The 109,794-nt window shown below is 68.9% G+C and carries 110 protein-coding genes and 1 pseudogene (1 of these 111 only partly in view); 56 read left to right on the top strand and 55 right to left on the bottom strand.

Annotated elements, in window-relative coordinates; genetic code table 11:
• The 7 genes and pseudogenes from BM004_RS40950 to BM004_RS32080 all read left to right on the top strand — a co-directional run.
• A pseudogene (locus BM004_RS40950) lies at positions 1-138 on the top strand (ABC transporter permease); the annotation flags it as partial.
• Positions 135-1,010, top strand: a complete 876-nt coding sequence (locus BM004_RS32055) for an ABC transporter permease (protein ID WP_093219433.1) — start codon at positions 135-137, stop codon at positions 1,008-1,010. The pseudogene BM004_RS40950 and the gene BM004_RS32055, both read left to right, overlap by 4 nt.
• Before the next feature lie 5 nt (positions 1,011-1,015).
• A complete protein-coding gene (locus BM004_RS32060) occupies positions 1,016-2,005 on the top strand; it encodes an ABC transporter ATP-binding protein (protein WP_093219436.1) in 990 nt (329 codons plus the stop codon).
• The gene (locus tag BM004_RS32065; RefSeq protein WP_093219438.1) at positions 2,002-2,832 is read left to right on the top strand and encodes an ATP-binding cassette domain-containing protein; all 831 of its coding nucleotides are present in this window, start codon (positions 2,002-2,004) and stop codon (positions 2,830-2,832) included. Before BM004_RS32060 ends, BM004_RS32065 begins: the two co-directional genes overlap by 4 nt.
• 120 nt (positions 2,833-2,952) lie before the next feature.
• The gene (locus tag BM004_RS32070; RefSeq protein ID WP_093132489.1) at positions 2,953-4,446 is read left to right on the top strand and encodes an ABC transporter substrate-binding protein; all 1,494 of its coding nucleotides are present in this window, start codon (positions 2,953-2,955) and stop codon (positions 4,444-4,446) included.
• A gap of 252 nt (positions 4,447-4,698) precedes the next feature.
• Positions 4,699-6,186 carry an ABC transporter substrate-binding protein gene (locus BM004_RS32075; RefSeq protein WP_093219441.1) on the top strand — a complete coding sequence of 496 codons (1,488 nt, stop codon included), beginning with the start codon at positions 4,699-4,701 and terminating at the stop codon, positions 6,184-6,186.
• Entirely contained in the window at positions 6,177-7,571 is a 1,395-nt protein-coding gene (locus BM004_RS32080) for an amidase (protein WP_093219443.1), read from the top strand. The genes BM004_RS32075 and BM004_RS32080 overlap by 10 nt, the downstream gene beginning before the upstream one ends.
• Positions 7,572-7,629: 58 nt before the next feature.
• Here BM004_RS32080 and BM004_RS32085 read toward each other — a convergent pair whose 3' ends face one another.
• Together BM004_RS32085 and BM004_RS32090 are read right to left on the bottom strand one after the other, a co-directional pair.
• Positions 7,630-8,256 (bottom strand): YitT family protein, encoded by a 627-nt coding sequence (locus BM004_RS32085; RefSeq protein ID WP_093219446.1) that lies wholly within the window; start codon positions 8,254-8,256, stop codon positions 7,630-7,632.
• 68 nt (positions 8,257-8,324) lie between these two features.
• Positions 8,325-9,188, bottom strand: a complete 864-nt coding sequence (locus tag BM004_RS32090; RefSeq protein WP_093219448.1) for a LysR substrate-binding domain-containing protein — start codon at positions 9,186-9,188, stop codon at positions 8,325-8,327.
• 111 nt (positions 9,189-9,299) lie between these two features.
• Between BM004_RS32090 and BM004_RS32095 the strand changes: the two genes are divergently transcribed.
• The 3 genes from BM004_RS32095 to BM004_RS32105 all read left to right on the top strand — a co-directional run bounded on the left by BM004_RS32095 (position 9,300) and on the right by BM004_RS32105 (position 12,896).
• Entirely contained in the window at positions 9,300-9,698 is a 399-nt protein-coding gene (locus tag BM004_RS32095) for a tautomerase family protein (protein WP_093132479.1), read from the top strand.
• 65 nt (positions 9,699-9,763) lie between these two features.
• Entirely contained in the window at positions 9,764-11,152 is a 1,389-nt protein-coding gene (locus tag BM004_RS32100; RefSeq protein WP_093219451.1) for a tetratricopeptide repeat protein, read from the top strand.
• Between the two features lie 148 nt (positions 11,153-11,300).
• Entirely contained in the window at positions 11,301-12,896 is a 1,596-nt protein-coding gene (locus BM004_RS32105; RefSeq protein WP_093219454.1) for an N-acyl-D-amino-acid deacylase family protein, read from the top strand.
• Positions 12,897-12,927: 31 nt separating this feature from the next.
• Here BM004_RS32105 and BM004_RS32110 read toward each other — a convergent pair whose 3' ends face one another.
• Both BM004_RS32110 and BM004_RS32115 read right to left on the bottom strand, forming a co-directional pair.
• On the bottom strand, positions 12,928-13,626 hold the full coding sequence (locus tag BM004_RS32110) for a histidine phosphatase family protein (protein WP_093219456.1): 699 nt from the start codon (positions 13,624-13,626) through the stop codon (positions 12,928-12,930).
• A 31-nt stretch (positions 13,627-13,657) separates the two neighbouring features.
• Complete coding sequence (locus BM004_RS32115) at positions 13,658-14,299, bottom strand: Yip1 family protein (protein ID WP_093132471.1); 642 nt, start codon at positions 14,297-14,299, stop codon at positions 13,658-13,660.
• Between the two features lie 160 nt (positions 14,300-14,459).
• Here BM004_RS32115 and BM004_RS32120 point away from each other — a divergent pair, with 160 nt between their 5' ends.
• Complete coding sequence (locus BM004_RS32120; RefSeq protein WP_093219459.1) at positions 14,460-15,170, top strand: alpha/beta fold hydrolase; 711 nt, start codon at positions 14,460-14,462, stop codon at positions 15,168-15,170.
• A 50-nt stretch (positions 15,171-15,220) separates the two neighbouring features.
• Here BM004_RS32120 and BM004_RS32125 read toward each other — a convergent pair whose 3' ends face one another.
• Positions 15,221-16,123, bottom strand: coding sequence for a LysR family transcriptional regulator (locus tag BM004_RS32125; protein WP_143072588.1), 903 nt, complete (start codon positions 16,121-16,123; stop codon positions 15,221-15,223).
• 318 nt (positions 16,124-16,441) lie between these two features.
• Between BM004_RS32125 and BM004_RS32130 the strand changes: the two genes are divergently transcribed.
• Entirely contained in the window at positions 16,442-18,142 is a 1,701-nt protein-coding gene (locus BM004_RS32130; protein WP_093219461.1) for a methyl-accepting chemotaxis protein, read from the top strand.
• Between the two features lie 33 nt (positions 18,143-18,175).
• Here the strand turns inward: BM004_RS32130 and pcp are convergent, their stop codons facing one another.
• Genes pcp through BM004_RS32165 form a run of 7 tightly spaced genes read right to left on the bottom strand, consistent with a single transcriptional unit; the run spans position 18,176 to position 23,280 of the window.
• Complete coding sequence (gene pcp, locus BM004_RS32135; protein ID WP_256220142.1) at positions 18,176-18,892, bottom strand: pyroglutamyl-peptidase I; 717 nt, start codon at positions 18,890-18,892, stop codon at positions 18,176-18,178.
• Between the two features lie 16 nt (positions 18,893-18,908).
• On the bottom strand, positions 18,909-19,649 hold the full coding sequence (gene pxpA, locus BM004_RS32140; RefSeq protein ID WP_093219466.1) for a 5-oxoprolinase subunit PxpA: 741 nt from the start codon (positions 19,647-19,649) through the stop codon (positions 18,909-18,911).
• Positions 19,650-19,685: 36 nt separating this feature from the next.
• Positions 19,686-20,684 (bottom strand): 5-oxoprolinase subunit C family protein, encoded by a 999-nt coding sequence (locus BM004_RS32145; RefSeq protein ID WP_093132459.1) that lies wholly within the window; start codon positions 20,682-20,684, stop codon positions 19,686-19,688.
• Positions 20,681-21,343, bottom strand: coding sequence for a 5-oxoprolinase subunit PxpB (pxpB, locus tag BM004_RS32150; RefSeq protein WP_093219469.1), 663 nt, complete (start codon positions 21,341-21,343; stop codon positions 20,681-20,683). The genes BM004_RS32145 and pxpB overlap by 4 nt, the downstream gene beginning before the upstream one ends.
• 6 nt (positions 21,344-21,349) lie before the next feature.
• Positions 21,350-21,853, bottom strand: coding sequence for a pantetheine-phosphate adenylyltransferase (coaD, locus tag BM004_RS32155; RefSeq protein WP_093132456.1), 504 nt, complete (start codon positions 21,851-21,853; stop codon positions 21,350-21,352).
• A gap of 43 nt (positions 21,854-21,896) precedes the next feature.
• Entirely contained in the window at positions 21,897-22,583 is a 687-nt protein-coding gene (locus tag BM004_RS32160; RefSeq protein ID WP_093219472.1) for an RsmD family RNA methyltransferase, read from the bottom strand.
• A gap of 34 nt (positions 22,584-22,617) precedes the next feature.
• Positions 22,618-23,280, bottom strand: coding sequence for a LysE/ArgO family amino acid transporter (locus BM004_RS32165; RefSeq protein ID WP_371271160.1), 663 nt, complete (start codon positions 23,278-23,280; stop codon positions 22,618-22,620).
• Between the two features lie 75 nt (positions 23,281-23,355).
• On the opposite strand from BM004_RS32165, the gene BM004_RS32170 reads away from it, so the two are divergent.
• The gene (locus tag BM004_RS32170) at positions 23,356-24,267 is read left to right on the top strand and encodes a LysR family transcriptional regulator ArgP (RefSeq protein WP_093219475.1); all 912 of its coding nucleotides are present in this window, start codon (positions 23,356-23,358) and stop codon (positions 24,265-24,267) included.
• A gap of 11 nt (positions 24,268-24,278) precedes the next feature.
• Here the strand turns inward: BM004_RS32170 and BM004_RS32175 are convergent, their stop codons facing one another.
• Both BM004_RS32175 and BM004_RS32180 read right to left on the bottom strand, forming a co-directional pair.
• Positions 24,279-25,670 (bottom strand): M16 family metallopeptidase, encoded by a 1,392-nt coding sequence (locus tag BM004_RS32175; protein WP_093219479.1) that lies wholly within the window; start codon positions 25,668-25,670, stop codon positions 24,279-24,281.
• Between the two features lie 14 nt (positions 25,671-25,684).
• Positions 25,685-27,133 carry a M16 family metallopeptidase gene (locus tag BM004_RS32180; RefSeq protein WP_093219482.1) on the bottom strand — a complete coding sequence of 483 codons (1,449 nt, stop codon included), beginning with the start codon at positions 27,131-27,133 and terminating at the stop codon, positions 25,685-25,687.
• 29 nt (positions 27,134-27,162) lie between these two features.
• Between BM004_RS32180 and ftsY the strand changes: the two genes are divergently transcribed.
• The gene (gene ftsY / locus BM004_RS32185; RefSeq protein WP_177206675.1) at positions 27,163-28,527 is read left to right on the top strand and encodes a signal recognition particle-docking protein FtsY; all 1,365 of its coding nucleotides are present in this window, start codon (positions 27,163-27,165) and stop codon (positions 28,525-28,527) included.
• Between the two features lie 148 nt (positions 28,528-28,675).
• On the opposite strand, the gene BM004_RS32190 is transcribed toward ftsY, so the two are convergent.
• The 3 genes from BM004_RS32190 to BM004_RS32200 form a co-directional block, all read right to left on the bottom strand.
• Positions 28,676-29,677 (bottom strand): hypothetical protein, encoded by a 1,002-nt coding sequence (locus BM004_RS32190; protein ID WP_093219486.1) that lies wholly within the window; start codon positions 29,675-29,677, stop codon positions 28,676-28,678.
• A gap of 200 nt (positions 29,678-29,877) precedes the next feature.
• Positions 29,878-31,671, bottom strand: a complete 1,794-nt coding sequence (locus tag BM004_RS32195; RefSeq protein WP_093219489.1) for an ATP-binding response regulator — start codon at positions 31,669-31,671, stop codon at positions 29,878-29,880.
• 7 nt (positions 31,672-31,678) lie between these two features.
• Positions 31,679-32,395: a LuxR C-terminal-related transcriptional regulator gene (locus BM004_RS32200; RefSeq protein WP_093219492.1), complete on the bottom strand. Its 717-nt coding sequence runs from the start codon at positions 32,393-32,395 to the stop codon at positions 31,679-31,681.
• 196 nt (positions 32,396-32,591) lie between these two features.
• Here BM004_RS32200 and BM004_RS32205 point away from each other — a divergent pair, with 196 nt between their 5' ends.
• Together BM004_RS32205 and rpoH are read left to right on the top strand one after the other, a co-directional pair.
• A complete protein-coding gene (locus BM004_RS32205) occupies positions 32,592-33,056 on the top strand; it encodes an Mpo1 family 2-hydroxy fatty acid dioxygenase (protein ID WP_093219497.1) in 465 nt (154 codons plus the stop codon).
• 98 nt (positions 33,057-33,154) lie between these two features.
• Complete coding sequence (gene rpoH / locus BM004_RS32210; RefSeq protein ID WP_093132438.1) at positions 33,155-34,096, top strand: RNA polymerase sigma factor RpoH; 942 nt, start codon at positions 33,155-33,157, stop codon at positions 34,094-34,096.
• A 45-nt stretch (positions 34,097-34,141) separates the two neighbouring features.
• On the opposite strand, the gene BM004_RS32215 is transcribed toward rpoH, so the two are convergent.
• From BM004_RS32215 to BM004_RS32240, 6 genes are read right to left on the bottom strand one after another with little or no spacing between them, the layout of a single operon-like run.
• Positions 34,142-34,978: a DNA alkylation repair protein gene (locus BM004_RS32215; protein ID WP_093219500.1), complete on the bottom strand. Its 837-nt coding sequence runs from the start codon at positions 34,976-34,978 to the stop codon at positions 34,142-34,144.
• A gap of 13 nt (positions 34,979-34,991) precedes the next feature.
• On the bottom strand, positions 34,992-35,612 hold the full coding sequence (locus BM004_RS32220) for an SCO family protein (protein ID WP_093132434.1): 621 nt from the start codon (positions 35,610-35,612) through the stop codon (positions 34,992-34,994).
• A gap of 10 nt (positions 35,613-35,622) precedes the next feature.
• Positions 35,623-36,528, bottom strand: a complete 906-nt coding sequence (gene cyoE, locus BM004_RS32225; protein WP_093219503.1) for a heme o synthase — start codon at positions 36,526-36,528, stop codon at positions 35,623-35,625.
• Positions 36,525-37,742 carry a COX15/CtaA family protein gene (locus BM004_RS32230; RefSeq protein WP_093219506.1) on the bottom strand — a complete coding sequence of 406 codons (1,218 nt, stop codon included), beginning with the start codon at positions 37,740-37,742 and terminating at the stop codon, positions 36,525-36,527. The genes cyoE and BM004_RS32230 overlap by 4 nt, the downstream gene beginning before the upstream one ends.
• 10 nt (positions 37,743-37,752) lie before the next feature.
• A complete protein-coding gene (locus BM004_RS32235; protein WP_093132429.1) occupies positions 37,753-38,433 on the bottom strand; it encodes an SCO family protein in 681 nt (226 codons plus the stop codon).
• Positions 38,420-39,301 (bottom strand): SURF1 family protein, encoded by an 882-nt coding sequence (locus BM004_RS32240; protein WP_093132427.1) that lies wholly within the window; start codon positions 39,299-39,301, stop codon positions 38,420-38,422. The genes BM004_RS32235 and BM004_RS32240 overlap by 14 nt, the downstream gene beginning before the upstream one ends.
• Positions 39,302-39,328: 27 nt before the next feature.
• Here BM004_RS32240 and BM004_RS32245 point away from each other — a divergent pair, with 27 nt between their 5' ends.
• Entirely contained in the window at positions 39,329-39,559 is a 231-nt protein-coding gene (locus tag BM004_RS32245) for a twin transmembrane helix small protein (RefSeq protein ID WP_093057631.1), read from the top strand.
• A 74-nt stretch (positions 39,560-39,633) separates the two neighbouring features.
• Here the strand turns inward: BM004_RS32245 and BM004_RS32250 are convergent, their stop codons facing one another.
• The 8 genes from BM004_RS32250 to BM004_RS32280 form a co-directional block, all read right to left on the bottom strand.
• The gene (locus BM004_RS32250; RefSeq protein ID WP_093132425.1) at positions 39,634-40,515 is read right to left on the bottom strand and encodes a cytochrome c oxidase subunit 3; all 882 of its coding nucleotides are present in this window, start codon (positions 40,513-40,515) and stop codon (positions 39,634-39,636) included.
• Positions 40,516-40,581: 66 nt separating this feature from the next.
• Positions 40,582-40,794, bottom strand: a complete 213-nt coding sequence (locus BM004_RS32255) for a DUF2970 domain-containing protein (RefSeq protein ID WP_093219509.1) — start codon at positions 40,792-40,794, stop codon at positions 40,582-40,584.
• Positions 40,791-41,417 carry a cytochrome c oxidase assembly protein gene (locus BM004_RS32260; protein ID WP_093219512.1) on the bottom strand — a complete coding sequence of 209 codons (627 nt, stop codon included), beginning with the start codon at positions 41,415-41,417 and terminating at the stop codon, positions 40,791-40,793. Before BM004_RS32260 ends, BM004_RS32255 begins: the two co-directional genes overlap by 4 nt.
• A gap of 33 nt (positions 41,418-41,450) precedes the next feature.
• On the bottom strand, positions 41,451-41,564 hold the full coding sequence (locus BM004_RS41835) for a cytochrome oxidase small assembly protein (protein ID WP_019656111.1): 114 nt from the start codon (positions 41,562-41,564) through the stop codon (positions 41,451-41,453).
• A 46-nt stretch (positions 41,565-41,610) separates the two neighbouring features.
• Positions 41,611-43,251, bottom strand: coding sequence for a cytochrome c oxidase subunit I (gene ctaD / locus BM004_RS32265; RefSeq protein ID WP_093132419.1), 1,641 nt, complete (start codon positions 43,249-43,251; stop codon positions 41,611-41,613).
• A gap of 43 nt (positions 43,252-43,294) precedes the next feature.
• A complete protein-coding gene (gene coxB / locus BM004_RS32270; RefSeq protein ID WP_093219632.1) occupies positions 43,295-44,473 on the bottom strand; it encodes a cytochrome c oxidase subunit II in 1,179 nt (392 codons plus the stop codon).
• Positions 44,474-44,533: 60 nt separating this feature from the next.
• The gene (locus BM004_RS32275; RefSeq protein ID WP_093132600.1) at positions 44,534-45,010 is read right to left on the bottom strand and encodes a DUF2244 domain-containing protein; all 477 of its coding nucleotides are present in this window, start codon (positions 45,008-45,010) and stop codon (positions 44,534-44,536) included.
• Between the two features lie 225 nt (positions 45,011-45,235).
• Entirely contained in the window at positions 45,236-46,204 is a 969-nt protein-coding gene (locus BM004_RS32280; protein WP_093219515.1) for a class I SAM-dependent methyltransferase, read from the bottom strand.
• A 22-nt stretch (positions 46,205-46,226) separates the two neighbouring features.
• On the opposite strand from BM004_RS32280, the gene BM004_RS32285 reads away from it, so the two are divergent.
• From BM004_RS32285 to BM004_RS32295, 3 genes are all read left to right on the top strand, one after another.
• Positions 46,227-46,961, top strand: coding sequence for a ComF family protein (locus BM004_RS32285; protein WP_093219517.1), 735 nt, complete (start codon positions 46,227-46,229; stop codon positions 46,959-46,961).
• A 62-nt stretch (positions 46,962-47,023) separates the two neighbouring features.
• Positions 47,024-47,485 carry a tRNA (uridine(34)/cytosine(34)/5-carboxymethylaminomethyluridine(34)-2'-O)-methyltransferase TrmL gene (gene trmL / locus BM004_RS32290; RefSeq protein WP_093132413.1) on the top strand — a complete coding sequence of 154 codons (462 nt, stop codon included), beginning with the start codon at positions 47,024-47,026 and terminating at the stop codon, positions 47,483-47,485.
• Positions 47,486-47,624: 139 nt separating this feature from the next.
• Positions 47,625-47,918 carry a DUF4148 domain-containing protein gene (locus BM004_RS32295; protein ID WP_093132411.1) on the top strand — a complete coding sequence of 98 codons (294 nt, stop codon included), beginning with the start codon at positions 47,625-47,627 and terminating at the stop codon, positions 47,916-47,918.
• A gap of 30 nt (positions 47,919-47,948) precedes the next feature.
• Here the strand turns inward: BM004_RS32295 and BM004_RS32300 are convergent, their stop codons facing one another.
• Together BM004_RS32300 and BM004_RS32305 are read right to left on the bottom strand one after the other, a co-directional pair.
• Complete coding sequence (locus tag BM004_RS32300; RefSeq protein ID WP_093219520.1) at positions 47,949-48,419, bottom strand: MaoC family dehydratase; 471 nt, start codon at positions 48,417-48,419, stop codon at positions 47,949-47,951.
• A gap of 88 nt (positions 48,420-48,507) precedes the next feature.
• On the bottom strand, positions 48,508-49,128 hold the full coding sequence (locus tag BM004_RS32305) for a ParA family protein (protein ID WP_093219522.1): 621 nt from the start codon (positions 49,126-49,128) through the stop codon (positions 48,508-48,510).
• A gap of 91 nt (positions 49,129-49,219) precedes the next feature.
• Between BM004_RS32305 and BM004_RS32310 the strand changes: the two genes are divergently transcribed.
• Together BM004_RS32310 and kefC are read left to right on the top strand one after the other, a co-directional pair.
• Positions 49,220-49,954, top strand: coding sequence for a glutathione-regulated potassium-efflux system oxidoreductase KefF (locus tag BM004_RS32310; RefSeq protein ID WP_093132405.1), 735 nt, complete (start codon positions 49,220-49,222; stop codon positions 49,952-49,954).
• A gap of 2 nt (positions 49,955-49,956) precedes the next feature.
• Complete coding sequence (gene kefC, locus BM004_RS32315; protein WP_093219525.1) at positions 49,957-51,807, top strand: glutathione-regulated potassium-efflux system protein KefC; 1,851 nt, start codon at positions 49,957-49,959, stop codon at positions 51,805-51,807.
• A gap of 74 nt (positions 51,808-51,881) precedes the next feature.
• Here the strand turns inward: kefC and BM004_RS32320 are convergent, their stop codons facing one another.
• Positions 51,882-52,841 carry a M14 family metallopeptidase gene (locus BM004_RS32320; protein ID WP_093219527.1) on the bottom strand — a complete coding sequence of 320 codons (960 nt, stop codon included), beginning with the start codon at positions 52,839-52,841 and terminating at the stop codon, positions 51,882-51,884.
• A 4-nt stretch (positions 52,842-52,845) separates the two neighbouring features.
• Entirely contained in the window at positions 52,846-53,841 is a 996-nt protein-coding gene (locus tag BM004_RS32325) for a Bug family tripartite tricarboxylate transporter substrate binding protein (protein WP_093219530.1), read from the bottom strand.
• Between the two features lie 124 nt (positions 53,842-53,965).
• Between BM004_RS32325 and BM004_RS32330 the strand changes: the two genes are divergently transcribed.
• Positions 53,966-54,862, top strand: a complete 897-nt coding sequence (locus BM004_RS32330; RefSeq protein WP_093219635.1) for a MurR/RpiR family transcriptional regulator — start codon at positions 53,966-53,968, stop codon at positions 54,860-54,862.
• Between the two features lie 9 nt (positions 54,863-54,871).
• Here the strand turns inward: BM004_RS32330 and BM004_RS32335 are convergent, their stop codons facing one another.
• The gene (locus BM004_RS32335) at positions 54,872-55,768 is read right to left on the bottom strand and encodes an amidohydrolase family protein (protein ID WP_093219532.1); all 897 of its coding nucleotides are present in this window, start codon (positions 55,766-55,768) and stop codon (positions 54,872-54,874) included.
• Between the two features lie 105 nt (positions 55,769-55,873).
• Between BM004_RS32335 and BM004_RS32340 the strand changes: the two genes are divergently transcribed.
• From BM004_RS32340 to BM004_RS32385, 10 genes are read left to right on the top strand one after another with little or no spacing between them, the layout of a single operon-like run.
• Positions 55,874-56,647: a crotonase/enoyl-CoA hydratase family protein gene (locus tag BM004_RS32340; protein ID WP_093132395.1), complete on the top strand. Its 774-nt coding sequence runs from the start codon at positions 55,874-55,876 to the stop codon at positions 56,645-56,647.
• On the top strand, positions 56,644-58,515 hold the full coding sequence (locus BM004_RS32345) for a feruloyl-CoA synthase (RefSeq protein WP_093219534.1): 1,872 nt from the start codon (positions 56,644-56,646) through the stop codon (positions 58,513-58,515). Before BM004_RS32340 ends, BM004_RS32345 begins: the two co-directional genes overlap by 4 nt.
• A 25-nt stretch (positions 58,516-58,540) precedes the next feature.
• Entirely contained in the window at positions 58,541-59,305 is a 765-nt protein-coding gene (locus tag BM004_RS32350; protein ID WP_093219537.1) for an SDR family NAD(P)-dependent oxidoreductase, read from the top strand.
• A gap of 55 nt (positions 59,306-59,360) precedes the next feature.
• Entirely contained in the window at positions 59,361-60,497 is a 1,137-nt protein-coding gene (locus tag BM004_RS32355) for an ABC transporter substrate-binding protein (RefSeq protein ID WP_093219541.1), read from the top strand.
• A 31-nt stretch (positions 60,498-60,528) separates the two neighbouring features.
• The gene (locus BM004_RS32360; RefSeq protein WP_093132387.1) at positions 60,529-61,569 is read left to right on the top strand and encodes a branched-chain amino acid ABC transporter permease; all 1,041 of its coding nucleotides are present in this window, start codon (positions 60,529-60,531) and stop codon (positions 61,567-61,569) included.
• Between the two features lies 1 nt (position 61,570).
• Entirely contained in the window at positions 61,571-63,379 is a 1,809-nt protein-coding gene (locus BM004_RS32365; RefSeq protein ID WP_093219544.1) for a branched-chain amino acid ABC transporter ATP-binding protein/permease, read from the top strand.
• Between the two features lies 1 nt (position 63,380).
• On the top strand, positions 63,381-64,115 hold the full coding sequence (locus tag BM004_RS32370) for an ABC transporter ATP-binding protein (protein WP_093219547.1): 735 nt from the start codon (positions 63,381-63,383) through the stop codon (positions 64,113-64,115).
• Between the two features lie 38 nt (positions 64,116-64,153).
• The gene (locus BM004_RS32375; RefSeq protein ID WP_093219549.1) at positions 64,154-65,887 is read left to right on the top strand and encodes a tannase/feruloyl esterase family alpha/beta hydrolase; all 1,734 of its coding nucleotides are present in this window, start codon (positions 64,154-64,156) and stop codon (positions 65,885-65,887) included.
• Between the two features lie 24 nt (positions 65,888-65,911).
• Positions 65,912-67,657 carry an acyl-CoA dehydrogenase family protein gene (locus BM004_RS32380; protein ID WP_093219552.1) on the top strand — a complete coding sequence of 582 codons (1,746 nt, stop codon included), beginning with the start codon at positions 65,912-65,914 and terminating at the stop codon, positions 67,655-67,657.
• 36 nt (positions 67,658-67,693) lie between these two features.
• A complete protein-coding gene (locus tag BM004_RS32385; RefSeq protein ID WP_093132377.1) occupies positions 67,694-68,161 on the top strand; it encodes a MarR family winged helix-turn-helix transcriptional regulator in 468 nt (155 codons plus the stop codon).
• A gap of 21 nt (positions 68,162-68,182) precedes the next feature.
• On the opposite strand, the gene BM004_RS32390 is transcribed toward BM004_RS32385, so the two are convergent.
• Complete coding sequence (locus BM004_RS32390) at positions 68,183-68,839, bottom strand: TetR/AcrR family transcriptional regulator (RefSeq protein WP_093132375.1); 657 nt, start codon at positions 68,837-68,839, stop codon at positions 68,183-68,185.
• Positions 68,840-68,970: 131 nt separating this feature from the next.
• Between BM004_RS32390 and BM004_RS32395 the strand changes: the two genes are divergently transcribed.
• The 5 genes from BM004_RS32395 (at position 68,971) to BM004_RS32415 (ending at position 72,394) form a co-directional block, all read left to right on the top strand.
• Positions 68,971-69,408: a VOC family protein gene (locus BM004_RS32395; RefSeq protein WP_093132373.1), complete on the top strand. Its 438-nt coding sequence runs from the start codon at positions 68,971-68,973 to the stop codon at positions 69,406-69,408.
• Between the two features lie 59 nt (positions 69,409-69,467).
• Complete coding sequence (locus BM004_RS32400) at positions 69,468-69,995, top strand: SRPBCC family protein (protein ID WP_093219554.1); 528 nt, start codon at positions 69,468-69,470, stop codon at positions 69,993-69,995.
• Positions 69,996-70,012: 17 nt separating this feature from the next.
• Positions 70,013-70,432 (top strand): VOC family protein, encoded by a 420-nt coding sequence (locus BM004_RS32405; protein ID WP_093132369.1) that lies wholly within the window; start codon positions 70,013-70,015, stop codon positions 70,430-70,432.
• A 38-nt stretch (positions 70,433-70,470) separates the two neighbouring features.
• Positions 70,471-71,967, top strand: a complete 1,497-nt coding sequence (locus BM004_RS32410) for a DHA2 family efflux MFS transporter permease subunit (protein WP_256220143.1) — start codon at positions 70,471-70,473, stop codon at positions 71,965-71,967.
• A 67-nt stretch (positions 71,968-72,034) separates the two neighbouring features.
• On the top strand, positions 72,035-72,394 hold the full coding sequence (locus BM004_RS32415; RefSeq protein WP_093219557.1) for a DUF1428 domain-containing protein: 360 nt from the start codon (positions 72,035-72,037) through the stop codon (positions 72,392-72,394).
• A 15-nt stretch (positions 72,395-72,409) separates the two neighbouring features.
• Here BM004_RS32415 and BM004_RS32420 read toward each other — a convergent pair whose 3' ends face one another.
• The 3 genes from BM004_RS32420 to BM004_RS32430 form a co-directional block, all read right to left on the bottom strand.
• Positions 72,410-73,168, bottom strand: a complete 759-nt coding sequence (locus BM004_RS32420; protein ID WP_093132365.1) for a sulfite exporter TauE/SafE family protein — start codon at positions 73,166-73,168, stop codon at positions 72,410-72,412.
• A gap of 120 nt (positions 73,169-73,288) precedes the next feature.
• Positions 73,289-73,894 carry a nuclear transport factor 2 family protein gene (locus tag BM004_RS32425; RefSeq protein WP_093219563.1) on the bottom strand — a complete coding sequence of 202 codons (606 nt, stop codon included), beginning with the start codon at positions 73,892-73,894 and terminating at the stop codon, positions 73,289-73,291.
• Positions 73,895-73,927: 33 nt separating this feature from the next.
• Positions 73,928-74,779, bottom strand: a complete 852-nt coding sequence (locus BM004_RS32430; RefSeq protein ID WP_093219566.1) for an intradiol ring-cleavage dioxygenase — start codon at positions 74,777-74,779, stop codon at positions 73,928-73,930.
• Positions 74,780-74,961: 182 nt separating this feature from the next.
• On the opposite strand from BM004_RS32430, the gene BM004_RS32435 reads away from it, so the two are divergent.
• From BM004_RS32435 to BM004_RS32450, 4 genes are all read left to right on the top strand, one after another.
• Entirely contained in the window at positions 74,962-75,891 is a 930-nt protein-coding gene (locus BM004_RS32435) for a LysR family transcriptional regulator (protein WP_093132359.1), read from the top strand.
• A gap of 126 nt (positions 75,892-76,017) precedes the next feature.
• A complete protein-coding gene (locus BM004_RS32440; RefSeq protein ID WP_093219569.1) occupies positions 76,018-76,491 on the top strand; it encodes a DoxX family protein in 474 nt (157 codons plus the stop codon).
• A 371-nt stretch (positions 76,492-76,862) separates the two neighbouring features.
• Positions 76,863-80,573: a metallophosphoesterase gene (locus BM004_RS32445; protein ID WP_093219573.1), complete on the top strand. Its 3,711-nt coding sequence runs from the start codon at positions 76,863-76,865 to the stop codon at positions 80,571-80,573.
• Positions 80,570-81,835 (top strand): hypothetical protein, encoded by a 1,266-nt coding sequence (locus BM004_RS32450; protein WP_143072589.1) that lies wholly within the window; start codon positions 80,570-80,572, stop codon positions 81,833-81,835. Before BM004_RS32445 ends, BM004_RS32450 begins: the two co-directional genes overlap by 4 nt.
• A gap of 40 nt (positions 81,836-81,875) precedes the next feature.
• On the opposite strand, the gene BM004_RS32455 is transcribed toward BM004_RS32450, so the two are convergent.
• The gene (locus BM004_RS32455) at positions 81,876-82,604 is read right to left on the bottom strand and encodes a Crp/Fnr family transcriptional regulator (protein WP_093219578.1); all 729 of its coding nucleotides are present in this window, start codon (positions 82,602-82,604) and stop codon (positions 81,876-81,878) included.
• A gap of 88 nt (positions 82,605-82,692) precedes the next feature.
• Here BM004_RS32455 and BM004_RS32460 point away from each other — a divergent pair, with 88 nt between their 5' ends.
• From BM004_RS32460 to BM004_RS32470, 3 genes are all read left to right on the top strand, one after another.
• Positions 82,693-84,390, top strand: a complete 1,698-nt coding sequence (locus BM004_RS32460; protein WP_093219580.1) for an adenylate/guanylate cyclase domain-containing protein — start codon at positions 82,693-82,695, stop codon at positions 84,388-84,390.
• Positions 84,391-84,503: 113 nt separating this feature from the next.
• Positions 84,504-84,890, top strand: coding sequence for a helicase SNF2 (locus BM004_RS32465; protein WP_093219583.1), 387 nt, complete (start codon positions 84,504-84,506; stop codon positions 84,888-84,890).
• 265 nt (positions 84,891-85,155) lie between these two features.
• On the top strand, positions 85,156-85,518 hold the full coding sequence (locus BM004_RS32470) for an alpha/beta hydrolase (protein WP_093219585.1): 363 nt from the start codon (positions 85,156-85,158) through the stop codon (positions 85,516-85,518).
• Positions 85,519-85,570: 52 nt separating this feature from the next.
• Here BM004_RS32470 and BM004_RS32475 read toward each other — a convergent pair whose 3' ends face one another.
• The 6 genes from BM004_RS32475 to BM004_RS32500 form a co-directional block, all read right to left on the bottom strand.
• Complete coding sequence (locus tag BM004_RS32475; protein WP_093219586.1) at positions 85,571-86,632, bottom strand: maleylacetate reductase; 1,062 nt, start codon at positions 86,630-86,632, stop codon at positions 85,571-85,573.
• A 128-nt stretch (positions 86,633-86,760) separates the two neighbouring features.
• On the bottom strand, positions 86,761-87,180 hold the full coding sequence (locus tag BM004_RS32480; RefSeq protein WP_093219589.1) for a DoxX family protein: 420 nt from the start codon (positions 87,178-87,180) through the stop codon (positions 86,761-86,763).
• Entirely contained in the window at positions 87,177-88,568 is a 1,392-nt protein-coding gene (locus tag BM004_RS32485) for an MFS transporter (RefSeq protein ID WP_093219637.1), read from the bottom strand. Before BM004_RS32485 ends, BM004_RS32480 begins: the two co-directional genes overlap by 4 nt.
• Before the next feature lie 23 nt (positions 88,569-88,591).
• The gene (locus tag BM004_RS32490; protein ID WP_093219591.1) at positions 88,592-89,803 is read right to left on the bottom strand and encodes a 3-hydroxybenzoate 6-monooxygenase; all 1,212 of its coding nucleotides are present in this window, start codon (positions 89,801-89,803) and stop codon (positions 88,592-88,594) included.
• 1 nt (position 89,804) lies between these two features.
• Positions 89,805-90,776 (bottom strand): amidohydrolase family protein, encoded by a 972-nt coding sequence (locus BM004_RS32495; protein WP_093219594.1) that lies wholly within the window; start codon positions 90,774-90,776, stop codon positions 89,805-89,807.
• An 8-nt stretch (positions 90,777-90,784) separates the two neighbouring features.
• On the bottom strand, positions 90,785-91,780 hold the full coding sequence (locus BM004_RS32500; RefSeq protein WP_093219596.1) for a Bug family tripartite tricarboxylate transporter substrate binding protein: 996 nt from the start codon (positions 91,778-91,780) through the stop codon (positions 90,785-90,787).
• 74 nt (positions 91,781-91,854) lie between these two features.
• Between BM004_RS32500 and BM004_RS32505 the strand changes: the two genes are divergently transcribed.
• The gene (locus BM004_RS32505; RefSeq protein WP_093132337.1) at positions 91,855-92,304 is read left to right on the top strand and encodes a MarR family winged helix-turn-helix transcriptional regulator; all 450 of its coding nucleotides are present in this window, start codon (positions 91,855-91,857) and stop codon (positions 92,302-92,304) included.
• Between the two features lie 40 nt (positions 92,305-92,344).
• On the opposite strand, the gene rtcA is transcribed toward BM004_RS32505, so the two are convergent.
• The 8 genes from rtcA to BM004_RS32545 all read right to left on the bottom strand — a co-directional run bounded on the left by rtcA (position 92,345) and on the right by BM004_RS32545 (position 101,876).
• Positions 92,345-93,406, bottom strand: a complete 1,062-nt coding sequence (gene rtcA / locus BM004_RS32510; protein WP_093219598.1) for an RNA 3'-terminal phosphate cyclase — start codon at positions 93,404-93,406, stop codon at positions 92,345-92,347.
• 29 nt (positions 93,407-93,435) lie between these two features.
• Positions 93,436-95,541 (bottom strand): TerD family protein, encoded by a 2,106-nt coding sequence (locus BM004_RS32515; protein ID WP_218152759.1) that lies wholly within the window; start codon positions 95,539-95,541, stop codon positions 93,436-93,438.
• Positions 95,542-95,659: 118 nt separating this feature from the next.
• On the bottom strand, positions 95,660-96,508 hold the full coding sequence (locus BM004_RS32520) for a nucleotidyltransferase domain-containing protein (RefSeq protein WP_093219602.1): 849 nt from the start codon (positions 96,506-96,508) through the stop codon (positions 95,660-95,662).
• A 49-nt stretch (positions 96,509-96,557) separates the two neighbouring features.
• A complete protein-coding gene (locus tag BM004_RS32525) occupies positions 96,558-97,511 on the bottom strand; it encodes a ribonuclease Z (protein WP_256220144.1) in 954 nt (317 codons plus the stop codon).
• 11 nt (positions 97,512-97,522) lie between these two features.
• Complete coding sequence (locus BM004_RS32530; protein WP_093219604.1) at positions 97,523-98,161, bottom strand: zinc-ribbon domain containing protein; 639 nt, start codon at positions 98,159-98,161, stop codon at positions 97,523-97,525.
• 57 nt (positions 98,162-98,218) lie between these two features.
• Positions 98,219-98,506, bottom strand: a complete 288-nt coding sequence (locus BM004_RS32535; RefSeq protein WP_093219607.1) for a hypothetical protein — start codon at positions 98,504-98,506, stop codon at positions 98,219-98,221.
• A 2-nt stretch (positions 98,507-98,508) separates the two neighbouring features.
• Positions 98,509-99,732 (bottom strand): RtcB family protein, encoded by a 1,224-nt coding sequence (locus tag BM004_RS32540; RefSeq protein WP_093219609.1) that lies wholly within the window; start codon positions 99,730-99,732, stop codon positions 98,509-98,511.
• A 590-nt stretch (positions 99,733-100,322) separates the two neighbouring features.
• Positions 100,323-101,876 (bottom strand): vWA domain-containing protein, encoded by a 1,554-nt coding sequence (locus tag BM004_RS32545; protein ID WP_093219612.1) that lies wholly within the window; start codon positions 101,874-101,876, stop codon positions 100,323-100,325.
• Positions 101,877-102,091: 215 nt separating this feature from the next.
• Between BM004_RS32545 and rtcR the strand changes: the two genes are divergently transcribed.
• The 10 genes from rtcR to BM004_RS32595 all read left to right on the top strand — a co-directional run.
• Positions 102,092-103,699: an RNA repair transcriptional activator RtcR gene (gene rtcR, locus BM004_RS32550; RefSeq protein ID WP_093219613.1), complete on the top strand. Its 1,608-nt coding sequence runs from the start codon at positions 102,092-102,094 to the stop codon at positions 103,697-103,699.
• A 50-nt stretch (positions 103,700-103,749) separates the two neighbouring features.
• The gene (locus BM004_RS32555) at positions 103,750-104,379 is read left to right on the top strand and encodes a hypothetical protein (protein ID WP_143072590.1); all 630 of its coding nucleotides are present in this window, start codon (positions 103,750-103,752) and stop codon (positions 104,377-104,379) included.
• 33 nt (positions 104,380-104,412) lie between these two features.
• Positions 104,413-104,952 (top strand): 2'-5' RNA ligase family protein, encoded by a 540-nt coding sequence (locus BM004_RS32560; protein WP_093219616.1) that lies wholly within the window; start codon positions 104,413-104,415, stop codon positions 104,950-104,952.
• A 3-nt stretch (positions 104,953-104,955) separates the two neighbouring features.
• Positions 104,956-105,285, top strand: a complete 330-nt coding sequence (locus BM004_RS32565) for a low molecular weight protein tyrosine phosphatase family protein (protein ID WP_093132313.1) — start codon at positions 104,956-104,958, stop codon at positions 105,283-105,285.
• 33 nt (positions 105,286-105,318) lie between these two features.
• Entirely contained in the window at positions 105,319-106,614 is a 1,296-nt protein-coding gene (locus BM004_RS32570) for an SMI1/KNR4 family protein (RefSeq protein ID WP_371271165.1), read from the top strand.
• Positions 106,615-106,691: 77 nt separating this feature from the next.
• Positions 106,692-107,324, top strand: a complete 633-nt coding sequence (locus BM004_RS32575) for a 3'-5' exonuclease family protein (protein ID WP_093219643.1) — start codon at positions 106,692-106,694, stop codon at positions 107,322-107,324.
• Positions 107,321-108,190 carry an alpha/beta hydrolase gene (locus BM004_RS32580; RefSeq protein ID WP_093132308.1) on the top strand — a complete coding sequence of 290 codons (870 nt, stop codon included), beginning with the start codon at positions 107,321-107,323 and terminating at the stop codon, positions 108,188-108,190. Before BM004_RS32575 ends, BM004_RS32580 begins: the two co-directional genes overlap by 4 nt.
• Before the next feature lie 23 nt (positions 108,191-108,213).
• The gene (locus BM004_RS32585) at positions 108,214-109,146 is read left to right on the top strand and encodes a bifunctional Delta(1)-pyrroline-2-carboxylate/Delta(1)-piperideine-2-carboxylate reductase (RefSeq protein WP_093219645.1); all 933 of its coding nucleotides are present in this window, start codon (positions 108,214-108,216) and stop codon (positions 109,144-109,146) included.
• Positions 109,147-109,301: 155 nt separating this feature from the next.
• Positions 109,302-109,520 carry a hypothetical protein gene (locus BM004_RS32590; RefSeq protein WP_093132304.1) on the top strand — a complete coding sequence of 73 codons (219 nt, stop codon included), beginning with the start codon at positions 109,302-109,304 and terminating at the stop codon, positions 109,518-109,520.
• A gap of 227 nt (positions 109,521-109,747) precedes the next feature.
• A protein-coding gene (locus BM004_RS32595) for a hypothetical protein (protein WP_093132302.1) crosses the window boundary here: on the top strand, positions 109,748-109,794 show its 5' end (the start). Its footprint extends 223 nt past the window's final position; 47 of the gene's 270 nt are visible here — the first part of the coding sequence; the start codon lies at positions 109,748-109,750; its stop codon lies off the right edge, out of view.

Below are 109,794 nucleotides of genomic sequence, written 5' to 3' on the forward strand. Positions count from 1 at the left end.
CAGGCCATCAGCAACCGCGACCTGATCGTGGTGCGCAACTGCGTGATGCTGCTCGCGGCCATGGTGGTCATCGTGAACTTCGTGGTCGACGTGCTCTACGCCGTGATCGACCCGCGCATCAAGGCCAGCGACATATGAGCACCGTGACAGTGCCGAGCGCCGCCGCGCTCAAGGTGCCGGGTTTCTGGCGCCGCGCCCTGCAGCACCGCAGCTTCGTGCTGGGCGGCGTGCTGACGCTTCTGCTGCTGCTGGCCGCCGGCGTCTCGCTGGCATGGACGCCATGGTCGCCCTACGACATGGACATGGCCCACAAGCTCATGCCGCCCTCGGGCTCGCACTGGCTGGGCACCGACACCTACGGGCGCGACGTGGCTTCGCTGCTGCTGGTGGGCGCGCGCGCGTCCATCCTGGTGGGCGTGATCGCGGTGGGCATCGGCCTCATCGTCGGCACCGCGCTGGGCCTGCTGGCCGCCGCCCGGCGCGGCTGGGTCGAGGAGGCCATCATGCGGCTCACCGACTTCTCGCTGGCCTTCCCCGCGATCCTCAGCGCGATCATGCTGACGGCCGTGTTCGGCGCGGGCATCGTCAACGCGATCATCGCGATCGGCATTTACAACATTCCCACCTTCGCGCGCATCACGCGCGCCTCGGCCAACGCGATCTGGTCGCGCGAGTACGTGGCCGCCGCGCGCGCCTGCGGCAAGGGCAGCTTCGCCATCACCATGCAGCACGTGCTGCCGAACATCTCGGCCGTGCTGATCGTGCAGATCACCATCCGCTTCGCCATCGCCATCCTGGCGGAAGCCGCGCTCTCCTACCTCGGCCTGGGCACGCAACCGCCGCAGCCCTCGTGGGGCCGCATGCTCAGCGAGGCGCAGACCCTGATGTTCCAGTCGCCCCTGCTCGCGGTGTTCCCCGGCATGGCCATCGCGTTCGCGGTGCTCGGCCTGAACCTGCTGGGCGACGGCCTGCGCGACCTGCTCGATCCACGACTTGCCCGGGCGAGGTAACCCAGATGCCACTGCTCCAGGTCAAGGACCTGCACATCGAACTTCAAACGCAACGCGGCCCCGCCGAGGCCGTGCGCGGCATCTCGTTCTCGCTCGAGCGCGGCGAAACGCTGGGCATCGTCGGCGAATCGGGCTGCGGCAAGTCGATCACCGTGATGTCGCTCATGGGCCTGCTGCCGTCGACCGCCAAGGTCAGCGGCAGCATCAGGTTCGACGACACCGAACTGGTCGGCCGCGACGAGAAGTCGATGTGCAGGATCCGCGGCAACCGCATCGGCATGATCTTCCAGGAGCCGATGACGGCGCTGAACCCGGTACACACCATCGTGCGCCAGGTCGGCGAGCCGCTGCGGCTGCACCGCGGCCTGTCGAAGGCGGACGCGCGCAAGGAAGTGCTCGCGCTGCTCGAGCGCGTGGGCATTCCCGATGCGGCCTCGCGCCTCGATGCGTATCCGCACCAGTTCTCCGGCGGCCAGCGCCAGCGCATCGGCATCGCCATGGCGCTGGCCTGCGGTCCCGACCTGCTGATTGCCGACGAGCCCACCACCGCGCTGGACGTCACCATCCAGAAGCAGATCCTCGAACTCATCCAGAGCCTCGTGGCCGAGCGCGGCATGGCGCTGATCCTGATCTCGCACGACCTCGGCGTGATCGCGCAGACGGTCTCCAGGATGCTCGTGATGTACGGCGGCAGCGTGGTCGAGAGCGGCCCGACCGAGGCCGTGTTCGCGCGCCGCGCCCACCCCTACACGCAAGGCCTGTTCGCCGCGCGCCCGGCCATCGGCGCGCCGCGCGGCCTGCGCCTGGCCACCATCAAGGGCAGCGTGCCCGAGCTGGTCGACCTGCCGGCAGGCTGCCCGTTCGCGGGCCGCTGCAGCTACACCGTCGACGCCTGCAAGACCACGAAACCGCTGGCCACGATGCTGCCGCACGGCCATGCGGTGCGCTGCATCCGGCTCGAAGACATCGCCGCGCAGGAGGCCGTCGCACCATGAGCGCACCGAACACAGCCGCCCCGTTGCTGCAGGTCACCGACCTGGTGCGCCACTACGCACTGCCGCGGGAGAAACTCTTCGGCCCTCCGCCGACCGTGAAGGCGCTCAACGGCGTGAGCTTCAAGGTCGAGGCCGGCCGCAGCGTGGGCATCGTCGGTGAATCGGGCTCGGGCAAGTCGACCATTGCGCGCCTGGTGATGGCGCTCGACGTGCCGACATCGGGCACCGTCTCGCTCGAAGGCCGCAACCTGCACACGCTGTCGAGGCCGGCGCTGCGCACCGCGCGCCGCGATTTCCAGATGGTGTTCCAGGACCCGTACGGCTCGCTCGACCCGCGCCAGACCGTGGCACGCATCGTGGCCGAGCCGCTCGAAGCCCTGGCCGAGACCAGCCGCGCCGAACAGCGCGAGCGCGCCACCGAGGCACTCGCCGCCGTCGGCCTGCGCACCACCGACCTGGACAAGTATCCGCACGAGTTCTCGGGCGGCCAAAGGCAGCGCATCGCCATCGCGCGCGCGCTCATCACGCGGCCCAAGCTCATCGTCGCCGACGAACCCGTGAGCGCGCTCGACGTGTCGGTGCAGGCCCAGGTGCTCAACCTCATGCAGGACCTGCAGCAGCAGTTCGGCATCAGCTACCTGCTCATCAGCCACGACCTCGCGGTGGTCAACCACCTGTGCGACGACGTCTGCGTGGTGTGGAAGGGAAAGATCGTCGAGCAGGGGCCGCCCGCCGAGCTGTTCCAGCATGCGCAGCACCCGTACACGCGCACGCTGCTCGAGGCGGTGCCGCGCACGCCCGCCGGCGGCACGCTGCTGCCCGCCTGACACCGAAGCGTCTTCTCGCTTTGCTGCAATGCTTAGGATGAGTGGGTCATAAGCATCTGGTTGCGCGCGCGCCCCGGTCTCGCGGATGATGCTTGCCCCTTGTTCGGAGGACATCGCTTCATGCTCAAAAGACGCACCCTGCTCGCCACCGGCGCCGCAGCCCTGACACCGCTGGCACTGCCCACGCTGGCGCTCGCGCAACGAAAGAAGGACGCGCTGGTGATCGGCCTCACGCTGGAGCCGACGGGCCTGGACCCCACGGCCAAGGCCGGTGCGGAGATCGCCGAGGTGGTGCTCTACACCGTCTTCGAGACGCTCACCAAGATCAACTCCGACGGCAGCGTCACGCCGCTGCTGGCAGAAAGCTGGGACCTCTCGCCCGACCTGAAGACCTGCACCTTCAGGCTCAAGCGCGGCGTGAAGTTCCAGAACGGCGAACCCTTCAATGCGCAGAGCGTGAAGTTCTCGTTCGAGCGCGCGGCCGCGGCCAACAGCACCAACAAGGACAAGCGCACCTTCACCAACATCGCGACGCAGGTGGTCGACGAACACACGGTGGTGCTGATCAACAAGGAGATCGAGCCCGACCTGCTGTTCCTGCTGGGCCAGGCCTCCGCCATCCTGGTCGAGCCCAAGACGGTCGAGACCAACGCCACCAGGCCGGTCGGCACCGGTCCCTACCGGCTCGACACCTGGGCCAAGGGCTCGAGCATCGTGCTGGCCAAGTGGGACGGGTATCGCAATGCCGGCGCGGTGCAGATCCGCAAGGCCAGCTTCCGCTTCATCTCGGAACCCGCCGCACAGACCGCCGCGCTGCTGTCGAACGACGTCGACCTGTTCCCGCATGCCTCGGTGTCGCGCAGCCTGTCGCAGTTCCAGAACGACAAGCGCTTCCAGATCGTCTTCAACGCTTCGCGCGGCAAGACCATCCTGGCCATCAACAACAAGCGCAAGCCGCTGGACGACGTGCGCGTGCGCCGCGCCATCGCCGCGGCCATCGACCGCAAGGCCGTGATCGAGGCCGCGGTGGACGGCCGCGGCGTGGCCATCGGCAGCCACTACGTGCCGGGCGCGCCGGGCTACGTCGACACCACCGGCATCAATGCCTTCGACATCGAGAAGGCGAAGAAGCTGCTGGCCGAGGCCGGCGTGAAGACACCGCTCGAGCTCGACCTGGTGCTGCCGCCCCCGCCGTACGCGCGCCAGGGCGGCGAGCTCATTGCCGCGCAGCTGGCCAAGATCGGCATCGTCGCGAAGATCCAGAACGTCGAGTGGGCGCAGTGGATCAGCGGCACCTACGGCAACAAGAACTACGACCTCTCGCTGATCCTGCACGTCGAGCCCTTCGACCTCGTCAACTACACCAAGCCCGAGTACTACTGGGGCTACCAGTCGGCAAAGTTCAACGAGGTGTTCGACAAGGCGCGCAACGCCGCGCGTCCGGCCGACCGGCTGCGCTACCTCGGCGACGCGCAGCGGCTGCTGGCGGAGGACGCGGCCAACGTGTTCCTGTTCCAGCCGCAGTTCATCACGGTGGCCTCGCGCAACCTGCGCGGGCTGTGGAAGGACACGCCGATCTTCGTGAACGACATCGCGGCGCTGTCCTGGGGTTGAGCCAGGGCTGAACGGGATCGAGCCGAAGCTGAAGCAAGCGCTCGCGGCGCCGCGCCCTACGGGAACGTCCCGAGGAAAAACCGCCCCGCGGGCCGCACGGCGGCGGGTGCGCTGCGAGAGAATGACCGGCTGCGCACGTGGCATCTTTCGTGCTGCGTGTCGAGTCTTTCGTGGCGTTGCGCCTCCCTTCGGGGCATGGCGCGCGCCGAAGCAGTCATTCGACCCAGGCCCGTTTTTCCGGAGATCACACGTATGTTGAACCGCCGCACCCTCCTCACCACCGCCGGCGCCACCGTTGCGCTGGCCACCCCGCTCGCCGGCATGGCGCAGGGCAGGAAGGACGCCATCGTGATCGGCATGGCGCTCGAACCGCCGGGCCTGGACCCGACCTCGGGCGCCGCCGCCGCCATCGCCGAGGTGGTGCAGTACAACATCCTGGAAACGCTCACCAAGATCAATGCCGACGGCAGCGTCACGCCGCTGCTGGCCGAGAGCTGGGAAGTCTCGCCCGACCTGAAGACCTACACCTTCAAGCTCAGGCGCGGCGTGAAGTTCCAGAACGGCGAGCCCTTCAACGCGGCCACCGTCAAGTTCTCGTTCGACCGCGCCGGCGGCGAGAAGAGCACCAACAAGGACAAGCGCACCTTCGCCAACCTCAGCACCCAGGCGGTGGACGACTACACGGTGGTCGTCATCAACAAGGAGATCGACCCCGACCTGCCCTTCGTGCTGGGCCAGGCCACGGCCGTGATCGTCGAGCCCAAGAGCGCCGACACCAACGCCAACAAGCCGGTCGGCACCGGCCCCTACAAGCTCGACGCATGGGCCAAGGGCTCCTCGCTCACGCTGAGCAAGTGGGAGGGCTTTCGCAGCCCCGCCACCGCCAAGATCAACAAGGTCACCTTCCGCTTCATCTCCGACACGGCCGCGCAGGCCGCGGCCATGCTGTCGGGCGACGTCGACGTGTTCGCGCGCATCGGCACGCGCGTGGTGCCGCAGTTCAAGATGAACCCGCAGTTCCAGGTGATCCTGGCCGGTTCGCGCGCCAAGACCATCCTGTCGATCAACAACAGGAAGAAGCCGCTGGACGACGTGCGCGTGCGCCGCGCCATCCTCGCGGCCATCGACCGCAAGGCCATCATCGAAGGCGCGGCCGACGGCTTCGGCGTGCCCATCGGCAGCCACTACGTGCCGGGCGCGGCGGGCTATGTCGACACCACGGGCATCAACCCCTTCGACATCGAGAAGGCCAAGAAGCTGCTGGCCGAGGCCGGCGTGAAGACGCCGCTCGAACTCAAGATGACCCTGCCCCCGCCGCCGTACGCGCGCCAGGGCGGCGAGGTGATCGTGGCCCAGCTCGCCAAGATCGGCATCGTGGTGAAGGTGCAGAACGTCGAGTGGGCGCAGTGGCTCAGCGGCACCTACGGCAACAAGGACTACGACCTGTCGATCGTGTCGCACGTGGAGCCCTTCGACCTCGGCAACTACGCCAAGTCGGACTACTACTGGGGCTACCAGTCGAAGGCCTTCGACACGCTGTTCGACAAGATCAAGAGCACCGGCAACGCCGCCGAGCGCAACAAGCTGCTGGGCGACGCGCAGAAGATGCTGGCCACCGACGCGGCCAACGGCTTCCTTTACCAGCCGCAGTTCCCGACCGTGGCGAAGAAGAACGTCAAGGGCATCTGGAAGGAAAACCCGATCTTCGTGAACGACCTGTCGGCCCTGTCGTGGGGTTGAACGACCTTTCCGCGCAGGAGCTTGCCGCCGCCTACCGCGACCGCAAGCTCTCGCCGGTGGAGGTCACGCAGGCGGTCATCGCGCAGATCGAACGCTGGGAGCCGCACCTGCAGGCGACCTGGCTGTTCCGCCCCGAAGCCGCGCTCGACCAGGCGCGCGCATCGCAGGCACGCTGGCAGCGTGGCGATGCACTCGGCCCGCTCGACGGCGTGCCGGCGACGATCAAGGAAAACATCGCCACGCGCGGCGACCCGATGCCCGCCGGCACCGCCGCGGTCGACCTGCGGCCCGCCACGGCCGACGCGCCGCCGGCCGCGCGCCTGAGGGAAGCCGGCGCGGTCATCGTCAGCAAGACGACCATGCCCGACTACGGCATGTTGTCGTCGGGCCTCTCGAGCTTTCATACGCTGGCGCGCAACCCCTGGGACCTGCGGCTGACGCCGGGCGGCTCCAGCGCGGGTGCCGGCGCCGCAACGGCGGCAGGCTACGGCCCGCTGCACCTGGGCACCGACATCGGCGGTTCGCTGCGCCTGCCCGCGAGCTGGTGCGGCGTGTTCACGCTGAAGCCGAGCCTGGGGCGCGTTCCGATCGATCCGCCCTACATGGGCCGCGCGGCCGGGCCGATGACGCGCACCGTGGGCGATGCGGCGCTGCTGATGCAGGCGCTGTCCAAGCCCGACGCGCGCGACAGCATGAACCTGCCGCCGCAGGACATCGACTGGGCCGGCTTCGACGTGTCGCCCGACCACCTGCGCGGCGTGCGCATCGGGCTGCTGCTCGACGCGGGCTGCGGCCTGGCCGTCGAGCCCGAGATCCAGGCCGCGGTGGAAGACGCCGCGCGGCTGCTCGAGAAGGCCGGCGCGGTCATCGAACCGATGCAGCCGTTCATGTCGCAAGCCATGCTCGACGGCATGGACCAGCTCTGGCGCATGCGCTCGCTGGTGGACATGAAGGGCCTGCGCGCGGACCAGCGCGCGAAGGTGCTGCCGTACATCCGCGAATGGGCGGAGAGCGCGGCCGAGTTCAGCGGCGAGCATGTGTTTCGCAGCTTCAGCCAGTTCCACACCACGCGCGTGACCACGGTGGCGGCATGCGCGCGCTATGACTACGTGATTTCGCCCGTGTCGCCGAACATGCCGGCGGCCGCGGAGGCGCCCTCGCCCACCAACGATCCGTTGCGAGCGCTGGAGCACATCGGGTTCACGGTGCCGTTCAACATGTCGGAGCAGCCTGCCGCTTCGGTGAACTGCGGGTACTCGGCGTCGGGCCTGCCGATCGGGCTGCAGATCGCAGGGCAGCGTTTCGACGACCTGGGCGTGCTGCGCGTGGCGCGTGCGTTCGAGCAGATCCGGGAGCCGCAACGGCCCTGGCCCGTGCCGGCCTAGAACGCGTCGTTCAGGGCGCGATCCCGCCCACGGCGGGCCCTGTGCACACGCCCCGAACTCAGGTCGCCGCGTACCGCCCCGGCTTGTGGTTGATCCAGAGAAAGAGCCCCATCACCACCGCCGCCATCACCGACCAGCCCACGCGCTGCGGCGGAATCACGAACAGCGCGAGCAGCACCACCGTGCAGTCGATGGCGATCTGCACCTTGCCGGCCGGCCAGCCGCGCTTTTCCTGCAGGTAGAGCGTCAGCACCGTTGCGCCGCCCAGGCTCGCGCGGTGACGCGCGAGAAACAGGCAGCCCGTGCCCAGCATCAGCCCGCCGAGCACGGCCGCGAAGGCCGGGTGCAGCAGGCCGATCGACAGGTAGCGCGGCGCCCAGTCGGTCATGACCGACAGCAGCGCGATCGCCGAGAAGGTCTTGACGGTGAACGCGCGCCCCATGTGGCGCCATGCGAACCAGTAGAACGGCAGGTTGACCAGGAAGAACAGCTTGCCGAAGCTCATGCCCGTGGCGTAGTGCAGCAGGAACGCGATGCCCGCCGTGCCGCCCGTGAGCAGGCCCGCCTGGCCGAACAGCATCATGGCGATGGCGACGAAGAGCGTGCCCGAGAAGATCGCCTGCGCGTCGTCGAAGTGCGAATGGCGCAGCAGGTTCTGCGGGGTCGTGGGAGGTGGCGCGTCCATGGCATGGCAGACGCAAATCCCGCGCCACCCCGCCCCCTCTTCGCTTCTTCGCCTCTTTCCCTCGGAAATCATCCCAGCTGCGTGGCCAGCATCTCGCGCGCCCGCGTGACGAAGGCCGTTTCCCCCCGGCGCCCCGGCATGAACTGGAACGCCACGCGCGGCAAGGCCGGCAGCCCGTGCGGCGTGGCCAGCCGCGCCACGCCGTCGCTGATGGCCGACTCGTTGAGACAGGCCACGCCCAGCCCCGCGGCCAGCGCCGACTGCAGCCCCGCCACGCCCGAGGCCACGTGCGCCAGCACGTACGGCACGCGCCGGCGCCGCAGCAGGGCCACGGTGAACTGGTGCAGCGAACATGTGTCGGGCAACACCAGCAGCCGCACGGGTTCCCCGCGCACCACCTTCATGCCGGCCGCGCCGAGCCAGGCCAGCGACTCGCGGCGGATCACCGCGGACGCCCGCGGCTCGGCGGCGGACACGCCCGCGATGTTCATCGCCAGCCCGACATCGAACTCGCCCTGCGCATAGGCCGCGCGCATCGCGTCGCTCTTCAGGATGCTCACGTGCAGCCGCACCCGCGGATAGCTCTCGCCCAGTCGTGCCAGCAGCTGCGTGAGGTCGCCGGGCCGGAAATAGTCGGTGACGGCCAGGTGCAGCTCGCCCTCCAGCGTTTCGCCGTGCAGGTCGCGAAACGCCTCGTCGCTCATCGCCAGGATGCGCCGGGCATAGCCCAGCAGCCGCAGGCCCGCCTCGGTGGGCGACACGCCCGCCTTGCTGCGCGTGAGCAGCGACTGGCCGGCGCGCTCTTCCAGCTTGCGGATCTGCTCGCTCACCGACGACTGCGACAGGAAGACACGCGGCGCGGCGGCCGTGAGGCTGCCCGCATCGACCACCGCGGCCAGCGTGCGCAGCTGCTCCAGATCGAAACCTTGCATGGCGCATCCATCCGTTAATCCGATGGAATCCATCATATCTTCCCGCTTTTCCGATGACCAGCGAGTTCCCACAATCACCCCATCGACCACTCATTCACCCAGGAGTCCGCCATGCCCCACATCGTCGTCCACCTCTCCGGCCAACCCGACGCCGCCCTCACCCGCAAGACCGTCGACACGGTCGCCGAACTCACGCAGAGCGTGCTCGGCAAGCAGCTGCCGGTGATCGCCATCACCGTGCAGTACATCGCCGCCGACGCCTGGTTCATCGGCGGGCAGACGCTGGCCTCGCTCGGCAAGTCGGCCTTTCACCTGGACATCAGCATCACCGACGAGACCAACACCAAGGCCGAGAAGGCGCGCTACCTGCGCGAGGTGCATGCGGCCATGGCCAGGATCCGGCCGGACCTGCACGAGGTGTCGTACATCCACGTGATCGACGCGCGCGGCGCTGCGTACGGCTACGGCGGCAAGACGCAGGAGTACCGCCACCAGCAGGCCGGGGTCTGACCGGCCTCCGATCGGCTTGTGATCGGCGCCGTTGAAGCAACGCCGGGGGCATGGCACCATGCGCCATGCCCGCCGGAACCCCTTCGAACAACACCCCGCACGCCGCCGACAGCCTCGGCAATCCGCTCACCCTCGACGACCCCGCCAGCCTGGTGCTGGTCGACGATTTCGTCATGGGCTTCGTCTCGACCGAGGCGCGCGCGGTCAACCTGCTCGCGGTGGCCGCCACCGATGCGAGCCCCATCGTGCAGGCCTATTGCGCCACGCTGCACCTGTTCGCCGAGTCGCGCGAGGCCGTGGCCAACGCGCGGCCGTTTCTTGAGAAGGCCCGTACGGGCGCCGCACGCGCCACGCCGCGCGAGCAGCGCTACATCGCGGCCATCGAGGCCTGGGCCGACGGCGACATCGCGCGCGCCATTGCGCTGCACGCCGAGCAGGCGCGCGAACATCCGCGCGACCTGGTGTCGGTCAAGCTCGGCCAGTACCACTGCTTCAACACCGGCGACTGCCCCGGCATGCTGCGCCTCGCACTGGCCGTGCTGCCGCACGCCGCCGACGTGCCCTATGTGCACGGCATGGCGGCCTTCGGCTACGAGCAGTGCCACCTGATGCGCGAGGCCGAGGCCAGCGCGCGCTGCGCCGTCGCCATGTGCCGCAAGGAGCCGTGGGCGCACCACGCGCTGGCGCACGTGATGCTCACCGAAGGCCGGCTCGCCGAAGGGCTGGCCTTCATGCAAAGCGTGAGCGACACGTGGATCGGGCTCAACTCGTTCATGGTCACGCACAACTGGTGGCATGTGGCGCTGTTCCTCATCGACCTGGGGCGCGACGCCGAGGCGCTCGCGGTGTACGACGAGCACGCCTGGGGCGTGGTGAAGGACTACTCGCAGGACCAGATCGGCGCGGTCTCGCTGCTCGCGCGGCTGGAGCTCGCGGGCATCGACGTGGGCCGGCGCTGGGACGACGTGGCGCAGTACCTGCTGCAGCGCCAGGCCGACCACGTGCTGCCCTTTCTCGACCTGCAGTACCTCTACGGCCTCGCGCGCGCCGGCCGGCCCGAGGCCGACGCGCTGCTGCGCAACATCGAGGCCTTCGCGCCCCACGCGCCGGCGTCGACGCGCGCCGCGTGGCAGCGCGTGTGCGTGCCGGCGGCTCACGGGCTGGTGGCGCATGCGCGCGGCGACCTCGCCGCGGCCGTGGAAGGGCTGGGCGTGGCGCTGCCGCGCATGATCGAGATCGGCGGCAGCCATGCGCAGCGCGACCTGTTCGAGCAGGTCTACCTCGATGCGCTCGCGCGCACCGGCACCGAGGCGTCGCTGGCCGGCGCGCAGGGCATCCTGCAGCAGCAGCTCAACGGCCAGCCGGAGTCGCTGCGCCTGCGCCGGCAGGCGGCTGCCGTGTATGCGCGGCTCGGGCTCGGGCAGCTCGCCGGAGGCACTGCGACACGCGGCTGATGCCGACTGAAGCTGGCCGGGATCGGCCTCTGCGGCCCATGCCTTCAGGTCATGGGGCATGGTGCAAAAGGAATTAACGACCGTGCGGAAGCGGCTCCTAAACTGGCCGCTCCCTTCCGACACGGCGCCTTCACGGGTCTTCCTTCCCATGCACAAGTCCCTCGTCTCGCTGGCCGTTCTCGCGGCCCTCGCCCCCTTCACACCCGCCTTGCATGCCGCCGGCGACGCACCCGTTGCGCTCGACCTGCTGCTGCGCGGCGGCACCGTCTACACCGGCGATTCGGACACGCCCGTGGTGGGCGACGTCGGCATCGTGGGCGACCGCATCGTGTTCGCGGGCAAGGCGGCACCGGCGCAGTTCAGCGCCAGGCGGGTCATCGACGCCAGGGGCATGGTGGTAGCGCCGGGCTTCATCGACGCGCACACGCATGCCGATGCCGACCTGCATTCCAGCGACCCGAAGAAGCGCCTGAACATTCCGTTCATCACGCAGGGCGTGACCACCGCGGTGATCGGCAACGACGGCTTCGGCGGCTTCGACATCGCGGCGCAGACGCAGAAACTGCGCGCCACGCCGGTGGGCACCAACGTGGCCATGTACGTGGGCTTCGGCCCGGTGCGCATGAGCGAGCTGGGCGAGGCCAACCGCGCGCCGTCCGCCGAGCAGCTCGAAGCGATGAAGCGGCGCGTGAGCCAGGGCATGTGCGAAGGCGCGCTGGGCCTGTCGACCGGGCTCTTCTACACGCCGCAGAATTTCTCGAAGACCGAGGAAGTCATCGAACTCGCGAAGGTGGCCGCGCGCCACGGCGGCCTGTACGACAGCCACATCCGCGACGAGTCGATGTACAACATCGGCCTGAAGGGCTCGATCGACGAGGTGATCCGCATCGGCCATGAAGCCGGGCTGCCGGTGCACGTGGCGCACATCAAGGCGCTGGGCATCGCCGTGCAGGGCCAGAGCGGCGACATCATCCGGCGCATCGAGAAAGAACGCGCGCGCGGCCTCGACATCACGGCCGACCACTACCCCTGGACCGCATCGAGCACGCGCTTCTCGGCCGCGCTGGTGCCGCCTTGGGCCAACGAGGGCGGGCGCGCGGCGATGCTGCAGCGCTTCGACGACACGGCCGTGCAGGAGCGCCTGCGCAAGGACATGCGCGAGAACCTGCGCCTGCGCGGCGGGCCCGAGGCCATCCTGTTCTCGGCCGGCAGCACGACCTACGTGGGCAAGACGCTGGCCGACGTGGCCAAGGCGTCGAACGCCGACCCGGTGGACGCCGCGCTGGCGGTGCTGCGCGACGGCGACCTGATGATCGCCTCGTTCAACCAGAGCGACGACGACGTGCGCGCGTTCATGAAGCGGCCCTGGGTCATGACCTCTTCCGACTCGTCGCAGGGCCACCCGCGCGCCTACGGCACCTTCGCGCGCAAGTACGACCAATACGTGGTGAAGGAGCACACGATCTCGATGGCGCAGTTCATCCGCAGCAGCTCGTCGCTCACCGCCGACACGCTGGGCCTGAAGCAGCGCGGCCACCTGCGCCCGGGCTACTACGCCGACGTGGTGGTGTTCGACCCGGCGCGCTACGCGGCCAAGGCCACCTACACGCAGCCGGCGCTGCTGTCCGAAGGCGTGGTGACGGTGCTGGTGAACGGCCAGCTCGCGCTCGACGGCGGCAAGCCCACGGGCGTGGGCGCGGGCCAGCCGCTGCTGCGCACGCCGAAGGCGGGCAGCTGCGGCTGAACCAACGCAAGCAGCCGAGGCAGCTGAGGCCTCAGTCCTTCTTCAGGTGCCGCGTCTGGTCGTAGGTCGGTTGCGGCGGCAGGTCGGCCAGGTGGCGCGTGTCGGCCCAGTCGACGATCTCGATGGCGTCCGGCCGCGCCGGGTCGGCGATGCGGATACGGTTGAAGCCCGCATTGGGAATGTCGCTGCGGCGCGGGCCGCTCAGGCTCAGGCCCTGCGCGGTGCGCCACACCATGTCGAGCACGCCGCCGTGCGTGACCACGATCAGGTGCTGGCCCTTGTGCGCCGCGGCGATGGTGCCCAGCGCCGCGATGATGCGCGTGTGGAACTCGCGCGCCGTCTCGCCTTCTGGCATGGCGTGGTCTTCGCGGAACTCCAGCCACTGTTCCCAGGCGCGCGGATGCAGGCTTTGAATCTCGTCGGAACGCATGCCCTCGGCCACGCCGAAGAACTGCTCGCGCAGCCCCGCCGAGGTGACCACCGGCAGCGACAGCTGCTGCGCGGCGGGCGCGGCGGTCTGCTGCGCCCGCATGAGGTCGCTGCTGAGAATGTGCTGCACCGTCTCGCCGGCCAGCCGCAGGCCGAGGCGGCGCGCCTGCTCGTGGCCGATGTCGTTGAGCGGGACATCGGCATGCCCCTGGAAGCGCAGCTCGCGGTTCCAGGCGGTTTCGCCGTGGCGAATGAGGATCAGGTCGGTGGTGGCGTCGGGTTTGGAGTTGGGCGTGGGCATTGCCGCCCATTTTCCACCGTGCGCGTGGCGCTCAGGCTTTTGCGGCCAGCAGCTGTTGCAGCGCCACCACCGCGTCGGCCGCCGCGGCGGCGCCCAGGCGCACCGGCGAAGGCGTGAGCAGCGACAGCACCCAGGCGATGATGAAGCCGCCGACGATGGCGCAGACCACCACCACCGCGGTGTACGCAATGGCCTTGTCGGGCGGGCACTTCATGAGCACCGGCAGGCCGGTGTAGAGCAGGTACACCCCGTACAGCGCCGCCAGCGCGCCGATGGCCGACAGCGCCGGCACCAGGCTGAAGATGCCGCCGACGAAGGCCGCGGTGCTCGCATAGGCCGACAGCTTGAGCGCGCCGATCTGGCTCCTGGTGCCCTCGAAGGTCGGCGCCATCGCGTCGATGATGAGAGCGAGCACGAACACCATCACCAGCGACAGCACGTAGCCCACCACCATGTTCGCGAGCCCCGAGACGATCGGCACGCGAAAACTCACGCCGAACGCACCGATGCCGATCAGCGACAGGCCGATGAAGCTCGCCACCGCCGGAATGAGCGCGAGGATCATCACGTAGTTCTTGTAGAGCGAGGCGGCGTCGGCCGGCTCCGCGTCGATGGCCGGCCAGGTGGCCTTGGGCTTGAGCAGGATGGACTGGACGCGTTCAACCAGGTTCATGGGTGTCCTTCGGTGATGAGGGGCGTGAAGACGCGGCGCACCGTGCGTCGCGCAGCGCCGCAGAGTATGTCGAGGAGATTGGCGCATGGCTGCTGGCCAGGAAGCCTATGCCGTTGCCATGCCGTTACGCCGGTTACCACATTCGCGCAAAATCGATCCCATGCCCAATCTAGTCCTGCTGCCCGGCCTCGCCTGCGACGAGCGCATCTGGCAAGCCCAGCTCCCCGCACTTCCCCCGGCCTTCGACGCGCGCGTGAGCGACGCCCAGCTGCACAACGACTCCATCGAGGGCATGGCCGCCGCCGTGCTGCGCGACAACGACGGCCCGCTGGTGCTGTGCGGCGCCTCGATGGGCGGCATGGTCGCCATGGAAGCGGCCCGCCAGGCGCCCGAGCGCATCGCCGGGCTCGCGCTGCTGGGCACCAGCGCGCGGCCCGAGACGCCCGACATGTTCACGCTGCGCGAAGGCGCCATCGCGTACTTCGAACGCGGCGAAGTGCGCGACGTGATCGAGCCGAACGTCTACTTCGCCTTCCACCCCACGCAGGCGGCCGACCCGGTGATGATCGAGCGCTACCTCGACATCGTGCTCGGCGCGGGCGCCGAGCAGCTCATCCGGCAGAACCGCGCGGTGATGCGCCGGCCCGACGCGCGCCAGCACCTGCCCCTGCTGCGCGCGCCGGTGCTGCTGATGTGCGGCGACAGCGACCGGCTGGCGGCACCCGAGTGCACGCGCGAGATGGCGGCCCTGCTGCCGCGCTCCGAAACGGTGTGGGTGGCCGAATGCGGCCACATGCTGACGATGGAGAAGCCCGACCAGGTCAATGCCGCGCTCAATGCATGGCTGGGCCGGGAGTTTCCGGCGCCCTGAGCGGCGCCGCGGCCACGTCACGGCCGCACCACCGCCGGGTCACCGCAGCGTCACGGCCGCGTGCCCCGGTCGGCGAACCTCGCGACAGCGAACGCCACGAACGCCAGCACCGACTTCTGCATCTGCTGCCGGCTCGGGTAGAGCAGTGACAGGCTGACCGACGGCTGGCCGTACGCGGGCAGCACGCGCCGCAAGCGCCCGGCGTCCAGGTCGCCCCGGATCACCACCTCGGGCAACAGCGCAATGCCGAGCCCTTCGACGGCGGCGTCGCGCAACAGGCCCATGGCGTTCGCACAGAAGCGGCTGCGCACCTCCAGGCGGGTCTCGCCGCCAGGCCCCGTGAGCAGCCAGTCGCGCTGGCTCTGATTCGGGGCGCTGCGCAGCGTGAGGCAGTCGTGCGAGGCCAGGTCTTCCAGGCTGCGCGGCTCGCCGCGCTCCAACAGGTACTCGTCGCTGGCGGCCAGCACGACGGCCGTGCTCGCCAGCACGGTCGCGATCAGGCGCGAATCCTCGAGCTTGCCGGCGCGAAATGCGATGTCGATGCCGTCACCGATCACGTCGACCAGCGCGTCCTGCGCAAAGATTTCCAGCCGCACCCCGGGGTGCATGGCGCGGAACTCCTTGATCCAGCGCAGCGGAAACCAGTCGAAGAAGTCCGACGGGGCCGCGATGCGCAGCGTGCCGCCGACCACCGACACGCCGTCCAGCACCTCCTGCGTCACGTCGGCGATGGCGCTGAAATGGGCTTCGCACCGCGCCACCAGCAGCTTGCCGGCCTCGGTCAGCACCAGGCGCCGCGTGGAGCGCTGCATGAGCCGCACTCCCAACTGGGCTTCGATGTTCTGGACCTGTCGGCTCACGGTGCTGGCGGGCATGCCGAGCGCCTCGCCGGCCCGGGCAAAGCTGCCAAGGCGGGCCACCTGCAGGAAAAGAGCCAACTCGTTGAGGTCCACGAAAGACCGTCTGCCAAAGCTCAGCAAGCTCAATTTCAGTGTTCCGGAAAGACCGACGAAGGGAGATACATCCTCTCCATAACGCCCCAGCCGCCTGCCAGCGGACAACGTGCCGCACCGTCGGCGCAGGTCGCCTCACTTCATTCACCGTCTTTTTGGAAGTCTCTCGTGCACCGATCGCCCTAATTTCCCCCTTCACGGCGGCCGATAGAAGTAAGTAATGCGTTTTACAGGGATTGCACCTGGGGCGGGCGCCCGCCGCGGCCCAGGCCCTCAACGCGTCGGCAAGGCTTTCCATCGTCAACTTCATCATCTACCGTGAAAAATCTAAAAATCAGTGCGCGTCTGGGTCTGGTGTTCGGGCTGCTCTTGCTCCTGCTGGCCGTCATTGCCTTCGTGGGCATCAACCGGTTGCGTTCGCTGGACGCCACCACCACCCGCATCACCTCGAACATCTCGCCCAAGATCGAGGCGGCGCGCGAGATGTCCTATGTGGCCATGGACGTTGCCCGGCTCACGCGCAACCTCCTGCTCACCACCGGCGCGGAGCAAGCCGCCCACCGCGCGGCACTGGACAAGGCCAGGGTCGACACCGACAAGCAGGTGACCGCGCTCGAGCAGCTGGTGGACACCGACCGCGGGCGCATCCTGCTGGCCGCGGTGAAGGCCACGCTCGTCGACTACCGGGCCTTCACCAACTCGGTGATCGAACCGGCCATGGCCGGCCGCACGCAGGAAGCCACGCAGCTGCTCTTCGGCGAACGCCTGAAGACCCAGGCCGCCTACCTGGCCTCGCTGCGGGAGATGGTCGAGTTCCTGGGCAAGCAGATGGAACAGGCCGCGCTCACGGCGCACGAGTCGGCTCAGAACGCCATCGGCCTCATGATCGCCGCGGCGCTGCTGGCAGGCCTGATCGGCGTGGTGTCGGCGTGGCTGATCACGCGCTCGATCACGCGGCCGCTCACCCACGCCGTGGAGGCGGCCGACCGCGTCGCGCGCGGTGACCTGAGCGACGCCATCGTGGCGCATTCGGCGGACGAGACCGGCCAGATGCTCACCGCCCTGCAGCGCATGCAGGAAAGCCTGGCGCGCACCGTGGGCCTGGTGCGCGGCAATGCGGAGGGCGTGGCCACGGCCAGCGCGCAGATCTCGCAAGGCAACGAGGACCTGTCCTCGCGCACCGAGGAACAGGCCAGCTCGCTGGAGCAGACCGCCGCATCCATGGAAGAGCTGACCTCCACGGTCAAGCAGAACGCCGACAACGCCCGCCAGGCCAACCAGCTGGCGGTGTCCGCCTCCGAGGTGGCCGTGAAGGGCGGCGACGTGGTGGGCAAGGTCGTGTCGACCATGGCGTCGATCGATGCGTCCTCGCGCAAGATCGTGGAGATCATCGGCGTGATCGACGGCATTGCCTTCCAGACCAACATCCTGGCGCTGAACGCCGCGGTGGAAGCCGCGCGCGCGGGCGAACAGGGGCGCGGCTTCGCGGTCGTGGCCTCGGAGGTGCGCACGCTGGCGCAGCGCTCGGCGGCGGCGGCCAAGGAAATCAAGGGCCTGATCGGCGACTCGGTGAGCAAGGTGGACGCCGGCACGGCGCTGGTGGGCGAAGCCGGCCGCACGATGGACGACATCGTGGGCAGCGTGCGCCGCGTGACGGACATCATGGGCGAGATCACCGCGGCGAGCCAGGAACAGACCGCCGGCATCGAGCAGATCAACCAGGCCATCTCGCAGATGGACCAGGTGACGCAGCAGAACGCGGCGCTGGTGGAAGAAGCGGCCGCGGCCGCCGCCTCGCTGCAGGACCAGGCGGGCGGACTGCTCGAGGCGGTCAGCGTGTTCACGCTGGACGACGCACGGCAAGGCGGCGCCGCGGTGGCCAAGGCGGCAGCGGCGCCAAAGGCCAAGGCCGCTCTCGGGACCGCGCCCAAGGCAACGCCCCCTGCCCGTGCGCGTGTGAAGAGCGCTGCTGCATCGCCCGCGCTGGCCGTGGCGCAGGGCGACTGGGAACAGTTCTGAGGGAGGCCTGCGGGCCCGCGCGGGCTCAGTGCCTCAGTGCAGCTGCCCGCCGGTCTCGGCCACGTCGCGCGTCACCGCGAGCGCGGTGGCCACGGTGATGCGCAAGGCGTTGACCAGCATGTCGAGCGACATGCTCGGCGCGCCCGGAAAGCGCGCCGCCTGCGCGGGCAGGTAGGGAATGTGGATGAAGCCGCCGCGCACGCTGTTCATGCCGTTCATGCCGCTTCCGCCCTTCTTGTCGTTCGCGGGCTGCGTCGCGATGCGGTGCATCAGCCCGTAGAAGATGTGGTTGCACACGAAGGTGCCCGCGCTGTTCGACACCGAGGCCGGCACGCCGGCCGCGCGCAGCTCGCGCACGATGGCCTTGATCGGCAGGCTCGAGAAGTAGGCGGCGGGCGCGCCGGGCACCACGGGCACGTCGATGGGCTGGCGGTCGTTGTTGTCGGGCACGCGCGCGTCGTCGACGTTGATGGCGACGCGCTCCGGCGTGAACTCCGCGCGGCCGCCGGCCTGGCCGATGCACAGCACCAGTTGCGGCTGCAGCTCGTCCATCGCGCGGTTCAGCGCGTCGATGGCATCGCCGAAGACGCAGGGCACCAGCCGCGCATGCACCGTCGCGCGGCCGGCCTTCCAGCCGTCGAGCGTGCGCACCGCTTCCCACGAGGGGTTGAGGGCTTCCTGCTCGAAGGGCTCGAAGCCCGTCAGCAGGACGTTGACCGGCTTGACCCGATGGACCCGCTTGGTGGCCACGGCACCGCCCGCGCGTTCAAGCCATTGCCCGGACGGCAATGCCTTCCTGCTGCAGCCGCTCGCGGATGCGCCGCGCGAAGGCCAGTGCATGCGCGCCGTCGCCGTGCAGGCACACGCTCTGCGCGTTGACGGCCACGGTGCTGCCGTCGATGGCGGTCACGCGGTGGTCGCGCACCAGCGAGAGGGTCTGCGCGATCGATTGCTCTTCGGTCTCGATCAGCGCGCCCGGCTGGCTGCGCGGCACCAGGCTGCCGTCGGGCATGTAGCCGCGGTCGGCGAACACTTCTTCCACCGGCACGAGGCCGGCGCGGCGGGCCGCGTCGATCATGTGGCTGCCCGCGAGGCCGAAGAACTTGAGCGAGGGGTCGAAGCGGCGCACGGCTTCGCACAGCGCCTCGGCCAGCTCGGGTTCCTTCACGGCCTGGTTGTAGAGCTGGCCGTGTGCCTTCACGTGCGACAGCTTGCCGCCCTCGGCCTTCACGATGGCCGCGAGCGCGCCCACCTGGTAGAGCACGTTGGCCACGATCTCCTCGGGCGGCAGGTGCATGGTGCTGCGCCCGAAGTTCTCGCGGTCCGGAAAGCTCGGGTGCGCGCCGATGGCCACGCCGTTCTTCAGGGCCCAGCGCACGCACTGCTGCATGGTCTTGGCGTCGCCGGCGTGCCAGCCGCAGGCGATGTTGGCGGAGCTCACCAGCGCGAGCAGCGCTTCGTCGCTGCCGGCGCCTTCGCCGAGGTCGGCATTGAGGTCGATCTGCATGGGGAATGTCCTTCTGGGGGGTCCGTTTTGCAAAGTCTATGCCGCACCCGGCCAGCCTGCAGCGGCCAGGCCTTGCGCCACCTGCGCCAGGTAGCGCTGCTGGTCGGCCCAGGCGTCGAGCGCCTGCGGCGGGTCGACCTGCACCAGCCGCAGCTTGCCGTTGAGCGGCGCCTGCGCCAGCTTCCACAGGTCGGCGCGAATCACCACGCCGATGCGCGGGTAGCCGCCGGTGGTCTGCGCGTCGCCCATCAGGATGATCGGCTGGCCCGACGGCGGCACCTGGATCGTGCCCGGGATCACGCCCGAGGACAGCATGTCGCCCGCGCGCTTGCGCTTGAGCTCGGCGCCCGCGAGGCGGCTGCCCATGCGGTTGCTTTGCGGCGTGATGCGCCAGCGCTCGCCCCACAGCTGGTCGCGCGCGGCCAGCGTGAACAGTTCGAACTCGGGCCCGGGCAGCACGCGCAGCGCGATGGCGCCGTCGTCCTGCGGCGTGCCCCAGTCGGGGCCGCGCAGGCCGAAGGCACGGCGAGCGCGTTGCGCGGCACCGAGGCGCGAGGCGCCCAGCGCCAGCCGGTCGCCCTTGCGCAGCGCGCGGCCTTCGAGGCCGCCGAAGCCGGCCTTGAGGTCGGTGCTGCGCGAGCCGAGCACCTGCGGCACGTCGATGCCGCCCGCCACCGCGAGCCAGCTTCGCAGGCCGGTCTTCTTCACGCCCGGCGCGTTGGCGCCCGAGAGCTTCAGGGTCTGGCCGGCCGCGACCGGCACGCTCCAGCAGGGCCACAGCGGCACGCCGTCGAGGCTGGCGGAAAAGTCGTCGCCCGTGAGCGCGATGCGGGTGTCGGTCTCGAACTGCAGTTCGCAGCCGCCCATGGTGAGCTCCAGGCCCGCGGCGCCGTCGGCATTGCCGGCGAGCCGGTTGGCCAGCGTGAGCGAGAGCACGTCGAGCGCGCCGCCGGGGCAGATGCCCAGCTGGCGATGGCCGTGGCGGCCCAGGTCTTGCACCGAGGCGAGCACGCCGGGTTTGCGGATGGCGATCATGTATGCACGCTTTCGGCGACGAAGCGCACACGGTCGCCGGGGCGCAGCAGGGTCGGCGGTTCGGCCGCGGGGTCGAACAGCTCGAGCGAGGTCCGCCCGATCAGCTGCCACCCGCCCGGCGACACCAGCGGGTAGATGCCGGTCTGCTCGCCGCCGATGCCGACCGAGCGCGCCGGCACCGCGGTGCGCGGCTCGGCGCGGCGCGGCGTGGCCAGCTCGGGCGGCAGGCCGCCCATGAAGGCGAAGCCCGGCAGGAAGCCGAGCAGGTAGACGATGTAGTCACCGCCGCTGTGGCGCCGCACCACCTCGGCCGGCGTGAGCCCGGTGTGGGCCGCCACGTCGGCCAGGTCGGGCCCGTGCTCGCCGCCGTAGGCCACCGGGATCTCGACCAGCCGGCCCGAGACCGCGCCGGCGGCCAGCCTCGGCCAGGCTTCGAGCACGTTCGCGGTGAGCGTGTCGAGGTCGATCGCGGTCGGGTCGAAGGTGAGCGTGAGGTTGTTCATGCCCGGCAGCGTCTCGCCGACGCCGGGCCATTGACGCGCGTGGTCGGCCAGGGCCCAGATGCGCTGCTGCTGCGCCAGCGTGGCGGGCGCGGGCAGCTCGCACAGCAATGCCGCGTCGCCCAGCAGATGCAGCCGGGGTGGAGGAGTGCCGCTCATCGCGGCTTATTCACGACCGAGGCTGCGGACCTTGGCCGCCAGCTTCTGCTCCACGTTGGGAGAGACGAACTTGTGGACCTCGCCGCCGAGCATGGCGATCTCGCGCACGAAGGTGCTCGAGATGAACTGGTACTTGTCGCTGGGCGTGAGGAACACGGTCTCGACGTCGGGCATCAGCGAGCGGTTCATGCCCGCGAGCTGGAACTCGTAGTCGAAGTCGGTCACGGCGCGCAGGCCGCGCACCATGGCCTTGCCGCCGCGCGCGACGACGAAGTCGCGCAGCAGGCCCGAGAAGCTTTCCACGGTGACCTGGTCGCTGTAGGGCTTCACGGCCTCGCGGGCCATGTCCATGCGTTCGGAGAGCGTGAAGAGCGCCTTCTTGTGGTGGCCCGCCGCGACGGCGACGATCACCTTGGAGAAGAGCTGGGTTGCGCGCCGCACCACGTCCTCGTGACCGAGGGTGATGGGGTCGAAGGTGCCGGGGTAAACCGCGATCACGTTGCTGGCCATGGTTGCTACTTCCTCATGCTGCCGGTGCGGCTTGTCCGGCGGATTATGCAGTCCCATCCGCCGCGGGACGCAGCAGATGGGCGTGGACGGCGCCGGCCTTCAGGTAGCGAAAGCCGGCGAGGCCGAAGGGGGCGAGTTCCTCGTCGCTCCAGCGGCGCGGCGCCTCCAGGTACACCGAGCCCCCGGCGCGCAGCGCACGGGCGGCCGCGCGCAGGGCGGGCTCGTAGAGCGCGGTGCTTTCGAAGGGCGGATCGAGGAACACGGCGTCCAGGCTGCCCGCGGCCACGCGCTCGAGCGCGGTGACGCCGTTGCCGCGCTCCACGCGCACGGCCTCGGCCTTGAGCTTGGCCTTGGCGGCCTGCAGTTGCGCGACCAGCGCGGCGTCCTGCTCGCACAGCAGCACCTGCGCCGCGCCGCGCGAGGCGGCTTCGAGGCCCAGCGCGCCGGTGCCCGCGAAGGCGTCGACGCAGTGCCAGCCGGGCAGCTCGCCGCCGCCGGCACCGGCCAGGCTCGCGAGCCAGTTGAAGAGGGTTTCGCGCACGCGGTCGGGCGTGGGGCGCAGGCCGGGCTTGTCGGCCACTGAAAGGCGGGTGCGCTTCCATTCGCCGCCGATGATGCGCACCTCGCTGGGCTTCTTCGGGCCTTGCGGGCTGACCGGTTTGGCCGACTTGGCCGGCTTGCCTGCTTTGGCGGCGGGAGAACGGGAGGCGGGGGCGGCTTTCTGGGGCATGCGGCGAGCTTAACGCCGCCGCGCGCGAGGGATTTCAGAGCCCGGCCAGGGCGCGCTGCGCGAGCAGCGCGGCCAGCACGAGCATGGTGCCGCCGATGAGCGCGTCCAGCATCTGCCAGGCGCGCGGCCGTGCGAACACCGGCGCGAGCAGGCGCGCACCGAAGCCCAGCGAGGTGAACCACAGCACGCTGGCCGTGGTGGCGCCCGCCACGAACCACAGCTTGAGCAGGCCCGCTTGCTGCGCGCCCGCGCTGCCCACGAGCAGCACGGTGTCCAGGTAGACGTGCGGGTTCAACAACGTGAAGCCGGCGGCCTGCGCCACCACCGCCACGCGCGACAGCGACGCGCCCTGCGCCGCGGCCTGCAGCGCGGCGGGCTGGCGCGCGCGCCACAGCGCCTTCAGCCCGTAGGCGCCGAGAAAGGCCGCGCCGAGCCCCGCGAGCGCGGTGGCCAGCATCGGCCGTCCGTTCAGCGCCTGCGCCATGCCGGCCACGCCGGCACCGATCAGCACCGCGTCGCTGGCCGCGCAGAACAGCACCACCGCGCCCACGTGCTCGCGGCGCAAGCCCTGGCGCAGCACATAGGCGTTCTGCGCGCCGATGGCGACGATCAGCACCAGGCTCATGAAGAGCCCGTTGGCGAAGGCGGTGGAGACATGGGCGAGGTGCGCGAGGTGGGCGAGGTTTTCGGCTTGCATGCGTCGAGGATGCCGCCTGCACCTGCTTAATTCAAACTAAACTTTCTTAACCCGATTCAGTTTTACTTCATCTCTATGCTCGACTACGCCGCCCTGAACGCCCTCGCCGCCGTGGTGCGCGAAGGCAGCTTCGAACGCGCCGCGCGCGCACTGCACGTCACGCCCTCGGCCGTGTCCCAGCGCATCAAGCAGCTCGAGGAGCGCACCGGCGGCGCGCTGCTGGTGCGCGGGCAGCCCTGCGTGGCCACCGAGGCGGGGCTGCAGCTGTGCCGGCACGTGGAGCGCGTGGGCATGCTGGAGCACGAGCTGCGCGACGCCCTGCCCGCGCTGGGCATGGGCAGCGGCGAGGCCGACGAGCGCGTCACCGTGCGGGTGGCGGTGAACGCCGACAGCCTGGCGACGTGGTTCGTCTCGGCCGCGGCGGCCTTCGCTGCGCAGGAGCCGGCCGCGCTGCTCGACCTGACCGTGGACGACCAGGACCACACCGCCGAGCGGCTGCGCAGCGGCGCGGTGCTGGCGGCCGTGACCGCGCTGGCGCAACCGGTGGCGGGGTGCAACAGCGAGGCGCTTGGCACGATGCATTACGTGGCGGCGGCCAGCCCCGCGTTCGTGCGCGCGCATTTCGCCAAGGGCGTGGGCGCGCGCACGCTGGCGAGCGCGCCGAGCCTGGTGTTCGACCGCAAGGACCGCCTGCAGGCGCGCTGGGTGCGCCGCATCTGCCACCGCAACGTGGAGACGCCGCGCCACTGGATTCCGTCGCCCAACGCCTTCGTCGAGGCGGCGTGCAGCGGCATGGGCTGGGGCATGCATCCGGCCAGCATGGTGGCCGATGCGATTCGCGAGGGGAAGCTGGTGGCGCTGGTGCCCGGCTCGACGCTGCCGGTGCCGCTCTACTGGCAGCAGGCGCGCGCGTCGCCGCGCCTGCTCGAGAAACTGGGTGCCGCGGTGCGCGCGGCGGCCGGCCAGGGCGCGCACGCCCTGGCTTGAGCCCAGGGAGATCAGGGCGCCTTGGCCGCGGCCTTTGCGGCCTTGGCGTCCTTGCCGCCCACCACCACCGTCACCATGCGCTCGGGCTGCAGCTTGCGCTGGAACGCCGCCTTGATGTCGGCCGCCGTGACCGCGTTCATGCGCGCGGTCCAGGTGTCGAGGTAGTCCAGCGGCAGGTCGTGCCAGGCGATGTTGGCCACGTTGCCGATCAGCTTGCGGTTGCTGTCCAGCAGCAGCGGGAAGCCGCCGATCACGTTGTCCTTGGCGGCCTTCAGCTCGCTGGCGGTCGGGCCTTCGGCCACGAACCTGGCGAGCACCTCGCGCGACATCTTCACGGCGTCCTCGGCCTGGTCGGGCCGGGTCTGGAAGCCGATGCGGAACGCGCCCGCCTCGAGCCCCGGCGCAAAGCCGCTGTAGATGCTGTAGGTCAGGCCGCGCTTCTCGCGCACCTCGTTCGTCAGGCGCGACACGAAGCCGCCGCCGCCGAGCACGTAGTTGCCCAGCGTGAGCGCGAAGTGGTCCGGGTCCTTGCGCGGGTAGCCGGGCTGGCCGATGAAGACGTGGGCCTGGGCCGAGTCGAACGGAATGCGCTCGTCCTTGGCCGCCGTGAGCGCGGCCACCGGCGCGATGGCCGGCAGCGGCGCGCAGCCCTGCCCGGCTTGCGTCGCCGGCAGGCGCGACAGCAGCGCGGTCGCCAGCGTCTCGGCCTCGGCACGCGTGACGGCGCCCACGATGCTGAGCTTGGCGCGGCAAGGCACGATGAGCTGCTCGTAGCGCTGGCGCATGCCGGCGGTGTCGATGCGCGCGAGCGTTTCTTCCGTCACCTCCTGGCCGTAGGGATGCACGCCGTACACCGCCTGCGCGAAGGCGCGGCCCGCGACGGTCGCGGGCTTGGTGTTGGCCTCCTTGATGGCGGCGTTGATGCGTTCGCGCTCGCGCTGCCACACGTCGTCGGGGAAGGCCGGCTCGCCGATCTCGCGCGAGGCCAGCGTCACGGCCTTGTTCAGCAGCGCCGGGTCGGACAGCGAGCGCAGCGAGTAGCTGGTGCGGTCGGTGCCGGCGCTCACGTCGAAGCTGGCGCCCAGGTCGGCCCAGGCTTCGCCGAGGGCGTTCTGGTCGAGCGCGGGCTCGCCGTTCCTGCCGGCGCGCACGCCCTTCTCGACCATGGCCGAGGTGGTGCTCGCCAGGCCGGCCTGCGCGGCCGGGTCGCGGCGGCTGCCGGCGTCGAAGTCAACCTGCACATCGACGATCGGCAGCGCATTGGTCGCCACCAGGTAGATCCTGGCGCCGTTGGCCAGCGTCCAGTGCTGGATGGGCAGTGCGGCCTGCGCGCTGGTCATGCCGAAAAGAGCGGTTGCGCCCGTCAGTACTGCGTACTGCGCTATCTTTTTAAGAGTAAACATGGAATCCGTACCTTTCAGCGCAGTTCGCCTGCGGGCGCCGCGAAGCCGCGGCCGCGCTTGGGTTCGGGCGGCAGCGGGCGCAGGGTGGTCACCGTGAGCTGGTCGTCGCCGAAGTACTTGGCGGCCACGGCCTGCACCTGGGCGGCCGTGACGGACTGCAGCCGCGCGACGATGCGCTCGCTGGCGTCCAGCGGCAGGCCCTGGATCCAGTTGCTGCCGAGTTCGCGCGCCTGCGCCATCACCGAGTCGCGCTTGTAGGTTTCGCTGGCCACCCACTGGGTCTTGACGCGGGCCAGTTCGGCTTCGCCCACGCCGTCCTTGGCGATGCGCGCCATCTGGGCGCGCAACGCGGCCTCGACCGCCTCGGCGCTCTTGCCGGCGGCCGGAACGCCGTCGAGCACGAAGAGCTGCGGGCCGCGGCCGACGAAGCCCGAATAGGCGCCGGCCGAATCGGCGACGCGGTCGGGGCCTTGCGTGAGCGCGCGGTCGAGCCGCGCACCGGCGTAGCCGTCGAGCACGGCCGACAGCACCACCAGCGCCCAGGCGTCGCTGTTGGTGTCGTCGATGCCGGCGAGCTGCGGCACGCGGTAGGCGAGCGACACGTAGGCCTGCTCGGCCGGCGCCTTGAATTCGAGGCGGCGCACGCCGCGCTGGGCGGGCTCGACGCGTGGCTTGCGCGCCGGCACGGCACGCGAGGGGATGCGGCCGTAGTACTTCTCGGCCATGGCGCGCACCTGCGCCACGTCGACATCGCCGGCCACCACCAGCACGGCGTTGGCGGGCACGTACCAGCGCTTGTGGAAGTCGCGCACGTCCTCGGGCGTCATGGCGTCGAGGTCGCTCATCCAGCCGACCACGGGGCGGTGGTACGGCGAGGCGGTGAAGACGGCGGCGTTCTGCTGCTCGCCGAGCAACGCGCGCGGCTGGTCTTCGGTGCGCAGGCGGCGCTCTTCCTTGACCACCTCGATCTCGCGCTTGAACTCGTCGTCGGGCCACTGGTTGTTGGCGAAGCGGTCGGACTCGAGCTTCATCACCTGCTCGAGGCTGCCGACCGGAATCTGTTGGTAGTAGCCGGTGTAGTCGCGCGTGGTGAAGGCGTTTTCCTGGCCGCCCAGGGCCGCCACGCGGCGCGAGAACTCGCCGGGCTTGATGTCCTTGGTGCCCTTGAACATCATGTGTTCGAGCGCATGTGCCACACCGGAGGTGCCGTCGACCTCGTCCATGGAACCGACGCGAACCCAGACCATCTGCACCGCCGTCGGCGAGCGCCGGTCGGGCTGCACGATCAGCGTCATGCCGTTGGCCAGGGTGAATTGCTGGGGGCCGGGCGCCGCGGCTGCGGCGGCGGAAGGCGCGGAGGAAGCCGGTGTGGGCTGGGCCAGCGCAGGCATGGCCCACGACGCGAAGAGCGCCATCGCCAGCACCGCACCAGACGCAGCACGGCGTGGCGGGAGGTGTTTCATAGAATGGGTCGGATTGTAAAAAGCTCCTGATGTTCAGTTTCTTCAAGAAAAAACCGCCTGCCGAGACCCCCGACACGCCGGCGCCCCCGTCGTCGGACGCGCCTGCCGCCCCGGAGCCCGCGCCCACGCGCTCGGTGTTCTCGCCTTCGAGCTGGTTCGGCTCGAAGCCGGCGGTGGAAGAAACGCCTGTGGCGCCACCGCCTGCTGCCCCGCCGCCCGCACCGCCACCCGCAGCACCACCGCCCGTTGCGCCGCCGCCTGCCGCACCGCCTCTGGCGGCTCCTCCTGTTGTCGCACCGCCCCCGCCGGCTCCGTTGGTTGCCCCGCCGGTCGTGGCGCCCGCCGCACCCACGCCAGCCCCCATACCGGCACCGGTGCCTGCACCCGCCCCCGCACCGGTGTTCGTTGCGCCACCGCCGCCCGCTCCGGCACCGGTCCCCGTGCCCGCACCGGTCGCCGCCCCCGCCCCTGTCGCGGAAATTGCCGTCGCCACCGAGCGCAAGAGCTGGTTCGACAAGCTCAAGACCGGCCTGCGCAAGACCGGCACCGGCATCCAGGCGGTGTTCGTCAACGCGCAGATCGACGACGCGCTCTATGAAGAGCTCGAATCGGCCCTGCTGATGGCCGACACCGGCGTGAAGGCGACCGAGTTCCTGCTGGAAGACCTGCGCGGCCGCGTCAAGCGCCAGATGGCCACCAACGCCACCCAGGTCAAGGCGCTGCTGGCCGAGGCCGTGGCCGACCTGCTCAAGCCGCTGGAAAAGCCGCTGGTCATCGGCCAGTACACGCCCACCGTGATCATGGTGGCCGGCGTCAACGGCGCGGGCAAGACCACCTCCATCGGCAAGCTCACCAAGCACCTGGCCAACGAAGGCGCCTCGGTGCTGCTGGCCGCGGCCGACACCTTCCGGGCGGCGGCGCGCGAGCAGCTGCTGGTCTGGGCCGACCGCAACACCGTCGAGATCGTGAGCAACGAGGGCGGCGACCCGTCGGCCGTGAGCTTCGACGCGGTGAACGCCGGCAAGGCGCGTGGCAAGGACGTGGTGCTGGTCGACACGGCCGGGCGCCTGCCCACGCAGCTGCACCTGATGGACGAGCTCAAGAAGATCAAGCGCGTGGTCACCAAGGCCGACGCCACCGCGCCGCACGAGGTGCTGCTGGTGATCGACGGCAACACCGGCCAGAACGCGCTGGCGCAGGTCAAGGCCTTCGACGAAACGCTGGGCCTCACCGGCCTGATCGTGACCAAGCTCGACGGCACGGCCAAGGGCGGCGTGCTGTGCGCCATTGCGCGCGAACGGCCGATTCCGGTGTACTTCATCGGCGTGGGCGAGAAGCTGGAAGACCTCGAGACCTTCAGCGCACGCGAGTTCGCGCAAGCCCTGCTGGGCTGACGCCGGCACCCTCCAATGTAAAAACGGCCCCCGCTTGCGCCGGGGCCGTTTTTCTTTTCTTCTTCTCTCCCTGCTCCCTGCTCCCTGCCCCCCGCCCTTCTCGGGCTGATGGCGGACGGATGGTCGTCCGCTCTTCTCTTTTCCTGGGTCAGAGGCCGAACGGCCCCGTGGGCATGCACAGCACGCGGCCCGTGCAGTTGCTTGCCTTGTAGTAGTACGTGCGGTTCTCCCCCCCGACGACCAGCGGGCCGACGAAGGCGAAGCCCTCCGCACCCATGGCGTTGGACTTCTCGATGTCGGCCTCCAGGGTGCTCTGCCCCGGCACGGCCTGGAACGTGAAGGTGGTGGATTGCGACAGGTCCTTCACGAAGATGTTGCCGAACATGGCCGGACCGCGGAAGCGGAAGCCGCGTGCGCCCGCTTCCTCGAACTGAGCCAAGGCGCCGTTCGTGTCGGCCGCGTCGTCCTTCACTTCATAGGAGAAGGTGGAGCCGGCATCCGAGCTCTTCTCGAAGATCGCGACGTTGGCCCCGCCGAAGAGGAAGAACGGCGAGACATTGAAGTAGCCGTCGGCGCCCTGGGCGTTGCTGCCGGCAATGAAGTCGGTCTTGTTCGTGGCCGCGGCATCCGTGCGGTAGCTGTAGGTGGCGCTGGTGTTGCTGTCCTTGCGGTACAGCATGACCGACACGCCGTTCACGCTGTCGGCGCCGACCCAGTGGTAGCCGCGGCCGCCCGCTTCGTTGGCCTGGAGCAGGAACGCAGCGGTGTCCGCCGGCTCGCCCTTCGTCTCGTACACATAGGTGGTGTCGCCGGTCTTCACGTAGACATTGGCGCCGGTGCCGGATGCGGGCGCCGTCAACGCGCTCAGGAACATGAACCCCTTGGCGCCCTCGGTATCGAGGTCATTCAGGAAACCGGCGGTATCGACGGGGTACGGCACTTGCTCGTACATGAAGGTGCTGACCGCGGGTGCCGGTTCGGGTGCGGGTTCCGGTTCGGGCACCGGTTCGGGCGCGGGTGCCGGAGCGGGAACCGACGGAATGCCGCCGATGGGTGCGAAACCGTTGCCGTCGTTGCCGCCGCCACCGCACGCCGCCAAGGCGAGGGTTGCAGCCACTGCAGCGGCCACGGCCGCGAACTTGAAATTCATTGGAAAAAACCTCCGGGATCGATTCGATAGTTCTGAGCGCACCGGCAGCGCCCGGAATTGCTCCGAAGTGCCAGCGCCTATCGAAGGTAAAGGCAGGCCATTGCCTTCACCAGTGCCGAAAGTCACATCATCTGACGTCTATGGCATGCATCAGCATGCAAATTAGTACAAATTGATTCAACCGCTTTCGAAGGCGGCATCTACCTGGCACCGAGCTCCGTCATCGCCCGCAACAGCGATTCAGCCGCCACCGGCTTGAACAGCACCGGCACGCGCGACTCGCGCACGCGCTGCAGACGGTCGGGCGAGGTCTCGCCCGTGATGAGCAGCAGCGGCGTGGCCGCGCCGTCGTCGTCGCCCTGGCTGAGGCGAAGGCCCGCGTCGAGTCCGTCGGCGCCGTCGGCCAGGCGGTAGTCGCACAGCAGCAGGTCGAAAGGCCGGCCCTCGGCCGCCGCCTGGCGCAGCGCGGCCGCGGCGGCGGCCTCGCTGTCCACGGCGTGCGCGTCGACCGCGTGGGAACGCAGCAAGCCGGTCATGGCCTCGCGGATCTCCAGCTCGTCGTCGAGCAGCAGCACGCGGCCAGGCAGCGCAAGGGCCGGGTTGCGAAAGCCCGCGGGGGCGTCGGCAACGCACGGCGCGGCCATCGGCGTGCCGGCCGGCGCCCCGATGGCAGGCACCACCACCCGGAAGAAGGTGCCGCGGCCCGGCCGCGAATGCATCTGCACCGGATGCCCGAGCAGCCGCGACAGCCGCTGCACGATCGACAGCCCGATGCCCAGGCCGCGCGAACGGTCGCGGCCCGGATTGTTGACCTGGTAGAACTCCTCGAAGATCCGGCTCGACTGCTCCCGCGCAATGCCGATGCCGCTGTCGCGCACCTCGATCCACACCGTGTCGCCGCGGTCGCGCGCCGTGACGGTCACGCCGCCGCGCGCCGTGTACTTCAGCGCGTTGTCCATCAGGTTGGACAGCATGCGGTGCAGCAGCTGCGGGTCGCTGTGCACCCACAGGCCGCTGGCGCGCACGCGAAGCTGCAGTTCTTTCTGCTCGGCGCGCGCCGCGAAGGTGTGGTTGAGCGGCAGGAACAGCGCGTCGAGCTGCACCGGCTGCGGCGCGGGCGTGATCACGCCGGCGTCGAGGCGCGAGACATCGAGCATGGTGTCCAGCGACGCGCCCAGCGCGTTCACCGCGCGCATCAGGCGCTCGGCGTTGCGGCCTTCGGGGCGGCCGCGCAACTCGTTTTCCAGCGCCGCGCCGAACAGCGCAATGGCATGCAGCGGCTGGCGCAGGTCGTGGCTGGCGGTGCCGAGGAAGCGCGTCTTCTCCTCGCTGGCGCGCTCGGTGGCGGCGATCTGCTCGCCCAGCCGCACGGCCAGCGCCTCGTTCTCGAAACGCAGCATGAGCGATTCGGTCAGCAGCTTGTGCTGGCCCGTTCCCGCGTGCAGCGTAAGCAACAGGTAGGCCGCGCCGGCAGCCGCCAGGAACAGGTGCAAGCCGTCGCCCTGCCAGGCCAGCGCGGTGATCATGCCCAGCGACATCGGCATGGTGTAGCCGAACAGCGCCGGCTTCAGCGGCCACAGCGACTGCGCGGCCCGCGCGCAGCTGCCGACGATCACGGTCATCAGCAGCGAGGTCATCGGCAGGTTGTTGTGCGGCACGATGAGCCAGGGCACCACCGCCGTGACCATGCTCACCAGCGTGACCATGCGCGAGATCTTGCGGGCCCAGTACGCGCTTTCGTGCGCCGGCCGCCCGGGCGTCCAGCGCGGGGTGAAGAGCACGTAGATGTCGGCGATCAGCAGCGCGGCCAGCCAGAACAGCAGGCTCGGGTCCTTCAGCTGCGAATAGATGATCGCGCCGAACACGATCACGAAGACCATGTGGGTCAGCGTGGAGGCGATGTAGGTGCTGTAGACCGACGCGATGTTCTCGCGCAGCACCCGCTGAGCGAGCGCGATGTCGGCCGAGGGGTCGTTCTGCGCCGCGGCTGGCACGCTCGGGTCAGTGCAGCGTGCTGATCAGCTGGGCGCGCGAACGCATCCCGAACAGCAGCAGGATGGTCGATACATGGTTCTTCACCGTGCCTTCGCTCAGGTTCGCGAGCTGCGCGATTTCCTTGTTGGCCTTGCCCTCGAGCACCCACTGCAGCACCTGCATCTGGCGCGGCGTGAGCTCCTGCCAGGCGCCGGCATGGGCGAATTCGGCGTAGCCGGTGAGCGCCCTGGGCGTGGCCGGCGGCGGCAGTTCGGCCGCGCCAGCCAGGGGATCGAGCAGGCCGCAGGCGCGGATGAAGCTCACCACTTCCTTCAGGTCGGCCGATTTCGGCAGGAAGGCCGCGGCGCCCAATGCGAGCACGCCCTGCGCCAGGGTGGTGTTGCCCGTGCCCGAAAGCACCACGATGCGCGCGCTGGGGAACCGCAGGCGGAATTCGGCCAGGCCGCTCAGGCCGTGGGTGTCGGGCAGCGCCAGGTCGAGCAGCACGAGGCCGATGGCGGCCTGGTGGGTTTCGTACAAAGCAAGCGCGTCGGCGACGTTGCCGGCCTCGAAGACCTCGATGTGGGCGCCGGATGAGGCGGCCTGTGCCTGCACCAGCGCGCAGACGCCCAGGCGCAGCAGGTCGTGGTCGTCAACCACCAGGATGGCCGTGGGCGCGCGGGGAGGTGTGCCGGTCTCCGCGGCCGGTGACAGCGGTGCGGGGGCAGAGTCGATGGGTACCACGTGCGCGATCTTAGCGGGGCCACATTTTGGCGACAGTGCTGAAAGTCATGGGATCACAGATGGCTGTAGTGCTTAATGCTACTTTATTGATAGCAATTTCACATGGCATGCGCGCTTGCCATCGGGCTTTTCTGGGGGCACCATGAAAGCCTCGCCCCCCGAACGGCGCCACGAACGGCGCTCCTGGAGACTTCGAATGGCCCACACCGCCGCCGCCCCGCTCGACACCAGCGACCGCAAGGTCGACCGCCTGCTCGCCCACTACGAGCAGAGTCACCGCCACCCGACCAACGAACTGATCCACTTCGCGGCCATCCCCGCGATCATGCTGAGCATCGTCGGGCTGCTGTTCGCGGTCCATCCGTGGGTGGCCTACGGCTTCGTGGCGGCCAGCCTGGTCTATTACGCGCTGCTGCGCGCGCCGGTCTTCCTGCTGACCATGGCGCTCCTGACCGCCGTGGCCCTGGGCCTGGTCCATGCGATGGGCGGGCTTGTATTACCGGTTTCGGCCGCTATCTTTGTAGTGGCCTGGATCTTCCAGTTCGTGGGCCACAAGGTCGAAGGCAAGAAGCCGTCGTTCTTCGAAGACATCCAATATCTCTGGGTCGGCCCGCTGTTCGTGCTCTCCAAGCTGTTCCTAAAGCTCGGCATCCGCTGGTAGCTTTCAGCTATCCGGGCGATAGGAATCCAAGGGAACCCTGGGCTTAGCACTCCCTCTAACCGAGTGCTAATATGGCCAACACAAAGGAGTTTCCCCTGATGACAACGCTGTCTGGAGTCTCTGCCAACCAGCTGGCCGTCGCCAACCCATGGTCGATGGTCCCCCCGCTGGGCAACCTGGATGCCTACATTTCGGCCGCCAACCGCCTGCCGATGCTCACGCTCGAAGAAGAGCAGGGCTTCGCACGCAAGCTGCGCGACCAGAACGACCTCGAATCCGCCGGCGCGCTCGTGCTGTCGCACCTGCGCCTCGTGGTTTCCATTTCCCGCCAGTACCTGGGCTACGGGTTGCCGCACGGCGACCTGATCCAGGAAGGCAACGTCGGTCTCATGAAGGCCGTGAAGCGTTTCGACCCCGACCAGGGCGTGCGGCTCGTGAGCTACGCCATGCACTGGATCAAGGCCGAGATTCACGAGTACATCCTGAAGAACTGGCGCATGGTCAAGGTCGCGACGACCAAGGCCCAGCGCAAGCTGTTCTTCAACCTGCGCTCGATGAAGCAGAGCTTCAAGGCCGACTCGGCCGCGGCCGACAACGGCACGCACCGCGAAACGCTGAGCCCCGACGAGGTGTCGCAGATGGCGACCCGGCTCAACGTCAAGCCCGAGGAAGTGCTCGAGATGGAAACCCGCCTGTCGGGCGGTGACGTCATGCTCGACCCGGGCCCGACCGACGACGGAGATGAAGCCTTCGGCCCCATCGCCTACCTGGCCGACGCCACGCAGGAACCGACCGCCCTGCTCGAATCGCAGCAGCGCGACCGCCTGTCCAGCGACGGCATCGCCACGGCGCTCGAAGCGCTGGACGACCGCAGCCGCCGCATCGTCGAAGAGCGCTGGCTCAAGGTGAACGACGACGGTTCGGGCGGCATGACGCTGCACGACCTGGCCGCGGTGTACGGCGTGAGCGCCGAGCGCATTCGCCAGATCGAAGTGGCCGCGATGAAGAAGATGAAGAAGGCGCTCGCCGACTACGCGTAATCCGTCGTCTTCCTCCAGCAAAAAGCCCGGCACTGCCGGGCTTTTTCATTTGGAGAGCGTTCGCATCGCCCGCTTCGCGATGTAGCGGGTTTCGGGAACGTCCGATTCCGCCAGCCACCGCGCGCAGAGCCGGTCCACCCACTCACCCTGGCTCTTGCTCGCGTCGTTGAGCCAGTTCGCCACCGAGTTCTGCACGTAGCGGCTGGGGTCGGCGCGCAGCGGTTCGAGCAGCGGCAAGGCACGCCACGGTTCCTTCTTGAACGCCTCGATCTGCGCGCACCACACGCCGCGCGGGCGCGTGAGTTCGCTCGCAAAGCGGCGGATGTTCGGGTCGGCGTCGGCCACCCACGGCTGCAGCAGCGCGAGCGCCTCGTCGAGCGACGCGATCACCGCGTCGCGCACCGCCATCCATGCGATCTCGCGCACGCCGAAATGCGGATCGGCGGCAAAGCGCCGCACCGCCTCCAGCTGCGCCGGAAGCGGCAGGCCCGACAGCGTGACCCACTGTGCCGCCCAGCAGCGAGCCACATCGCTCGCGTGCGTGGCCAGACTGTGGGCGACCGCATCGCGCTCGCCGTGCAGCGCCGCCAGGTCGTAGAGCGCACGCGCGATATGGCCGTGCCGCTGCATCGGCTTGAAGGCGCTCAGCATGGCCAGCGTGTCGACCAGCCGCTCGCTCTGCGCATCGAGGCCGATGTGCCCCGCCACGCTGCGCGCGAGCCGTGGCAGCTCCAGCGCCATGAATTCGTTGAGGTTGACGGTCTCGAGCAGCCCGCCATTGAGGGCCTGCAGCACCTCGGGCGGAATCAGCGCGATGCGAAAGGCGCCCTTGCGCCCCTTCAGATGCTCGACCGAGCCGGCGACAGCCACCACCGCGTCCATGGGCCGGTGCGCCTCAGGACGCGAGCAGCGTCTTCAGGTCCGCCACCATCGGCGCCACGCCTGCGCCATAGCGCGCGTAGAGCCGCAACCGGCCCTGCGTGTCGTAGACGTAGCTGGCGGCCGAGTGGTCCATCGAATAGCTCGTGGGCGTCTTGCCGTCGACCTTCTTGTAGTAGACCTTGTAGTCCTTGGCGACAGCGGCCAGCTCGTCGGGCGTCGGGATCAGCGCGACGAAGCCGGGGTCGAACGCACCCATGTAGGCCTTCAGCACCTCGGGCGTGTCGCGCGCGGGGTCGACCGTGAGGAACAGCACCTGCAGCTTGTCGCCGTCCTTGCCGAGCTGCTGCTTGACCTGCGCCATCTCGGTCATGGTGGTCGGGCAGACGTCGGGGCACTGCGCATAGCCGAAGAACAGCACCACCACCTTGCCCTTGAAGTCGGCCATGGTGCGGACCTTGCCGTCGGCGTCCTTCAGCGAGAAGTCCTTGGCGTAGTCCGCGCCGGTGATGTCGACGGCATTGAAGTTCTGCCTGGTCTCGTTGCCGCAGCCCGCGAGGCCCAGGCCCAGGGCGGCGCCCATGCCCACCCAGCCGGCACCCGCGGCCATCCATCGAAGTGCGTTGCGCTTGTTCATGAAGACGTGGTCAGTGAAGGTAGTGATCGACGAGCAGCGCCAGGAACAGCACGCTCAGGTGGATCAGCGAAAAGCGAAAGGTCTTGCGCGCCAGCGTGTCCGAGTAGTTGCGCCACAGCGCGAACGCGTAGCCGGTGAAGCCCACGCTCACCGCCACGGCCACCGCCAGGTACAGCCAGCCGCTCATGCCGTAGATGAAGGGCATGAGGCAGGCCGCGAACAGGATGAAGGTGTACAGCAGCACCTGCAGCCGCGTGAACTCGTTGCCGTGCGTGACCGGCAGCATCGGCAGGCCGGCCTTGCGGTAGTCCTCCACGCGGTACAGCGCCAGCGCCCAGAAGTGCGGCGGTGTCCACAGGAAGATGATGAGGAAAAGAATCAGCGCCTCGGGGCCCACGTCGCCAGTCATGGCGGCCCAGCCCAGCACCGGCGGCATGGCGCCCGATGCCCCGCCGATCACGATGTTCTGCGGCGTGGCCGGCTTCAGGATCACCGTGTAGACCACCGCATAGCCCACGAAGGTGGCGAAGGTGAGCCACATGGTGAGCGGGTTGACCGTGAACCACAGCAGCACCGAGCCCGCGGCGCACAGCAGCGCCGAGAAGGCCAGCGCCTGCATGTCGCTGAGTTCGCCGCGCGCCGTGGGGCGCCAGGCGGTGCGCTTCATCTTGGCGTCGATGCCCTTCTCGACCAGGCAATTGAACGCCGCCGCCGCGCCCGCCACCAGCCAGATGCCGATGCAGGCCAGCACGGCGCGCTGCACCTCGGCCCACGACGGCAGGCCGGGCACGGCCAGCACCATGCCGATCAGCGCGCAGAACACGATCAGCTGCACCACGCGCGGCTTGGTCAGCGCGTAGAACTGGCGCAGCACATTCGCTGTGCTGGTTTGCTGAACGGGAATCGGGGTGCTCACGCGGTGGCCTTCCTTGGGTTGTTGTTGTGACCGGTTGCATTGTCACTGGCGCGCGACCTCAGGGCCGCGGCATCGCGGCGGCTCTCGCAAAGTGCCCAGGTGAGCACCACGGCCAGCGCCGCGGCGCCGCCGGTATGCAGCACGGCGGCCGCCAGTGGCCAACCGAGAAGCACGTTGCCCAGGCCGGTGGCCAGCTGCAGCAGCGCCAGGCCCGCGAGCCAGTTCGCCTGCGGGCGCAGCGCGTCGATGCGGCGCAGGCGCCACGCCAGCACGCCGAGCGCCACGAACACCGCATAGGCCATCAGCCGGTGCGCGTAGTGGATGGCGGTGAGCGCGGAGAAATCGAGCGGCTGGCCGTCGCCGGTCACGCCCAGGTGGCGCCAGATCTCGAAGCCCTGCGCGAAGTTCATCGCGGGCCACCAGCTGTCCTGGCAGGTCGGGAACTGCGTGCACGCCAGCACCGCGTAGTTGGTACTGACCCAGCCGCCCATCGCGATCTGCAGCACCAGCAGCACCGTGGTCGCGACGAGGCTGTTGCGCAGCGCCGGCGACACCGGCGTCGGCAGGCGGTCCGAGGCAGCCTGCCGGTAGCGGACCGCCTGGAAGCACAGCAGCGCGAGCAGAACGATGGCACCGAGCAGATGCAGCGTGACGATCGCAGGAAACAGCTTCCAGGTGACGGTCATCGCGCCGAATGCGCCCTGCAGGCTGACCCAGAACAGCGTGAACGTGGGCCACCAGGCATTGAGCGTTGCGTGATCGCGGCCATCCACCGGCGGAGCGCCCGTCCACGCACGGCGCAGCCGAACCACCCAGGTTGCTACCGCCAGGACGAAGATCAACACGCCCACGCCGGTCGCAAGATAGCGATGAACCATCTCGACCCATGCCTTGCTGTGCGTCACCGGCCCGGTCGGCTGGGCCGATTGCGCCATCGCGATCTCGTGGCGCGCGCCGGCCGGGCTGGCGTTGCCGTAGCAGCCGGGCCAGTCGGGGCAGCCGAGGCCCGAATCGGTGAGCCGCGTGAAGGCGCCGAACAGCGTCAGGTCGAAGGTGAGGAACAGCGTGAGCACGGTCAGCGCATGCAGCCGCCGCGCCAGGCCGGCGCCCGCGTTGCGGCGCCACACCCACACCAGCGGGCCGAGCGCGATCAGCACGCCGGCGGCCATGAGCCAGGCGATGGGCGTCAGATCGTAGAGCGAGCTCGTGTCCATGCGGTCGGTCTCAGCGGCCCGGTTCGTCCCACGACGCCGAGGCGCGCAGCAGGCGGTCGAGGTCGCGCTTGGCGCGGCCGGCGCCGGCGGCGTCCATGCGCGCGGGGAAACGCATCATCCAGTTGCCCATCGGGTCGACCACGTAGAGGTGTTCGGCGAGGGTGTGGCCCTGCACGGGCGCGAGCCACCTGGCCAGCTGGTCGGCCGGCACGCGCAGCACGGTGGCGCCGTGCAGGCCGTTGTCCAGCCGCTCGGGCACGGGAGCGGCATCGCTCACGAGCCAGACGCGGTCCATGCGGTCCTTTTCGCGGCCCAGGCTCTCGCGCAGCTGGCGCTGCAGGTAGAGCTGCTGCTCGCACAGCGCATTGCAGGCGGCATCGGCCACCGCGACCAGCAGCCACTGGCCCTTCAGCGTGGCAACGTCGACCGGCGCGCCGTTGCGGTCGGTGGCGGTCAGCTTCGGCAGTTCATGCTGCGGATCGATGAGCTCGCCATAGACGCTGCGGCCCTCGGGCCGGATCACGTAGTAGGTGAAGTACGAGGCAATGACCGGCGCCGCGCACATCAGCATCACGGCGATCATCTTCCAACGCCCGGCGACCGTGCGCCGGCCCTCCCCTTCGTCGAGCGCCTGGCTGGGCGACGGCATCGAATGCACCGTCAGGCCCAGCGGCTCGTCAGAAGCGGCCATCGCGTGCGCGGCGCCTTGAGCGGCGGAGGGGTGTGATGAGTTGGAACCAGACATAGAGGATGACGACGAGGGCCGACAGGCCGAACCACTGGAATGCGTAACCGTAGTGCCTCTCCAGCCCCAGCGCCGGGGCCGGCCAGTCGCGCTGCAGGCCCTCGGAGGCCGCGCCGCTCTGCTGCAGCGACACGTCGGTGCGCAGCGGCAGCTTGGTCTCGGCGCGGAAGGCCTCCAGGTCGAGATTTTGCCGGATGGGCGAATACCCTTCGACGGCCGGTGTCGGGGCGGCCGGCGCCGCCGGGCTGGCTCCCGGGGCCGAGGCTGCGGGCGCTGGTGCCGCTGGTGCGGATGCCGCCGGGGCCGGCGCGGCTGCGGCGCTGCCCAGTTCCAGCAGATGACTCGGCGGCGGCTCGATCAGTGCCGTGACCTCCACGATGCCGGCCGGCGTCTCGACCGCGCCGAGCTGCGTGCGGTCGACGAAATTGCGCTGGATCCAGCCGCGCTGCACCATCACCGCCTGCTCGGTGCCCTCGAGCGCGAACGGCGTCAGCACGTAGAAGCCGGGCGTGCCGTGCATCTGGCGGTTGTCGAGGTACACGGTCTGCGGCGTGAGCCAGAGGCCGCGCAGGCGTACCGGGCGATGCATGGCGTCGGAGGCCTTGCCGAGCGCGAGGAACTCGGCCTGGGTCAGCGGCGGCTTGAGCTTCTCGGCGTCGATGCTGGCCTGCAGCGCTTCTTTCTGCGCGGCGCGCGACAGCTGCCAGCGGCCGAGCGACACGGTGGCGGCCACCGTCAGCACGGCGGCGAGGGTGATCACCCAGAAGCGGCCCGGGCGGCGCCGTTCTTCGGGGTACAGGGGTTGGGGAGTCACTGGAGTGGGCGAGGCCTGCGGCCGATAATGCGGGTCATGAAATACTTTGTCGCCCTGGTCTTCCTGGGCATCTTCGCGAGCCTCGCGTTTGCCCTGTACTTCATGCTGAAGGACGGGCGCAACGGGCGCGCCAAGAGCGGCGGCATGGCGCGCGCCCTCACCTTTCGGATCGGCCTCTCGGTGTTTTTGTTCCTCTGCATGTTGCTCGCCTGGAAACTCGGCTACATCCAGCCCACCGGACTCCCGCTCGGCAAGTAGATGGTGCTCGTTCCACGAGAACCATGAAAAAGGCGCCTTCCGGCGCCTTTTTTGTGGAATGCCGTTGGGTTCGCTCAAAGCCAGTAGACCAGCATGTAGAGGCCGAGCCAGACCACGTCGACGAAGTGCCAGTACCAGGCCGCGCCCTCGAAGCCGAAATGGCGCTCCGGCGTGAAGTGGCCCTTGCGCAGGCGCAGCGTGATGAACAGCAGCATCAGCATGCCGATGAACACGTGCAGACCGTGGAAGCCGGTGAGCATGAAGAAGGTCGAACCGTAGGTGCCCGAGCTGAGCTTGAGGTTCAGTTCGGTGTACAGGTGGTGGTATTCGTACCCTTGCACGCCCAGGAAGATCACGCCGAGCAGCACGGTGAGCCACATGAAGCGGATGGTCTGTGCGCGGTGGCCGGCACGCAGCGCGTGGTGGGCGATGGTGAGCGTCACGCCCGAGCTCAGCAGCAGCGCGGTGTTGATCGTGGGCAGCCAGAACGGGCCGACCGTCTGGAACGGCTCGACGATGCCGGCCGGCGAACCGGTGGCGCCGGCCGCGATGCTGGGCCACACGGCCTTGAAGTCGGGCCACAGCAGCGCGTTGTCCAGGCTGCCGAGCGCGGGCAGCGAGTGGGTGCGGGCCCACCACAGCGCGGTGAAGAACGCGCCGAAGAACATCACTTCCGAGAAGATGAACCAGCTCATGCTCCAGCGGAACGAGAGGTCGATCTTGTGGCCGTACTGGCCGCTCTCGCTTTCACCGATGGCGGTGCGGAACCACACGAACAGCGTGCCGAGCCAGATCACCATGCCCACCAGCAGAGACCAGGCGCCCCACTCGTGGCCGTTGATCCATTGCGCGGCGCCCAGGATCACGAAGAACAGGCCGATCGCGGCCGAGACCGGATAGGCCGACGGTCCTGGCACGAAGTAGTAGGGCGTGGTGCCGTGGGTGGTTGAACTCATATCAGCTCCTGGCTTTCTTTCTTCTCTCGATTCAATGGATTCTGCTTGTCGCGGGTTGCTGCTTCTTCAGGCCGCCGCCACCACATGGCGCACCAGCAGCACCAGCGCGACCACGAAGACGATCACGGCCGCGAACGCCACCGCAATGATGTGCAGCGGGTTCAGCTTGCCCAGGTCTTCCTGGTAGGCGCTGTTCTTGCGAACGCCGAAGAACGACCACCCCACCGCCTTCACCGTGTCCCACAGCGAAGCCTTCGGCCGGGTGGAGGAATCGGTCACGAGCGCGGCTCATCGCTGGTGTTCACAATGGCGGCCACCGGGGCCGCAGGCGTCTTGCCGCCCACCTCGAAGAAGGTGTACGACAGCGTGATGGTCTTCACGTCCTTGGAAATCTTGGGGTCGATCACGAACGCGACCGGCCACTGCTTCTTCTCGCCCGGATCGAGCGTGTACTGGTTGAAGCAGAAGCACTCGAGCTTGTTGAAGTACGGCGCGGCCTGCTGCGGCGCGTAGCTCGGGATGGCCTGCGCGGCCATGCGGCGGTTCTGCACGTTCTGGAACTCGTACATCACCGTGTTGAGCTGGCCCGGGTGCACCTGGATGGTCCGCTCCGCGGGCTTGAAGTCCCACAGGCCGCCGCGCACGTTGGAGTCGAACTCCACCGTGATGGTGCGGCTCAGGTCGACCTGCGTGTTGTCGGGCACGCGCACGTTCTTGCCGCCGCTGGCGCCGCCGGGCACCTCGAGCTCGGAGAGCGCGAGGATGTTGATGCCGGTCATCTCGCAGATCGCGCGGTACATCGGCACCAGCGCGTAGCCGAAGGCGAACATGCCGCAGGCGACCACGGCCAGCTTGCCGACCATGCGGACATTGGCGCGCCGGATGCGTTGGCCGAGGCTCATGCTGCTGCTCCCGTTCGTTGCGAGGGTGGCGGTTCAGCGTCCGCTGAACCAGACCATGCGCACGATGAAGCCGATGAAGAACACCACCGCGATGGAGGCCAGCGTGAGCCCCATGCGGCGATTGTTCCTTTTCTGTTCGGGTGTCATCGTGCTCGTCGTGCTCGTCGTGGTCGTCGTGCGGTGCGCGAAGCGATCAACCGATCACCTTGGTGGCGGTCGCGTCGAGCTTGGGCGGGTTCTCGAAGGTGTGGAACGGGGCCGGCGACGGCACTTCCCATTCGAGGCCCTCGGCGCCTTCCCACGGCTGCTGCGCGGCCTTCTCGCCCTTGCCGCGCATGGTGGGCAGCACCACGAACAGGAAGAAGTAGACCTGCGCGAAGCCGAAGAAGAACGCACCGACCGACGCCACGGCGTTGAAGTCGGCGAACTGCATCGGGTAGTCGGCGTAGCGTCGCGGCATGCCGGCCAGGCCCAGGAAGTGCATCGGGAAGAAGGTCACGTTGAACGAGATCAGCGACCACCAGAAGTGCACCTTGCCGCGCGTCTCGTTGTACATCACGCCGGTCCACTTGGGCACCCAGTAGTAGAAGCCCGAGAACATGGCGAACAGCGAGCCGGCCACCAGCACGTAGTGGAAGTGGGCCACCACGTAGTAGGTGTCCTGCAGCTGCGTGTCGATCGGCGCCACGGCCAGGATCAGGCCGGTGAAGCCGCCCATCGTGAACACGAAGATGAAGCCGACCGCGAACAGCATGGGCGTCTCGAAGGTCATCGAGCCCTGCCACATGGTGGCGATCCAGTTGAAGATCTTCACGGCCGTGGGCACCGCGATCAGCATGGTCGCGTACATGAAGAACAGCTGGCCGGTGAGCGGCATGCCGGTCGTGAACATGTGGTGCGCCCACACGATGAACGACAGGATGGCGATCGACGAGGTGGCGTACACCATCGAGGCGTAGCCGAACAGGCGCTTGCGGGCGAAGGCCGGCACCACCTGGCTGATGATGCCGAAGGCCGGCAAGATCATGATGTAGACCTCGGGGTGGCCGAAGAACCAGAAGATGTGCTGGTACATCACCGGGTCGCCGCCGCCGGCGGGGTTGAAGAAGCTGGTGCCGAAGTGGCGGTCGGTCAGCGTCATGGTGATCGCGCCGGCGAGCACGGGCATCACGGCGATCAGCAGGTAGGCGGTGATGAGCCAGGTCCAGCAGAACATCGGCATCTTCATCAGCGTCATGCCGGGCGCGCGCATGTTCAGGATGGTGACGATGATGTTGATCGAGCCCATGATCGACGAGGCGCCCATGATGTGCATCGCGAAGATGCCGGCGTCCATCGAGGGGCCCATCTGCAGCGTGAGCGGCGCGTACAGCGTCCAGCCCGCGGCGGGTGCGCCGCCGGGCATGAAGAACGAACCCACCAGCATCAGCGCCGCCGGGATCAGCAGCCAGAAGCTGAAGTTGTTCATGCGCGCGAACGCCATGTCGGAGGCGCCCACCTGCAGCGGGATCATCCAGTTCGCGAAGCCCACGAAGGCCGGCATGATGGCGCCGAACACCATGATCAGGCCGTGCATGGTGGTGAACTGGTTGAAGAGCTCGGGGTTCACCAGCTGCAGGCCCGGCTGGAACAGCTCGGCGCGGATCAGCAGCGCGAGCACGCCGCCCACCATCAGCATCGTGAAGCTGAACAGCAGGTAGAGCGTGCCGATGTCCTTGTGGTTGGTCGCGAACACCCAGCGGCGCCAGCCGGTGGGCGCGTGGTGGTCGTGATGCTCGTCGTGTGCGTGGTCGCCAGGGGCTGCGTGACCGTGGGGGTCGAGGACTGCGCTCATTTCGTTGTTCCTTGCAATTTCTTCGTCGCGGGGCGCTGTCGCATCACTTGCCGCGCAGGGCGAGCACTTCGGCCGGCTGCACCAGCTGGCCGGTCTTGTTCGACCAGCTGTTCTTGGTGTACGTGGCCACGGCCGCGAGGTCGGTATCGCTCAGCTGCTTCCACGACGGCATGGCGCCGTTGTTCTGGCCGTTGAGCAGCACATGCAGTTGCACCGAGTGGTCGGCGTCGAGCACCTTCGGGTCGCCGTCGAGCGCCTTGATCGGGCCCGCGCCCTTGCCGTTGGCCTGGTGGCAGGCGGCGCAGTTGGCGGCGTAGACCTTCTCGCCGCGCACCAGCATGTCGGGCAGCGTCCAGACCTTGGTCGGGTCGTCGAGCTTGGCGGCGGCTTCCTTGCGCTTGGTGGCCACCCAGCTCGTGTAGTCGGCGGCCGAGACCACCTTCACGTGGATCGGCATGTAGGCGTGTTCCTTGCCGCACAGTTCCTGGCACTGGCCGTAGTAGTCGCCCACGGTCTCGGCGCGGAACCAGGTGTCGCGCACGAAGCCGGGAATCGCGTCCTGCTTGAGGCCCAGCTGCGGCACGGCGAAGGCGTGGATCACGTCGTTCGCGGTGGTGATGATGCGCACCTTCTTGTTGACCGGCACCACCAGCGGGTTGTCGACCTTGAGCAGGTAGTCGTCGGGCATCGGGCCCTTGGCGCCGGCGTCGGACATGGCGCGCTGCGAGCTGTCGAGCGTGGAGATGAAGGCCAGGCCCTCGCCTTCGCCGTTCAGGTAGTCGTAGCCCCACTTCCACTGGTAGCCCGTGGTCTTGATCGTGAGGTCGGCGTTGGTGGTGTCCTTCTGGGCCACCAGCACCTTGGTGGCGGGCAGCGCCATCACGATCACGATGAGGAAGGGCACGATGGTCCAGATGACCTCGACCACCACCGATTCATGGAAGTTGGCCGCCTTGTGGCCGACCGACTTGCGGTGCTTCCAGATCGAATAGAACATGACCGCGAACACGGCGACGAAGATGACCGTGCACAGGATCATCATGATCGTGTGGAGCAGATGCTGCTCCTGCGCGATCTTCGTCACACCGACGGGAAGATTCAGCTGGCGCACCGAAGGGCCGCCGGGCAGATCGTTGACTGCGTGCGCCGCGCTGCTGAAAGCCGCGCCGGCCGCCAGCAACAGATTCGCCGGCCTGTACTTGTTGCGCCAAATGCTCTTCATCGTGTTCACGTTTCTTCAATTTTTCGACAAACCCAACCGTGCAGCACTGCGCGACCCCCCTCAGGCGCCGCGCAACGCCATGCGAATCTCGCGGGCCAAAGCCGCACGCAACTCCGGGCGTACATAGCGCCCCACCCTGACCGATCGACCCTGCCCCGAGACCTCGATCAGCGAGCGATCGCCGGCCTGGGGTTCGATCCGCACCTGGTGCGGAAGAAATTCAGTGCGCTCGTAGTGCCCGCCGTTCTCGAGCTCGACGACGAGGCGTCCCTCCTGCAGCGCGATCTTTTCGCCATCGGTCGCGTGCCGTGCATAAACCATGAACGCAAACCCGACAGCGGCCAGTTCGAGCCAAGCGAAAGGCAGAACCAGCGGCGCACCGTGAAGCCAGAACAGGGTGCCGGTGCCGAGCGATACCACGCACAGCGAGGCGTAGAGCCAGCCCAGCTGGCTCGGCGTCACCGAGCAGTTCCGCTTCAGGAACCAGTGGATGTTCTGGCCTGAAACGGTGGCAAATCGAAACACGGAATTCGACACGGGCGAGTTCAGCAAATCGGTGCGTCGACGGTCGCCAAACCCCTCGTACAAACAGGATTGGACACCCCTCGATCGCGGGAAAATGCCCGCGAGTTTCACGCAACGGCGGATTGTAGCGGGTAGATACCGGCGCCCGAGTGCCCTGCGGGACCCCTACGGGTCAGCCCTAGTAGGCAGAAAACGCGCTCTGCGTCAGGCGTTTTTCGGCGCGAAATTCGCGGGCGATCAGGCGCCCGGACGACCCCGTTGCAGCATCGAGCGCATCTCGCGCAGCGAGACCGCGCTTTCGGCCGCCAGCGACACGCGCGGCGCGGGCTTGAAGGCATGCCCGTAGATGACTTCGAAGGTCAGCGCGATGCGCCCGCTGCCCTTGTCGCCCTCACCGCCCTTGCCGCCCTTGCCGCCCTTGCCGCCCTTGCCGCCATCTTCGGCCGGCGCGAGTTCCGGCAGCGCCTTCTTCAGCGCCTGGTGCCACGCCTTGCCGCGCAGCGCGCCGAAACGCGCCGGGTGCAGGTTGCGGCCCAGCGTGCGCAGCTCGGCCAGCGCCGCCTCGGGCGTGGCCCAGGTCAGCACGATGCGCTCCATGTCCATCACCGGCTCGGCGAAGCCGGCGTGCACCAGCATGTCGCCCCAGTCATGCATGTCGGTGAACTCGTGGCCAGCCGCGGGCCAGCCCAGCCGGGCATGCAGCGCGCGCAGTTCGCGCACGGTGTCGGGCCCGAGGCACGAGAACATCAGGAAGCCGTCGGTCGCCACCAGCTTGTGCCAGTGCGAGATGAGCGCCTCGGGGTCGGCCGCCATGTGCAACGACATGTTGGCCCAGAGCAGGTCGACGCCGTCTTCGGGCGTGGCGTCGAAGCGTGCCTTGCCGCCTTGCCAGCGGCGCGCGCTCCACCACGGCGCGCTCAGCGCCTGGCCGGTGGCGGCGCCCAGCGTGGACTCGGGCTCGATCACGAACGAGGCGGCGTCCTTGTAGCGGCGGGCGACCAGTTCGTGCGCCTCGAGGCCGCCGCGCAGCGGCGCCCAATCGGCCCAGGTACGGGGCTGGGCCTTGATCCATTGGAGGCGGTCTTCCATGCGGCGGCCGATTTCCTCGTGCAGCCAGGGGGAGCCGTCGGCAGGCGCGAGCCGGCGCCAGCGGGCGGCCGCCGTGGCATCGATGGTCGGCGGTCGTCTTGTGGGGTCGGTGGCCATGGGGCCGTGAGTATATTGAGACATGCTCAGCCATCGGGGCCTGTGGCCTTTATCGCCCTTGCGGCCCTTCACGTCCTTGCTCGCCCGGCTGCCCAGCCAGTGCGCGGTCTGCCGTGCCTGGCCGTCGCGCCGGGTCTGCGACGCCTGCGTGGCCCGCTTCGCCCCGCCCACCGCGCGGTGCGGCGGCTGCGCGCTGCCCCTGCCGCAGGGCGTGGCGCGCTGCGGCGAGTGCGTGAAACACCCGCCGCCGCTCGACGCCTGCCTGGCCGCCTGCAGCTACGCCTGGCCGTGGCCGGACGCCATCGCCGGCTTCAAGTTCCGCGGCGACGCCGGCTGGGCCGGGCCGTTCGCCACGCTGCTGCGCAGCGCGCCCTGGGTCGAGCCGGCGCTGGAGCAGTGCGACGTCGTGCTGCCGATGCCGCTGTCGCCCGCCCGGCTGCGCGAGCGCGGCTTCAACCAGGCCCACGAGCTCGCGCGGCGGCTGTCGCCGGCCAAGACCGACGCGACGCTGCTGCTGCGCACCCGCGACACGCCCGCCCAGAGCGGCCTGCCGCGTGCCGACCGCCTGCGCAACCTGCGCGGCGCCTTTGCCCTGGAGCCGCTGCGCGCGGACGCGGTGCGCGGCCGGCGCGTGGTGCTGGTCGACGACGTGATGACCAGCGGGGCCTCGCTCTTCGCCGCGGCCGGGGTGCTGCGGCTGGCGGGCGCGGCGCACCTCACGGCCGTGGTGCTGGCGCGCACCGACCCGCCGCGCTGAACCGCCGCACAGAACGAGAACTGCCGCGCCGGACTGCCGGCCGGGCCACCGACAATGTCGCCATGTTCCATATCGTCCTGGTCCACCCCGAGATTCCGCCGAACACCGGCAACGTGATCCGCCTTGCGGCCAACACCGGCTGCACGCTGCACTTGGTCGAGCCCCTGGGCTTTTCGATGGACGACCGCCTGCTGCGCCGCGCCGGGCTCGACTACCACGAGTACGCCGAAGTGAAGCGCCATGCCGACTGGCAGGCCCTGCTCGCCGCCGAACAACCCGCGGCCGATCGCATGTTCGCCCTCACCACGCGCGGCACGCGGGCCGTGCACGACGTGCGCTTCCAGCCCGGCGACTGGCTGGTGTTCGGCTCCGAGACCAGCGGCCTGCCGCCGCCCATCCGCGACGGTTTCGCCGAGGCGCAGCGCCTGCGGCTGCCGATGCGCGAAGGCCAGCGCAGCCTGAACCTCTCGAACGCGGTGGCGGTCACCGTCTTCGAGGCCTGGCGGCAAAACGGCTTCGGCTGACACCTCGACACAAAGTCGCGGGCACCCGCGCAGGCATGGCTGCATCCGAACAGCGGTGCCGGCCGTATGGAAAGACATGCCGGCCGCGGAGCGACCCGGCATCCGGTCCATTCACCGCCTTTGTCCAAGGAGTCTCGCCATGAACACCCAGTCGATTGCCCTCGCAGCCTTCGCCACGCTCGCCTTCGCCGGCGGCGCACACGCGTTCCAGGGCGAACAGAACCCGCTGCCGCCCGCGCCCTTCCAGTCGACCATGTCGCGCGCGGACGTGCAGGCCCAGGCAGCCCAGCCGTACCGCATCAGCAACGGCGGCACCGGCGTCGCGCGCCCGACCGCCGGCAACGTCGACCGCAACACGGTGCGCGCCAGCGCGCTCGGCATCACCCGCCAGGGTGCGGCCACCTACGGCGAAGTGACCGACCGCCGGATGTAAGCGGAAACAGAAAGAGGGAAAGCCGCCGCCTCAGCGGTAGCGGCGCGCCACCGACTCGGCCACGCAGGCCGGCTTGGAGGCGCCTTCGAGCTCGATGGTGACTTCCCAGGTCATCTGGAAGCCGTCGTTGGCAATCGGCTCCGAGCTCAGCAGCTTCATGCGCGCGCGCAGCCGCTGGCCCACCGGCACCGGCGACATGAAGCGCACCCGGTTCATGCCGTAGTTCACGCCCATGCGCGACTCGACCACGTCGATCGTCTCCTCGAAGAAGCGCGGCAGCAGCGACAGCGTGAGGAAGCCGTGCGCAATCGGCGCGCCGAAGGGGCCGGCCTTGGCACGCTCCACGTCGACGTGGATCCACTGGTGGTCGCCCGTCGCCTCGGCGAACAGGTTCACCTGCTCCTGGGTGATGGTGATCCAGTCGCTCACGGCGACTTCCTGGCCGACGCAGGCGGAGAGATCCTGAAGGGTCTGGAATGTCTTTTTTGTCATGCGGGGCATTCTGGCGTCTGGGGTGTCGGGCCGGCTGTCGGGCTCGCGACAACCGGGCTCAGGGAAAACCGGGAGACGGGTGCGAGCGTGTCAGGCGTCAGGCGTCGAGCCAGTCGCAGATCGGCTGCCACTGGTCCAGATCGCGCTGCACGCGGCCCGGCGCAATGTCGAACAGCGTGAGCCCGCGCGCGGCCAGCTGCACGTAGTTCTGGGTGTCGCGCAGCTCGCCGATCACCGGCACGCCCAGCCCTGCGATGAACTCGTGCAGCCGGTCGGCCGCCAGCGTGCGCGCGTTCACGCGCATGCCGACCAAGCCGATCTTCGTCTTCTCGGCGCGCCGGCTCTCCAGCAGCCGGTCGAGGAAGTCGCGCGTCGCGTAGATGTCGAAGATGCTGGGCTGCAGCGGCACGATCACCCGGTCGGCCAGCGCCAGCACCTCCTTGAAGCGCCAGCCGTGCAGGCCGGCGGGGGTGTCGAGCACCGCGTGCGTGGTGCCGCGGGGCGGCCGCACCACCGTGCTCTCGCCGGTCGCCTCCCAGGTGGCGATGGGCCGCACCTGCGGCGGGCGCAGGCCCAGCCAGAGGCGCGAGGATTGCTGGCGATCCACGTCGCCCAGCATCACGGCGTGGCCGCGGCTTGCGAAGTAGCCCGCGACGTTGGTCGCGATCGTCGACTTGCCTACGCCACCCTTGGGGTTGGCCACCAGAACCACCGGCATGAGCGTCTCCTCCAGAACTGGAACGGGCTCCATGGTAGTGGCTGCCTTCTTTTGCCGGGCAAAGCCGCCGCGACTGCGATATGTTCAAGGCATGACTACAACAACATTCCCGGGATCTCCCGCCACCGAAGGCCGCGGCGTCTACGTGATCGCCGCGCACCCGCACTGGCGCGACTCCCGCGTGAACCGCCGCATGCTGGCCGCCGCCCGCGCCGTGCCCGGCATCGACGTGAACGACCTGTACGGCAGCTACCCCGACTACGCGATCGACGTGGAGGCCGAGCAAGCCCGGCTCGCCAGGGCCAGCCTGGTGGTGCTGCTGCACCCGATCCAGTGGTATTCGATGCCCGCGCTGCAAAAGCTCTGGCTCGACGACGTGCTCGCCTACGGCTGGGCCTACGGCCCCGGCGGCACCGCCCTGCAGGGCAAGGACCTCTGGCTGGCCGCCACCACCGGCAGCCCCGAGTCCAGCTACCACCCGCAGAGCTACCACCGCTACTTCTTCGACGCCTTCCTGCCGCCCTACGAGCAGACCGCCGCGCTGTGCGGCATGCGCTTCCTGCCGCCGCTGATCTTCCACGGCGCGCGCAGCGCCCCGGAGGCCGAGGTCGAAGCGCACATCGAGACCTTCACCCAGCGCCTGGGCAGCTACCCCGACTGGCCCGAGATGGACGAGATCGACGCCTGCGTGGCCTGCCCGGTGCCCGAGAGCGACCGGCCGGCCGAGCCCGACGACATGGCCAAGCTGGCCTCCACCGCTTTCCAGGCCGCCATGACGCACGGCCTGTCGGTCGCTTCGTCGTCCGCCAACGGCAAGGCGGCTTGAGCATGGAGCACGCACCCGCCTGGCTGACCAACAGCCTGATCTACCTGGGCGCCGCCGTGCTGGTGGTGCCGCTTTCGAAGGCCCTGGGCCTCGGCTCGATCATCGGCTACCTCGTGGCCGGCATCGCCATCGGGCCCTGGGGCCTGGGCCTCGTGTCCAGCGTCGAAGACGTGCTGCATTTCGCCGAGTTCGGCGTGGTGCTGATGCTGTTCCTGGTGGGCCTCGAACTCGAGCCCAAGCGCCTGTGGAACCTGCGCCGCCCCATCTTCGGCTGGGGCGCCGCGCAGGTCATGAGCTGCGCCGCGGTGCTGTTCGCCGTCGGCTGCGCCGTGGGCGCCGAATGGCGCGTGTCGCTGGTGGCCGCGCTGGGGCTGGCGCTGTCGTCCACCGCCATCGCGCTGCAGGTGTTCGGCGAACGCAACCTCATGAAGACCCCCAGCGGCCAGGCCGGGTTCTCGATCCTGCTGTTCCAGGACGTGGCGGCCATTCCCATCCTGGCGCTGCTGCCGCTGCTGGCGGGCGCCACCGCGGCCGAGCAGGCCGTCACCGGCCTGGAGCGCGCGCTGGAGGCCGCGAAGATCATCGGCGTGATCGGCGGCATCATCCTGGGCGGCCGGCTGTTGCTGCGGCCGATATTCCGCTGGATCGCGCGCAGCGACACGCCCGAGATCTTCACCGCCGCCGCCTTGCTGCTGGTGGTGGCCATTGCCGCGCTGATGCAGCTGGTGGGCCTGTCGATGGCGCTGGGCGCCTTCCTTGCCGGCGTGCTGCTGGCCGAAAGCGAATACCGGCGCGAGCTCGAGACCGACATCGAGCCCTTCAAGGGGCTGCTGCTGGGCCTGTTCTTCATTGCCGTGGGCATGTCGATCAACTTCGGCGTGCTCATCGCGAGCCCGTGGATCATGGCGATGCTGGTGGTCGGCTTCATGGCCCTCAAGCTGGCGGTGATCTACGCGCTGGCCAAGGCCATGGGCATCGCCTACCAGGAGCGGCCCGTGTTCACCTTGCTGCTCGCGCAGGGCGGCGAATTCGCGTTCGTGGTGTTCCAGGCCGCCGGCCCCGACGTGCTGCCGCCCGAGACCACCTCGCTGCTGATCGGCGCGGTGGCGCTGTCGATGCTGGTGTCGCCGCTGCTGCTGGTGTTGCTCGACAAGTTCGTGCTGCCGCGCTACAGCCGCAACCAGGGCCCGCAGCTCGAGGAAATCTCCGAGCAGCAAGACGCCAAGGTGCTCATCTGCGGCTTCGGCCGCTACGGCCAGATCGTCGGGCGCATGCTGATGTCGCAGGGCCTGCACGTGACCGTGCTCGACCATGACGCCGACACCGTCGAAGGCTTGCGCCAGTTCGGTTTTCGCGTGTTCTACGGCGACGCCACACGGCTCGACCTGCTGCGCACCGCGGGCGCCGGCTCGGCCAAGGCCATCGTGGTGGCGGTGGACGACATCGAGCAGTCGCTGGAAATCGTCGACCTCGTGAAGGAGAACTTTCCGCAGGCCCGCATCATCGCGCGGGCGCGCAACGTCACGCACCTGTTCCAGCTGCGCGACCGCGGCGTGACCGAGGTCGAGCGCGAGGTGTTCGAGTCGTCGCTGCGCAGCGCGCGCGCCACGCTCGAGGCGCTGGGCTGGCCGGCGCACGAGGCCCGCGAATCGGCCATGCGCTTTCGCCGCCGGAACATCAAGCTCAGCGACGAGATCTACCCGCACTACAAGGACCGCGCCAAGCTGATCGCGGCCAACAAGGCGGGCCGCCAGCAGTTCGAGGAGCAGATGGCGCGCGAGCGCGAGGAGCGCCAGCGCCGCTCGGGGCGCGACTGGGACCGGCTGGAAGAAGGAGAAGAACAGGCGCCGTGACGCCCTGAAGCCGTGAAGCCCTGAAACACTGAAACCCTGACGCGGGCCCGCCGAGGCGCCCGCGCCCTGCCCGCTCAGACCGGCACGGTCAAGTAGACGCCCTCGCGGCCCACCAGCGGGGCGCGCGTGGGCATGAAGATCGTGCAGTCGTCGCAGGGCGAGCGAATCTCCTGGCCTGCATCGACGGCGATCAGCTCGCCCTTCTGGAAGGTCTCGAAGCCGAGCACGGGCCGCGCGAAGGCAAAACCTTCGGTCTTCACCATGTGCACTTCGAGCAGGCGGAACCGGCGCGCGGGCGCCTTCTCCGGCGCGGCGGCCACGGGGTCGGTCAGCCCCAGGTGCGCCAGGAAGCGCAGCGTCACGTCGGTGGCCAGGTCGGCCGCCGCCTGGCTGAAATGCTGGCCGCATTCCACCACCACCGCGCCGCCCTGCACGTCCGGCACATCCGGCTCGCCGTGGCGGCCGTAGCCCGTCACCCCCGTGCCGGGTGCGCCGCCCACCGGCATCACCAGGTGCACCAGCGGATTGCCCACGGCCAGCGCCAGCCCGGCATTGCGCTCGAACTCCGGATAGACCCAGAAAGGCTGCACCGGCGCGCGTGTCGAATGGATGTCCAGCACGAAGTCGGCCGCGTCCAGCACCGGGCGCAGCTCGCGCGCGCGCTTCAGCTCGGGGCTGTGCTCGCTGCCGTCGAGCATCGCCTTCGACCAGATGCGGTTGAGGTTGTGCACCAGCTGGCGGTTCTCGTAGGGCCGCTCGATGTCGAAAGCGTTGTAGGCCTCCACGTGCGCGAAGCTCACCGTGAGGGTGCCGATCTTCGGGCGCACGCCGGTGTCCAGCAGGTGCGTGGCGGCGACCATGCCACAGATTTCGTTGCCGTGGGTCAGCGCGTTGACCAGCACATGCGGCCCGGGCCGGCCCGATTCGAAGCGGTGCACGTAGTCGATGCCGGTGTTGCCCTGGCGGTAGGCGGAAATGTCGCGCGGCAGCACCTCCAGCGGTGCGGTGTCGGGGGCGAACGAGGCGTCGGTCATGGCCTTATTCGCCACGAATGCCGGCGCGCTTCACCATCTCGCCGTAGGTCACGAGCCGCTCCGACATCATGGCCGTGAACTGCGCGGGCGATTGCGCCTCTGGCGTGAGCGAGCCGCGGGACAGCAGCGCCTCCGCCATGGCCGGCTGGTCGGCCACCGAGCGCACCGCCTTGTGCAGCGCGGCAATCACCTCGGGCGGCGTCTTCGCGGGCGCGGCCAGGCCGATCCACGAGGTGGTGTTCAGCACCGGGTAGCCCAGCTCGGCGAAGGTCGGCACGTCGGGCAGCGCCGCCACGCGCGCCGGCGCGGCCACCGCCAGCGCGCGCAGCTTGCCGGCCTGGATGTGCGGCAGGAAAGGCGCGAGGTTGTCCAGGCCGAACTGCACTTCATTCGAGATCAGCGCCGTCACCAGCGGACCGCCGCCGCGGTACGGCACGTGCGTGGCGTCGAGCTGCAGCTGCGACTTCATCAGCTCCACGTTGAGCTGGCCCATGCTGCCCGGCCCCGCGCTGCAGAAGTTGAGCTGGCCGGGGCGCGACTTCACCAGCGCGACGAACTCCTTGAAGGTCTTCGCGGGCACGGCGGGGTTCACCAGCAGCACGTTGATCGAGCGCGCCAGCTGGGTGATGGAGGCAAAGTCCTTGATCGGGTCGTAGCCCGGGTTGGCCTGCGTGAGCGGGTTGGCCAGGTGCGAGCTCTGCGAGGACACCACCAGCGTGTAGCCGTCGGGCCTGGCGCGCGCCACCTGCGCGCTGGCGATCGAGCCGCCGGCGCCGGCGCGGTTGTCGATGACCACCGGCGTGCCCAGCGCCTTGGACAGCGGCTCGGCATACAGCCGCGCAATCAGGTCGACCGAGCCGCCCGCCGGGAACGGCACCACCAGCGTGACCGGCCGCGAGGGCCAGGCTTCGGCCCGCGCGGCCAGCGGCAGCATGGCGGCAAGGCCGGCACCGAGCATGGTGCGGCGGCGCAGGGCGGGAACGGTGAAGGTGGGGTTCATGGGGCGTCCTGATGCGGTGGGGTCTGTCAAAAAGTGGGCGCATTGTTGCAAGACGATCTAAATTTTGCAATGACCGTTGCAAAATTGAGGCTGACACGACTCCGCATGCAGAATGCCCGCGACCATGAATCTGAACCAACGCATCTCGGGTTACGGCAAGAAGCTCACCAAGAGCGAGCAACTCCTGATCGAGGAACTGCAGACGCGCTACCCCCAAGGCCTGCTCGAATCTGCAACGAGCCTTGCAAAGAAGGTGGGCACCAGCGCCTCCACCGTGGTGCGCCTGCTCGCCAAGCTGGGCTACGCCAGCTATGCCGAGGCGCAGATGGAGGCGCGCTCCGAGGTCACCGCGCGGCTGTCCTCGCCGGCCACGCGCGCGGACGCCGTCATCCTCGACGACGCCTCGGTGCGCACCTGCCTGGCCAATGCGCTGCTGCACGACCAGCACAACCTGGCCTCGACCTTCGCGGCGCTCGACGTCACGGCCTTCGAGGGCGCGGTGCGCCTGCTCACGCAGCGCAAGGCGCGCGTGCATGTGACCGGGCAGCGGCACGCCGCGGCGCTGGCCGGCCACCTGGCGCTGCACCTGAACATGTGCCTGCCCGACGTGCGCCCCATGACCGCCACCGGCCCGCTGCTCATGGAAGACCAGTTGCTGTGGATCGGCGAACAGGACGTGCTGCTGGCCGTCACCTTCAGGCGCCATGCGCTGGCCACCGCGCGCGCGGCCAGGTACTTCAAGGAAAAGGGCGCGAAGGTCATCGTCATCACCGACGGGCCCTCGGTGCCGGCGGCCGCCTCGGCCGACCACGTGATGCTGGTGCGCACGTCGAGCGCGTCGCCGTTCGACTCGTACACGGCGGCGTTCTCGCTGTGCAATGCGCTGGTCACCGCCGTGGTGCAGCGGCGCAAGAAGGAGCTGGGTGAGGCGCTCGAACGCGGCGACGCGCTGTGGGAGCAGCACTGGAACGACACGGCCGCGCAGGCCGGTCGTTCACGCAAGGCCTCTTCAGCCGGCTGAAACAGCGGCTCAGGCGGGTGGCGAGGCAGGCGCTGCGGCGGGCGTGTCCAGCCGCAGCAGCCGCACCGCGTTGCCCTTCAGGATGCCGGGCATCACCTCGGGCTTGAAACCCGCCGCCTCGAAGTCGCGCATCCAGCGGTCGGGCGTGATCAGCGGGTAGTCGCTGCCGAACAGGATGCGGTCCTTCAGCAGCGTGTTGGCGTACTGCACCAGCTGCTTCGGAAAGTACTTCGGGCTCCAGCCCGACAGGTCGATCCACACGTTGGGCTTGTGCGTGGCCACGCTCAGCGCCTCGTCCTGCCACGGGAAGCTGGGGTGCGCCATGACGATCTGCATGTCGGGGAAGTCGATGGCCACGTCGTCCAGGTGCATCGGGTTGCTGTACTCCAGCCGCAGCCCGCCGCCACAGCGCATGCCCGAACCGATGCCGCTGTGGCCGGTGTGGAAGATGGCCGGCAGGCCGTACTCGGCAATCACCTCGTAGATGGGCCAGGCCATCTTGTCGTACGGGTGGTAGCCCTGCACCGTCGGGTGGAACTTGAAGCCCTTCACGCCGTGCTCCTCGATGAGGCGGCGCGCCTCGCGTGCGCCCATCTTTCCCTTGTGCGGATCGATGCTGCCGAAGGCAATCATGATGTCGCTGTTCTTCTGCGCGGCCTCGGCGATCTCCTCGTTCGGGATGCGCCGGCGGCCCATGTTCGACTCCGCGTCGACCATGAACATCACCAGCCCGATCTTTCTTTCACGGTAGTACGCCACGCTCTCCGCAATCGTGGGCCGCCCGCTGGAGCCGAAGTACTTGTCGGCGGCGCGGTCGTACTCCTCGCCGTAGTTGTCGAACGGGTTCCAGCAACTCACCTCGGCGTGGGTGTGGATGTCGATCGCAATCAGGTTCTGGTGGTCCATGTCTGTTGTCTCCGGTACGGGTAAGTCCCTAGGTTCGGGGGGCCTCAAGTGCCTTGAATTGATTATTTCTCATAACCATAATCCAACGCAACCCCGAACACCATCATGACCAATCCAGACCTTCACATCGACATCCGCGACGAAGTCGCCATCGTCCGCCTGACGCGCGGCGCCAAGCGCAATGCGTTGTCCGACGGCCTGATCTTCGCGCTGCGCGACGCCTTCGAGAAGCTGCCCTCCACCGTGCGCGCCGCGGTGCTCGACGGCGAAGGCCCGCACTTCTGCGCCGGCCTCGACCTGAGCGAGCTGAAGGAGCGCGACGCCGGCCAGGGCCTGCAGCACTCGCGCACCTGGCACGCGGCGCTCGACCTGATCCAGCACGGCCCGGTGCCGGTGATCGCGGCGCTGCACGGCGCGGTGGTCGGCGGCGGGCTCGAGCTGGCCAGCGCCTGCCACATCCGCGTGGCTGACAGGAGCACCTTCTACGCGCTGCCCGAAGGCTCGCGCGGCATCTTCGTGGGCGGCGGCGGTTCGGTGCGCATTCCCAAGCTGATCGGCGTGGCGCGCATGACCGACATGATGATGACCGGACGCGTCTACAACGCCGAGGACGGCGAGCGCGCCAACTTCGCGCAGTACCTGGTCGACGAGGGCACCGCCTTCGACAAGGCGCTGGAGATCGCCAAGCGCGTGGCCACCAACGCGCCGCTGACCAACTACGCGCTGATGCACGCGCTGCCGCGCATCGCCGAGCAGTCGGCCGACCACGGCTTCTTCACCGAAGCGCTGATGTCGGGCATCGTGCAGGCCGCGCCCGAGGCCAAGCAGCGCGTGCGCGACTTCCTCGAAGGCCGCGGCGCGAAGGTGAGCAAGGGATGACCGCCGCTCCCGTGGTTCCCGCCGTTCGCTATCGGCCGCTGGCCTTCGGCGTCACGCGCGCCACGCTGCGCGACGGCGCACCCGGCACGCAGTACCTCAAGGCCGAGACGCAACTCGCGGCCTACCGCGAGCGCATGACCGACCGCCTCGCCTACTGGGCCGAACACGCGCCCGATCGCACCTTCATCGCCCGCCGCGAACGGCTGGCCGACGGCGGCACCGGCGACTGGCTGCGCGTGTCCTATGCGCAGGCACTGCAGGAAGCGCGCGGCATCGGACAGGCGCTGCTCGAGCGCGGCCTGAGCGCGGAGCGCCCCGTGGCCATCCTCAGCGAGAACGGCATCGAGCATGCGCTGCTCGCGCTCGGCTGCCTCTACGCCGGCGTGCCCTACTGCCCCGTGTCGCCGCCCTACTCGCTGGTGAGCCAGGACTTCGAGAAGCTGCGCCACGTGCTGGACACGCTCACGCCGGGCCTGGTGTTCGCCACCGACGCCGCGCGCTACGGACGCGCCATTGCCGCCGTCGTGCCCGCCGGCACCGAGGTCGTCATTGCCGAGGGCACGCTCGAAGGCCGCGCCTTCACCAGGTTCGACACGCTGGCCTCGACCCCCGCCACGCCCGCCATCGACGAAGCGATGCGCGCGACCGGCCCCGACACCATCACCAAGTTCCTCTTCACCTCGGGCTCCACCAAGATGCCCAAGGCGGTGATCAACACGCACCGCATGTGGTGCGCCAACCAGCAGCAGCTGCGCCAGTCGATTCCCGCGCTGGGCGACGAGCCGCCCGTGCTGGTCGACTGGCTGCCCTGGAACCACACCTTCGGCGGCAACCACAACGTGGGCATCGTGCTGGACAACGGCGGCACGCTGTACGTGGACGACGGCAAGCCCACGCCCGCCGGCATGGCCGAGACGCTGCGCAACCTGCGCGAGATCGCGCCCACCATCTACTTCAACGTGCCCACCGGCTTCGAGGCCATCGCGCACGCCATGGAAACCGACGCGGTGCTGCGGCGCAACCTGCTGTCGCGCGTGAAGATGTTCTTCTACTCGGGCGCCGCGCTGTCGCAGCCCGTGTGGGACAGCCTGCACAGGACGCAGGAGTCGGAAGTGGGCGAGCGCATCGTCATGGGCACCGGCCTGGGCATGACCGAGTCGGGCCCGTTCGCGCTCTACGTGACCGGCCCCGACGTGAAGTCGGGCGACGTGGGCCTGCCCGCGCCCGGCATCGAGCTCAAGCTGATCGACGTCGACGGCAAGACCGAGGTGCGCTACCGCGGCCCCAACATCACGCCCGGCTACTGGCGCGCGCCCGACGCCACCGCCGAGGCCTTCGACGACGAAGGCTTCTTCTCCACCGGCGACGCGGTGCAGTGGATCGACGGCGGCAACATCCACCGCGGCCTGCGCTTCGACGGCCGCATTGCCGAAGACTTCAAGCTCGCCACCGGCACCTTCGTGAGCGTGGGTCCGCTGCGCGCGAAGATCATCGCGGCCGGCTCGCCCTACGTGCAGGACGCGGTGCTCACCGGCATCAACCTGAAGGAAGTCGGCGCGCTGATCTTCACTACGCAGAAGGTGCGCCAGCTCGCCGGGCTCGATGCAGGCGCCACCCTGCAGCAGGTGCTCGAAAGCGCCCCGGTGCAGGCGCACTTCCAGCAGGTGGCCAACGACCTGTTCGCCACGGGCACCGGCAGCGCCAACCGCATCGCGCGGCTGCACCTGATGGCCGAGCCGCCTTCCATCGACAAGGGCGAGGTGACCGACAAGGGCTCCATCAACCAGCGCGCCGTGCTCAAGCACCGCGCAGCGCTGGCCGATGCGATGCACGGCGGCACGCTGCCCTTCACCCTCACGCCCCGTTAAGCAAGCACTCCAGGAGACCAGACACATGAAGATCGAAGGACAAGCCGCACTCGTCACCGGCGGCGCATCGGGCCTGGGCGAAGCCACCGCGCGCGAACTCGCGCGCCTGGGCGCCAAGGTCGCCGTGCTCGACCGCAACGCAGCGCTCGCTGAAAAGGTGGCTGCGGAAATCGGCGGCGTTGCCTGCCCCTGCGACATCACCGACACCGACAGCGTGAACGCCGCGCTCGACAAGGCCGAGGCCGCGCACGGCCCTGCGCGCATCCTGATGAACGTGGCCGGCATCGGCAGCGCCAAGCGCATCGTCGGCAAGGACGGCAACCCCGCGCCGCTCGAAGACTTCGTGCGCGTGGTCAACATCAACCTGATCGGCGGCTACAACATGGCGCGCCTGTTCGCCGCGCGCTGCGCCAGGCTGGCCGCGCTCGACAACGGCGAAAAGGGCGTGATGCTCTTCACCGCCTCCGTGGCGGCCTTCGACGGCCAGGTGGGCCAGCAGGCCTACAGCGCCTCCAAGGGCGGCCTGGTCGGCATGACCTTGCCGATGGCGCGCGACCTGGCGCAGCACGCCATTCGCGTGTGCACCGTGGCGCCGGGCCTCTTTGCCACGCCGCTGCTGCTGGAGCTGCCCGAGCCGGTGCAGCAGTCGCTGGCCGCGTCCATTCCGTTCCCGCCGCGCCTGGGCAAGCCTTCGGAGTTTGCCGAGCTGGCCTGCCACGTCGTCACCAACGGCCACCTCAACGGCGAAGTCATTCGCCTGGACGGCGCGCTGCGCATGGCGCCGCGCTGAGCCATCGTTCATTCGTTCCCGCTGCAGACCCGTCAAGACCTATCAGGAGACATCGATGACCTTCAAGAAGACCACCCTCGCCGCCGTGCTGGCGCTCATGAGCATGGGCCTCGCCCATGCCGACATCACCATCGGCGTGGTGCAGCCCCTCACCGGCCCGGCCTCGGGCCTGGGCATTCCGGTGAAGAACGGCATCGCCATCTGGCCCAAGACCATCGCCGGCGAAACGCTCAAGGTGGTGGTGCTCGACGACGCCACCGACCCCACCACGGGCGTGAAGGACGCGCAGCGCCTGGTCACTGAGGACAAGGCCGACATCATCGTCGGCTCCAGCGCCACGCCGGTGGCCATTCCGATGGCCGACGTGACGGCCGAAGCCGGCACGCCGCAGCTCTCTACCGCGCCGGCCGGCCTGCCGCCGGGCAAGGACAAGTGGTTCTTCCGCCTGCCGCAGTCGAACGACGTGATGGCCTTCGCGGTGGTCGCGCACATGAAGAAGCAGAACGTGAAGACGGTCGGCTTCCTGGGCTACACCGATGCCTACGGCGAGCTGTGGCTCAAGGCGCTGACCGCCGAGGCTGCGAAGAACGGCATCAAGATCGTCGCCACCGAGCGCTTCGCGCGCGCCGACACCAGCGTGACCGGCCAGGTGCTCAAGCTCACGTCGGCCAACCCGGATGCGATCCTCATCGTGGCTTCGGGCAGCGGTGCGGGCATGCCGCAGAAGGCGGTGATGGAGCGCGGCTTCAAGGGCAAGGTCTACCAGACGCACGCCGCCGCCACGCAGGACCTGATGCGCACCGCCGGCAAGGACGCCGAGGGCACCTTCGTGGTGTCGGGCCCCGCCACGGTGGCCGAGCAGTTGCCCGACAGCCATCCGTCGAAGGCCGCCGCCGTGGCCTTCGTGCAGGGTTACGAGAAGGCCTACGGCCCCGGCTCGCGCAACCAGTTCGCCGGCCACGCGGCCGACGCGCTCACGGTGCTCGAGAAGGCCATTCCGGTCGCGCTCAAGAAGGCCAAGCCCGGCACGCCGGAGTTCCGCGCCGCGCTGCGCGACGCGCTCGAAGGCATGGGCCGCACGGTGCTCGCGCACGGCGTGCTGAATTGGACGGCGCAGGACCACTGGGGCTACACGACCGAGACCGGCGTGATGCTCAAGGTGGTGAACGGCGCGTTCAAGGTCGAGCAGTAATCCCCCGCCGCAGCAGCCTTCACCTCACGCCATGGATTTCTCAATCGCCAGCATCCTGACGCTGGACGGCCTCACCAACGGCGCGATCTATGCCCTGCTGGGCATGGGCATCGTGCTGGTCTTCACGGTGACCCGCGTCATCTTCATTCCGCAGGGCGAATTCGTGGCGTACGGCGCGCTGACGCTGGCGATCTTCCAGACCGGCAAGACGCCGGGCACGGTGTGGCTGCTGCTCATACTGGCCGGCGTTGCCGCGCTGATGGACCTGGTCACCACCTGGCGCCACAGCGGCAGCGCCACGGGCGGCGTGAAGGCGGCACTGCGCACCTTCGCGCTGCCAGCCGTCATCTGCGCGGTGTCGGCCTGGGCCGGCCCGCGCAACCTGCCGATCGGCGTGCAGGCGCTGCTCACCGTGTTCATCGTCACGGCCTTCGGTCCGCTGGTGTACCGCGTGGCCTACCAGTCGCTGGCCGGCGCCAGTTCGCTGGTGCTGCTGATCGTCTCGGTCGGCGTGCACTTCGCGATGACGGGGCTGGGCTTGCTGTTCTTCGGCGCGGAGGGCTTTCGCAACCCGCCGTTCTGGGACGAGCGCATGGCGCTCGGGCCGCTCAACGTGAGCGGGCAGGCGCTGATCATCTTCGCCATGTCGGCGGCGCTGATCGTGCTGCTGTACCTGTTCTTCGAACGCAGCCTGTACGGCAAGGCGCTGCGCGCGACGGCCGTGAACCGGCTCGGCGCGCGGCTCATGGGCATCTCGACGCAGGCCGCCGGGCAGCTCACCTTCGCGATGGCCGCGCTCATCGGCGCGCTGTCGGGCCTGCTGATCGGGCCGACCACCACCGTGTTCTACGACTCGGGTTTTCTCATCGGCCTGAAGGGCTTCGTGGCCGGCGTGATCGGCGGCCTCGCCAGCTACCCGGGCGCGCTGCTGGGCGCGCTGGCCGTGGGCGTCATCGAGGCCTTCGGCTCGTTCTGGGCCAGCTCGTTCAAGGAAGTGATCGTGTTCACCATCATCCTGCCGGTGCTGCTGTGGCGTTCGCTCAAGAGCGGCCATTCGGACGAGGAGCACTGACATGGAAGCGCTCCTGAACCCCACTGCACCCGCACCCGAAAAGAGCCTGTTGCGCACCTGGGGCCCGCTCGCGCTGATCCTGGTGCTGGTGGCCTTGCCCTTCCTGCCGCTGCCCGACTTCTGGATCATCCAACTCAACTACATCGGCATCTACACGCTGCCCGTGCTCGGGCTGGTGCTGCTCACCGGCGTGGGCGGCCTCACCTCCTTCGGGCAGGCGGCTTTCGTGGGCATCGGCGCGTACACCACGGCCTACCTCACGGTGAACACGGGCCTGTCGCCGTGGGTCACGCTGTTCATCGGGCTGGTGTTCACGGGCCTGAGCGCCGCGCTCATCGGCGCGATCACGCTGCGCATGTCGGGCCACTACCTGCCGCTGGCCACCATCGCGTGGGCACTGTCGCTGTACTACCTCATGGGCAACCTCGAGGCGCTGGGCAAGTACGACGGCATCCTGGGCGTGAAGGGGCTGTCGCTGTTCGGCTTCGAGTTCGGCCAGCAGCGCCTTTTCTACGGCGTGGTGTGGGCCTTTGCGATCCTTGCGGCGTTCGCGGTGATCCGGCTGCTCGACTCGCGCAGCGGCCGCGCCATCCGCTCGCTGGCCGGCGGCTCGCAGATGGCCGAGGCCATGGGCGTGAACACGCTGCGCTTCAAGATCGGCATCTTCGTGCTGGCGGCGCTGCTCGCGTCCATCTCGGGTTGGCTGTTCGCGCACTTCCAGCGCACGGTGAACCCCTCGCCCTTCGGGCTGAAGATGGGCATCGAGTACCTCTTCATGGCGGTGCTGGGCGGCGCGGCCCACGTGTGGGGCGCCATTGCCGGCGCGGGCGTGGTCAAGCTGCTCGAAGACCAGCTGCAGGTGCTGCTGCCCAAGCTCATCGGCACGGCCGGCAGCTACGAGCTGATCGTGTTCGGCATCATGATCGTGCTGGTGCTCAAGTACCTGCCCAACGGGCTGTGGGCCTTCGTCGACCGGCGCCTGCCGCGTCCGCGCCGCACCGTCGACTGGCAGGGCGCGCACGACCTGCCCGCGCGCGCCAAGCCGGCCGCCGGCGAGGTGGTGCTCGACGTGCAGGCCATCCGCAAGACCTTCGGCGGGCTGGTGGCGGTGAACGACATCAGCTTCCAGACGCGCGCCGGCCAGATCGTCGGGCTCATCGGGCCGAACGGCGCGGGCAAGTCGACCACCTTCAACCTGGTGACCGGCGTGCTCGGGCTGTCGGGCGGCGCGGTGCGCTTTCGCGGCGAGGCCATCGGCGGGCTCGGTGCGCGGCAGATCGCGCAGCGCGGCGTGTCGCGCACCTTCCAGCACGTGAAGATGGTGGCCGACATGACGGTGCTGGAGAACGTGGCGCTGGGCGCGCACCTGCGCGGGCGCAAGGGCGCCGTCGCGGCCATGCTGCGCATCGACCGCAACGAAGAGCGCGCGCTGTTCCGCGAGGCCGAGCGCCAGCTGCAGCGCGTGGGCATGGGCGACTACCTGCACGAGACCGCGGGCAACCTCGCGATGGGCCAGCAGCGCCTGCTGGAGATTGCGCGCGCGCTGTGCGCCGACCCGGCCCTGCTGCTGCTCGACGAGCCCGCGGCCGGCCTGCGCCACAAGGAAAAGGAAGCGCTGGGCAAGGTGCTGCGGCAGCTGCGCGGCGAAGGCATGAGCATCCTGCTGGTCGAGCACGACATGGGACTGGTGATGGACATCTGCGACCACATCGTGGTGATGGAATTCGGCACGCACCTGATGGAGGGCACGCCCGCCGAAGTGCAGACCAGCGACAAGGTGCGCGCGGCCTACCTCGGAACGGAGCATTGACATGAGCACACCCCTGCTCCAGATCCGCGGCCTGCACGCCGGCTATGGCCGCGCCGAAGTGCTGCACGGCATCGACCTGAAGGCCGGCCAGGGCAGCGTCGTCACGGTGATCGGCCCGAACGGGGCCGGCAAGTCGACATTGCTCAACGCCCTGATGGGCGTGCTGCCTTCCAAGGGCGTCATCGAATTCAAGGGCCAGCCGATTGCGGCGCTGTCGCTCGAAGAGCGCGTGATGCTCGGCATTGCGCTGGTGCCCGAGAAGCGCGAGCTGTTCGGCACCATGCCGGTGGAAGACAACCTGGTGCTCGGCGCGTTCCGCCAGGTGCGCCTGCGCAACAAGCAATGGCGCGACCGCATCGACGAGGTCTACACGCTGTTCCCGCGGCTGAAGGAACGCCGCGCGCAACTGGCCGGCACGCTCTCGGGCGGCGAGCGGCAGATGCTGGCGGTGGGCCGCGCGCTGATGTCGCGCCCCACGCTGCTGATGCTCGACGAGCCCAGCCTGGGGTTGGCGCCGCTGGTGGTCCAGGAAATCTTCCGCACCGTCGATGCGCTGCGCGCCACGGGCGTGACCATCCTGCTGGTCGAGCAGAACGCGCGCGCCGCGCTCGAAGTGGCCGACCACGGCTACGTGCTCGAAATGGGCAGCGTGAGCCTGGAAGGCGAAGCGAAGCAACTGGCGGTCGACTCGCGGGTGATCGACACCTACCTGGGCGCGGCGCGCAAGGCCGCCTGACGACGACACGGCCGCGACCCTCGCGGCAAGGAGACCCCATGACCCGACAGCGCCACCTTCATTTCGGCCTGTGCGCGAGCGCACTCGGCGTGGCCGTGTTGCTCGCGGCGTGCGCAACGCGTGCGCCGGCACCGCATGCGCCACTGGCCGCGGCGCGCGCCGGCACGCTCCAAGCGTGCACCGACCTCGCGGCCCGCGCCGCGTTGCCGGGCACCGGCTACACATCCGCCACCGAAGTGGCGGCCGGCACCGTGACCGTCGGCGGCGTGGCGATGAACGCCCCTGCGCACTGCCTGGTGCAGGGCCGCATGAACGAGCGCACGAGCCCCGTCGACAACCAGCGCTACGCCATCGGCTTCGAGATGCGCCTGCCCGTGGCATGGAACGGCCGCTTCTTCTACCAGGCCAACGGCGGGCTCGACGGCGTGGTGCTGCCCGCACTGGGCGGCGTCGGCGGTGGCGGCCCGCGCAGCAGTGCGCTGCAGATGGGCTTTGCCGTCATCAGCGCCGACGCCGGCCATGCGGGCGCGATGGGCCCGCGCTTCGGGCTCGACCCGCAGGCCCGGCTCGACTACGGCTACAACGCCGTCGCGCAGCTCACGCCGATGGCCAGGAACCTCATTGCCAAGGCCTACGGCCGCGGCCCCGACCGCTCGTACTTCGGTGGCTGCTCCAACGGCGGACGCCATGCGATGGTGGCCGCGGTGCGCTCGGCCGACTCTTACGACGGCATCCTCGCGGGCGACCCAGGCTTCAACCTGCCGAAGGCGGCGGTGGCGCAACTCTATGGCGCACAGCAGTACGCCGCCGTTGCCAGCGCCAAGACACCCACCGGCCAGCCCGACCTGCAGAGCGCCTTCACGCCCGCCGAGATGAAGCTGGTGGCCGACAAGGTGCTGCAGCGCTGCGACGCGCTCGACGGCCTGGCCGACGGCATCGTGTCGAACGTGCAGGCCTGCAGGACGAAGTTCGACATCCAGACCGCCGTGCCGACGTGCGCGGCCGGCACGCGCGACGGCATGTGCCTGAGCGCGCCGCAGAAGAACGCGCTCGCCAACGTGTTCAAGGGCGCGCGCAACAGCGCGGGCCAGCCCATCTACAGCGGCTTTCCGTTCGACGCGGGCGTGAGCGGCAGCAACTGGCGCGAGTGGAAGTTCGCCAGCCCGGGAACGCGCGACGCCGGCGCCGTGGCCTTCATCTTCAGCACGCCGCCGCTGGCCGACCGGCCGCAGGGCCTGCCCTTCGCGCTGGGCTTCGACATGGACCGCGACGCACCGCGCATCGCGGCGACGGACGGTGTGTTCCGCGAATCGGCGCTGTCGTTCATGACGCCGCCGGACGCCGCCAACCTGGGCGCGCTGCGCGACAAGGGCGGCCGCATGATCGTCTACCACGGCACCAGCGACCCGGTGTTCTCGTCGGACGACACGGCCGCATGGTACGAGCGCGTGCAGGCCGCGAACGGCGGCGATGCGTCGGCCTTCGCGCGCTACTTTCCCGTGCCCGGCATGAACCACTGCGCGGGCGGCCCGGCCACCGACCAGTTCGACATGCTGAGCGCACTGGTCGACTGGGTCGAGCAGGGCAAGGCGCCCGCATCGGTCACGGCGAGCGCGCGCGGCGCGGGCACGCCGGCGCCGAATGCCGAGGTGCCGGCGAACTGGTCGGCCCAACGCACACGACCGCTGTGCCCCTACCCGCAAGTTGCGACCTACACCGGTGGCGACACCGAGCGCGCGAGCAGCTTCGCCTGCAAGCTGCCTACCCCCTGAATCAGCGAAAGCAGAAGAGCCTCCATGGATTACCAGCCCCGCCCCGACGACGTCCGCTTCCTGCTCAACGCCGTGCTCGACGCGCCCGCGCGCCTGGCCGCGCTCGCGCCCTTTGCCGAAGTCGACGAAGCGCTGCAGTCGCAGGTGCTCGAAGAAGCCGGCCGCTTCGTCGGCGAAGTGGTGGCCCCCATCAACCGCGGCGGCGACGAAGTCGGCTGCCGCTTTGCCGATGGCAACGTCGTGTCGCCGCCGGGCTTCAGAGAGGCCTACCAGGCCTTCGTCGATGGCGGCTGGCCTGCGCTGTCGGCCGCGACGGAAGACGGCGGACAGGGCCTGCCCGCGGTGCTCGAAGCGGTGCTCTACGAATGGCTGGCCGCCGCCAACCACGGCCTCACGATGGCGCCGGGCCTGCTGCACGGCGCCTACGCCTGCCTCAAGCACCACGGCAGCGACGAGCTGAAGCAGCGCTATCTGTCGAAGATCGCCACTGGCGAGTGGCTCGCCACCATGTGCCTCACCGAGGCGCATGCAGGCAGCGACCTGGGCCAGGTGCGCACGCGCGCCGTGCCGCAGGCCGACGGCAGCCTGCGGGTGAACGGCGGCAAGATCTTCATCTCCGGCGGCGAGCACGACCTGACGCCGAACATCGTGCACCTGGTGCTGTGCCGCCTGCCCGATGCACCGGCGGGCCCCAAGGGGCTGTCGCTGGCGCTGGTGCCCAAGCTGCTGCCCGACGGCGCGCGCAACGCGGTGCACTGCGAACGCATCGAGGAGAAGATGGGCCTGCACGGCAGCCCCACCTGCACCATGCGCTTCGACGACGCCACGGGCTGGCTGGTCGGCGAGCCCGGCCGTGGCCTGGCCGCGATGTTCGTGATGATGAATTCGGCGCGCCTGCACGTGGCGCTGCAGGGCATCGGCCTGCTCGACGCCGCCTGGCAGAAGGCCGACGCCTACGCGGCCGAGCGCCGCCAGATGCGCGCGCCCGGCCCCGTGCCCGCGAGCCGCGGCGGCGAGAGCGCCGACCTGATTGCCGAGCACCCCGCGGTGCGCCGCATCCTCGACACGCAGCGCGCGTGGATCGACGGCACGCGCACCCTCGCCTACCGCAGCGCGCTGATGCTCGACGTGGCCGTGCACGACGCCGACCCGAAGGCGCGCGAGCGCGCGCAGCGCTGGTGCGCCTTTGTCACGCCGGTGCTCAAGGCCGCGTGCACGCAGCAGGCCTTTCATGGCGCGAGCGAATGCCTGCAGGTGTTCGGCGGCCACGGCTATGTGCGCGAGTGGGGCATCGAGCAGGTGGTGCGCGACGCGCGCGTGACCATGATCTACGAGGGCACCAACGAGATCCAGGCCATCGACCTGCTGGTGCGCAAGGTGCTGCCCGACGGCGGCGCGGGCATGTCGGCGGTGCTGCTGGAGCTGCGCGACACGCTGGACGCCTCGCGCGAGGCCGACGCCGACGTGCAGCGGCGCCTCGCGCAACTGCGCTACCTGGGCACCACGGTGGCCATGGCGGCGCATGCCAACCCGGTGCTGCCGTACGAGGTGGCCGACGACTACCTGCGCGTGACCATGCTCACGCTGATGGCCTGGGCCTGGGCGCGCATCGAGGCGGTGGCGCCGCAGGACGCAGCCAAGGCACGCGCGGCCACCGCCTTCCGGCGCTGGGTGCTGCCCGAGTTCGAGATGCGCCTGGGCATCGTCAAGAAGGCCTGCGAGACCGTGGCGCTGACGCACGCGGCGGCGCCCGCGGGTGTGGCGAAGTAGCCACTGGCGCCGCCTGCCGCGCGTTACGCTCGCACCATGCCCTCCTCCGCGAAATCTGCTCCCGCCAAAGGCCAGCCCGACCCGCTCGACGCGCGCATGCTCGAAGGCCTGGTGGGCTACAACGCGCGCCGCGCGTGGCTGATCGTCAGCGACTTCTTCGCGGAGCGCATGGCGCCCTACGGCTTGAAGCAGATCGACTTCTCGGTGCTCTCGCTGCTGGCGCACAACCCGGGCGCCACCTCACGGCAGCTGTGCAACACGCTGGACATCCTGCCGCCGAACCTGGTGAGCCTGGTGGTCACGCTCGACAGCCGCGGGCTCATCGAGCGCCGGCCGCATCCGCACGACGGCCGCGCCGTGGGCCTGCACCTCACGCCGGCCGGCGAGACGCTGGTGCGCGAGGCCGAGCAGGCCGTGGTGCAGCTCGAGGCCGATGCGAGCGCCAGGCTCAGCGCCCGCGAGCGCGAGACGCTGATCAAGCTGCTGCAGAAGATCTATCTGTAGCCTTCGGCGATTGCAAGGGCTTCAGAGGCCCCGTTCGACCATGTCGATCAGCTGCTGGCCGAGCCCGTGCACGGCGTCGGCCGGCATTTCGCGCAGCGGCCCGTCGATGATGAGCAGCGCCAGCCCGTGCACCGCCGACCACGCGAGGTATTCGGCATTCGGGCGCCGCTGCGCAGCGAGCACGCCCGCGTCCACCAGCCGGTCGATCGCCTTGCCCAGCAGCTCGAACGGGTCGAGCCCGCTGTCGGCGCCGCCCTTGCCCGGGCCGAGCTCGCCGCGGCCTTCGTCTGAAATCACGAACGCCGTGCGGAACAGGCCCGGCTCGGCCTGCGCGAACCGCAGGTAGGCGGTGCCGATGGCGCGCACCTGTGCGCGCGCGAAGTCGGCGGGCGGCTGGTCGCAGGGCAGCACGGCCAGTTCCTTTTCCATCGCGCCCGCCGCCGCGGCCAGCGCCGCCTCGCGCACGGCCAGCAACAGTTCCTGGCGGCTGGCGAAATGCCGGTAGGCCGCATTCGGCACCACCCCCGCGCGCCGCGTGGCCTCGCGCAGCACCACGGCGCCGGGGCCGCCGTCGCGCGCCAGCTCGATGCCCGCGTCCAGCAGGGCCCGGCGCAGGTCACCGTGTCGGTAGGTGCTGCGGGCGGGCGGCAGGCTTTCGGGAACGTTGTTGAGCTTCATTGCAATTCCATGTGGACACTGTCCATTATCCCTGCTATTCTTTGTGGACGGTGTACACAAAGTAATCCGATTGTTTGCGGCCCATGACACCGGGGGCTTGCGACCCACCTCGTCCATCCAAAGGAATTGCCATGAAAGTCCAGTCTTACCTCTCGTTCGAAGGCCGCTGCGACGAAGCGCTCGGCTTCTACAAGAAGGCGCTCGGCGCCGAGGTCGTCCAGCTCATGCGCTACAGCGAAGCGCCCGCGCAAGCCCCTTCGGGCAACGCCGACGACGGCTGCGGCGGCGCGATGCCGTCGCCCGACAAGGTGATGCACGCGGTGGTGCGCATCGGCGAAACCGAGCTCATGGCCTCCGACGGCCGCTGCTCGGGGCAGGCCGAGTTCAAGGGCGTGATGCTGGCGCTCACCGCCAACACCGACGCAGAAGCCCGCCAGTGGTTCGACGCGCTGGCCGACGGCGGCCAGGTGATGCAACCGCTGATGAAGACCTTCTTCACCTCCAGCTTCGGCATGCTGAACGACCGCTTCGGCGTGAGCTGGCTGCTGGTGGTGCAGCAGGCCAGCTGAGTTCGCGCCGCCCCGTCATCGCCACGACATTGCTCCGCATCGCCTCACCAAGTCCCGCCATGCTCAAGAAAATCGCCCTCGTTCTCGTCCTCGCCATTGCCGCGCTGCTGATCTTCGCGGCCACCCGGCCCGACACCTTCCGCGTGGAGCGCACCGCGCGCATCAACGCGCCGGCCGAGAAGATCTTTCCGCTGATCGACGACTTCCACCGCTGGGGCGCCTGGTCGCCCTACGAGAAGCTCGACCCCGCCATGAAGCGCAGCTTCGGCGGCGCGCCCAGCGGCAAGGGGGCCACCTATGCGTGGGAGGGCAACAGCCAGGCGGGCGCGGGACACATGGAGATCGTCGAGTCGGCGCCTTCGTCGAAGGTCGCGATCAAGCTCGACTTCATCCAGCCCTTCGAAGGCCACAACATGGCCGAGTTCACGCTGCAGCCCCAGGGCGGCGCCACGCAGGTGACCTGGGCCATGCACGGCCCGAGCCCCTACGTCGCCAGGCTCATGGGCATCTTCTTCAACATGGACCAGATGATCGGCAAGGACTTCGAAGCAGGCCTGGCCAACCTGAAGACAGCCACCGAAAAGTAACCCACCAAGGAAAGCTCATGTCCCCCATCCACGCCTACCTCACGTTCGACGGCAACGCAGCCGAAGCCATGCGCTTCTACGAGAAGACGCTCGGCGGCAAGATGCAGATGATGATGACCATCGGCGAAGCGCCCGACACCGCGCAGTTGCCGCCCGAGGCGAAGAACCGCATCATGCATGCCTCGCTGGCCTACGGCGAGGGCATGCTCATGGCCTCCGACACCATGCCCGGCCAGGCCTACGAAGGCATGAAGGGCTTCGGCGTGGCGCTCACGCTGGAGACCGTGGCCGAAGCGCGCCGCGTGTTCGACGCCTTCGCCGCGGGCGGCACCGTCTCCATGCCCTTCGAGAAGACCTTCTGGGTCGAAGGCTTCGGCATGGTGACCGACCGCTTCGGCACCCCCTGGCTCATCAACGGCGGCAAGCCGCTGGTCTAGCCCGCCGCCCCCGGCGCCCGCAACAGGAACGACCTCCCATGACCGTCACACTCGACAACCGCAAGCGCTGGCTCGCCTTGATGGTGTTGTGCCTCGGCGTTCTCATGATCGTGCTCGACACGACCATCGTGAACGTGGCGCTGCCCTCGATCCGAACCGACCTGGGCTTCACCGAGACCTCGCTGGTCTGGGTGGTCAACGCCTACATGCTGACCTTCGGCGGCTTCCTGCTGCTGGGCGGGCGGCTCGGCGACCTGTACGGCCACCGCCGCGTGTTCCTCGCGGGCCTGGTGCTGTTCACGCTGGCCTCGCTGGCCTGCGGGGTCTCGACCTCGCAGGGCCTGCTGGTGGCCGCGCGCGCGGTGCAGGGCCTGGGCGGCGCGGTGGTGTCGGCCGTGTCGCTCTCGCTGATCATGAACCTGTTCACCGAGCCGGCCGACCGCGCCAAGGCGATGGGCGTGTACGGCTTCGTGTGCGCGGGCGGCGGCAGCATCGGCGTGCTGCTGGGCGGGCTGCTCACGAGCACGCTGAGCTGGCACTGGATCTTCCTGGTGAACCTGCCGATCGGCGTGGCGGTGTACGCGCTGTGCGTGGCGCTGCTGCCGAGCGCGCGCGGCCATGCGCACGGCGAGAAGCTCGATGTGGCCGGCGCCGTCACGGTCACGCTGTCGCTCATGCTCGCGGTGTACGGCGTGGTCAACGGCAACGAGGCCGGCTGGGCCTCGGCGCAGACGCTGGGCCTGTTGGGCGCGGCGGTGGGGCTGCTGGCGGTGTTCATCGCCATCGAGTCGCGGGTGCAGCATCCGCTGATGCCGCTGGGCCTGTTCCGCCTGCGCAGCGTGTCGGTGGCCAACGTGGTGGGCGTCCTGTGGGCCGCGGCCATGTTCGCGTGGTTCTTCATCTCGGCGCTCTACATGCAGCTGGTGCTGCAGTACACGCCCATGCAGATCGGCCTGGCCTTCCTGCCGTCCAACATCATCATGGCGGTGTTCTCGCTCGGGCTGTCCGCCAAGATCGTGATGCGCTTCGGCATCCGCAAGCCGCTGGCGGCAGGCCTCTGGCTCGCGGCCATCGGGCTGGCGCTGTTCGCGCGCGCACCGGTCAGCGGCAGCTTCGTACTCGACGTGCTGCCCGGCATGATGCTGCTCGGCCTGGGCGCGGGCATGGCCTTCAACCCGCTGCTGCTGGCCGCCATGAGCGAGGTGAGCCCGGCCGACTCGGGCCTGGCCTCGGGCGTGGTCAACACCGCCTTCATGATGGGCGGCGCGCTGGGCCTGGCCGTGTTGGCCAGCGCCGCGGCCGCGCGCACCGCGTCGATGGAAGCGGCCGGCGCGCAGATGCCGCTGGCGCTCACCGGCGGCTACAACCTGGCGTTTCTCGTCGGCGCCGTGTTCGCGGCGACGGCGGGCCTGATCGGCGCCTTGCTGCTGCGCTCCGCCATGCCGGGGCAGATGCAGAACCACAGCAACTGCAAGGGCAACGACAACGGCAAGGCCGGCGACAAGATGGCCCCCCGTGGAACAGCCGCACCGTGAACCTCAGGCCATGCAACCGCCCCTCTTCTTCCTTCAGCATTTCCACTCCCTGTTCAGGAGAACACCCATGGCTCGCTATGTAGATGGTTTCATCGTTGCCATTCCCACCGCGAACGTGGAGGCCTACCGCAAGCTGGCGCGCAAGGCCGGCAAGGTCTGGATGGAATACGGCGCGCTCGAATACGTGGAGTGCATCGCCGACGACGTGAAGCCCGGCAAGCTCACCTCGTTTCCGCAGAGCGTGAAGCAGAAGGCCGACGAGACGGTGGCCTTCTCGTGGATCACCTACAAGTCGCGCAAGCACCGCGACACGGTCAACGCGAAGGTGATGGCCGACCCGCGCATCACGGCGATGGACCCGAAGACCATGCCCTTCGATGCGAAGCGGATGATCTTCGGCGGCTTCAAGAGCATCGTCGAGCTCTGAGCTCGCGCGGGATGCTCAGGCCAGGAAGCCGTCGTAGACGAGCTTCAGGCCCGTGAGCAGCATGCCCAGGTACACGAAGCGATAGAACCAGGTCGCGTCGATGCGCCGCGCAATGCGAATGCCGACCCACACGCCCAGCGGCGCGATCGGCATCAGCACGAGCGAGGTGGCCAGCGTGCGGAAGTCGAGCAAGCCGAGCCACGCATACGGGATCCACTTGCTCAGGTTCACCACGAAGAAGAAGTAGGCCATGGTGGCCGTGAAGATCACCGGCTTGAGCCGCAGCGGGATCACGTAGGCGTTGATCGGCGGGCCGCCCGCATGCGCGATGAAACTGGTGAAGCCCGAGACGGTCGTCAGCACCGCGCCCACGCCACGCGAGGGCAGCGGGTCGTTCGGCTTGGGCGGGAACAGCACGCGCTGCGCCAGGAACAGCAGGGTGAACACACCCACGATGCCCGCCACCGTGTGCGCCGGCAGCGCGCGAAACAGCAGCGTGCCGACCACCGTGCCCAGCAGCCCGAACGGAACCAGGAACTTGAGCAGCGAGCGGTCGAAGTCGCGCCGGAACGCGGCCAGGCCCAGCAGGTCCATCAGCAGCAACAGCGGCATGAGGATGGCGGCGGCCTGCGGCACCGTAACGGCCAGCGCCATCATCGGCACCGCGAGCGAACCGAAGCCGGCGCCGAAGCCGCTCTTGCTGATGCCGAGCAGCAGCACGGCGGGAATGGCGACCGCGTAGAAATGCGGGTCGGTGATCAGGGGAAAGGCCATGGGAATGAGGAGCGCGAAAAAAAGCCCGCCGTGGCGGCAGGCTTTGCGAGCGTAGCAGGATGACGCGGGGCGCGCTGCCCATCTGCCCAACTGCCCATCTACCCAGACGCCCAGCCGCCCTCAGCGTTCGAGCGCCCCTCCGGCCAGCCAGTCGGCGCCGCGCCTGTAGAGGGCCTCCACCGCCGGGCCCTTGAGCATCGGCATGTCGAGCTTCACCGTGTAGCCGATGCGCTGCTGGATGTAGGTGAGGTGGCGGTAGCCCTCGGGCAGGCCGGCCAGCACGGCCGCGTCGAGCGCGACGGTGGCGGCAGGGTCGACCGGGTCGATGCGGTCCTTCTCGTAGATCGGCTGGCGGTGCAGCAGCTTCCACTCGCCGCCGTGCTTTTCCACGAAGTCGTAGAAGCGGCCGGTGCACACCACGTCGCACAGCACGCCCTCGACCATGCCGCGCTGCGAGATGGTCATCTTGGTCTGCGCGATGGCACGCTCGCCCGCCACCTCGATGGCCGAGCCGCCCAGGAAGTGAAGAATGCTCACGCCCTTGGCCCAGCCTTCCTGCGTGACGCGGATGAAATCGGCGTACGGGCCCTGGAACCAGGTCGCCATCATCACGCCGTCGGGATGCCACACGGTGGCAAAGCGTTCCCAGTCGCCGGCGTCGCGCCACACGGCCCAGCGTTCGATCATCTGGCGGATCAGCAGCTCCTGCTGCAAGGTGTCATTCATTTGCGGTGTCTCTTTTGCTTGGTTTTCCGAGGCTCAGGCGGGCTGTGCGGCCGGTTCCTTCAGCGGGTTCAGCACGAAGTCGAAGTCCAGCCGCCAGCGGCCGTCGGCCTGCTTCGTCCACGGCGCCACCAGCGACTGGCGCACCGCGAACACCGCGTCGGAGTCGAGCCACTCGTCGCCGTCGCGGAACACGTGGGTGATGAGCCGCTCGTAGCCCGGCGCCTCGATCTTGAAATGCAGGTGCGCGGGCCGCCACGGGTGGCGCTTGGTGGCGCGCAGCAGGTCGCCCACGGGGCCGTCGACCGGAATCGGATAGGCCACCGCCACCACGCTTCGAAAGTGCAGCGAGCCGTCGGCCGCGGTGCGCAGCGTGCCGCGGTTCTCGGCATGGTCGAGCCCGGCGTGCTGCACGTCGTAGTGGCCGCCGGCATCGGCCTGCCACACGTCGACGACCGCATCGGCCACCGGCTCGCCGCCGAGGCCGCGCACCGTGGCGTACACGTCGCAGGGCTCGCCCTCGGCGCCGTTGGCCACGTCGTCGCCGTGCGCGTACTCGGGCGCGCCGTCGAAGTAGAAGGGGCCGAACACGGTGGCCTCGGTGCAGCCGGCGGGCTTGTCGTTGTTCATCGCGATGGTGAGCATCGACAGGCCCAGCACGTCCGACAGCAGGATGAACTCCTGGCGCTTGTCGTCGCACTTCTGGCCGGTGGCCGTGAGGTACTGGATGCCCTGGAACCACTCTTCCTCGGTGAGCTTCACCTCGCGGGCAAAGGCGTGCAGGTGCTGCACGAGGCTGGTCATGATCTCGCGCAGCCGCGGGCTCGGGGTGTCGGCGAAGCGTGCGAGCACGGCCTGCGTGATGTTGTCCTGGTTGAGGTTGCGCATCGTGGCGTCTCCGTGTTGTCTCTGGTGGGTACGGCGCACTGTAGGCCGCGCGCGGTTCCCATGAAAGCACCCGGGGCGCAAATGATTTTTCCGCCCAGCGGAACAGTCGCGCCCCTTGCTGCGCCAAAATCGCCCGGCCCGACAAAAGACAAGCCCAAGACACGCTCCGGAGACAACGCCCCATGGACCGCTGGACCGAAATCGCCCTGCTGGTGCAGATCGCCGATGCCGGCAGCCTGAGCCGCGCGGCCGAGGCGCTGGGCCTGTCGAATGCCGCGGCCAGCCGCCACCTGAGCGCGCTGGAAGCCCGCCTGGGCGCGCGGCTGGTCGAGCGCAACACGCGCCGGCTGTACCTCACCGACACCGGCCGCGAGTTCTGCGGCCGCGCCCGCACCATCCTGGCCGACCTGTCGGACGCCGAATCGACCGTGAACGCCACCGCGCTCAACCCGACCGGCACGCTGCGCGTAACGGCTTCGCTGTCGTTCTCGATCCACCACATCGCGCCGCTCTTGCGCGAGTACACGCAGCGCTACCCGGGCGTGACGGTGCACGTGGAGGCGGCCAACCGCTACTTCGACCTGATCGACAACAACATCGACGTGGCGATCCGCACACGCGAGTACGAGCCCGACTCGAACGTGACGATCCGCCGGCTCGGCGAGACGCGGCGCATCCTGGCGGCCTCGCCGCGCTACTTCGCGCAGCACGGCTTTCCGAAGACGCTCGACGAACTCCAGCAGCACAAGCTGCTGATCTACACCCACGCCAACAACCCGAACGAGTTGCGCTTCAGCCGGGGCGCGGAAACGCGCACGGTGTCGGTCACGGGCCTGCTCGAGTCGAACGACGGCCAGGTGCTGCGCGCCGCCGCGCTCGACGGCATGGGCATCCTGGTGCAGCCGACCTACATCGTCTACGAGGACATCGTGGCCGGCCGGCTGGTGCCGACGCTGGACGACTGGGACCTGCCGCACCTGGCCATCAACCTGGCGTACCCGAGCCGCAAGCACCTGTCGGCCAAGGTGCGCAGCTTCATCGACTTCATGGCGGCGCATTTCCAGAAGATGGACTACGAGCGCAAGTGGACCGGGCGCTTCGGCCCCCACTGACCCGCACGGCGGGCCTTTCCGCCAAAACATGTGCGTAAACGCACATCCCGGCCCCGGCCGGCCGCGCACACTGGAACCGCAACCGCCGCATTCCGCGGCGGGCCCTCCCATTTCCAAGGATCTGCCATGAACACCCAGGCCGTAGCCGCCAACACCACGCGTGCGCCGATCGCACCGTCGCTGTCCGCCCTTTCCCCCGCCAACACGGACGACGCCGGCAAGCTGTTGATCCGCGTGACGATCGGCCTGCTGGTGCTGCTGCACGGCATCTTCAAGCTGTCGGCCGGCGTGGGCTTCATCGGCGGCATGCTGGCCAAGGCCGGCCTGCCGGGCGGGCTGGCCTACCTGGTGTACGTGGGCGAGATCGTCGCGCCGCTGCTGATGATCGCCGGCGTCTTCACCCGCGCCGCGGCGGCCGTGGTGGCCATCAACATGCTGGTGGCCTTCGGCCTGGTGCACATGGCCGACATGTTCGCGCTGACCAAGCAGGGCGGCTGGGCGCTGGAACTGCAGGGCCTGTACCTGTTCGGCGCGCTGACGGTCGTGCTGCTGGGCGCGGGGCGCTTCAGCGTGGGTGGCGTGCGGGGCAAGTTCAACTGACGCGGCCCCTCGGGCGCCAGGCGCGCCCGGCTCCGGTGCTCCTGCCCTGAATGCCCGCCCCGTGCGGGCATTTTTTTGTCCTTTTTGTCGTTTTCGTCGTTTCGTTCGGCGCGCCTGAGAATCCTCGCGCCTTCGTGAAGAACTGCCCGCGCCGGCCCGGACACGCCACCCCACAATCCCCCGTCGCCCGAGCCTTGTCACGGGTGCGGGTCGTCATCGACCCACGGCGACAGCGGCTGCGAACCCGAAGAGGTGGCAGCACTCGGTCGATCGGGAGGAACACACCATGGACACGCAGGGGACGCGCCCGGCAGCACCAGCGCCGGCATTGAAATCGGCCGAGCCGCCACCGGCGGCACAGGACACCCGCCATGGCTGACGCTCCCACGGCCGGTGTGTGCGACTGCAGCGAGCCGGCGCCGAAGCTGGCGCTGATCCTCTACCCCAGCCTGGGCACCCCGCTGCTGCTGGGCCCCGACCAGACCCGGTGCAGCGTCTTCATCGCCGCCGCGTCCCTCGGCGCGGCCAACGGCCAGACGGCCCGCAAGACCGCAGACGAGCGCTCCAGCGTCGTCCCCCTGGACAAGGACGCGTCGGCCGTCGTGGCGCGCCACCTTCGGCTCGTGGGCATGAAAGGCCCCAAGCCCGACGCCGACATCGACCTGGGCGAACTCACCGGCGACGGCAAGGACTGCGGCATCGCCAGGACCGCCATCAAGGTCTGGCAGGTCGCCCGGTTCGAGGCGGGCGCCCTCGTCTACAGCCAGAAGGGCGAGGTGTTCGCCACCCTCGCTCCGCAGGCCGTCAGGGCCTACGCCGCCGCTGGTTTCGCGGGCGGCCATGTGTACGAGGTGGAACTCGACATCGCCAGGCTCGCGGTCAAGCCCGACACCGGCGTGTTCAAGAGCTTCGCCTGGATGGTGAGGCCCACCAAGGCACAGAAGCAGGACTTTCCATCGCTTTGCCAGACGGCAACAGTCCACGCACAAGACCTGCTGGTCGAAGCCTTCCTGGCGCAACAGGTCCAGACCGACAACCACCGCCACCAGGCAACCAACGCGCCCGCCGTTTCGCGTCGCGGCAAGGAGGCGGCGCTGCTCGAATACGACGTGGGCCGGACGGGCAAGTCCGCCGAATCGCTCTACATCGAGACCGGCGCGCGCCTTGCGGCATGGCACCCCGTCATTCGCCTGCCGAGCCATGCGCCGCTGAAGCTCGGGCACCTGAGCGACGTGCACATCAGCGTGCGCCACCGGGCGCTCGCCAAGTCGCCCGCCCACGTGATCGAAGACCCGCAGTTCACCGGCGATGCCCGGCCGGCCGTGGGCACGCTGGTGTGCGACGCCTTCAACGCGCTCAAGGCCCTGTTCGACGAGATCGGCGCCGGCAGGAAGCCCGACACCGCCTTGCTGCTGACCGGCGACCTGATCGACTTCAATCGCAATGTCGATCCGCGCAAGGTGCCCGACGCCCACATCGGCGAGCAATGGAAGCGCTTCAACGTCCTGAACAAGCTCAACAATCCCAGGGAACCCGACCTGTACCCGCGCGGGCAGGACGACATGCTCGCCTTCAGCCTGGTGCGCTACGCCTACAACGAGCTCAAGCTGCCCGTCTTCATGACCACCGGCAACCACGAGGCGTACGACGTGGCCTATGGCGTCTACCCGCGCGTGGGTGTGTGGGGCGCGGCGCTCGGGGCGATGGAAATCCTGCGGGCCACGATGCGCAGGACCGAGACCTGCTGGGTCGACTTCATCAAGGCGTCGGACGCGCTCGACGCCAGGATCGAAGAGATCGGCGACACCGCCATGGCGGCCGCCCACGGTGCAGGCGGCGCTGCAGCCAAGGCGCTGGAAACGTCCCGCCAGCAGACGCAGGCCGCACTGGCCCGCCTGCAAGCCGACAGCAACGCCGCGGCGGACAAGGCCCACTCGGCACTCGACGAATACCTGCGGCAGGTCAAGGCGGCGCAGCCCAGGGTCACGGCGCAGGCGGTGCAAATTCCTTCCGGCACGGGCCTTGCCACGCACGCCTGGCGGCTCTACCAGCGCGCGCTTGGCAGCGCCAGGCAGACCGTGGCCGAAGCCACCAATGCCGCTGTCGGCGAACTCTGGGACGCCTACACCGGCATCGTCGGCGCCGTGGGCCACGGCACCATCGGCTTCGACCAGGCGGTTGCCAGCGTCGGCTTGAAGCTGGCGGGCGCCGCGGACGACCTCGGCACCCTGGCAGCCGACCTGGGTGTGCGCGCCGGTGTGGTCGGTGCGCAATCCGCGGTGCGGGCGCAGGCCGCTTCGGCGCACCTGGCGGTCAAGACAGCGCGCACGGACGCTCGCGCCGCGCTGCAGGCCAACGGCGCACTCCTGGCCGGACTGGACAAGCGGCTCGCCATCCACAGGCAGGACGTGGATGCCGCCAGCAAGTTCTGGGGCGCCCAGGCCAACCCGGGCATTCCGGCCGACCACAACTTGACCGTGCTGGAAGCCACGCTCGCCTACGGCCCGACCTACGGCGAAACCTGGACCAGCCTGAATTTCACGACGGCCAACTTCGACTGGTTCGGGGTCCTGTTCACGCCGCTGGCGGACTTCTGCATTGCGCTGCCCAGCCAGGGCGACGTGGTCTCGCCGCCGCGGCAGGTGCTGGTCGGCCTCGCGTGGGGCGAAACGGAAAACTTCATGAACCTCGAAGGCGCGGTGCCCGCGGGCACCGACCGCCACAGCTACATGATCCTGCCGCGCGCCAGCGCCAGCATCGACGCGGCACAGCAGGCCGTGTTGCGTCAGGCCCTGGCGCTCAAGGGGCAGAGCCAGGCGCCGCTCGTGGTGGCGAGCCACTTCACCATGGTCAACTACAGCAAGGCGGCGCTGCAGGAAGAGTTGAGCTTCGTGCCCGGCAACACGCCCCGCGGCACACTGAGCGCGGACGGTTTCTCCCCGGCCGCCGTGTCGGGTTCGGCCGGCTTCAACGACGCGAACTTCGGCACCTGCGAACGCAACCTCCGGTGGTACTTCGAGAACTGCGCGGGCGTGCCGGGCAAGCCGGCGCGCGTGGACTGGCACCTGAGCGGGCACAGCCACCGCAGCGCCCTGTACACCGTCAGGCACGGGCGCAACGCCGCCGGTGCGCCCACGGTCACGGTCACCGGCCGGCGCGACCCCGGCATGTACCAGGGAAAAAGCGTTGCCGCGGCCGACAGCGGCACGCAGTTCGTGGTGAGTTCCTGCGGCGGCCCCATCGGCGTGCAGAACCTGGCCGGCGAACTCAACGGCCACACCTTGCGCCCACCCGCAGGCAGCCGCCTCGACTGCACCGGCCGCAGCATCGAACAGGTCAAGACGCTGCGCACCGGACGCGCCAGCGGCACCCCGTACAACGAGAAGCCTCGGCTGTGCGTGGCGCTGGACTACCTGTACATCCTCCAGCGCGGCAAGTCGCCCGTGGTCTTCGAGTGGGAAAGCCGCGCGGGCGCGAAGGGACGATCAGCCACGGTCAGGATGCGGTTGAGCGAGCAGGTGCAGAAGCTCGATTGCATCGCTGCGGTGAAGGTGTGGGTCTGCGAACTGAAGAAGAGCAAGGCTGGCGGCACGGGACAAGCGGAACCCGCATGGCACCGTCTGGCGCCCACCCTGATCCGGGGCAAGGACGGCAGCGTGCTGGTCTTCTCGGCGGATGAGCTGGCCACACTGGAGAGCGCGATGGTGACGGCTGCGAAGCGTCCCGCTGTCGGCGCTGCTGCCAACCCGGCGCGAGGGACTGCGCCGGTCACCACGCGGCGCGTGGCACAGGCCTTCTGCGAAATCGTCCTGAAGAAACCCACGACAGGCAGATACACCGAGGGACCGGAGAAGGGCAAGGACGTTCCCGACTGGAGTGCCGACATGAAGTGGGAGAACGATCCATGGGTGTTCCCGCTGGACATCGGCAACTCGCAGACCGGCGCCGGCACCCATGACTTCATGCAGCGCAGGGACGGCGAGCATGGGCAAGTGCCGGATTGGAAGTTCCTGGCGAAGCACTACCGGGGCAAAGGGTACGTCGAAGCCGAAGACGCGATCAAGAGAGACGGCGATTCATGAATCGACAGACAGGATCCGACGGACGGTCGTTCAGCCGTCGCGGCCTGTTGATGACGGGTGCCGCGGCATTCGGCGCACTTACAGGATTCGGACTCATGAGAAAAAAGCACATCCGCAGTTTCGGCCGGTCCTTCACGTACCTGAAGGATCCGGATTTTCGAAAGCAGGAGATGGGTGATGCCCTTCTTGCGATCGATGGCGCCGAATTCAGTGCAGAGCGTTTCGACGGCATGGCGTGGCGCAACATCGTCTTCAAGAACTGCGAATTCATGGGTCGCTACGACATCGGTCCCAGCAAGATGGACGGTGTCGTGTTCGAAGATTGCAGTTTCTCCGGTGTGCTGAGCTTCGGTGTCACCAACAAGGTCCGGTTCCTGCGGTGCAGATGGGACGGCAAGCCTGTGATGTTTGCCGAGAAGGGCAGCAAGAACACCGTATTCGAAGACTGCCACTTCAACGGCCCCGACAGCGAGCCGAACAGTTGGGGCGCGGTCGGCAGCTATGGCGAGAGCGAGTTCCTCCGGTGCAAGGCAAGGTGGTTCAACTTGCGGGGGCACGCCAAGTTGCGCATCGACGGATGCGAGTTCGACGATGTCGATTGCGCAACGGACGAGAGAAACTCCGGACTGCCAGCCGCCGTGCTCATTACCGGCAGCAAGCTGCGCGGCACGTTCAACCTGGCGGCCGCAGACCTCCAATCCCTGACGATCCGTGACACCGTGCTGGACAACCTCGAATTGACCAACGCGACGATCAAGGGCGATGTGTTGATGGAGCGCGTCAGAGGCGGATCGGTCAACGGCTGGATACGGGGCGCTCCCCACGTGACCCTTCGTGCCAGCCAGTTCACTCCGTCCCCGGGCTTCGAGTTCGCGTTCGAATTGGTCTCCGCCGATACGCAGCATGCGCTGATCGACTCGGTGCAGATCTCCGGGGGAACGAAACCCATCAACTTCGGCTTCGGCGCCTTGGGCTCGGAGACCAGGAAGGTTGCACCCAAGCTCAATCGAAGCTTCACCATCGTGAACAGCCGAATGGGCCGGGTGGACGCAAGCTACCTCAACAGCGCCGAAGTTCGCCTCGAGCGCAACACCTTCGACCACCTCGACCTGTCCAACAGCCGAATCGCCAAGCTCGAACTGACCGGCAACACCATCGCCCGCTCGGTGGACTTCACGAACACGCAAGCCAAGGAAAGCAAGCTCCAGCATCTGGCCAAGGGCCAGGCCAAGCTCGAAGGCTCCAACATCAAGGCCGATTGAGGCCCGAGGCCCCAGCCCGCTACAGCCCGCTACAGCAGGCTCAGCCCGCGTCGCCCCGCACCTGCGAGACCATCGACGCCAGCCGGGCCAGGTCGGTCACCAGCAGGGCCTTGTCGTCCTTGCGCAGCACGCCGCTGCGCACCAGCACATTGAGTTCGCGGGTCACCTGCTCGCGGTTGGTGCTGATCTGGCTGGCCAGCGCCGCATGCTTGGGCGCAGGGTCCAGCCGGGACTGGTTGTCGTCGCCGTCGTGCGCGCCGGCGCTGCGGGCCAGGCGCAGCAGCTCGGCATGCAGCCGGTTCTGCACGCCCAGGGTGCTCAGGTCGATCACGCGTTCCGACAGCTGGCGCACCAAAGACGCCAGCCGCTGCATCACCCGCTCGGCCACGAGCGGCTCGTCGCGCAGCAGCGCCATGAAGGCCGCCCGGTCCAGGCTGGCCACCACGCTGGGCGCCAGCGTGACCACGTCGGCCGAACGCGGGCCGCCGTCGATGGCCGCGATGTCGCCGAAATGCTCGCCGGCCTCCGAATCGCGGAAGGTCACCTGCCGGCCGTTGGCCGAATAGGTCGTCACCCGCACCCGGCCGGACACCAGCAGGAACACCTCGCCCTGCTGCTCGGCGCGCAGCAGCAAGGGCTTGCCGGCCTCCACGCTGTGCCACAGGCATTGCTGCGCCAGCAGCGCCAGGCGCTGGTCGGAGAGGCCCTCGAGCAGCGCGATCTGGCGCAGCGCGAGGCTCGAACGGGAAGTGGGGTCAGGGTTGGCCATGCGGGGGATCGATGGTCGAGGTCGATGGTCAATGGGGCGGTTGCAACAGGCGCGCGGATTATGCTCGGGTGCCGCTTCGAACCCGTTCATGGACAGACGTTCCCCTCGCACCCCTTCGGGCTCCCTTTTTCCGCTCAGAACGCCGACACGGCGCAATCTGCGCTGGGCGAGCGGGCTGGTGCTGATGGCCTACATCACCTTCCACCTGCTGAACCACGCGCTGGGCATCTATTCGTTCGCCGCCGCCGAAACGGTGCTGCGCGGCGTGCAGAAGTTCTGGCACAGCCTGCCGGGCACCGTGCTGCTGTACGGCGCGGCCGCCACGCACCTGGCGCTGGCCGTGGTCGCGCTGTGGGAGCGCCGCACCCTGCGCATGCCGCCGCTGGAAGGCCTGCGCGTGCTGCTGGGCTTCGCACTGCCGCTGCTGCTGGCCACTCACCTCACGGCCATGCGCGGCGCCTACCTGGCCTACGGCATCGAGGGCTCTTACGTGCGCGTGGTCTGGGGCCTGTGGGACTGGCAGGGCGCGGCCGCGCAGCTGCTGATGATGCTCGCGGCGTGGGCCCATGGCTGCCTCGGCCTGCACTTCGCGTTGCGCGCCCAGCCGGCGTACCGGCGCTTTTCGCACCTGTTGCTGGCCGTTGCGGTGGTGTTGCCGCTGGCCGCGGCGATGGGCTTCGTGTCGATGGGGCGCGAGTTCCAGTGGAACGGCGTGCCGCCGGCCGCGTTGCCCACGCCCGAGCAGGGCAAGGCGCTCGGCGCGGCCGAGAACGGCATCAAGTGGGCCTACGGCCTGGCGCTGGCCGCGCTGCTGGCGGCGCGCTGGGGCCGCAACGGCTTCGCGCGCTGGTCGCGCCAGCCGTCGGTCACGCTGCGCTACCCGGGCCGCACGGTGCAGGTGCCGCGCGGCTGGAGCGTGCTGGAAGCCAGCCGCTCCCACGGCATCGACCACGTGTCGGTCTGCGGCGGACGCGCGCGCTGCTCGACCTGCCGCGTGCGCGTGGCGGGCCCGGCCGAGCACATCGGCGAGCCGGGCCGCGACGAACAGCGCACGCTCGAGCGCGTGCGCGCGCCGTCCGACGTGCGCCTGGCCTGCCAGCTGCGCCCGCGCGGCGACATCGAGGTGACGCCGCTGTTCGCGCCGCTGCCCAACGAGGGCCGGCCCGCGCCGGTCGGCAGCTTCGGGCGCGAACGCGACGTGGCGATTCTCTTCGTCGACCTGCGGCGCTGGTCCGGCCTGTCGGAGCGGCAGTGGCCCTTCGACCTGGCCTATGTGCTCGACCGCTATTTCGCCACCGTGGGCGCGGCCGTGCGCGAGAGCGGCGGCGTGCCCAACCAGTTCATCGGCGACAGCGTGATGGCCATCTTCGGGCTCGACTGCGACTTGTCCACCGCCTGCAGGCAAGCCCTGCACGCGACCGCGCTGATCGGCCAGCGCATGGACGCATGGAGCGAAGGTTTCGAAGCGCAATTCGGCCAGCGGCTGGAGTTCGGCATGGGCCTGCATGCAGGCCGCGCGGCCGTGGGCGAAGTGGGCTACCTGGAGACCACCACCTTCACCGCCATCGGCGAAGTGGTGAACACCGCGAGCCGCCTGCAGGACCATTCGAAGACCGCTGCGTCGCGCCTTGTCGTGTCGCTGTTCGCGGCCGAGCAGGCCGGCGTGGCCGACACCATGGGCACGCCCGAAACGCTCGCGGTGCGCGGCCGCTCCGAACCCCTCGCCGTGCTCTACGCCGCGCATCCGGCGGCCCATGCCGCGCCGCACGCTTCAGCGCCCGCGTAGTTGGCTGAAGCGGTGCGCAAACGCACAGCGCCGAGCGCGGTGAAGTTTCACACTGCCTGCGTGGCAACGACGAATGTCCGCCGCCCACAGAGACACTCGAAGGGACTCGCACCATGAACTCCAAGCAACGCACCGCTCTTTCCGCCCTCGCATTCGCCATGCTGGGCACCGCTGGCGCCGTACACGCGGAAACCTACGAAGGCGTGCATTCGATCACCTCGTACGCCAGTCGCGCCGACGTGCGCGCCGACGCCGTGGCGGCCGCGCACAACGACAACCCCTATGCCGACGGCGCCAACGCCGGCCCCGCTTCGGTGATCGCCTCGTCGACCAGCCGCGCCGCGGTCCGCGCCGAAGCCGTTGCGGCCGCGCACAGCGACAACCCCTACGCCGAAGGCGCTTCGTCGAGCACGGCCCCGGTGGTGGCCAGCACGCTCGACCGTGCCACGGTGCGTGCCGCAGCCCGCGCGGCTGCGCGCGGCGACGCACTGCCGCTGTAACCGGCATGTCGAGGTCGTAGGACACGCAGCCCGGGTCTCGCTTCGGCGAGCGTGCACCCCGAGGCCGGCCCTTGCGAAAGCAGAGGCCGGCCTTTGTACGTCCGGCAGGGGCGCGATCGAATCCGTGCGACGGTGACAGTGCCCTCTCCGATTGCTCGAAACGGTGCGCAAACACACAGCGCCGATCGCGCCGCGGTTTCACACTTCATTGGTGGCAACGACGAATGTCCGCCGCCCACACACCGTGAATCAAAGGGACTCTCACATGAACTCCAAGCAACGCATCGCCGCTTCCGTCTTCGCCACCGCCTTCGCCCTGCTGGGCGCCGCCGGTGCACACGCCGAAGCCTACGACGGCGTCCATGCCATCACCTCGTCCGCCAGCCGCGCCGATGTGAACGCCGAAGCCGTGGCCGCCACGCGCGCAGGCAACATCTATTCGGACACCGCCGCCGAAGGCGCCGTGGCCGTCAACTCCACGCTCGACCGCAACACCGTGCGCGACCAGGCCGTGGCCGCCGCGCACAACCCGCTGCAAAGCCTGGACCGCCGCGCGTTCTACCGCGACGAAGTGCCCTCGGCCTACAAGAAGCCCTCGGTGTCGTTCACGCGCCAGGCCGGCCTGTAAGCAACGCAAGCAGCGGCGCGGCCCTGCTGCGTCGCTGTGCAGCTTCGCAGGTTCAGGGCCGCACGCCTTCCCACGCGTTCTGCAACAGCGCGCGGATCGCGTCCCGCGCCAGCGGGCGCGGATTGGGGTACTGGTTCGTGAGCGCATGCGCGCACGCCAGGTCGAGGTCCGACTCCTTCATGCCGATGTCGCGCAACGCCACAGGCGCGCCGTTGTCGCGCGCCAGGTCGTACACCGCCTGCGCGGCGCTGGCGCCTCCCAGCGCCTTCGCGATGCGCGCCATGGCCTGCGGCGCCGCCTCGGCGTTGTAGGCCAGCGCATGCGGCAGCACGATGGTGTGCGTTTCCGCATGCGGCAAGTTGAAGCTGCCGCCCAGCGTGTGGCACAGCTTGTGGTGCAGCGCCATGCCGACGTTGCCCAGCACGGTGCCGCACAGCCACGCGCCGTAGAGCGCGTCGCTGCGCGCAGCCAGGTCCTTGGGCGCAGCGCGAAGGGCCGGCAGCGCGCGGCCCAGCGCCGCAATGCCTTCCTGCGCCATCAGGTCCATGACCGGGTTCGAATCGACCGCGTAGAGCCCTTCGGCCGCGTGCGCGATGGCGTTGATGCCGCTCGTCACGCTCATGGCCACGGGCAGGCTCAGCGACAGCTCGGGGTCGTAGATCACGGTGCGGGGCAGCACCTTGAAGTCCTTGCCCGTCTTCTTCATGCCGGCTTCGGTGATGCCGTAGATCGGCGTCATCTCGGAGCCCGCGTAGGTGGTGGGAATGGCGAGGATCGGCAGGCCCGAGTCGAGCGCGATCGCCTTGCCCAGCCCGGTGGTCGAGCCGCCGCCAATGGCCACGGCGCAGTCGGCCCCCAGGCGATGGGCCACCTCCCGCGCCTCGCGCGCGGTCTCGATGGGCACGTGCATCACGGCACGGTCGAACACGCCGGCCGCATGCGCGCCCAGCATGTCGGCCACGCGCTCGGCCTGCGGGCGCTGCTCGGGGGTGGACAGCACCAGCGCGCGGCGCGCGCCGAGCGCGTCGATCTCGCGCGCCAGGTGCTGCAGCGACCCGGCGCCGAACACCACCCGCTGGGGCACGCTGTTGTAGACGAACGAAGGGGTGGTCATGGCTTTCCTGTCTCTCGAATGGTGAAGCGGCCGATCGCCGGCTTCCACGATACGCCGGTGGCTCACCACTCGAGTGTCGAACGGGCCCGCGGGCCGTTCAACCACGGGAACGGAAAGGAGTTTTCCGCTCAGCCACCCGCACGGGCCTGCCGGGTGGCGCCGTCCGCATGGGCGATGAGCAGCAGGAAGCCGCCGACCATCGCCACGTTCTTCAGGAAGTTGTTGAGTTGCCCCGCGAATTGCGCCGCGTCGGCGGCCCAGAACGCGTGCGCGGTGAAGGCCGTGGCCAGCGTGAAAAGTGCCAGCGCAGCCGCCACCCACTGCACCCGCCAGCCGGCCACCAGCAGCAGCCCGCCGCCCACCTCGAGCGCGATGGTCAGCGGCAGCACCACGTCGGCCATCGGAATGCCGAGCTTGGCGAAGTAGCCGAGCGTGGCGCCGTAGGTCATGAGCTTGCGCACGCCGGCCACCAGGAAGATCACGGCCATCAACACGCGTGCCGCCGTGGTCCAGCGACCCGCGCCGCGATGGGATTCGTTCGTCGTCATTTCATTTCTCCAACATGTGCGGGCACCGTCGCGGCGCCCGTGAATTTGAGGCGCCCCATGCACAGCACCATGGCGCAAGACAGCAGCGCCGGCACGGCCGCCGCGATGAAGAGCGCGCTGGTCGTCCAGTGCAGCCCGATGAGCCAGCCCGCCAGCACCGGCCCCACGATGGAGCCCGCGCGGCCGATGCCCAGGCTCCAGCCCATGCCGGTGGCACGCACCGTGGTCGGGTACACGCCCGACGCCAGCGCAATGAGTGCGGGCTGCGCGCCCACCACGCAGAAGCCGCTCACCATGACCACCGCGAGCAGCGGGGCCAGCGGCAGCGCCGGCTGCCCGATCACCGCAATGGCCACCACCGCCACCGCGAAGACGGGCACCAGCACGCGGTAGAAGCCGATGCGGTCGATCAGCGGCCCCATCGCCACCGTGCCCACCACCCCGCCCACCTGCAGCAGCGTGCCCACCAGCACCGCGGTGCGCGCGCTGTAGCCCGCGTCGGCCGCGATGGTCGGCAGCCAGTTGGCCAGGAAGAACAGGTTGAGCAGGTTCATGAAGTTGATGCCCCACAGCAGCAGCGTGGCCGGCCCGCGCCCCGCGCGGAACAGCTCGACCACGGGCGCGCCGTCCTGCTTCGCCTCGTGCACCACGTAGCGCGTGCCGGGGCCGACGCGCACGCCGGGCGCGATGCGGCCCAGCCACTGATGCACGCGGTCGAGCCTGCGTCCGCGCAGCACCAGGAACTGCATCGACTCGGGCATGTAGCGCGCCATGAGCGCGGCGATCACCAGCGGCACCACGCCGCCGAAGATGAACACCGACTGCCAGCCGCCCCACGGAATGAGCACGGCCGAGATCAGCCCGCCCAGCACCGCGCCGCCCGTGAAGCCGCACGACACCCACATCATCAGCGTGACGCGCCGGCGCTGCGGGCTGTACTCGCTGGCCAGCGCGCTGGCGTTGGCCATGATGCCGCCCAGGCCGATGCCGGTGATGAAGCGCATCGCCAGCAGCTGGTCGAGCGTGTGCGTGAAGGCCGTGGCCAGCATGCACAGCGCGAAGAACACCGTGGCGCCCAGCAGCACCGGCCGCCGGCCGATGCGGTCGGCGCAGATGCTCAGCACCAGCGAGCCGACCAGCATGCCGAACAGGCCCGCGCCGAACACCGGCCCCAGCGCGGCCTTCTCGATGCCCCAGGCGTGCACGATGGCGGGCGCGACGAAGCCCATGGCCTGCACGTCGAAACCGTCCATCACCACGGCGCAGCCGACCAGCAGCAGGATCCATTTCTGGAACGTGCTGACCGGGTGGCTGTCGATCAGCGCGGGGATGTCGATGGCGGCAGAGGCAGAGGCAGAGGCAGAGGAGGAGCCGGCACCGCCGCCCATCTCCAGGGATTGCGGCAGCATCTTCACGCGGCGGCCTCGTCCAGGCAGTTCGCCGCCGTCCAGCCGTAGAGCCATTCGAGCGCGTCGTAGAAGCGCGCCTGCGGCCTGCCGGTCCACATGCTGTTGCGCACCTGCCGCTCCACGCCCTTGGCGTGGTAGATGCGGCCCATCTCGCGCGCCGACAGCACCACGCGCGCGGTGCGCGCCACGCGGGAGCGCTCGTACAGCGCCAGCGCGCGCGGCCAGTCGCCGCCTTCGCGCCGCAGCGCAAGGCCCAGCGTCACCGCGTCTTCGCAGGCCGTGCAGGCGCCCTGCGCAAGGTACTGCACCATCGGGTGCGCCGCGTCGCCCAGCAGCGTGGCACGGCCGAAGGTCCATTGCTCGATGGGGTTGCGGTCGGCCGTCGAGTAGCGCTTCCACGCCTTCGGAATGCGCAGCAGCTGCTGCACCTGCTCGCAGGTCGCGCGAAAGTAGCGCTGCACCTCGGCCGGGTCGCCGTCCATCGAGCCCCACTCCTCGGGCTGGTCGCTGTGGAAGGTGACGGCCAGGTTGAACTTGTCGCCGCCCTTCAGCGGGTAGTGCACCAGGTGGCAGTTGGGGCCGACCCAGATGCAGGGCGCGGTGAAGCGCAGCGCCTCGGGGAAGTCGGCCGTGTCGATCACCGCGCGGAACACCACGTGGCCCGATACGCGGATGCCGTCGCCCACATACTGCTGGCGCACCGCCGAGCGCACGCCGTCGCAGCCGATCACGGCCTGGCCCTGGTGGCGGCCGCCCTGCGCGTCGATCAGCGTCACACCGTCGGTGTCCTGCTCGATGTGCACGACCTTGGTCGAGGTCAGGAACTCGATGCCCTCGGTGGTCTGCTTCACGCCCTCGAGCAGCGCGCCGTGGATGTCGGCGCGGTGGATCACCGCATACGGGTTGCCGAAGCGCTCGCGAAACTGCTCGGACAGCGAGATGCTCGCCACGCGCTTGGCGTCGATGGCGTCGAACATCACCATCTCTTCGGTGTAGACCGCCTTGGCCCGCAGATGCTCGCCCACGCCCAGCGCGTCGCAGGCCGCGAAGGCGTTGGGGCTCAACTGAATGCCCGCGCCGATCTCGCCGATCTGCCCGGCCTGCTCGATCACCTTCACGCGATAGCCCTCGCGCACCAGGGCCAGCGCCGCGGCGAGCCCGCCGATGCCGCCGCCGGCCACGAGCACGGGGCGGCTGTCTCTTGCTGCGCTCATGTCACTTCAGCCCGAACAGCTTGCGGGCGTTGTCGCGGCCGATCTTCTGGCGGTCGTTCTCGCTGATCTCGCAGCTGTCGAACCAGCGCGCCGCGTCCTCGTGCTTCTCGAACGGGTAGTCGACCGAGTACATGATGCGGTCCGCGCCTACCTCGAGCATGGTCGACAGCAGCGTGGGCGTGCGGAAGTTGCCGCTGGTGGTGATGTGCACGTTGCTGCGCAGGTAGTCGCCGATTTCCCTGTCGCAGGGCATGCCGCGGCGGCCCTTGCGCAGGATGTGGTCGATGCGCCAGATGTTGAACGGAATGCCTTCGCCGAAATGGCCGAGGATCATCTGCAGCGCGGGGTGGCGGTCGAACATGCCGCTGGACATCAGGCGCAGTGCGTGGATGGCCGTCTCCATCGCGAAGGCCCAGGTCGGGCCTGTGAGCCAGTGCGCGCCGTCGTAGATCGGTTCGCGGCCCAGCAGCGGGTCGCGCGGGTGCATGTAGAACGGCTTCCCCAGCGCGGCCGCGGCGGTCCAGAAATCGTCGAAGCGCGCGTCGTCGCAATACACGACCGTGTTCTCGTCGCCCACCTGAGAAAAGCCGTTCACCAGGAAGCCATGGAAGCCCAGCTGGTTCACGCAGCGCTCCAGCTCCCGCGCGGCCGCCTCGGGGTCTTGCATGGGCAACGCCGCGAAGCCGCCGAAGCGCGTGGGGTGGCGCCTGACCTGCTCGGCCAGCACGTCGTTGGCGCGCCGCGCCACCTCGACGGCGCGCTTCGCGTCGGGAATGCCCTGCACCGCCGGCGAGTTCAGCGAGAGGATCGAGAGCTGCGTGCCCCACGCGTCCATCTGCTCGAGGCGCTGCTGCTCGAAGTCGAGCAGGTTGTTCTTCAGGCCCTGCCACACCTCGGGGCGGGCATAGACCTGCGAGTCGGCGATCGTGAGGTCGATCGCAAAGTGCTCTTCGAGCGCAATCTTGTTCTTCATGGGAAAAATCACTCCGGTTTGATGTTGAGCTTGTCCAGCACGTCCTGCCAGGTCTTGCGGTCGTCGGCGATGTAGCGCGCCAGCTGTTCGGGGCTGCCCGGCCGCGGGTAGGTGCCGAGCTCGCGCGACTTGGCCACCACGTCGGGCAGCAGCAGCGCCTCGTTCATGTCCTTGTTGAGCCTGGCGAGCACCAGCGGGTCGACGCCCTTCTTCGCAATGACGGCGAACCAGCCGTGCGCCACGGCGCCGGGCACGGTCCTGCTGGCGAGCGGAAAGTTTTCAAGCCCGGCCTCGACGCGGTCGCCCATGCTCGCGAGCACGCGCATGCGCCCGCCCTGCACGTTGCCGGCAACCACGTTGTAGGTCTCGACCATCATCTGCGTCTGGCCGCCCAGCGTGGCCTGCATGGCCTGCGCGCCGCCGGGGTAGTGCACCTCGAGGAACTGCGCGCCCGACTGCAGGCCCAGCAGCGCCGAGGCCAGGTGCGGCGCGGTGCCGCGGCCGTTGTCGGCCACCTCGATGCCTTGCGGCTTCGCACGCGCGGCGGCGATGAAGTCGCCCAGCGTCTTGTAGGGCGAGCTGGCCGGCACGGCGAGCATGAAAGGCGCGACGGCCGCGAGCGTGACCGGCACGAAGTCGCGGTTGAAGTCGTAGGTCACGCCCTTGATGGTGCTGGGCGCTACCGAGATCGCCGAACCCTGCACGAAGCCGAAGTTGTAGCCGTCGGCCTGTGCCGCCAGGATCGCGTTCATGCCGATCACGCCGCTGCCGCCGGGCTTGTTGTCGACGATCACGCCCTGCCCCCATTTCTCGCCGAGCTTGGCGCCCACATGGCGAATCAGCACGTCGGGCGCCGAGCCCGCGGGGAACGGCACCACGAAACGCACCGCCTGCCGGGGCCAATTGGCTGCGCTGCCCTGGGCCTGCGCCGGCGGCACCGCACCCAGTAGAGGCAACGCGAGGATGCATGCGACGGCGGCTCTGCGAGAAGGCTTCGGGCTCATGTCTGTCTCCGTATTTGCTTGATTATTCAAGTAATTGCGGCGGACTATATACTTGATTGTTCAAGCATGTCTAGATGAAAACCCTGCCCCAAGATCACGACCTCGAGAAGGCCATTCCCTTCCTTCTGGCGCGCGCCGGCGCGCGCATGGGCAACGCCTTTGCGAAGGCGTTGAAACCCTACGGACTCGCGCTGAGCGAATGGCGCGTGTGCGCGTCGCTGCAGCACACACCGCGCCAGACGCTGTCGGAACTGGCCACGCACGCGTCCACCGACCTGTCGGCGCTGTCGCGCATCGTCGACCGGCTGGTGGTGCATGAACTGGTGGCGCGCGAGAAGTGCGACACCGACAAGCGCGCGGTGCGCATTGCGCTCACGGAACGCGGACTGACGCTGACCTGCGAGCTGATTCCGCTCGCGCAGCACTACGAGGCCGTGGCGACCTCGGACTTCAGCGCGGCGGAAGTGAAGACGCTGCGCGCGATGCTGCTGCGCCTGTACGCCAACGCGACGCCGCTCGCCTGAGTGAGCGGCACCTCATCGGCCCGACCTTCTGGGTTGGCCCTCAGGCCGGCGACACCTGCACCGTGCAGGCCTGGCGGCTCTCGGTGATGGCAAAGCGCACCGGCAGGAAGCGCTCGATCACTGCGCAGTTGGTGCGCGTGTGTTCCGTCACCTCGCTGCAGGTGAAGGCACAGGCCTTCTGGCCCTGCCATGCGGCCAGCGCGAGCAGCAGCGCCAGCTGGTCGGCCAGGTGCGGACCGACCGCTGCCTCGCTCTTCTGGAACGCGCGCAGTTCCTTCACCAGGCCATGCGCCACCTGCTCGGCGCTCAGCGACTTCTCGCCGAACGCGGTGAACACCTCGGTGACATGCTCGTAAGCCAGCGTGGCCAGCAGCGCGTTGCCGGGGCCCTCGTTCTGGCGCGCGCCACCGTGGCGCAACTGCTCGCCGGACCAGCCCATCGCACCGCCTAGCGTGTCGAGCTCGCGCGTCGACACATGGCGCGGCAGGCCGGGCGCCAGGCATTCGGCAAAGCCCGGCTGCTGCCCGCCGCGCGCCATCAGGTCGAAGGGCTGCAGCGCGCCGGCCGCGGGCACGATGGTCGCCTCGACCTCGCCACCGCCGGCCGGGTAGAAACCGCAGCGGCGCAGCGTGAGCTGCAGGTCCGCGCCCAGGCGGCGCACGAGCGGCGCAAAGGCGCGCTCCAGGAAATGGAAAGGCGGCGCCATCGGGTTGTGCGTGCCGCCGCTCAGGTGCACCTGGCTCGTGCCGCCGGCCAGCAGCAACGGCGGCAGCACGGTCTGCAACACCAGCATGCAGCTGCCCGCGCTGGCAATCGCGAAACGGTAGTCGCCCGCGCGCACCGGACCGGGCGCGAAATGCAGCGACTGCGAGCCGAGCTCGGCGCCGTCGACCTGCGCGCCGCTGATCTGCGCGGCGGCGTTCACGCACGCCAGGTGCTGGCGCATCAGGCCCGGCTTGGCGCGGCCCGCGCGGATCTTCTCGATGGCCATCGGCTGGCCCGTGACCACCGACAGCGCCAGGCTGGTGCGCAGGATCTGCCCACCGCCCTCGCCTTGCGAGCCGTCGAGTTCGATCGTTTCTTGTTCTGTCTTCGTCGTCATCTTTTTCTTTTCTTCATCCCATGCGCCGGCTACATGAAGTCGGCGCGTATCCGGTCCATATCGAAAGGCGTGATTCCCTGGTGCACGCCGAACACCGTGTCGCCCTCCCCGGGCCCCCCAGCTTCCTCCACCAACGTGCCCCGCGCCCGCGCCCGCGCATGCAGCGTGAACAGCGTGTGCAGGTCCGGCCTGGCCAGCTCCACCAGCGAACGCAGCATCAGCGACACGCCCGCGAGGTTGCTCTGCACGTTGTTCCACAGCGGCGACTTCTTCAAAGCAATGTCGGCCCAGATCACCTCGCGCGCCTCCAGGTCGAAGATCGCCGGCAGGCAGATGGTGGTGTCGGCGGCCACGTCGACGCGGTCGACAACCGTCGAGGGCTCGAAGATCTCGCCCGAGCCCGCGGCCGTGCGCGACATCCACCCCGCAAAGCACTCCGGCAGGTCGCAGAAGGCCTGCGAGGTGAAGCTGTTGATCGAGCTCACCACGTAGCGCACGCCCTTCTCGCGCAACAGCGCCACGTCGAGGTCGATGAACTCGGCCGCGCCCCGCGGCGCATCGACGATGTCGCCGCTGTGCACGCCGCCGTAGCTCTTCAGGTTGTAGTACGCCAGCACGTCGATGTACTTGTACCGCGCGGTGAAGAGCGCGGCCGACAGGTCGATGTCGGTGCGGGCGCGGCCGTTCTTCCACCAGAGAAAGAGGCGCACGATGTTCGCGTCCGGCATCGGCAGGCGGCTGCCCCGCACCAGCGTGCGCAGCGCCTTCGAGGCCGAGCGCTGCGAGAACGGCACGAGGTAGTTGCGCAGCGCCGCATCGACATGGCAACGGCCCAGCGGCGGCAGCGCCGCGAAGCGCTGCAGCAACGCCGCCTCGCACAGCGCCGCCGCCCGCTCCGCCACGCCTTCGGGCAGCGGCTCGCGCGTGTCCTCGATGGCGAAGACGCTGGCGGTTTCTCCCTTGGGGAAGAAGCTGCGCAGCGCATGCGCGCCACGGCGGCGGAAGTGCACCATCGCCTGCAGCAGCACCGCCGTCGAAGCCTGGTGCGCCACCTCGCCGAAGCGCGCGAGCACGGCGCCCGGCTGGGACGCGATGCGCAGCACATGATCGAGGCGGCGCGCGAAGTCGCCGGGCCGCGTGGGCAGCAACGCAAGTGCCTCGTCGATGGCACGCGTTTCCAGCTGCCGCTCGATGTGGTGGTTGAAGCCCTGCGGCCGCACGCCGTTGCGCACCCCGTCGAACGCGGCCGCCGCGGCCGGAAAGCGCTTGGCGTGCTCGCCGGGGTGCAGCACTTCGCCCAGGCGCTTGAACACCTCGGGCCGACGCGCCATGTCTTCGGCCACGCTGGCGCTGCGGTCCATCAACGCGATGAGCCAGCGGCGCAGCGGGCGCTTCATGCGCGCGAACTTCGTCGGCTCCGCGAGCGACACGTCGCCCTTGCTCCACGCCACGGCCAGCCGCAGCACATCGGTGGCAGTCTGAAGACGCGCTTCGAGAAAAGGCAACACGCCCGGCTCTTCCGCCCGCAGCAGTGCACCGCCGAGCGTCGCAAGGTTTTCCTTCGACACGATCTGCGCCGGCATCCAGTCGTACACCTTGCTGCCGTACTGGCGCACAAACCAGTCGAGGTCGTCCTTGTCCTGCTGCGACAGCGAACTGCGCGCACCCGCCAGCTGCGTGAAGATCTGCTCGAAGTCTTCCTGCGTGCCCACGTCGATCGTGCGCAGGTGCGCGCGGCGCGCGGCGTCGCCCAGGTCGGCGCGGCGCGAGGCCGCTTCGTCGGGCCGCCAGGTTCCAAAGCTCGCGCAATGGCGCACCGCGTTGAGGAACAGCTCGGCCGCGCTCGCCTGCACCACCTGCTCGGGAAAGTCAGGGTAGAGCGGGCGCCACGCGGGGTGCACGCCTTTCATCTCGCGCACGTCCTTCAGCAGCGCTTTGTAGAACACCTCGAAAGGCTTCGCGTCCCAGGTGGCCAGGCAGGCGTCGAGCGCCGGCGACAGCGTGAAGCCGAGCGGCTCCAGTTCCTTGTAGAGCGTGGCCAGGTAGGCGGGCGGCAGCACAGCCTGGCCGGGCTGGGCCAGCACACGCGAACGTCGGCGCAGGTAGATCTGGCTGTTCATTGCGTGGCCGTTCATCGCGTGCCCTGCGAATGCGCCGGTGCGAACGCACGGCGCATGAAAAAAAGAGCGGAAAGCGCAGACCCTAGTTTCCAGATATGAGAGAAGGAAGGACCCACATAGCCGCTCACGAACATCATACGGCCTCCGTCGCGGCGCGCGCGCCGTGGTCGAAGCGCAGCACCGTCTCGCACAGGAAAGCATCGAGCCCCGCGCCGTCGGACGAGGGCAGCGGCGTCACCGGCTCGGCCGCGTTGGCCGCCAGCTCGGATTCGATGAACGCATGGATGCCGGGCCAGCGCGGGCTGGTCGCGGCTTCGCCGGCGCGCATCTTCACTTCGAGCAGCGCGTTGATTTCCTCGATGAGCGCAGCGTCGCGCACGGCATCGAGCGTGTGCTGCGCCAGGTCGGCGAAGCGCATCGGCGGCACGCCGGGCTGCGCACGGATCCAGCGCGCGGCCAGCAGCGGGCGCAGCACGTAGAGGTATTTCTTGTAGCGCACCTCGTCGGCCTGCAGGTGCTCGCGAAAGTTCTTCTTCGCCATCGAGGTGTAGTGATGCCAGGCGCGCGCGTTGGAGAACACCGCCTCCGACAGCGCACGAAAGCGCGGCATTGCCACCGCGTCGTTGCGGTACACGATGGGCGAGCGCAGCCACTCGAGCAGCGTCGGGTTCGACTCGCGCATCAGGCCCAGCGCCTTGCGCAGGTCCCAGCCGTTGATGTCGAGGTCGCCGCTGATCGGCAGCTCGATCACGTCGCGGCGCGGCTGCACCGTGAGGTACCACGGCAGGCGGTTCACGTAGATGAAGCGCACGTCGTAGTCGCTGTCGGGCGAGGCAAAGCCCCAGCCGCGGCTGCCGGATTCGCAGGCGAACAGCACGGTGACATCGTGCTTCGCTTCGATGTCGCGCAGGCCGTCCATGATCTGCGCGCGCATGGCGGGCTCGATCGGGTGGGCGGAGCGCAGGAATTCTTCGGTGCTCATCGGTTCTTCTCTCGTCTTCTTTTCTCGTCTTCTTCGCTCAGGCTCTGGTTCAGGCTCGGGTGACGGTCACCTTGCCGTCGCTGCCGAGTTCATAGACATCCAGGTCGTCGGCCAGGAACGCATGGCCGCGGTAGTGCGCCTGCGTCTCGGCCATCAACTCCGCCATGCCTTCCTCGTTCTGGTGGCGCGCGCTGAAATGCGTGAGCACCAGGTTCGGCACCTCGACGGCTTGCGCGAACTCGGCCAGCAGGCGCGCAGAGCTGTGCATCGGGCCGGGGCCGACCTTGTCGAGCACGGCCTGCGTGTACGTCGCCTCGTGCACCAGCAGCTGTGCGCCCTGGCAGGCGCCGTGCAGCAGCGCGGGCTCGGCGTTGTCGCCGCCCAGCACGGCCGCTGCGGTGTCGACCTGCGTTTCCGCAAAGTCGGCACTGCGCAGCACCGTGCCGTTGAAGGTCACGTCCTCGCCGCTCTGCAGCGCACCCCATGCGGGACCGGGTGGCAGGCCGACGGCCTTGAGCGCACCGGCCTTCAGCCGCGTGCGCCGTGTCTCGACCTGCACACGGTAGGCGTGGCTCGGCACGCGGTGCCGCAGCACATGGCGCTCGATGCGAACGCCGGGCGCTTCGTACACCAGCGCCAGCTCGTCCACATCCACATGCGTGACCTCGTAGGGCAGGTGCAGGTCGGTCAAGCGGCGCGTGGCCTCGAACCACTCCCACACGGGCAACGGCGCGATGAGCTTCAGCGGCTTCGTGCGCTTGCCCATGCCCGCGCTCGCGAGCAGGCCCGGCAGGCCGTAGCAATGGTCGCCATGCACATGCGTGATGCAGACGGCGGCCAGGTCGTTCAGCGACAGCGGCGTTTGCAGCACACGGTGCTGCGTGCCTTCGCCGCAGTCGAACAGGAACCAGTCGGGACCCAGCACCGTTTGCACCGCAAGTCCGGAGACGTTGCGGTGGCGTGTGGGGGTGCCGGACGAGGTCCCCAGGAAAGTCAGTTTCATCATCAAGGCGATCACTCCCGGCGCATCCATGCGCTTCTTGCGGCGTCGGCGGCGACGCGCTCCCAACCGAAGTATCGGCGACCCCCTTCCGGCCGAGCCGCCATGAGCGCATCGAGCTTCTCCAGGTTCGCCTGGCCACCCCAACGGGCCATGGTCTGGATCGCCACGACGCGCAGGCTCCACCATTTGCTTTGCAGCGCTGCATCGACTTCGGCGGCGGATTGCGCGTTCGATTTCATCGCACCCAGCGCGCGAAGACGCTCGCACTGCTCACCCAGGAGATTGGCGCCGGGGCCTGCCCGCTGCAAACGCTCACGGCGCGCGCGACGGCACGCGAGGCAGCGCACCGCATGGCTGTCGACAGGGCCGTGCACCACCTCGTACCACCACTTCTGCTGCTTGGCCGTCCACACTTCTTCCGCCCCGCAATCGCGGCAGGTGAAAGCGCGCGCAACGTAGCGCATGGGCAGCAGCCCGTAGGTGTTGTTCCAGCGCCGCAGCACCGAAAGGTCCGCGGGCTCTTCGTCCCACGCATGCACTGCCGACCCCGGCTTCAGGGCGCGTTGCGCGCGACGCGCTACAGCCAACGGAACCGCGCGGTCGAGGCGCCGTGCCTTGATCTCGGCACGTCGTTGCTTGTTGCTTTTCATTTTTTCAAACCTTCGCAATACGTTGCTACGAAGGCCGGCCGGTTTCCCGGAATCCTTCTATAGCTCTTCCACTGTCACGATACCTTCGCCCGTGGCGAGTTGAACGACGCAACCCAACACCTGTCGCGCGAAATTGCTGTTCGCCAGCAGGCAGACGACGAAGCCGTCGGCCTCGATGGTCACCGAGGCGTGCGCCCATTCCGAAGGCGAGGATGGCGGCGCGGGATAGAAGTCCGCACGATCGCCGTCCACCCGCAGATGGCAGCCGATGCCCGCCTTCCTGCAGAAGCCTTCCGCCACGGCACGCGACGGCAACGCCACCTTGACGCGGTAGTCCACGCCCATGGTCACCCCTTCACGCAAACAACCTGCTTGAGCGTGTAAACCACCTCCACCAGATCTTCCTGCGCCGCCATCACCGCATCGATGTCCTTGTAGGCCATCGGAATCTCGTCGATCACGTCGGCGTCCTTGCGGCACTCCACGCCCTCGGTCGCGGCGATCTGGTCGGCCACGGTGAAGAGCTTCTTCGCCTTGGTACGGCTCATCTTTCGACCGGCGCCGTGGCTGCAGCTCATGAAGCTCTCGGGGTTGCCCTTTCCGCGCACGATGAAGCTCTTCGCGCCCATGCTGCCGGGAATGATCCCCAGCTCGCCGGCCTTCGCGCTCACCGCGCCCTTGCGCGTCACGAACACGTCTTCGCCGAAGTGCGTCTCGCGGCTCACGTAGTTGTGGTGGCAGTTCACCGCTTCCACGTGCGCCTCGAAAGGCTTGGTGATCACCTTGCGCACGGCCGCGACCACGCGCTGCATCATCACTTCGCGGTTCGCACGCGCGAACTTCTGGGCCCAGCCCACCGCACGCACGTAGTCACCGAAGTACTTGGCGCCTTCCTCGAAGTACGCCAGGTCCTGGTCGGGCAGGTTGCGCTGGTGCAGCTCGGCGTCCTTCTTCGCGAGTTCGATGAAGTGCGTGCCGATGGCGTTGCCCACGCCGCGCGAACCCGAGTGCAGCATGAACCACACGGCGCCCGCTTCGTCCAGACACACCTCGATGAAGTGGTTGCCGGTACCCAGCGTTCCCAGGTGCTTGTGGTTGTTCGTGTTCTTGATGCGCGGGTAGTCCTCGCAGATCAGGTCGAACTCATCCACCAGCGTGGCCCAGGCCGCATCGGTTTCGTCGGGCGGCGTTTCCCACGAGCCCTTGTCGCGGCCCATGCGCTTGGGATTGCTTCCGTGCGGCACGGCCTTCTCGATCGCCGAGCGCAGCGGGCCCAGGTTGTCGGGCAGGTCGCGCGCGTTCAGCGTGGTCTTGCAGGCCATCATTCCGCAGCCGATGTCCACGCCGACGGCGGCGGGGATGATGGCCTTGAAGGTCGGAATCACCGAGCCCACGGTCGCACCGATGCCGTAGTGCACGTCGGGCATGGCCGCGATGTGCTTGAACACGATGGGCAGGCGCGCGGCGTTTTCCAACTGCTTCTGCGCTTCGTCTTCCACGGGCACGCCGTTCGTCCACATCTTCACGGGGACGCCGTTGGCCACTTCATGCAGTTTGTAGTTCTGTTCCATTTTCTTTTCTCTCTCCGTGTGTCTGACTATTCTTCACGACGAACCCGCACCGGTACGGCGACCATGATGCGTGCCCCAAACAAAAATGAGATGACGAGTAACGACAGGTCGTTGACTGAGCTATCTGCCGAAACAGACCGGGGTTCGGACCCGGGACCTTCATGGCCAAGACCATGACGCTCTAACCTGTAGACCTGCCTGCATTCACCTCGAAACAAAAAAGCAGCGACAAAAATCGACGAAACGTCGTGCTCTACCACTGAGCTACGGTCTTTAGACCGGCGGGATTCGAACCCGCGACCACGAGATTAAGAGTCTGTAGTTCCGTCAGCATTCGCTGCACAAAAAACAGTGCGACAAAAGTGGCAAGACATCGACCGCGCCGCAGAGGCTGGGGACTCGAACCCCCGGTCATCCATGTAGTCCTGCCTGCATTCGCACATTCAACCTTCATCCCCGTTCGGCGACAAACGGTCGATGTGACTTCGGATGGGTGATGTAGTCACATCTGCATTCGCCGAACGACGACGTTCAAATTCTTCGGATCGGGCACCGCGGGCCAAAGCCCACGGTGCCCTCTCACTTCTCCTTCAGATCGAAGTCTCTTCGATCACACCCACCCAGTGGTCGGCGCCCAGGCCACCCGCGGCATACACCGCCAGCAGCTTGAACACTTCGTCGCTGAAGCCGCCGATGTTCAGCACATCGTCACGCTCCTGCGCCTGGGTGGTCGCATACGGCTGGATGTCGATGCACACCAGCCGTGCCGTCGGGTTGCGCTTCTTGAACGCCGCCCATTCCTGCATGGTCGCGGTACCGCGGCCACGGGCACGGTCGGCCCACGACTCGTTGTCCGACACCAGCACCACCAGCTCGGCCTGCGCCTTCTCCTTGTTCAGGAGCGCCAGCGGCGCGCTGCACGAAGTACCGCCACCGCCCACCGCCGCCAGCTTGGCCGCGTTGGTCATCACCGAATCACGCGGATTCAGTTGCAGCGGCACCACCTTCGTCTCGAAGGGCAGCACACGCGCATCCGCATTGCGGCGCAGCACGGCGGCAGCCACCAGCGCGGCCACGTCGATGCAGCGCACCGCGGTGGTCGCCGAGCCGCGGTGGCCGGTGACGGGCGAGCTCATCGAGCCCGACACGTCGGGGCACACCACCACGCGGCCCTCGAACTGCGGCACGTTGGCCAGCGCGAGTTCCATCGCGTCCTGCAGCGCTTCCTTCACCACGTGCGGCACTTCCGCGCCGGTTGCGGTCCAGGCCGCCATCAACTGGTACGGCAGCACGCGAACCTTGGCCACCGCCTGCGGATCGCGCAGCTTGGCGGCCACCGCTTCGGCGAGGCCCGGCAGTGCGAACACGCCGTGACGCGCAAAGGTGTTCATGTTCTGACGCACCATCTGCCACGAACCGCGCTGCGCGATCCGCGCCCAGGCCTGGGTGTCGAGCTCCAGCGCGGTCAGCATCTGGAACGGCACGTCGGGCACTTCCTGCGTGCGGTCGCGCTTGAAGCGCTCGAAGGCCTGCGTCACCGGAGGCAGTGCCTCCAGCGCATACGGACGATCGATCAGCCATGCGAACCACGCAGCGCGCCAGGCTTCGGCGGGCTTGGGGTGAACCATCTTCACCACGTCGGCCAGCGACGGCGTGTTGCCCACGGCGGCGTTCAGCAGCTGCGCCTCGGTCGCTTCGAGCAGCCATTGCTGCACCAGCTTCTTCGGACGCGTACCGAGCGACTTGCGGCCCACCGCGCCGGAACGCAGCATCTGCACGAAGTTGCGCAGCATCTTGCCGTTGTCCACCACGCGGGGGAACACCTTGGCGAGCAGCGACACGTCGCGCACCGCCAGCGTGGCCGCCAGCAGCGCCGGCATGTCCTTCATGTGGCCGGCGCGGCGGGCGTACACGGCCGTCTTGGCCACGAACAGCGGATCGACTTCGCGGGCCAGGGCCAGCACGGCGTCGAGCTGGTCCTTGGCCTGTGCGTAGAAGGTGTTGTTCAGGCAACCGGTGGCCGCGAGCTGCGCCAGCTGGTGCTTGGGCGACAGCGCATAGGCGGCACCGCCGGCTTCGTTGCGCGTGTCGGCCACGGGTTGCAGGGCACCGCGCAGCGTCTGGAAGAGTTGAAGGTTGGCCATGTGACTTCTCCTTGTTCGGTTCTTTTTGTTCGATTGTTTTCTGGGGTTGTGATCCTTATTGCAACGGGTGTGCCAGCGCAGGCCTTGTCGTCGTGAAGATCTTTCAAGCCATTGATTTGATTGATGTTTTTCTTGAATAACGATACGACGCGCCACTGTCATTTGGAAAATTTATCTTCATTTCTTATAATTTTGGATAGTCTTTTATCCAATCAATGAAGAAATCCATCGTCGTCATCGGCTTCCTCGGCACGCAGCTCGACGCCGGCCAGGGTGCGGGCCGCTGGAACAAGTGGCGCCCCACGGTCTCGCTCGCGCAGCACGAAGACATGGTCGTCTCGCGCATGGAGCTGCTCTACACGCTGCGCCACAAGGCGCTGGCCGAGGTGGTGAAGGCCGACATCACCGCCGTGTCGCCCGAGACCACGGTCAACCTCGTGCCGCTCGACCTCGCCGACCCGTGGGACTTCGGCGAGGTCTACACGCGGCTGTACGACTGGGCCCGTGCCTACACCTTCGACACCGAGCGCGAGCAGTACTGGACGCACATCACCACCGGCACGCACGTGGCGCAGATCTGCATGTTCCTGCTGTCGGAATCGCGCGTGGTGCCCGGCGTGCTGGCGCAGACCTCGCCGCCCAAGAAGCAGCGCGAGGGCGAGGCCGGCAAGTACACGCTGATCGACCTCGACCTGTCGCGCTACGACGTGATCGCGCGGCGCTTCGACGCGGAGCAGCGCGACGCGGTCGCGTTCCTGAAGAGCGGCATCGCCACGCGCAACGCGCGCTTCAATGCGCTCATCGACGAGATCGAACGCGTGGCCGTGCGCTCGCGCGCGCCCATCCTGCTGGTGGGGCCGACGGGCGCGGGCAAGTCGTTCCTGGCGCGGCGCATGTTCGAGCTGAAGCAGGCGCGCCACCAGATGACGGGGCCGTTCGTGGAGGTGAACTGCGCCACGCTGCGCGGCGACGGCGCCGCCTCCACGCTCTTCGGCCACAGGAAGGGCGCCTTCACCGGCGCCGCGGCCGACCGCGCGGGCCTGCTGCGCACGGCGCACCAGGGCGCCCTCTTCCTCGACGAGATCGGCGAGCTCGGGCTCGACGAGCAGGCGATGCTGCTGAAGGCGATCGAGGAGAAGCGCTTCTTCCCCGTGGGCGCCGACAAGGAAGTGGAGAGCGACTTCCAGCTGATTGCCGGCACCAACCGCGACCTGCGCAGCGACGTGGCGCAGGGGCGCTTTCGCGAAGACCTGTTCGCGCGCATCAACCTCTGGACCTACGACCTGCCCGGCCTCGCGCAGCGGCCCGAGGACATCGAGCCCAACGTCGACCACCTGCTGGCCATCCACGCGGCGGAGAACCACCGCGTGGTGCGCTTCAACGCCGAGGCGCGCGCGGCCTACCTGCGGTTCGCGCAGAGCGCGGAGGCGCCGTGGAGCGGCAACTTCCGCGACCTGTCGGCCAGCGTGACGCGGCTGGCGACGCTGGCCGACGGCGGGCGCATTCCGGTGGCGCTGGTGGAGGCGGAGATTGCGCGGCTGCGCTGGCTGTGGAAGCATGCGGGGGCGGCGCCCGCCGCTGCGGCTGGTGACATCGACCTGGACGCACTGCTCGGCGAGGAGCGCGCCGCGGCGCTCGACCTGTTCGACCGGCTGCAGCTCGAGGCGGTGGTGCGCGTGTGCCGGCCATCGCGCAGCCTCTCGGACGCGGGCCGCCAGCTGTTCCAGGCCTCGCGCGCGCAGCGCAGCGTGGTGAACGATGCGGACCGGCTGCGCAAGTACCTGGGCAAGCACGGACTCGAATGGAACGACATTGGCCGCTGATAGATTCGGCGACCGGACAACACAAAGAGATGGCAGGGAGGAGTGAACCGATGAAGAACATGCGTGGAATGACAGGCGCCTTGTGGTTTGCAGGCGCGGCGCTGGTGTTCGCCACGGGCGCGCAGGCAGGTGCACCGGCAAGTACGACGAAGGCAGGCGAGCTGCGACCGGGCCTGTACGAAGGCCTGATGCTGGCGCTCGACGGCGGCGGCGCCGTGAACGGCAGCTTCGCGCAGCAAGGCAGTTGCACCTTCCAGATCACGGGGCGGCTCAGCTCCCGGAGCGTGGCCGTGGTCCGCACGGTCGGCGACGGTTCGGCGCCCGCCATCGAGGGGCGGTTGTCCGCCGGTCCCGGCAGCACCAGCGTGAGCCTCATCCTGCCGGGCGGACAGCAATTGCCGGGCTGCGGCAACGTGCTGCCGCCCTTGATCGACAAGGGCCTGGACCTCGACCTCACGCAGAAGGGCACATGGAGCCGCCTGGTCCACGTGGCCGCCGACAAGACGCTGCTGCGCAAGTCGCCCGCCGACGCGGGGCGCGCCTACGTCGTTCGCGGCGATGTGCTGGGCGTCGTGTCGGAAAGCGCAGACCTGCTCGAAGTCGACTTCGTGAACGGGAAAGGCCGCGCGGTGCGCGGCTGGATCGCAGCGAAAGACGCGAAGGCGATCCGCGCGCCGTAGCCCCCACGGCTTGCCGCGCTATCCTCCGCCCCGATGGCCATCTGCGCATTCGTCGTGAAAGTGCCCGCCGCCGAGCCGCTGGCCGCAGACCTGCGCCGCCGCTACGACGCCACGGTGGCACTGGGCGTGCCGGCGCACATCACGGTGCTGGTGCCTTTCATGGACCCCGCACGGGTCACGCCCGACGTGCTGGCGCGCGCACAGCAAGCGCTCGCAAGAACACCTTCGTTTGCGTTCTCGCTGGCCCGGGTCGGCCGCTTTCCCGAGACCGCGTACCTTGCGCCGGAACCGGCCGCGCCGTTCATCGCGATGACGCTGGCGCTGGTGGCGGCCTTCCCCGGCTTCTTGCCCTACGGCGGCGAACACGAGGGCGTCATTCCGCACCTCAGCGTGGCGCACGGCGATGCGCGGCATGCGGCGGAAGCGGCCGCCGAATTGCAGGCGCGCCTGGTCGCGTCAGGCCCCGTGCACGCGCGCTGCACCGAAGTCACCTTGCTCGAAAACTCGTCCGGCCGCTGGCAAGACATGCACGTCTTCCGCCTGCCTCCTGCTCCTGCTCCTGCAACCCCCTGATCCATGCGCAACGTTCTCTTCATCTGCAGCCGCAACCAATGGCGCAGCCCCACCGCGGAGCAGCTCTGGCGCCGTCACCCCATGGTCTCGGCGCGCTCCGCCGGCACCAGCCCGAACGCGCGGCACAAGGTCTCCATCGACGACATCGAATGGGCCGACGTGATCCTCGTGATGGAAGAGAAGCACAAGTCGCGGCTGGTGGCGGAGTTCACGCGCATGCTGGCGCACAAGCCGATCCATGTGCTCGACATTCCGGATGAGTACAAATACATGGACGCGCAACTGGTCGAGGAGCTGCAGCGCTCGGTTCCGTCGATTCTCGGCATCGAGTGATTTGCAGAAAGAAACGAATCCGCCGTGACCGACATGCTGTCCCGCCTTCGAACGCTCAAGCGGCTCGACCTGGACTGCGCCTGCTTCGCCGCCAGGTCGCATGGGTACGACCTGAACCCGCCCGTTCCGGAGGAAGAGGTCGCGCGGATGGAAGCAAAACACGGGTGCAGGTTTCCTGACGACTACCGCAGCTTCATCACCGAACTCGGCAACGGAGGCGCCGGGCCGGCGTATGGCGTGTTTCCGCTCGGCATGCAGGACCATATGCGCGATGTCGGCCCGTGGGAAGACGGTTATTCGCTCGTCGGAGACCTGTCGAAACCGTTCCCCTTGCGCGACGCATGGAACCTCCCCGACGACTTCTGGGCCCAGCAACCGAACCCCACGGAAGCAACGCCCGTCGAAGAAGAAGATCGAATGAACGAGGAGTGGGACAAGAAGCTCGAGGCCCACTACTACGCCACCTGCATCACCGACGGCGCCATCCCCATCAGCCATGAAGGCTGTGCCCTGCGCAATTGGCTGGTCGTGACCGGCGCGCTGGCAGGCACCGTCTGGCGCGATCTGCGGGCGGACAGCAAAGGGATCCTGCCGTTCCTGAACGAAGACGGAACCCGCATGGGCTTCAATGACTGGTACCTGCAATGGGTCGGGCAGTGCACGCAGCAGGTCGAAGAGTCGCAGGCACGCAGCCGGTTGTCCGAGGTCTTCTCGCCCACGCTGTCGAGGCTCTCGAACCCGAAGGCCGCGGCCTTCGCGATCTTCTGCGCGCAGGCCCTGTACCCCAACCTCGAGGCCTACGCGGCGGCCATCGGCTTCGGCAAGCAGTTCGCGCTGCAGGACCGGCTCGATGAAACGCTGTGGGCCCAACTGCTGGAACAGCACTTCGAGTTGCCGGTTGAATGCCACGAAATGGTCGACGGCATGCTTGACATCAAGCACGATCTGGCCAGGCACCTGTCATCGACACAACAGAAACCCGCGCCTGACGATGCCGGCATGAAGGCCGCGCTTTTTTCGTACATCGCGGCCTGCGCGTTCTGGTTCGACAAGGGCAGCCCGCGGCAACTGCTGTGTGCCGTGCAGGGCGCGGTGGCGGCCGAGCCCCTGCCGAGTGCCGTGGAGGCCGAGCTGCAATGGGCGCTCGACCAACTCGAAAGCGAGCCGTCGGAATGGGCGGCCGCGGCCACCATCGAACGCCTGAGGGACCGCGCCAAGGCCTGCAAGGCATTCCTGCCGCGACGTCCGCCCGATACCGGCGCGCCAGCGGCAAGCGCACCGGCGAAGCAGCCGTGGTGGAAGCGCTGGGCCTCGACAGCCCCTGGCTGAACAAACAAGACAAACAAGACACACAAAACAAGGCGGCATGCGGCACGGCTGCGGCCAGCAAGGAGATCCATCCACCCATGTCAGAAATCTACATCAGCACCGACGTCGAATCCGACGGCCCCATCCCCGGCCCGCATTCGATGCTCAGCTTCGGCTCGGCCGCCTACACGGCCGACAAGCAACTCCTCTCGACCTTCAGCGCCAACCTGCACACCCTGCCCGGCGCCGAGCCCGACCCCAGGACGGCCGCATGGTGGAAGACCCAGCCCGAAGCCTGGGCCGCCTGCCGCACCGACCTGCAGGACCCGGCGCACGCCATGAAGAACTACGTGGGCTGGCTCAAAGGCCTGCCCGCGCGGCCGGTGTTCGTGGCCTACCCGGCGGGCTTCGACTTCCTGTTCATCTACTGGTACCTGATGCGCTTCGCGGGCGAGAGCCCGTTCAGCCACTCGGCGCTCGACGTGAAGTCCTTCGCCATGGCGATGCTCAGGCTCGACTACCGCGACAGCACCAAGCGCGCAATGCCGCGCCGCTGGTTCGACAAGCTGCCGCACACGCACGTGGCGCTGGACGACGCCATCGAGCAAGGCGCACTCTTCTGCAACATGCTCGCCGAGAACCGCGCAGGCGCACCCGGTACAACGCCAGCCGACACAACGCCAGCCCGCACAACGCCACCCCGCACCCCCCCACCCGGCACGCCCCGATGACCCCCCACCCCGTCGGCCGTTGGGCCGCAAAGCTCGCCAGGCTCGCGCTGTGCACGCTGCCGCTGCTGCTGGCGGGGTGCGTGCAGTCGATGTTCTATTACCCCGACAGCGTGCGCTACGAAACGCCCGACGTGCTGGGCCTGCGCTACGAGAGCGTGCAGTTCGCCAGCGCCGACGGCACGCGCCTGTCCGGCTGGTTCCTGCCCGCGGAAAACCGCAGCAGCCCGAAAGAGGCCAAGGGCACGGTGGTGCACTTCCACGGCAACGCGCAGAACATGAGCGCGCACTGGCGCTTCGTGGCCTGGCTGCCCAAGCAGGGCTACAACGTGCTGGTGTTCGACTACCGCGGCTACGGCCAGTCGGAAGGCAAGCCGGAGCCCAAGGGCGTGTTCGAGGACTCCAACGCCGCGCTGAACTACGTGCGCGCGCGCAGCGACATCGACCCCGAGCGGCTGTTCGTCTTCGGCCAGAGCCTGGGCGGCACCAACGCGATCGCGGTGGTGGGCGCGGGCAACCGGGCGGGCGTGAAGGCCGCGGCCATCGAGTCGACCTTCTACTCGTACTCGTCGATCGCCAACGACAAGCTCAGGGGCGCCGGCCTGCTGGTGAGCGACGAGTACGCGGCGTCGAAGTACGTGGCCGCCGTGTCGCCGATTCCGCTGCTGTTCATTCACGGCACGGCCGACCAGGTGATTCCGTTCGCGCATTCGCGGCGCCTGCTGGCCGACGCGCGCGAGCCCAAGCGGCTGGTCGAGGTGCCGGGCGCCGGCCACCTCGAGCCGATGACGGCGCTGCGCTTCGGCACCGCCTACCGCAAGGCGCTGACCGAATTCTTCGAGGCCGCGCAGCATCCGCTGCAGCAATGACCACCGCGACGCCGACGACAACCATGAAGCATTTCGACGAAGCCGCCACCCGCGCACCGCTCGCCTTCGACCGGCTGGTGCCCGCATTGCGCGCGGCCTTCGCGGCCGGGGCGCAGGTGCCGCCGCGGCATGTGCACGGTATCGACCAGGGCATCGACAAGGGCACCGTGCTCATCATGCCGGCCTGGAGCGACGCGGGCTTCCTGGGCATCAAGACCATCAACATCTTCCCCGGCAACAGCGCGCGCGGCCTGCCCGGCCTGCACGCGACCTACGTGCTGTACGACGCCCGCACCGGCGTGCCGCTCGCGATGATGGACGGCAACGAGATCACCGCGCGCCGCACGGCCGCGGCGTCGGCGCTGGGCGCGTCGTTCCTGGCGCGCGCCGACGCGCGCCGCCTGCTGGTGCTGGGCACCGGCCGCATCGCGCGCATGCTGCCGGCCGCGCATGCAAGCGTGCGGGCCATCGACGAGGTCCGGGTGTGGAACCACCGGCCCGAAGGCGCCGAGGCACTGGCCGCGCAGTGGCGCGCAGAGGGCTGGAACGCACACGCCGCCACCGACCTGGAAGCCGCCGTGCGGCGGGCCGACATCGTGAGCTGCGCCACGCTGGCCACCGCGCCGCTGGTGCGCGGCGAATGGCTGGCGCCGGGCTCGCACCTCGACCTGATCGGCAGCTTCACGCCGGCCATGCGCGAGGCCGACGTGCGGTGCTTCGCGGGCGCGCGCACCTTCGTCGACACCGACGAGGCGCTGCAGAAATCGGGCGACCTGCTCGACGCGATGGCCGCGGGCACATTGCGCGCCGACGAGCTGCAGGGCACGCTGGCGACGCTGTGCCGCGGCGAGAGCGAAGGCCGGGCGAACGAGCACGAGCGCACCGTCTTCAAGGCCGTGGGCAGCGCGCTCGAAGACCTGACGGCGGCCACCCTCGTCTGGCAAAGCACGATCTAGCACTTAAGAACTATCTCGCGGTGGCTGGCCGTCCCTGGTCGTCCTTGATCGTCGCCAGCATCGGTTTTCGCCTACACGCTGATACGTCATGCAACGGATGGCACGGCCCGCAGGCCGCCGCTATCGTGCTTTTCGTCCAACCGGAGGCACACCGCATGCTCAGCACCGTCCACAAAGCCGACATCCTTCGCAAGGCGGGGTACGACGTGCCCACGGGCCTTGCAAGCCTGGGCGCGCAGGACATGGGCGAGGTGATCGACGCCCTGTACGGCGACTATGTGGCCGCGCGCGCCGCCCGGAGCCTGCGGGAAGCCGACGAGGCACAGCAGGCCTCGACGGTGCGGCAGCACCCCGGCCTGAGCGCCTGCGCCTGACGCCCCCGCTCTTCGCCCTGTCGGCCATCCGGTGCCGATGCAGGGTAAGCCCCAATGCCGGAAACGGCTTGAAACCCGATCTACAGGTTGAGCCGCGGGCGTTCCGCGGCACGGAACTTGAATAGGCGCGTACGTCATCCGGCGAATGGCGCCGTGCACCGGCGCAACCTAAGCTGCCGGTGCGACGACCGCAGCGACAAACACAGAGATACAGAGAGGACAGCCCCATGCTCACCATCCTTCAGAAAGCCAACATCCTCAGCAAGGTGGGCTT

The sequence above is a fragment of the Variovorax sp. OK212 genome (assembly GCF_900112425.1).
In the GTDB taxonomy this organism is placed as follows: domain Bacteria; phylum Pseudomonadota; class Gammaproteobacteria; order Burkholderiales; family Burkholderiaceae_C; genus Variovorax.

Bases quoted from the DNA above. Each gene is read 5' to 3' on its own strand.
- BM004_RS32055 (WP_093219433.1), top strand. From the start codon at position 135: ATGAGCACCGTGACAGTGCCGAGCGCCGCCGCGCTCAAGGTGCCGGGT.
- BM004_RS32060 (WP_093219436.1), top strand. From the start codon at position 1,016: ATGCCACTGCTCCAGGTCAAGGACCTGCACATCGAACTTCAAACGCAA.
- BM004_RS32065 (WP_093219438.1), top strand. From the start codon at position 2,002: ATGAGCGCACCGAACACAGCCGCCCCGTTGCTGCAGGTCACCGACCTG.
- BM004_RS32070 (WP_093132489.1), top strand. From the start codon at position 2,953: ATGCTCAAAAGACGCACCCTGCTCGCCACCGGCGCCGCAGCCCTGACA.
- BM004_RS32075 (WP_093219441.1), top strand. From the start codon at position 4,699: ATGTTGAACCGCCGCACCCTCCTCACCACCGCCGGCGCCACCGTTGCG.
- BM004_RS32085 (WP_093219446.1), bottom strand. From the start codon at position 8,256: ATGGACGCGCCACCTCCCACGACCCCGCAGAACCTGCTGCGCCATTCG.
- BM004_RS32090 (WP_093219448.1), bottom strand. From the start codon at position 9,188: ATGCAAGGTTTCGATCTGGAGCAGCTGCGCACGCTGGCCGCGGTGGTC.
- BM004_RS32095 (WP_093132479.1), top strand. From the start codon at position 9,300: ATGCCCCACATCGTCGTCCACCTCTCCGGCCAACCCGACGCCGCCCTC.
- BM004_RS32100 (WP_093219451.1), top strand. From the start codon at position 9,764: ATGCCCGCCGGAACCCCTTCGAACAACACCCCGCACGCCGCCGACAGC.
- BM004_RS32105 (WP_093219454.1), top strand. From the start codon at position 11,301: ATGCACAAGTCCCTCGTCTCGCTGGCCGTTCTCGCGGCCCTCGCCCCC.
- BM004_RS32110 (WP_093219456.1), bottom strand. From the start codon at position 13,626: ATGCCCACGCCCAACTCCAAACCCGACGCCACCACCGACCTGATCCTC.
- BM004_RS32115 (WP_093132471.1), bottom strand. From the start codon at position 14,299: ATGAACCTGGTTGAACGCGTCCAGTCCATCCTGCTCAAGCCCAAGGCC.
- BM004_RS32120 (WP_093219459.1), top strand. From the start codon at position 14,460: ATGCCCAATCTAGTCCTGCTGCCCGGCCTCGCCTGCGACGAGCGCATC.
- pxpA (WP_093219466.1), bottom strand. From the start codon at position 19,649: ATGCAGATCGACCTCAATGCCGACCTCGGCGAAGGCGCCGGCAGCGAC.
- BM004_RS32145 (WP_093132459.1), bottom strand. From the start codon at position 20,684: ATGATCGCCATCCGCAAACCCGGCGTGCTCGCCTCGGTGCAAGACCTG.
- pxpB (WP_093219469.1), bottom strand. From the start codon at position 21,343: ATGAGCGGCACTCCTCCACCCCGGCTGCATCTGCTGGGCGACGCGGCA.
- coaD (WP_093132456.1), bottom strand. From the start codon at position 21,853: ATGGCCAGCAACGTGATCGCGGTTTACCCCGGCACCTTCGACCCCATC.
- BM004_RS32160 (WP_093219472.1), bottom strand. From the start codon at position 22,583: ATGCCCCAGAAAGCCGCCCCCGCCTCCCGTTCTCCCGCCGCCAAAGCA.
- BM004_RS32165 (WP_371271160.1), bottom strand. From the start codon at position 23,280: ATGCAAGCCGAAAACCTCGCCCACCTCGCGCACCTCGCCCATGTCTCC.
- BM004_RS32170 (WP_093219475.1), top strand. From the start codon at position 23,356: ATGCTCGACTACGCCGCCCTGAACGCCCTCGCCGCCGTGGTGCGCGAA.
- BM004_RS32175 (WP_093219479.1), bottom strand. From the start codon at position 25,670: ATGTTTACTCTTAAAAAGATAGCGCAGTACGCAGTACTGACGGGCGCA.
- BM004_RS32180 (WP_093219482.1), bottom strand. From the start codon at position 27,133: ATGAAACACCTCCCGCCACGCCGTGCTGCGTCTGGTGCGGTGCTGGCG.
- ftsY (WP_177206675.1), top strand. From the start codon at position 27,163: ATGTTCAGTTTCTTCAAGAAAAAACCGCCTGCCGAGACCCCCGACACG.
- BM004_RS32190 (WP_093219486.1), bottom strand. From the start codon at position 29,677: ATGAATTTCAAGTTCGCGGCCGTGGCCGCTGCAGTGGCTGCAACCCTC.
- BM004_RS32205 (WP_093219497.1), top strand. From the start codon at position 32,592: ATGGCCCACACCGCCGCCGCCCCGCTCGACACCAGCGACCGCAAGGTC.
- rpoH (WP_093132438.1), top strand. From the start codon at position 33,155: ATGACAACGCTGTCTGGAGTCTCTGCCAACCAGCTGGCCGTCGCCAAC.
- BM004_RS32215 (WP_093219500.1), bottom strand. From the start codon at position 34,978: ATGGACGCGGTGGTGGCTGTCGCCGGCTCGGTCGAGCATCTGAAGGGG.
- BM004_RS32220 (WP_093132434.1), bottom strand. From the start codon at position 35,612: ATGAACAAGCGCAACGCACTTCGATGGATGGCCGCGGGTGCCGGCTGG.
- BM004_RS32230 (WP_093219506.1), bottom strand. From the start codon at position 37,742: ATGGACACGAGCTCGCTCTACGATCTGACGCCCATCGCCTGGCTCATG.
- BM004_RS32235 (WP_093132429.1), bottom strand. From the start codon at position 38,433: ATGGCCGCTTCTGACGAGCCGCTGGGCCTGACGGTGCATTCGATGCCG.
- BM004_RS32245 (WP_093057631.1), top strand. From the start codon at position 39,329: ATGCGGGTCATGAAATACTTTGTCGCCCTGGTCTTCCTGGGCATCTTC.
- BM004_RS32250 (WP_093132425.1), bottom strand. From the start codon at position 40,515: ATGAGTTCAACCACCCACGGCACCACGCCCTACTACTTCGTGCCAGGA.
- BM004_RS32260 (WP_093219512.1), bottom strand. From the start codon at position 41,417: ATGAGCCTCGGCCAACGCATCCGGCGCGCCAATGTCCGCATGGTCGGC.
- BM004_RS41835 (WP_019656111.1), bottom strand. From the start codon at position 41,564: ATGACACCCGAACAGAAAAGGAACAATCGCCGCATGGGGCTCACGCTG.
- ctaD (WP_093132419.1), bottom strand. From the start codon at position 43,251: ATGAGCGCAGTCCTCGACCCCCACGGTCACGCAGCCCCTGGCGACCAC.
- coxB (WP_093219632.1), bottom strand. From the start codon at position 44,473: ATGAAGAGCATTTGGCGCAACAAGTACAGGCCGGCGAATCTGTTGCTG.
- BM004_RS32280 (WP_093219515.1), bottom strand. From the start codon at position 46,204: ATGGCCACCGACCCCACAAGACGACCGCCGACCATCGATGCCACGGCG.
- BM004_RS32285 (WP_093219517.1), top strand. From the start codon at position 46,227: ATGCTCAGCCATCGGGGCCTGTGGCCTTTATCGCCCTTGCGGCCCTTC.
- trmL (WP_093132413.1), top strand. From the start codon at position 47,024: ATGTTCCATATCGTCCTGGTCCACCCCGAGATTCCGCCGAACACCGGC.
- BM004_RS32295 (WP_093132411.1), top strand. From the start codon at position 47,625: ATGAACACCCAGTCGATTGCCCTCGCAGCCTTCGCCACGCTCGCCTTC.
- BM004_RS32300 (WP_093219520.1), bottom strand. From the start codon at position 48,419: ATGCCCCGCATGACAAAAAAGACATTCCAGACCCTTCAGGATCTCTCC.
- BM004_RS32305 (WP_093219522.1), bottom strand. From the start codon at position 49,128: ATGCCGGTGGTTCTGGTGGCCAACCCCAAGGGTGGCGTAGGCAAGTCG.
- BM004_RS32310 (WP_093132405.1), top strand. From the start codon at position 49,220: ATGACTACAACAACATTCCCGGGATCTCCCGCCACCGAAGGCCGCGGC.
- kefC (WP_093219525.1), top strand. From the start codon at position 49,957: ATGGAGCACGCACCCGCCTGGCTGACCAACAGCCTGATCTACCTGGGC.
- BM004_RS32320 (WP_093219527.1), bottom strand. From the start codon at position 52,841: ATGACCGACGCCTCGTTCGCCCCCGACACCGCACCGCTGGAGGTGCTG.
- BM004_RS32325 (WP_093219530.1), bottom strand. From the start codon at position 53,841: ATGAACCCCACCTTCACCGTTCCCGCCCTGCGCCGCCGCACCATGCTC.
- BM004_RS32330 (WP_093219635.1), top strand. From the start codon at position 53,966: ATGAATCTGAACCAACGCATCTCGGGTTACGGCAAGAAGCTCACCAAG.
- BM004_RS32335 (WP_093219532.1), bottom strand. From the start codon at position 55,768: ATGGACCACCAGAACCTGATTGCGATCGACATCCACACCCACGCCGAG.
- BM004_RS32340 (WP_093132395.1), top strand. From the start codon at position 55,874: ATGACCAATCCAGACCTTCACATCGACATCCGCGACGAAGTCGCCATC.
- BM004_RS32345 (WP_093219534.1), top strand. From the start codon at position 56,644: ATGACCGCCGCTCCCGTGGTTCCCGCCGTTCGCTATCGGCCGCTGGCC.
- BM004_RS32350 (WP_093219537.1), top strand. From the start codon at position 58,541: ATGAAGATCGAAGGACAAGCCGCACTCGTCACCGGCGGCGCATCGGGC.
- BM004_RS32355 (WP_093219541.1), top strand. From the start codon at position 59,361: ATGACCTTCAAGAAGACCACCCTCGCCGCCGTGCTGGCGCTCATGAGC.
- BM004_RS32360 (WP_093132387.1), top strand. From the start codon at position 60,529: ATGGATTTCTCAATCGCCAGCATCCTGACGCTGGACGGCCTCACCAAC.
- BM004_RS32365 (WP_093219544.1), top strand. From the start codon at position 61,571: ATGGAAGCGCTCCTGAACCCCACTGCACCCGCACCCGAAAAGAGCCTG.
- BM004_RS32370 (WP_093219547.1), top strand. From the start codon at position 63,381: ATGAGCACACCCCTGCTCCAGATCCGCGGCCTGCACGCCGGCTATGGC.
- BM004_RS32375 (WP_093219549.1), top strand. From the start codon at position 64,154: ATGACCCGACAGCGCCACCTTCATTTCGGCCTGTGCGCGAGCGCACTC.
- BM004_RS32380 (WP_093219552.1), top strand. From the start codon at position 65,912: ATGGATTACCAGCCCCGCCCCGACGACGTCCGCTTCCTGCTCAACGCC.
- BM004_RS32385 (WP_093132377.1), top strand. From the start codon at position 67,694: ATGCCCTCCTCCGCGAAATCTGCTCCCGCCAAAGGCCAGCCCGACCCG.
- BM004_RS32390 (WP_093132375.1), bottom strand. From the start codon at position 68,839: ATGAAGCTCAACAACGTTCCCGAAAGCCTGCCGCCCGCCCGCAGCACC.
- BM004_RS32395 (WP_093132373.1), top strand. From the start codon at position 68,971: ATGAAAGTCCAGTCTTACCTCTCGTTCGAAGGCCGCTGCGACGAAGCG.
- BM004_RS32400 (WP_093219554.1), top strand. From the start codon at position 69,468: ATGCTCAAGAAAATCGCCCTCGTTCTCGTCCTCGCCATTGCCGCGCTG.
- BM004_RS32405 (WP_093132369.1), top strand. From the start codon at position 70,013: ATGTCCCCCATCCACGCCTACCTCACGTTCGACGGCAACGCAGCCGAA.
- BM004_RS32410 (WP_256220143.1), top strand. From the start codon at position 70,471: ATGACCGTCACACTCGACAACCGCAAGCGCTGGCTCGCCTTGATGGTG.
- BM004_RS32415 (WP_093219557.1), top strand. From the start codon at position 72,035: ATGGCTCGCTATGTAGATGGTTTCATCGTTGCCATTCCCACCGCGAAC.
- BM004_RS32420 (WP_093132365.1), bottom strand. From the start codon at position 73,168: ATGGCCTTTCCCCTGATCACCGACCCGCATTTCTACGCGGTCGCCATT.
- BM004_RS32425 (WP_093219563.1), bottom strand. From the start codon at position 73,894: ATGAATGACACCTTGCAGCAGGAGCTGCTGATCCGCCAGATGATCGAA.
- BM004_RS32430 (WP_093219566.1), bottom strand. From the start codon at position 74,779: ATGCGCAACCTCAACCAGGACAACATCACGCAGGCCGTGCTCGCACGC.
- BM004_RS32435 (WP_093132359.1), top strand. From the start codon at position 74,962: ATGGACCGCTGGACCGAAATCGCCCTGCTGGTGCAGATCGCCGATGCC.
- BM004_RS32440 (WP_093219569.1), top strand. From the start codon at position 76,018: ATGAACACCCAGGCCGTAGCCGCCAACACCACGCGTGCGCCGATCGCA.
- BM004_RS32445 (WP_093219573.1), top strand. From the start codon at position 76,863: ATGGCTGACGCTCCCACGGCCGGTGTGTGCGACTGCAGCGAGCCGGCG.
- BM004_RS32450 (WP_143072589.1), top strand. From the start codon at position 80,570: ATGAATCGACAGACAGGATCCGACGGACGGTCGTTCAGCCGTCGCGGC.
- BM004_RS32455 (WP_093219578.1), bottom strand. From the start codon at position 82,604: ATGGCCAACCCTGACCCCACTTCCCGTTCGAGCCTCGCGCTGCGCCAG.
- BM004_RS32460 (WP_093219580.1), top strand. From the start codon at position 82,693: ATGGACAGACGTTCCCCTCGCACCCCTTCGGGCTCCCTTTTTCCGCTC.
- BM004_RS32465 (WP_093219583.1), top strand. From the start codon at position 84,504: ATGAACTCCAAGCAACGCACCGCTCTTTCCGCCCTCGCATTCGCCATG.
- BM004_RS32470 (WP_093219585.1), top strand. From the start codon at position 85,156: ATGAACTCCAAGCAACGCATCGCCGCTTCCGTCTTCGCCACCGCCTTC.
- BM004_RS32475 (WP_093219586.1), bottom strand. From the start codon at position 86,632: ATGACCACCCCTTCGTTCGTCTACAACAGCGTGCCCCAGCGGGTGGTG.
- BM004_RS32480 (WP_093219589.1), bottom strand. From the start codon at position 87,180: ATGACGACGAACGAATCCCATCGCGGCGCGGGTCGCTGGACCACGGCG.
- BM004_RS32485 (WP_093219637.1), bottom strand. From the start codon at position 88,568: ATGGGCGGCGGTGCCGGCTCCTCCTCTGCCTCTGCCTCTGCCTCTGCC.
- BM004_RS32490 (WP_093219591.1), bottom strand. From the start codon at position 89,803: ATGAGCGCAGCAAGAGACAGCCGCCCCGTGCTCGTGGCCGGCGGCGGC.
- BM004_RS32495 (WP_093219594.1), bottom strand. From the start codon at position 90,776: ATGAAGAACAAGATTGCGCTCGAAGAGCACTTTGCGATCGACCTCACG.
- BM004_RS32500 (WP_093219596.1), bottom strand. From the start codon at position 91,780: ATGAGCCCGAAGCCTTCTCGCAGAGCCGCCGTCGCATGCATCCTCGCG.
- BM004_RS32505 (WP_093132337.1), top strand. From the start codon at position 91,855: ATGAAAACCCTGCCCCAAGATCACGACCTCGAGAAGGCCATTCCCTTC.
- rtcA (WP_093219598.1), bottom strand. From the start codon at position 93,406: ATGACGACGAAGACAGAACAAGAAACGATCGAACTCGACGGCTCGCAA.
- BM004_RS32515 (WP_218152759.1), bottom strand. From the start codon at position 95,541: ATGAACGGCCACGCAATGAACAGCCAGATCTACCTGCGCCGACGTTCG.
- BM004_RS32520 (WP_093219602.1), bottom strand. From the start codon at position 96,508: ATGAGCACCGAAGAATTCCTGCGCTCCGCCCACCCGATCGAGCCCGCC.
- BM004_RS32525 (WP_256220144.1), bottom strand. From the start codon at position 97,511: ATGAAACTGACTTTCCTGGGGACCTCGTCCGGCACCCCCACACGCCAC.
- BM004_RS32530 (WP_093219604.1), bottom strand. From the start codon at position 98,161: ATGAAAAGCAACAAGCAACGACGTGCCGAGATCAAGGCACGGCGCCTC.
- BM004_RS32535 (WP_093219607.1), bottom strand. From the start codon at position 98,506: ATGGGCGTGGACTACCGCGTCAAGGTGGCGTTGCCGTCGCGTGCCGTG.
- BM004_RS32540 (WP_093219609.1), bottom strand. From the start codon at position 99,732: ATGGAACAGAACTACAAACTGCATGAAGTGGCCAACGGCGTCCCCGTG.
- BM004_RS32545 (WP_093219612.1), bottom strand. From the start codon at position 101,876: ATGGCCAACCTTCAACTCTTCCAGACGCTGCGCGGTGCCCTGCAACCC.
- rtcR (WP_093219613.1), top strand. From the start codon at position 102,092: ATGAAGAAATCCATCGTCGTCATCGGCTTCCTCGGCACGCAGCTCGAC.
- BM004_RS32555 (WP_143072590.1), top strand. From the start codon at position 103,750: ATGAAGAACATGCGTGGAATGACAGGCGCCTTGTGGTTTGCAGGCGCG.
- BM004_RS32560 (WP_093219616.1), top strand. From the start codon at position 104,413: ATGGCCATCTGCGCATTCGTCGTGAAAGTGCCCGCCGCCGAGCCGCTG.
- BM004_RS32565 (WP_093132313.1), top strand. From the start codon at position 104,956: ATGCGCAACGTTCTCTTCATCTGCAGCCGCAACCAATGGCGCAGCCCC.
- BM004_RS32570 (WP_371271165.1), top strand. From the start codon at position 105,319: ATGCTGTCCCGCCTTCGAACGCTCAAGCGGCTCGACCTGGACTGCGCC.
- BM004_RS32575 (WP_093219643.1), top strand. From the start codon at position 106,692: ATGTCAGAAATCTACATCAGCACCGACGTCGAATCCGACGGCCCCATC.
- BM004_RS32580 (WP_093132308.1), top strand. From the start codon at position 107,321: ATGACCCCCCACCCCGTCGGCCGTTGGGCCGCAAAGCTCGCCAGGCTC.
- BM004_RS32585 (WP_093219645.1), top strand. From the start codon at position 108,214: ATGAAGCATTTCGACGAAGCCGCCACCCGCGCACCGCTCGCCTTCGAC.
- BM004_RS32590 (WP_093132304.1), top strand. From the start codon at position 109,302: ATGCTCAGCACCGTCCACAAAGCCGACATCCTTCGCAAGGCGGGGTAC.